This window comes from Microbacterium californiense (assembly GCF_047246625.1).
Classification (GTDB): Bacteria; Actinomycetota; Actinomycetes; order Actinomycetales; family Microbacteriaceae; genus Microbacterium.
In genome coordinates this window covers 2,123,750-2,235,432 of the sequence record NZ_JBFOKQ010000001.1, presented here as the reverse complement: position 1 = coordinate 2,235,432, position 111,683 = coordinate 2,123,750, and the positions used below count along the sequence as shown (strand labels likewise).

Here is a 111,683-nt window from a genome sequence, read left to right as displayed (position 1 = left end):
AGCATCCCTCCCGCTCCGGGCAGCTGCCCGAGTCCCGGCGTCGAGATGATGTCGCTGTCGGTCGCGACGCTCAGGGCGCCGAGGCCGAACACCGCCAGCGCGAAGAAGCCGATCGTCGCGAGGACCACCGCCAGGACAGCCGAAACCCCCGCGGACTCGGGCCCGCGGGGGTTCGGCATGTCGCTGTCGCTCATCATCTCGCCAGCGTGGGGCCGGCTTCCAGCGTGCGCTCGTACTCGCGCTGCGCCTCGGCGTTGAGCTCGGTCTTGCGGGCGCCGCTGCGGGCGACCCAGGCGCCGAACCAGATCGTGAGCTCGCGGGCGAACACGAACGCCGCGATCGCGAGCGGGGCCAGCATCTGCTCCCCCACCAGCTCGAGGCCCGCGGAGGCGCTGACCTTCCAGAACGGGGCCTCGAACAGCTGACCGAGGATGTGGCCGGCGTAGGCGATCACGCCGACGATGATGCCGAAGACCACCCACAGACCCCAGCGGCCGCGGTTGATGATCGCGCCCAGGAACCAGAAGCCGAGGAAGAACACGACCACCGGCGTCCAGAAGCCCCACGTCATGAGCGGGGCGAGAGCGGTCTCGCCGACGTTCTGCGCCGTGACCTCTCCGGCGATGGCGCGGAGGCCGATCGTCGCCCCCAGGTACAGGAGGGCGAAGGCGAGGGTCGCGAGCAGACCGATCGCGCCGGCGGTGCCCCGGTTGCCGCGGTCGCGCGGAGGCTCGGGCGCCTGCACGAAGATGGGCTGCGGCTGCGCCGGGGCGGCGGCAACGCCCGGCTCGGACGGCACGATCGTCGTCTCGGCGTCGTCGGCGCGGGAGGCGTACGCGGTGTCGGCCACGGAACGCTCGTCGTCGCGGGCGACGGGCGCGGAGTACGCGGCGGTCGCCTCGGCGTCGGCGGCCGCGCGGTCCGCGGCATCCGCTGCGGCGTCGGCGCGGTCGGCGGCGGCATCGGCCGCGACGCGGTCCGCGGCCGCGCGTGCGGCTTCGGCATCCGTCCCGCTCGTGGTCGAGAACGTGCCGGGGTAGTCGCGCTCGGCAGCCTCGAAGGCGGCCAGGTCGGGGTCGACCGTCGTGGACGGGGTCGCCACGGCGACGTCGTCGCCGGCGGCCTGCTCGGAGGAGCGGACATCGCGGTCGGACGCGGTCGGCGTCGCGCCGGGCACATCGGCGCGCGCAGCGGCGGCAGCGTCGAGACCGGCGTTCGCGCTGTCGACGACGTGGTCGACGTCGTTCGGCTGCTGATCGTGCCGGGGAACCTCGGGGTCACTCATAAGGTGCGCCTCTCATCAGAAGTGTGCAGTGCGAGATTAGCGCCGCGCGCGGGCGCGCTTCGGGAGGCGTGCCGACGTGTCGTCATTCGCCTCGGCGCCGGTCGATCCGCTCAGGGCATGACGGTGCGCAGCGCATCGCCGGCGAACCCGGCGAGCACAGGCAGCATGGGGAGGGAGAGCCACAACAGCGCACCGACGATGCCGATGCAGATCACCCCCGCAACCCAGCTCATCGCCAGGTTGCGCCCTCCCACTCGCGCCATGCTGCCCACGCTACGACCGCGTGCGGCGTTCCGTCGGGCGAAACGCCGAGAGGTGCGCGCGCGTGCGGCTCGGTACACTCCCTGTATGGCTGACAGTTCCTTTGACATCGTCTCGAAAGTGGATCACCAGGAGGCCGAGAACGCCCTCAACCAGGCGCGCAAGGAGGTCGAGCAGCGCTACGACTTCAAGGGCACCGGGGCCTCGATCGCCTGGAGCGGCGAGCAGATCCTCATCATCGCGAACTCCGAGGAGCGCGCGAAGGCGGTGCTCGACGTCTTCCAGTCCAAGCTCATCAAGCGGGGGATCTCGCTGAAGAGCCTCGAGTCGGGCGACCCGTTCGCCAGCGGCAAGGAGTTCCGCATCGTGTCGACCCTCAAGGACGGCATCTCCTCGGAGAACGCGAAGAAGATCGGCAAGATCATCCGCGACGAGGGACCCAAGGGCGTCAAGAGCCAGATCCAGGGCGACGAGCTGCGCGTCCAGTCCAAGAGCCGCGACGACCTGCAGGCCGTCATCTCGCTCCTCAAGGGCTCGGACCTCGACATCGACCTGCAGTTCATCAACTACCGCTGAACCGCTCCCCCGCTGTCCCGGAAGCCCCGCCGCGTGCGGGGCTTCCGTCGTCTCCGGCGCAGGACGCTGAGCCGACCGCCGGTCAGTACCCGACAGCGGCCAGACCGAACTCGATCTCCGCAGGTTGGAATCCCTCGTATGCGAGCTGGTCGTAGAGACCCGAGCGAGAGAACGCCATCATGTCGAGGTAGCTCTGCGCCTTCTTCGCAGCCTGGGCGTTCCAGTCGGCACCCGCGTTGTCAACGCCGAACGTCGCGTCCTCCGTACCGAATCCCTCGTATTCCAGCTGGTCGATCAATCCGGTTCGCGAGAAGGCCATGAAGTCGAGGTAGCTCTTCGCCTTGCTGATCGCGTTCTGCTGAGACAGCGTGAGCTTGGGCTTCTCGACGGCCACGACCGTGATCTCCTGACCCCGCTTCGCCTCGGAGCCAGCCGCCGGACTGGTGGACGCGACTGCCGCAGCAGGGTCTTCGAACGACGTCACCAGCGGAGGAGTCAAACCGACGGAAGCCAGTGCAGCGATCGCGTCCGCGACGGGGAGTCCGACAACGTCTGGCACGATGACCGCGGCTTCCTCTACGACGAATGAGATCGCAGCACCTTCGTTCGCCTGAGAGCCTGGTTCACGGCTCATCGACACCACGAGCGCCCCAGGGTCCTCAAAGAAAGACAGGCGAGGTGGGAGGAATCCCGCGTCTTCAACCACAGCGATGGCTTCCGACACCGGCATCCCGATGACATCGGGCACTCTTATCTGTGCAGGGGTCTCTGCCTGCGCAGGCTTCTGCGGGGCGCTCACGGCGCTTGGCGTCGTCGGGCGGCTCCCCTTCAGCCCCAGCCCGACCGCCGCGCCCGCACCGGCAACGATGGTCACTGCGGCAGCTACCGAACCGACGATGATCCATACCTTCCTCCCCATGCCGGCACCGGGCCGGGAGGCCCCGGAAGCGCCCGTCGGACTCGAGTGGGTCGTCGGCGCCGGTGTTTCGGGTACGGGCTCGAGCCACCGCGTCCCGTCCCAATAACGCTGCTCGTTATTGGCGTGGGGCGCGGGATACCAGCCCGGAGCGGGTGAAGACATGCGCGTTCCTCTCAACGCCGGCCGCTTCCCAGGTAATTCACAGGCCGGACAATCGGAATGCTACTGCGGAACTTCCTTCCCCGTGAGGGGAAATTCAGTGGTGCGGTCACCATGTCTTGTCGGTCCCGACCTCTCGGCCTTCGGCACCCTCATAGAAACGATGCGCTAGTTTCTCCTGTGGAAGCGACGGGGGGAGCTCCCACCATCATGGGGGATTCAACTGGGGGTCACTTCGATGAGCATCATCGAGTCCAATCACACCGGCGAGACCAAGCAGCTCCTGGCCGATGAGGTGTTCCACCACATCGGCCAGCGCATCGTCGACGGCGTTCTCGAGCCGGGCGATCGCATCCGCGATGTCGTGGTCGCCGAGGAGCTGCGGGTGTCGCGCACACCGGTCCGGGAAGCACTCCAGCGCCTCGAGCGCCTCGGCCTGGTGACGATGTATCCGAGCCGGTACACGGAGGTGACGCACGTCACCCCGGAGCTGGTCGAGCAGACGCTGGAGTTCGCCGGCTACCAGGCGGGGATCTCGGCCCGCATGGGCGTCCCGTGGCTGGACCCGGGCGAGCGCATCAGCGCGAGCCTCCTCGTGGAGGAGATGTTCGACTCGCTCGACGACCCGCAGGCCACGCTGAAGACCCGCGGAGCCGTGTTCTCGTTCCTCAGCGCCCGCAGTCGCAACCAGCGTCATGCGGCGGTGGTCCGGGAGTCCGCGGTGGCCGTGGCCCGCAATCTTCGCGACTGGCTCGTGCCCGAGGAGGACCGCGCCCGCATGCGGCAGGTCTACGTCGACCTCCGCGAGGCCGTGCTGCGCGGCGACGGCGACGACGCGGAGTCGCTCGTCCGCACGATGCACTACGTGTGACGCGGGAATCCGTCAGGTCGCGGAGCGCCACCCGGTGACCCACCGGTCCATCCGGCGGTAGGCCTCGGTCCGCGCACCGCGCGCCGACAGGAAGACGTCGTGCAGCGCGCCGTCGATCCGCTCGACGGTGACCGACGGGCCGAGGTGGAGCGCCGCGCGGGCGATGTCGTCGACGACCAGCACGGAGTCGGCCCGGGTGAGCTCCTCCGACCAGCGCGTCGGGGTCGCCGAGCGGGCCGACAGCAGCACGCAGACCGGCGCGTCGATCGCCAGCCCGGCGGACACCGTGCGGTGTCCGGTCAGGATCGCGTTCAGCCAGCCCGCGTGCACCGCCATGGTCTGCATCGGCCGCCACCTCAGGTCTACCTCTGCCGGGTCGTCCGGGTCGGCGACCTCCGCCTGCGCGCGTGAATAGAACCCCAGATCGACCTGCGGCGCGGCATCCAGGGGGCGCAGCCGCGCCTGCAGCTCCACCATCGGCGCGATCGCCGCCCGCGCCGCGGCCACCTGGAACTCGAGCCACGGGCTGTTCAGGATCACGGCATCCGCCACACCGCGATGCCGTGACGCCCACAGGCTCAGCGTCAGCCCGCCGGTCGAATGCCCCAGCAGCACCAGACGGCGCTCGGATGCCGTGCCCTCCGCGCCGCGCCCCATGGCCTCGAAGGCGGCGGCGATGTCTTCGTCGTACGTCGCGAGGTCGGTCACGTATCCGGGAGTCTGCCCGTCGCGCAGGCTGCGGCCGTACTTACGGAGGTCCAGCGCGAAGAACCGTGCGCCCCGTGCCGTCCAGAACCGGGCGAGCCGCTTCTGGAAGAAGTAGTCCGACCACCCGTGCACGTAGAGCACATCGACGTCGTGCAGCAGCATCCGACGCCCGCGCGCCCGCTGCCACCACAGGTGCGGCGAGGGCAGGGCACGCACCAGCGTCGCCACGACGGGGCCCTCGTCATCGGTCGGCAGATCCAGCGTCCGCTGCTCGAACTCGTCGCCGAGGATGTCCGGGATCCACTCCGCCATGCCGCCCAGGCTAGCCGAGGCGCGGAATCGTCACTCCCCGCGCGAGACCCGCACCATCTCGTCGCGCGGCACGACCTTGACCCGGGCGCGCTCCTGCGGGGCGCCGAGGCCGATCTCGTGCTCGTCGAGACGGTGCCAGCCCTCGAGGTCGGTCCAGGCCACGCCGCGCTCCTGCAGCAGGGCCGGGATCGACTCCTCCGCCGGGTCCTCCGGGTGCCACCACGACCCCTGGTCGTTGATGATGTGGCGGACGGTCTCCATCGCGTCGGACTTCGTGTGGCCGATCAGGCCGACCGGTCCGCGCTTGATCCATCCGGTGGCGTAGAGGCCCGGCAGCTGGTCGTTGGAATCCTTCGCGAGCACCTGCCCCTCGCGGTTGGGGATGACGCCGTGCTTCTTGTCGAAGGGGACGCCGGGGAGGGGCGAGCCGAAGTAGCCGATCGCGCGGTAGAGCGCCTGGATGGGCACCTCGCGCAGCTCGCCGGTGCCGACGGCGCCGCCCTGCCCGTCGGGCTGCGTGCGCTCGTAGACCAGGGCGGCGACGCGGCCGTTCTCGTCTTTGCGCACCTCGACGGGCTTCGCCCAGAAGTGCAGGTGCAGGCGACGGGATGCCGTGCCGCCGGCGTTGTTCACCGAGTCGCGCTTGCGCCACGACTGCAGGATGCGGTCGATCACCATGACCTGCTTGTTGCTGGCGACGGCATCCTTCGACGCCTCGTCGTAGTCGAAGTCCTCGTCGTACACGACCATGTCGACGTCGCGCAGCTCGCCCAGCTCGCGCAGCTCCAGCGGCGTGAACTTGACCTGGGCGGGACCCCGGCGTCCGAAGACGTGCACATCGGTCACGGCACTCGCCTTCAGACCCTCGTAGACGTTCTCGGGCACCTCGGTGACCAGGAGGTCCTCGGCGTGCTTGGCCAGCATGCGCGACACGTCGAGGGCGACGTTGCCGTTGCCGATCACGGCGACGGATGCCGCGTCCAGCGGCCACTCGCGCGGCACATCGGGGTGCCCGTCGAACCAGCTGACGTAGTCGGCGGCGCCGTAGGAGCCCACCGCGTCGATGCCGGGGATGTCCATCGACGTGTCGCGGATCGCGCCGGTCGCGAAGATCACGGCGTTGTAGTGGCGCTTGAGGTCGTCGAGCGTGATGTCCTCGCCGAACCGGACGTTGCCGAAGAGGCGGATGTCGCCGCGGTCGAGCACGTCGCGGAGCGCGTTGATGATGCCCTTGATGCGGGGGTGGTCCGGGGCCACGCCGTAGCGCACGAGCCCGTACGGAGCGGGCAGCTGCTCGAACAGATCGATGGACACGTCGAACTTGCGCTCGGCCTTCAGCAGCAGGTCCGCCGCGTAGATGCCCGCGGGCCCGGCACCGACGATGGCCAGTCTCAGCTTGGTCATGGAGGTCCTTTCGTTTGCCTGCGCACTCCTCGCACGGCCGGGCGCGCGAGGCGCCGCGGCGTGCGGTCAGCTGGAGCGCTCGGCGAGGGTCTCGGCGAAGCGCGTCAGCGCCTCGCGCACGGTGCCCCGCGGGAGGGGGTCGAGTGCATCGATCGCGTCCTGCGTCCACCGGTGGGCGAGGGCGAGGGTCTTCTGGGTCGCGTCGTGGTCGCGCAGCTCCGCCAGCGGCCCGTCGAGGATGGCCGGGTCCGCTCCGTCGGCGATGCGCGCCACGCCGTCGTCGATGCGGGCGGCGAGGTCTGCGGCATCCGCCTCGGTCTGCGCCTTGAGCAGCAGGTACGGCATGGTGGGGACCCCCGCGCGCAGGTCGGTGCCCGGGACCTTGCCCGTGTCCTCCGGCTTGGCCGACAGGTCGATCACGTCGTCGAGGAGCTGGAACGCGACGCCGATCTTCTCGCCGTAGATGCGCAGGGGCTCTTCGAACTCCGTCGGCGCGTTCGAGAAGATCACGCCGCCCTGCGTCGCCGCGGCGATCAGGGATCCGGTCTTGTCGGCGAGCACCTGGATGTAGAACGCGATGGGGTCGTCGTCGGGCTGCGCGCCGAGCGTCTCGTGCATCTGCCCGAGCACGAGACGCTCGAACGTGTCGGCCTGCAGGCGGATCGCCCGCTCGCCCAGACGCGACATGAGCTGGCTGGCGCGGGAGAAGAGGATGTCGCCGGTGAGGATGGCGATGTTGTTGCCCCACACCGCATGGGCGGCGGGCACCCCGCGACGGCGGTCGGCGCCGTCCATGACATCGTCGTGGTAGAGCGAGCCGAGGTGGGTGATCTCGAGCGCCTTGGCGACGTCGATCACCTCGGGGGTGTTGCCGTCGCCGAGCTGCGCAGCGAGGAGCGTCAGGACGGGACGGATGCGCTTGCCGCCGGCCTCGTACAGATACCGGCTCGCGGCATCGGCGAGCGGGTCGGCGACGCGCACGTCGTCGGCGAGGCCGTTCTCGACGAGCTCGAGTCCGTCTTCGATGGAGCGGGCCACGCGGCGGGCGGCAGGACCGATGAAGACACGGTCGCTGAAACCGAGACGGCTCGCCAGTCGCGAACCCGGGGCAACGGGGCTCGAAGTCACGCTCTCAGCCTACCTTCGTCTGGTCGCGCGGATCTGCGCGTGGTCGGTCACGCGGGCTTGCGCGCGCGGTGCAGCGCAACGATGCCGAACGTGAGGTTCCGGTAGGCGACGTCGGTCCATCCCGCCTCGCGGATCCACGCCGACAGGCGCTTCTGGTCGGGCCACTCGCGGATCGACTCGTTCAGGTAGTCGTACGCGTCGCCGTTCGTGCCCGCCACCCGGGCGACGCGCGGCAGCACCTGCGAGTTGTAGAACCGGTACGCGCCGCGGAACAGCGCCCCGGGCGGCGTCGAGAACTCGTTGATCACGAGGCGTCCGCCCGGCTTGGTGACGCGCAGCAGCTCCCGCAGCGCCTTCTTCGGGTCGTTCACGTTGCGGAGCGCGTACGACATGGTCACCGCGTCGAACTCGGCATCCGCGAAGGGCAGGTCGGTCGCATCGGCCTGCACGAACGACAGGTTGCGCATCGCGCCGTGGCGACGCCGGCCCTCGGCGAGCATCCCGGGCGAGAAGTCCGCGGCGACCACCTCGGCGCCGCTGCGGGCGAGCGAGGCGGAGGAGGATGCCGTGCCCGCACCCAGATCGAGGACGCGCTCCCCCGGCCGCGGCGCGACGGCCCGCGTCGTGGCGGCCCGCCACAGCGCGTCGTTGCCGAAGGTCATCGCCGTGTTGGTGCGGTCGTAGCCGGCGGCGACCTGATCGAACATGCCGCTGACGCGGGCGGGGTCCTTGCCGAGATCGGCGCGGTTGGGCTCGTTCGGGGTCACCCGTTCAGTGTAGGTGTCGGAGCGGAGGGCGCGATTCAGGGTTGACTCCCGAGGCCCAGCGCCTCCAGCCGGTCGAGCCAGGCGTCGGCCGTCGCGTCGTCGAAGGGGGCGACCCGGGCGCGCACGCGCTCCTCGAGGTCGAGCGCGAGCGTCTCGAGCCGGGCCATGACCTCGGGCGGATAGCCGTACAGCACGCTGTGCTCCGCCCACTCGTCGCGGTCGTCCACCCACGTGCCGCGCTCGCCCTCGACGCGCACGACGTCGAGGTCCATGTCGATCCCGGTCGCCAGCAGCGGGTCGTCGGTCCAGCGCACGTCCCATCCGAGGTCGATGTAGATGCGCATGCCCTTGGCGTGGCGGCGGTTCACGGTGAGCGCGAAGTCGGTCTCGCGCGGGATCAGGGTGACGTTCGGGCTGCCGGTGAGGTAGTCGCGGCCGGGCCGGTGGCTGCGCCATCCGGTCGGCTGCCCGACCCAGTCGCCCCAGGCGTCGGCGCCGAGGTACACGCTCTCGTGCCGCCAGTGCGGCGACCCGTCCCACTTGCGCCACTGCACGATCATGGGGGTACCCGGGGCGGGACGGACATCGCTCATGCGCTCAGCCTAGAGCGGGCGGATTAGGCTGGACCGGTGAGCAGCGCGCTGGTCGTGGAGACCCGAGAGATCGATCCGGTCGAAGACCTCCTGGCAGCCGCCTCCCCCTCCCGCCCTCTCGCCTGGCTGCGTCGCGGCGACGGCATCGTCGCGGTCGGCGAGCCGCTGCGGGAGCTCCGCGCCGGCACGACCCCGGGCGGCCTCCGCAGTTCGGCGCTCGCAACCGCCTGGCGCCGCATCGCCTCCGCCGCCCGCATCGACGACCCGATCGCGCTGCCCGGCACCGGTCTCGTCGCCTTCGGAGCCCTCACGTTCGACGAGCGGTCCGACGCCGACAGCGTGCTCGTCATCCCCTCCGAGGTCATCGGGCGGCACGGGTCGCGCTTCTGGCGCACCCGCATCCGGTTCGCCGGAGCGGAGGACGCCGACGACGACGCGGCCGAGCCGACGACCGCGGATGCCGTCGCCTACGGTCCCCACTGGGCCGGCACGGTGGGCCCCGGCGCGCAGAGCCCCCAGGGCTACCAGGAGTCGGTGCGCCAGGCCCTGGGCCGCATCGCGGGCGGGGAGCTGAGCAAGGTCGTGCTCGCCCGCGACCTCACCGGCACGATTCCGGCAGGGTCCGACCTGCGCCGCCTGGTGCGCGCGCTGTCGACCGGGTACCCCGACACCTGGGTCTTCGCGGTCGACGGCCTCATCGGCGCGAGCCCCGAGACCCTCGTGACCGTGCACGAGCGCACCGTCACAGCGCGCGTGCTCGCGGGCACCGCCGCTCGGGGCGCCGATGCCGACGCCGACACGGCCGCCTCGGCAGCGCTGGCCTCCAGCACCAAGGACCTCGACGAGCACCAGTACGCGGTGCAGAGCGTGCTCGCCTCGCTCCGCCCGCACACCCGGGCGCTGGCGGCGAGCGAGCAGCCGTTCCTGCTGAAGCTGCCGAACCTGTTCCACCTCGCCACCGACGTGGAGGGAGAGCTCGCCGACGGAGGGACCGCGCTCGACCTCGTCGGCGCCCTGCATCCGACCGCGGCGGTGGCGGGCACGCCGACGTCGATCGCGATCGGCGTGATCCGGGAGCTCGAGCCCTTCGACCGCGGACGGTACGCCGGTCCGGTCGGATGGGTGGATGCCGCGGGCAACGGCGAGTGGGCGATCGCCCTGCGCTGCGCGCAGTTCACGGTAACCGACGACGCCATCGCGGTGACGGCGTACGCCGGTGCGGGCATCGTGGCGGGGTCGGACCCCGAGTCGGAGCTGCTCGAGACCCGCGTGAAGTTCCGCCCGCTGGTCGACGCGCTCGCCTGAGCGCACCGGCATCCGTCGCCGGCGGTCAGCTGGCCGCGAGGCGCTTCTTCTCGGCCTCGACGTCGAAGTCGGCGCCCGGCCACTGCGGATCGATGTCCTCCAGCGCGGCGAGCAGCAGCTCCTGCACCGCGAGGCGCGCGTACCACTTGCGGTTCGCCGGGACGACGCGCCACGGCGCCGCCTCGGTCGACGTACGGTCGAAGACCGCCTGGTACGCCTGCATGTACTGCGGCCACAGCATCCGCTCGTCCACGTCGCCGGGGTTGTACTTCCAGTGCTTGTCCGGCCGGTCGAGGCGCTCCATCAGACGCGCCTTCTGCTCGTCGGCCGAGATGTGCAGCATGACCTTGACGATGCGGATGCCGGAGGCCGCCGCCTCGGCCTCGAAGGCGTTGATCGCCTCGTAGCGCCGCTCGATCTCGGCGGGGTCGGCGAGACCGCGCACCCGGCCGATCAGCACGTCCTCGTAGTGCGAGCGGTCGAAGACCCCGATGAACCCGGGTTCCGGCAGGCGCTTCGCGACCCGCCACAGGAAGTCGTGCGCACGCTCCTCGGCGGTCGGCGCCTTGAACGCCGCGAGGCTCACGCCCTGCGGGTCGACGCCGCCCACCACGTGCCGCACGATGCCGCCCTTGCCCGCGGAGTCCATGGCCTGCAGCACGAGCAGCACCGCGTCCCGGGCGGTGCCCGCGCGGCTCTGGGCGAACAGCCGCTCCTGCAGCTCGTTCAGCGCCTCGAGCCCGGCGGCCAGGTCGCGCTCGCCGTCGGCCTTGTGCCCGTGATAGCCGGGCGTCGCGTCGGCGTCGACGTCGGAGAGGCGGAACCCCTGCCCGACCCGGAGTGCGGCGGTCCACTGATGAGTGTTCATCCGCCCATCCTGCCCACTCTCACGCCGTGGCGCATCTGTCAGCGGGTGAGCGGGACCTCGATGAGCTGGCGTCCGCCTGCGGGAGTCGTCAGCGCCTGGTCGAGCGCGGTGCGGGTCGTCACGCGCCGGTACTCCCACCCGTACGCCAGCGCGAGGTGCTCCAGCCGCACGGCGTGCGGGGTGTAGAACGCCCGGTCGAGGTCGTGCGCGGGCGCCGTCGCTGCGACCTCCAGTCCGTCGAAGATCGTGCCGCCGCCGTCGTTGCCGACGACGACCTGCAGCCGCGGCTCGGTCTCGTCGGGCGGCAGGAGCAGCGCGCCGACGTCGTGCAGGAAGGCGAGGTCGCCCAGCAGCAGACGCGTGACCCCGGGCGCCCCGGCCGCCTGACTCGCGAGCGCGATGCCCGTGGCGGTCGCGATCGTGCCGTCGATGCCGGCGAGTCCGCGATTGGCGTGCACCGGGACCTTCTTGCCGCCCAGCAGCCCGTCGGCGACCCGCACGAGACGGGACGAGCCGAACACCAGCCGGTCGTGCGGCCACGTCGCCCGCCACACGGCGTCGACCAGCAGCGCCCGGTCGAGCGGACGCCGCACGGCGTCGAGCTCCGCGCGCACCGCGTCGCGGCGGGCGGCGGCGTCGGTCGACGCGAGAGCCTGCGGGTCGGGCGCGGGCTCACTGAGGTCGACGGACTGCGCCGCCGAGGCCTCGAGCCACGCGCCGAGCCAGTCGCGGTCCGTCTCGCTCCCCTCCACGACGACGGATGCCGCGGCGCGCGTGCGGTGGTTGAGGTTCAGCTCCTCGCCACCCCGGCGCACCGCCACGACGTCGACGTCGGCGCGTGAGAGCAGCGCCGCGACCTCGCGGCTGAGCGTTGGATGGCCGAGCACGACCGCCCGCTCGATCGCTCCGCCGAGGTCGTCGCGGCGCAGCAGCGCGCGGTAGCCGTGCACGAGGTGACGCCCGAACCGGGCGCCCGAGACGATCTCGGCGATCAGGGGCCAGCCGCCGTCGTGCGCGATCCGCTCGGCGTCGGGCCCGGCATCCGCTCCCGCGACGACCACGGTGCGCGGACCTCGGGCGAGCACCAGGGGCTCACCCGGCTCGGGCCGCGGCGCGGGACCGGGAACCACGGCGAGCGCCGGCGGCTCCCCCGACAGCGGTTCGCGGAAGGGCAGGTTCAGGTGCACGGGGCCGGCGACGCCGGGGTGACCGTGCGGGGCATCGGCGCCCATCGCGACCGCGACCGCGCGCGGACCGAGATCCGTCCACGAGCCCTCCCCCGGCACCGGCGCATCGACGCTCTCCCGCACCCACGTGCCGAACACCCCGGGTTGGACCGTCGCCTGGTTCGCACCGACGCCGCGCAGCTCGGGCGGCCGGTCGGCGGTGAGCAGCAGCAGCGGGACGCCGGAGTGGAAGGCCTCCATCGTGGCGGGCAGCAGGTTCGCCACCGCGGTGCCGGAGGTGCAGACGACCGCCGCAGGGACACCGCTCTCGCGGGAGAGACCGAGCGCGGTGAAGCCCGCGACGCGTTCGTCGATGCGCACGTGCACCCGGAGAGCGCCGGTGCCGGCCAGCCGCACGGCGGCGAGCGCCAACGACTGCGAGCGCGACCCCGGGGAGAGCACGACGTCGCGCACCCCGTGGGCGACGAGGTCGGCGAGCAGGGATGCCGCGGCATCCGTCGCCGGCGACGAGGTCACGGGCGGGGCTCGGGTGTCGTCCCGGTGGACGAGCCGTCGTCGGTCTCGTCCTCGAGACGGGCGAGCTCCTCCTCGAGGCGGGCGATGCGCGCATCCTGCTCGGTCTTGTCGATGCTGCGCAGGAAGGCGGGGTCGTCATCGGGGTGGATCTGGCGGGCGGGCCCGGTGTCGCCGGCGCGGCGGCGTCCGATCACGAACCAGAGGATGCCGCCGATGACGGGCAGCAGCACGACGATCAGGATCCAGATGCCCTTGCGCACACCGCGGTGCCGCGTCGCCGGCTGCACCGCGCAGTCGACGATGCTGAACACCCAGAACACAGCGGCCAGGAAGCCGCCGATGATCAGTAGTCGCGCCACCCTTCCAGTGTAGGCGGGTGCGGGGGCGGGTGGCCCGGGAGCGTTCTCAGCCGAGGTCCAGGCGCAGGATGCGGTCGTCGCCCTCGGAGGGCTCGCCGCGGCCGTCGGTCTCGTTGGTGAGCACCCACACCGAGCCGTCCGGTGCGACCACCGCGTCCCGGAGGCGGCCGAACTCGCCGACGTACCACTCGGACGCCGTCGTGAGGGCGTCGAGCGGGACGACCCGCAGCCGCTCGCCCCGCAGGTTCGCCACGACGACCGCAGTGTCGGTGATCGCCATGCCGCTCGGGCTCGCGACCGACGGCTGCCACTGCTGCACCGGATCGAAGAAGCCCTCGCGCCCGGTGATCCCCTCGACCTCGGGCCAGCCGTAGTTCGCGCCGGCCTCGATGACGTTCAGCTCGTCCCAGGTGTTCTGCCCGAACTCGCTCGCGTACATCGTTCCCTCGGCATCCCAGGCGATGCCCTGAGGGTTGCGGTGCCCGAGCGTGTAGACCGGGGACGCGTCGACCGGATTGTCGTCGGGGACCCCGCCCTCGGGGGTGAGCCGGAGGATCTTGCCGGAGAGCGCCGTCGGGTCCTGAGCGCTCGCCCGGTCGCCGGCATCGCCCGTCGTGACGTACAGCATCCCGTCCGGCCCGAAGGCGATGCGGCCGCCGTTGTGGTTGCCCGCCGCGGGGATGCCGTCGATCACCGTGCTCGGCTCGCCCAGCGAGAGGGAGCCCGTCTCGCCCCGGAGGTCCCGTCGCTCGACGCGGTTCTCGCCGTCCGCGGTGAAGTACGCGAACAGCTCGCCCTCGTGCACGGCGATGCCGAGCAGCCCGCCCTCGCCGCCGGGACGCACGCCGTCGATGCGGCCGACCTCCCGCGCCTCCCCGTCGCCGACCTCGAGGATGCGGGCGGTGTCGCGCTCGCTCACGAGCGCCGCGCCCTCGTGGAACGCGATCGACCACGGAGCGTCGAGTCCCTCCACGATCACCTGCGGCGAGGGGGCGTCGGCCACCTCGGGTGCGGGGCCCGGACGCGGTCCCGGGGAGGTCGCCGGTCCCGGCGTGCACGCGGCGAGCGCGGCGACCGTCACGACGACCGCGATCGCCGACGGCATCCGTCCTGCTGCGGGGCTGCGCTCCATCCCTCCATCACACACCGCACCTCCCTCCCCGCGAAACCCTTCCCTGCCTCGCCGGGTGCTCGTCCGATCGCGTCGATCGGTGCGAAACGCTTCTCCTGGCACGGCGTGGGGCGACATTTCGCACCGATCGGTGGGTGCCGGGGCGAGGGGGCGCTCGCTACGCTGAGCGCATGCGCGAGGAACGAGCACGCACCACGGGTCCGGTTCTCGCTGCCGCGCGGCGGATGCCGGCGACGCTGACGTTCGTCGGACTCCTCCTCGTCGTGGGTGTGGTCTGGCAGGGGCTCTGGACGCCGTTCGAGGACACGGCGCTGTTCCCGACGGTCGCCTACGGGCTGCCGAGCTTCGCGGAGGGCCGCTGGTGGACGCCACTGACCGGCACCTTCTTCGTCAATCAGCCCTGGGTCTACCTCTTCACGATCTCGGGGTTCTGGGGCATGGGGTACCTGGAGTACCGCCGTGGGACCCGGGTGGCGCTCGCGTACTACGCGGTCGGGCAGCTCTTCGCGATCTTCGCCACGGCCCTGCTCCTGCTGCTGTTCTCGCAGGTGCCGTGGGCGTGGGCCGAGACCCAGGCCCAGGCGCTCGACGTCGGCGCCTCCGGGGGCACGATGGCGTGCATCGCCGCGGCGATCGGCCTCTTCCGGCCGCCGTGGCGGGTGCGCGGCTGGCTGATCCTGCTGGGCTTCGTGTTCATCGCCATGCTGTTCTGGGGCACGCTCGCCGACCTCGAGCATCTGCTCGCCGTGCTCCTGATCCTCGTCGTCGACCGGAGCCTGCGCGTGCGGCACACGACCGTGCGCGAGCAGCGCCTCATCGCGGTCATGGCGGTGCTGGTGCTCGGTGCCGTCGAAATCATCACGACGCTCGTGCCCACCGACGGCCCGTTCGGTCCGACCGACCCGATCTCGGGCGGGTTCATCGACCTGGCCATCGATCTCGTGGTGATCCTCGTGCTCGTCACCGGACTGCGGCGCGGTCGCCGGTGGGCGTGGGTGATCGCGCTGCTGCTCGGCATCTTCAACGTGCTCGTCGCCGCCCTCGTGCTCACCCTCATCACCCTCACCACGCAGGAGGAGGTCGACCTGCGGTGGGACGGCGAGACCGAGCTCGCCCTCGCGAACGGCTTCCTCTGGATCATCGTGCTCGTGTACCTGGTCTGGGTGCGGCGGGCCTTCCGCGCGAAGCGGCGCTCCCCGCTCGGCGCACAGCCCGCGCCCTCGGTCGACGAGGTGAAGGAGGAACTCCGCACCCACGGCGGCGGCACCCTGTCGTGGATGTCGACCTGGGAGGGCAACAGCTACGCGCGGGTGGCTGGCGGCGTGGTCGCGTACCAGCGACGCAACGGCGTGGCGCTCGCCCTCGCGGATCCGATCGGACCGGCGGAAGCCCGCGCCGAGGCGGTCGCCGACTTCATCGCCGCCGCCGAGCACGCCGGACTCGTTCCCTGCTTCTTCAGCGCCGACGAGGCCACCCGCGCCGCGGTGCCCGCGACCTGGCGGAGCCTGGTCGTCGCCGACGACACCATCGTCGACCTGCCCGGACTCCAGTTCACCGGTAAGCAGTGGGCATCGGTGCGCACCTCCCTGAACCGTGCCGGCCGCGAGGACATGACGTTCCGGATGACCCGGCTCGCCGATGAGTCGTGGGGCGTGAAGCAGCAGCTTCGGGCGATCTCGGAGGCGTGGGTCGGCGACAAGGACCTCCCCGAGATGCGGTTCACGCTCGGCACTCTCGACGAGGCCGACGATCCCGAGGTGCGGCTCGCGCTCGCGATGGCCCCCAACGGCGACGTCGACGGCTTCCTCTCGTGGCTTCCCGTCTACGGCGGCGACGGCCGGATCCGCGGCTGGACCCTCGACCTCATGCGCCGGCGCGAGGGCGGCTTCGCCCCCGTCATGGAGTTCCTGATCGGAGCATCCGCCCAGAGGTTCTCCGAGGAGGGCGCCGAGGTCATGTCGCTGTCGGGAGCGCCCCTCGCCCACGACTACCCGCCGGACGCGGGCATGATCGCGGCCCTCAGCGACCGGCTCGCCGACGCTCTGGAACCCGTCTACGGCTTCGGCTCGCTGCACCGCTTCAAGCAGAAGTTCCACCCCCGCTACGAGACCATGTACCTCCTCTTCCGCGACGAGAGCGACCTCACCCGCATCGGCGGTGCGCTCACCCGGGCGTTCCTGCCGGATGCCACACTCCGTCAGTTCGCGGGCGCCGGCCTGGAGCTCGCGGCAGGATCTCGCAGATCTGCAGGATCGCCCAAGGCTTCGCGCTGATCCCTGCGAGATTCCGCAGATCTGCGAGGTTTCACAGGGACGCGATGCCCCGGGTCAGGGCGATCGTGATCGACGCCGAGACCCGCAGACCGGGACGCGGGACGGAGGGCATGGCATCCATGATCCCCGATGGGAGATGTGGACGCGACGGCGGGAGTCGAACCCGCAACGCCGTCAGGTATGAGCTGAGGCCCGGGACCGCCCGGATCGCCGCGATGGCCCCGACGTTACCGAACGGCCATCCCCGACGCGAGGACATTGCCGGAAGTGACACCGGAAGTCGTCGCGTGACGACGCACGCCCTCTCCGGTCATCGCCGGATCGAGTCGTGGTGGGGGCTGGGCTCCAGCGTGTAGTCGGTCGAGGCGTCCGCCCAGGTCCGCCCGCCGGACTCGCCGCCGCGGCGCTTCAGCGCGCCCAGCGCACCCGTGGCAGGCGCTCCGATCGCCAGCGCCAGCCTCCCGCTGATCGAACGGTCCTCCCGCCCGAGCACGCTCGCTCGATGCCAGGCGGCATGCAGGGGGCCGCCGCGGGGTGGGGGCACCCGTCGCGCGGGCAGGCCTCCCGCGCGACGCAGGGCGACGAGCTCCTCGACGCGCTCCCACCACGTCGACTCGCGGGAGGGGTGGAAGTAGTTGTCGCGCAGCCAGTCGGCGGTGGGATGCCGGAACCTGCCGCCGATCACCTCACGGCCGCCACCGAGCAGACCACTGCCCACGAACACCGTGTTGAGCAGGCTCTTGCCGACCCCGAACGAATCGAGCGCGATGACCGGCACCCCGAGGGCCAGCGCCTCGATCGCCGCCGTCGAGCTGACGGTGACCAGGCCCGCGGCCGTCTGCAGCGCCTCGGCCATGGGCTGGTACGAGAGCACCAGGTTGTCGGGGCGGCGCCCGCCCAGCAGCGCCGTGTACGGATCCTGCTCCAGGTGCGTCTCGGTCTCGCCGTGACGCGAGCGCAGCTTCACGACCACACGCCGACCGGGGTCGACCTCGGCCGCCCGCACGAGCATCTCGGCGATCTTCGCGCGGTCGTCGCGTCCCGCCGGCACCATGGCCTGCGCCGCGAACACGATGTCGGTCGCCCGCGGGCGGTGCGAGACCCCCTCCCCCGCCCGCGGACGCTCGTCGACGGCCACGCCGGCGGGAGAAGCGGCGAGGGTGCGCACGCGCTCGGGCGCCAGCATCCGCTCCCGGGACCGGGCGAACGGCAGGGTCGCGAGCGCCGACGGCACCTGCACGCCGATGCGGCGGCCGAGCTCGGCGAACGCCCGCGTCTCGCGGTGCGAGTGCAGGACCAGCAGATCGGTGTGGCGTCGGTAGTCGAGGGCGCCCCGCTGCGCCGGGATGGCCATGCCGGGCAGGCCGGACACGGTCACCGGGCGGTGCGGGAGCGCGTCGACGACACGGCCCATCAGCCGCACGAACGGGCCCCGGCCGGCGAGCACCACGACATCCGGCTGCTGGCGCTCGAGCCACGGCTCGACGTCGCCGAACGCCAGCCGCGTGACGTCGTCGGGATGGATGCCGGTACCGGCGAGCGCGGTCTCCTGCTGCGCGGCGCTGACGGTGAGCGGCGTGCGCACCAGCAGCAGCCGCGGGCGGATGCCGGGGACCGACGCGAGCAGCGAGGCGGACCACTTCACGAAGGAGTCGGCGTCGGCGATCGCGACGACCCGCAGGCCGTCTCCGGCCGGCCGGTCGGGTGCGCTCATGCGGGGACGCGACGGAGCTTCGCCATCGGGGCGAGCTCGCTGTCGAAGACCCGCTTCACGCCGTCGCCCAGCGCCTTCTCGATCACCCGGATGTCGCGGACCAGGTGCTCCAGCCCCGTGGGCTCGAGCGACGCGGCGTGGTCGGAGCCCCACATCGTACGGTCGAGCGTGATGTGCCGCTCGACGGCCACCGCGCCGAGGGCGACGGCGGCGAGCGAGATCTGCAGCCCGCGCTCGTGCCCGGAGTACCCGACGGACACGCCGGCGTAGCGGTCGCGCAGGGTGGAGATCGCGCGGAGGTTCGCCTCCTCCGGCTCCAGCGGGTACGTCGACGTCGCGTGCATCAGCACCACGCGGTCGGTGCCGAGGGTGTCGAGCGCCCGGTCGATCTGCGCGATCGTCGACATGCCGGTGGAGAGGATGACGGGCTTGCCGGTCTCGCGCAGGCGGACGAGCAGCTCGGTGTCGGTGAGGCTGGCGGAGGCCACTTTGTGCGCCACCACGTGAAGGTCCTCGAGGAAGTCGACGCTCGGGACGTCCCACGGCGAGGCGAACCAGTCGAGCCCCTGCATCGTGGCGTGGTCGCCGATCTCGATGTACTCGTCGCGCCCGAACTCGACGCGGCGGCGGTAGTCGAGGTAGCTCATGGTGCCCCACGGCGTCTCGCGCGGCACGTCGCGCATGTGCGCGGGCGTGGAGATCTCGGGCGTGCGCTTCTGGAACTTCACGGCGTCGGCTCCGGCGCGCGCGGCGACGTCGATCAGCCGCTTCGCGATCTCGACGTCGCCGTTGTGGTTCAGGCCGATCTCCGCGATCACATAGGCGGGGCGACCGCCCCCGATCACGCGCGAGCCGATGCTGACAGTCATGGTTCCTCCGGTCGTCGAGCGGTCGGGAATCGCCGCTCCTCCTGGCTACGCGCCGACCGTGAACACCCGGGGACGCGACGGTTACCGGCGGGCGTCAGCTCGACAACACCCGCTCGACCAGTTCCCGAACGGCTCCCTCGCCGCCGCGACGGCGCAGGACGACCCGGGCCTGCTCAAGCACCCGGGGGTGCGCGTTGGCGACCGCCACCGGCCAGCCGACGAGCTGCATCGCCGGGAGGTCGTTGACGTCGTTGCCGAGGTAGGCGATGTCGTCGAGAGCGACCCCGACCTCCGCCGCCCATTCCCGCAGCGCCGCGGCCTTGTCGGAGACACCGTGCCGCACGGGCACCTGCAGCTTCTCGGCCCGCGCCCGCACGACGGGGTTCACCTCGGTGGAGAGGATCAGCATCGGCATCCCGGTCCGTCGCAGCAGCGACACCCCCATGCCGTCCTCCCGGCTCACCCGCACGCGCTCCCCGCCCTGCGCGTCGATGACGGCGGTGTCGTCGGTGTGCACGCCGTCGAAGTCCGTGACGACCGCCCGCACGGCCAGGGGATCGGGCACGTCGTGCACCGCGGCGAGCGCCCGTGCGATGCGCAGCTGATCGGCATCGTCGATCTCGATCGCCGTCCACTCCGGCACCTCGGCGATGCGCACCCGCCCGAAGAAGCGGTGCCGGCTCTCACGGAAGCCCTCGGCGCGGAAGACGTAGAACGCCCCGGTCTCGAGGTGGTGCGGCTCGCGGTCCTGTCGTCGCGGGCGATGCGCGGCCTCGTGGTTGACCGCCACCGCAGTGCCTTCCTCCCCGCGCCGCCAGAGGAACCCGTAGGTCTCGTGCGCCGCGAACATGCTGTCGGCACGGTCGGCGGCGACTTCGCGCACGGATGCCGCGAGCGCGGTGCTCGGGATGAACGGCGAGGTGGCCTGCAGGAACGCGACCACGTCGAACCGCTCTCCCCCGCGCTCTAGCTCGTCCAGCGCGTGCAGGATCGCGCTCTCCGACGACGCCGTGTGGCCGGCCAGTTCGTCCGGGCGACGGATCACCCGCGCGCCTGCGGCGACGGCGACGGCCGCGATCTCGGCGTCGTCGGTCGACACGACCACGAGGTCGATGCCCTCGGCCGCGAGCGCCGCCCGGACGGCGCGGGCCACCAGGGGCACCCCTCCCACCCGCTCCAGGTTCTTGCGCGGCACCTGCTGCGAGCCGCCGCGGGCGGGGATGATCGCCACCGTCCTGGCGGGACGGGAATCGTGCGTCTCGGGCATCTCGGCAATCGTCCTCATCGTCCTCGTATCGCTCTCCACGCCCGGCCCGCCCGTCGCCGGGCACCCGCCGCCGTCAGCCGCCACTCCTCGATCCGCCCCACGCCTCCGGCCGGCTCGAGGAGGCGGCGCACGGGTCCCGGGGTCACCGCTCCCGGCAGGCGCAGGGCGGTCAGGCGTCCGCTGTCGAAGTAGCGGTCCCGCTCCGCGGCGTCCATCCCGCCGAGCAGCCGCTCCGCACGCGGGCGCAGGTGTGCCGCGATCTCCGGCTGCATCGCGTATCCGACCGCGTCGACGAGCAGCTGCAGGTCGAGGGCATCCGCAGCCGGGTCCTCTCGCGTGAGCGCGTCGACGACGGTCAGGGGCACGCGGTTGCTGTTCTCGAACGGCCGCAGCCGGTGGAGGAGGGATGCCGTGCCGGCGGCGCCGATCGGCGTGCCCGTGAGCGCCTGGACGGTCGGCAGGGCGGTCGAGAAGCTCGCGACGACGGCGCGGGCGTCGAGGCGCTCGGCGAGGAGCTCGGCCGCCAGCGGGCCGCGGTACTCGACGAACTCGGCGCCGTGGGCCGGCGCGCGATCACGCACGGCGTCCGCGAGCACCGGCGGGGCCGACGGATGCGGTTTGAAGACGATGCGCTCGGGCGACCACCGGGCGGCCCGGTCGACGAGCTCCCGTTGCAACGCCGCCTCCTCGCGGGGCGAGACGAGCCCGAGCGCGGCGAGGTACTGGCCCAGCACGAGCACCGTCGACGGCGAGCCCCCGACCTCGGTGCCCGCCGCATCGCGGACCGGGTCGCCCGGGTCGGTCTCCTGCAGCGCGCGCCGGAGGCTCTTCGCGGAGACGGGCACGGTGGTCGCCGCCGGCCCTCCGACCAGCGGTCGCACGCCCGGCACGATGTCGGCGTGCACGACCCGGGTGATCCGCCCCGAGACGGTGTACGGCAGTGCCACCCGCATCGGGGAGTAGGTCATGAGACCGTCGCCGATGATGGTGATCGGCGCCCGCGGGAACAGCGACATCAGCGTGCGGGCGGGAGCGACCTGGGGGCTCTGCACGAACAGCTCGAGCCGATCGGGGTCGAGGCCCCAGGCCCGGGTCAGCAGGCGCTCGAGCAGGGGCAGGTCGTCGTCGTCCGGCTCCCAGCTGCTCGGATGCCGCGCCCCGAGCAGGGCGTTCAGGTCTTCCACCCGGTCGAAGCGCGCACGCAGCGACGCGAGCGTCGGATCGGCGCCGATGCCCGTCACGGTCTCGGGCACGCGCGCCGAGACCACGGGGACGAGCAGGCGGTCGCCGTCGTCGCCGAGCAGGCCGTCATCGATCGCCGCCGCGGCCGTGGCGAAGCCGTAGGCGCTGTGCAGCGCGAAGAGCGCGGTCACGCGCCGTGCCCCGATTGGCGCAGCGACCGGGCCAGCACGCGGCGGCGCGGCCCGCTGAGGTTTCCCAGCGCGGCAGAGACGTCGCCGCGGGGCAGGCGCCCGAGGAGCGCCGTGACGCTCGCACGCATCTCGGCGCGGAGGGCGGGCGTCATCCGCCGGGACCGCACGAGGTGGTGCGCGCTGAGGGCCAGAGCGGTCCGCACCGCCTTGGGCAGGAACCGCTCTGCCTCGGGATCGCTCTCGACGAGGTCGATGACCTGCGTCAGCGCCCGCGCGAAGTCGAGCTGCCGGCGGTCCCGGATCTGCGTGAGCGACGTGGCGACGCCGCGCCGGTACAGCAGCGCCGGGGCGTCGACGACCGCGAACGAGCCGGCCTGCAGGTGCAGCCGCCAGATCCACGGCCGGTCCTCGGCGGTGAAGAGCCCCTCGGGGAACGCCGCGAGCCCGGCGTCGAGCACACGCCGGTGGAAGAGCCCCGCCCAGGCGAAGGGGTAGTCGACCATGGTCGTCTCGTCGTCGGGCAGGATCGCCTCGCGCGGCGACGCGGACCGCTCCCGCCACGGGTACGGCGCGCGCACCAGCGACCGGCGTCCGTCGCGCACGGTGACGTGGTCGGTGCGGACGAAGTCCACGCCCAGGTCGTCGAGGCGGCGCCGCAGCACGGCCAGGCGTCCCGCCTGCATCCAGTCGTCGCCGTCGACGAAGCAGAACGCGTCGCCCTCCACCCGCGTGAGCCCCTGGTTGCGTGCCGTGGCGAGCCCGCGCGGCTCACTGTTGACGAGCACCTCGGCGCGCGGGAGGCGCTCGGCGTAGCGGCGCATGATCGCGCCCGTCCCGTCGCTCGACCCGTCGTCGATCGCCACGAGCTGGAGCGCGCCGGCATCCGGGAACTGGCGGGTCAGCGTCTCGAGCGTCGTCGCGATGTACGGGCCGGCGTCCTTGGCGGGAAGGATGACGGTGACGAGGGGGCTGGGCACGGATCTCCCGGGGTCGACGGTGTCAGGCATCGTGTCAGGCGCTCCTTTCCGGACGGCGACGCGCGGGTGAACGCGGGGTGTCCTGAGGCGACGTCCAGCGGGCATCCGCGACGATGGGGGGATGCTGTCGTCCCGCACCCCCGGTCGTCGGATGCTGCGGCGCCGACGCGACGCCCCCGAGCTGCGCTGGTTCACCGCGCGGGCCTGGACGACGAAGTGGTACCCGCAGGGCATCGACGTCGGCGAACGCGACGGCCGCCGCACGCTGGCGGTCAGCTGGTTCCGTCAGGACCGGACAGGACGGCACCTCGCCTCGCGCGTCGTGATGATCGATCCGCACCGGGCCCGCCACGTCGACGTCGCGCTCGCGATCGAGGAGGACGGCGCACTCGTGCCGGCCCGCATCCACACCGGCGGCCTCGCCTGGTTCGGGGACCGCCTGTTCGTGGCCGCCACCGGGGAGGGGATCTGGGAGTTCGACCTCTCGCGCGTCCGCCGCGTCCGCGGCCGGCAGGCCCGCACGCTGCGCGGGCTCGGCCGCGGCATCCTGCCCCGCACCGCCCTCGTCGCCGTGCGCACGCGCGTGCACCCGATCTCCCTGCGGTGCTCGTTCCTGGGGCGCGCGTTCGACGCGGAGGGCCGCCCGCTCGACCGCGTGCTCATCGGCGAGTACCGCAAGGACGACCGCGGACGCATCGGCGAGTTCGAAATCCCGGCGGACGCCGACGACGACTTCGCCGAGCAGCACCGCTTCTCCCCCGCCATCCCGCGCATGCAGGGCGCGGTGCGCTGGGGCGATCGTCACCTCGTCTCGCAGTCGCACCTCATGGAGCCCGGCATCCTCTGGAGCGGCACGCCCCCGCACCTCGCGCGTCATCCCGAGCCGCTGCCTGTCGGGTGCGAGGACCTCGCGCTCGACCCGGACGGGCGGATGCTGTGGACGCTCGGCGAGCACCCGTTCAAGCGCGTGGTGCGCGGCATCCCCTTCGCACGCCTGGGACTCGGGGAGCGATCCGCGCCGCGCCCGTAGACTTGTCGGGTGAAGCCTGCACCCCTCCTCGTCTACACCGTGCTGCGGCTGCTGGCGTTCCTCGTCCCGCTCGCGATCCTCTGGTTCTTCTTCCCCATCTTCCGGGAGTTCTGGTGGCTCGCCGCGATCTTCGCGGCCCTCATCGGCACGAGCATCTCGCTGCTGTTCCTGCGGCGCCCCCTGTCGGACGCCTCGGCCTCGATCCACGAGCGCCGCGAGGCCCGCACCACGGTGCGCCAGGAGGATGCCGAGGCCGAGGACGCGGTCATCGACGAGTCCGCTGCCGACGACGCCCCGCCGAGCGACGAGAAGCCGCGCGAGAGCTGAGCCGGGCGCACGCGGCACCCGACGGCGCCCATCCGGGTCAGGCGCTGAACGCCCAGAACAGAGCGGCGGCGTAGGCGAGCGAGGTCAACGAGGTCAGCGCGAGCGCCACCACCAGCTCCTTCGGCTGACGGTACGTCCAGACGATCAGGATCGCGGGGAGACCCGCGAGCAGCGCGAGCAGCGACAGCCACGCGATCGGGAACAGCAGGGCCAGCACGACCGCGATGCCGAACGGCGCGAGCACGAAGAGGGTGAACAGCACCTGCGTCGGGCGGCGGCCGATCAGCACCGTGAGGGTGCGCTTGCCGACGACGCGGTCCTGATCGATGTCGCGCAGGTTGTTGGCCAGCAGCACGGCGCAGGCGAACAGCCCCGCGGCGATCGCGCCGAGCCACGCCTGCTGCGGCAGGGCGAAGATCTGTACCCAGGTCGTGCCGAGCGTCGCGACGAGGCCGAAGAACACGAAGACGAAGACCTCGCCGAGCCCTGCGTAGCCGTAGGGTCGCTTGCCGCCGGTGTAGAACCAGGCGGCGACGATGCACGCGGCGCCGACGGCCAGCATCCACCACTGCTCGGTGCGCACGACGATCGCGAGTCCTGCGAGACCGGCGAGCGCGAAGAACGCGAGCCCCGTGAACAGCACGATGCGCGGCGTCACGCGGCCGGATGCCGTCAGCCGGGCCGGCCCCACACGCACCGCATCCGTGCCCCGCACCCCGTCGCTGTAGTCGTTCGTGAAGTTCACGCCGATCTGCAGCAGCACGGCCACGGCCAGGCACGCCAGGGCGATGACCCAGTGGAACTCCGGGTCGGTGCTGCGCGCGGCGCCGGTGCCGATCAGCACGGGAGCGATCGCGAGGGGCAGGGTGCGCAGGCGCGCGGCGCCGATCCAGTCGCCGACGGTGACCGGCCCTGCCTCGACGACGGGCCGCTTCGCGGGATTTCCGCTCGTGCGAGTCGGGCGGGAGGTGCTGCGGGTCTTCTTGCGCTTCGAGGATGCTGCCACGGTAGGGAATCCTAGTGCGCGCGCCGACGCGCTCCCGCGTCAGGGGTGGGGGTTCGAGTCCTTGCCGTCGAGCCAGAGGGTGTCGCTCTTGTCGCCGTGGGCGCCGCCCTTGCCGACGCGCTTGTCGCTGATCTTCGGACCCTTCAGGATCACGTGCACCATGGCCTGCGCGTGGCCGTGCCCGAGTCCGTACTCCTGCTTGAGCCAGTTCAGCACGACGGTCGACTTCGTGGTCTCGTCGAACCCCTGCTCCTTCGCGAGGGCGATGAACTGCCGGGGCGTGAGGCCGGTCTGGGTCTCGATGTTGTCGAGGTAGGTCTGGAACGACATGGCGTCTCCTGGCTTGTCTGCGTCCTCGGCGAGGAACGTCTGGATGATGACCGGCGAGGCGTGGATGCAGAGGATCCGCAGCAGTCCCTCCCCGGCGTTGACGAAGCGGTGCGTCACCCACGCCGCCACGGTGGCGGTGTCGCCGGCGAGGGCGTCGAAGACCTCGTCGCCCCGGGTGATGCGGGCGATCCCCTCAAGCACCACCCAGGTCTCGGAGTACGGGTGCCAGTGGAGCCCCGGCCCCTGTCCCGGCGCGTTCTCGACGAAGAAGTACGAGATGTCGGCGCCGTGCTCCGCGCCGACGAAGCGCCGGCTGCGGCCGGTGCCGATGCCGATCTGCGCGGCGTCGACGACGCCCTCGGGGAGGATCCTCGTGCTCATGCCTCCAGTGTCGACAGCGGATGCCGCACCTGGAAGAGTTTCGATGTGGATCGAAGCTTCGTCGACTTCCGCCTGACTTCCGGGGACATCCAGGCCGTGCGTTTCGGGCTCTCGCCCGGGCATGAGCTGGCGCATGCCGTGCGGGCCCTGCTGCGCCCTGCACAGCATCCGCTCCACTGGGGATGGCTGAGGTCCGTGCGCGACCGTCTGCCACGCGACGCGTTCGCCCTGCTCGCCCAGGTGATCGGGCCCGACGGCTACATGCCTGACTTCCTCACGTCCACGCCGCGATGGGACAGGACGCCTTCCGACGAGCTCGACGCCCTGCGCTCCGCCCCTCTCGCCGGCATGCGCGTCGACCTCGCGAAGATGGTGCAGCGATCCGCGGGCGACCGCCGGCGCGCGCTGCGGGCGATGCAGGAGGAGCCGGCGCAGGCGCGCGCCCGGATCGCGGACGCCTGGTCGGAGGTGTGGGATGCCGCGCTCGCGCCCGTCTGGCCGCAGCTCGAACGACTCGCACGCGCCGACATCGCGGTCCGCTCGCGCATGATCGCCACCGACGGCATCGCCCGCATGGCCGACGCGCTGCACCCCTCGGTGAGCTGGGGCGAGGGTGCGGTGCGGGTGGAGCTGCGCTTGCACAGCGAGCAGGTCGACTGCCACGGCAGCGGGCTCGTGCTCGTGCCGTCGGTGATGTCGTCGTGGGGCTGCATGGTGCTGACCGAGCCGCCGGCGCAGCCCACGCTGTTCTATCCGGCCCGCGGCGTCACGGCCGGCTGGGCGCGCGAGCAGGCCGACACGGTGGCCGCTCTCGGTGCGCTCCTCGGACCGGTGCGCGCGGGCATCCTCCTCGGCGCCGGCACCGCGCGGACCACCACGGAGGTGGCGCGCGAGGCCGGGATCGCGGTGTCGACGGCCTCGCACCACCTGACCGTGCTGCGGGAGGCGGGATTCGTCGCGAGCGAGCGCGACGGCGCACGCATGCTGCACCTGCGCACGCCGCTCGGCGAAGCGGTGGTGGGCGCCGCTCTCTAGGGCAGCACCGGCCGGTTCTCGTAATAGGTCTGGAGCACGACCGTCGTGCGGGTGTTCACGGACGCGGCCAGGCGGATGTCGCGCACCAGATCTTCGAGCGCGCGCGGCGAGGCGACCCGCACGAAGAGCATGTAGCTCGCATCGCCGGCGATGGAGTGGCAGGCCTCGATGGCTGTGAGGTGCTCCAGCTGCTCGGGGGCGATGTCGGGCTGCGCCGGGTCGAGCGGCGTGATCTCGATGAAAGCCGACAGAGGGGTGCCGACTTGTTCCGGATCGAGCAGCGCCCGGTAGCCCGTGATCACGCCCCGGGTCTCGAGGCGGCGCAGGCGGGCCTGCACGGCCGACACCGACAGGCCGACCGTCTCCGACAGCTGGGCGAGCGTGGCCCGCCCGTCGCGGGACATCTCGGCCAGGATCGCGCGGTCGACAGGGTCCTCCATGCATGTAAGAATACCGTTAGGTTCCGGTATACGCCGGAAATATTCCGCCAAACTCCTCGATCGGAGGTCCCGATGTCCATCATTTCCGCCCACAGCACCGCTGTTCAGGCCATCGTCGGCGAACCCGAGGTCGTTGAGGACGCCGCCACCGCCGAATCCTCCGCCGCGTGGCAGCAGCTCAACGCCGCCGCGATCGCGATCCGCGAGATGCAGATCAAGGACGGCTCGATCCCGGATGCCGGGCACCATGACGCCGCCCGGGAGCTCGTCGCGGCGATCACGGCCGGCATCCGCGCCCTCGCTCCCGCCTTCCCGCACGACGCCGCCTACCTCGCCGCCTCCGTCGTCGACTTCGACCGCTGGGCCGCCGAGGGGTTCGGCGTGCCGGACTTCCTCGACTCGCTCGTGGCGTTCCAGCCGCAGGAGCACCGCGTCGACGGTATCCGCCACCTCGTGGTCTTCCCCATGTACACGCAGAACGGCTCGAGCGACCGCCTCGTCGAGGCTCTGATCGTCGAGACGATCTGGCCCGAGTTCATCGGCGCGCTCGAGGCGGGCGACTACGGCAACAAGCTGTTCGTCTCGCTCCGCCTGGTCGACTTCACGCCCGGGTACGACACCAACTCCGCGGTGCTGTTCCCCGAGACCGTCGCGATGCGCGAGATCCCGACGTTCACCTGGGGCGCGATCTTCCAGGACCGCGAGGCCGCCCGCTACCGCCGAGTGACGCGCGCGGCATCCGAGATCACCAAGCTCGACCTGCCGCAGCGCGCCGCCGACATGCTCGACGACCAGGCGCTCACCGAGCGGGTGTTCGTGATGTGGGACATCATCCACGACCGCACGCACATGCGCGGCGACCTGCCCTTCGACCCGTTCATGATCAAGCAGCGGATGCCGTTCTTCCTGTACTCGCTCGAAGAGCTGCGCTGCGACCTCACCGCGTTCCGCGAGTCGGTGAAGATCCAGCGCACGCTCACCTCGCGCGTCGAGGAGGCCCTTCGTCAGGCTCAGGAGCCGGACCTGACGCCGGCCGAGCAGGAGATGCTGGAGCATGCGCCGCTCGTGCAGTACGCGGTGATCTTCGACCGCATCTTCCGTTTCGCGATCACCGGCTCGCGCGTGCGCAACTACGACGGCCTGGGCGGGCAGCTGCTGTTCGCCTGGCTGCACCAGCGCGGGGTGCTGCACTGGACCGACACGGCCCTCGCCTTCGACTGGGAGGGCGTGCCGGATGCCGTGGTCGCGCTGGGCGACGCGATCGACGACCTGTACTGGCGTTCGATCGACCGCCCGAAGACGGCGCACTGGCTCGCCGCCTACGACCTCGTCCGCTCGGTGCTGACGCCGCACCCGGCATCGCAGTGGGCCCGCGGGCTGTCGGACGAGATCCTGGCCGGCGCGCCGAAGGGGTACACCGACGCCGTGCTGGACGACGAGTTCCCGCTGTCGATGTTCTTCGAGGCGCTGGACAAGAAGATGAAGTCGGTCATCGAGTCGACCGTCGGCATTCGCGGCACCGACGACTGATCCGCCCGCGCGCTGCGCGCGGGGCCCGGTGTGACGCTGGGGCGCCCGGTCGCTGCGGCTCGAGCACGTTCTCCGGAAACGGTGCCGTGCTCGGGTCGCAGCGGCCTCTGATCCACGAGACTCGAGGACATGACCGATCCGACACCTTCCGGAGCGCGCGGCCGCACCGTCGTGCTGGCCGGAGCGACCAGCGCCGCCGGGCTCGCCGTGGCGCGCACGCTGCACGCCGCAGGAGGCCGCGTGATCGCCACCGGCCGCTCGGCGGACCGCCTGCACGACCTCTCCGCCACCGGCGCGCGGGTCGAGGTCGCGGACGCGACCTCCCTGGCGGACATGACGGCCCTCGCCGAGCGACTGGCCGCGGAGGGGGCGACCGTGGATGCCGTCCTCCCCTTGGTGGGCGGCTGGCGCGGCGGCGGCGGTCTCGAGGGGCAGTCCGACGAGGACCTCGCCGCCCTGCTCCCCGCGCTCGAGGCCGTCCGCGCGACGAGCCGCGCCTTCGATGCGGCTCTCCGCGCCTCGGATGCCGGGCGCTTCGTCGTGGTGTCGTCGACCGCCGTCGGTCGACCGCTCGCCGGCGGCGCGAACTACACCGCCGTCAAGGCCGCGAGCGAGGCGTGGACGCGCGCCGTCGCCCAGGGCTTCGCGAAGGCCGCGCGGGAAGCCGGGGAGCCGCTGCGCACGGCCTCCGTCGTGCTCCGCGCCCGGGCGCTCGATCCCGATCAGCTGGCGGCCCGGGTCGCGCGGCTGTGGGACGAGGATGCGGGCGAGCTCAACGATCGGATCCTCGACCTCGACGGCTGAGTCGCCTCAGCGGAGCGGCGGTTTTCCGGGGACGATCGGCGGGGCATCGGCGACCGCGGTGTGGCGCTCGGAGTGGCGCTCGGAGTCGGCGGCGCTCGGCACCTCGACCCCGGCATCGTCGGCCGCGGCATCCTCGCCGTCGGCGTTCGCCTCGCCCTCGTCTTCACCCTCGCCCGGAATGTTCTGCTCCGGCGCATGGGCGTAGAGGTCGGTGAGCTTGCGGTACGACCGCGTGAAGAACGCGAGGGTCGCCGCGACGACCATGATGAGGCCCGCGAACAGGCAGATCAGCGCGATGCCCCGCGCCTCGCCCTCGCCGAGCAGCCAGCCCCACTGCTGCCGGCCGTCCTGCGACTCCATGTACGGGATGATCAGGAACTCGGCGAGCGGCGCGATCAGGAACGCCGTGATCGGGGCGGCCGAAGCCTCCATCGCCGCCGCGACGCCGAACACCCGACCCTGGCGCTCGAACGGCACGACCTTCTGGATCACCGTCTGCTCGGCCGCCTCCACCGGCGGGACGAGAGCCATGTACGCCCACATGCCCAGCACGTACAGCCACCACCACTCGCGCAGCATGAACACGGAGCCGAGCAGGCCCATCGCGATCACCACGAGGAGCATGGTGCGCATCGGCTTCGCACCCAGCCCGAACTTCGCCACCAAGCCGCCGCCGATGAGGAAGCCGGTCGAGGCGAACGCCAGCGCGAAGCCCCAGGTCTGCGCGTCGAAGAGCGTGAGCCCGTACGGGTCCATCAGCGCCATGTAGACGCCGCCGATGAGGTTGTTGAACGTGGAGAAGATGATGAGCGCGAAGAGCCCCGGCGCCAGCCGGATGGCCCGGACGCTGCCGCGGAAGTCGACCGCGCTCCGCGACTCCGGATCGGCCTGCGGCTGCTTCTCGGGGATGCGGATGAACAGCAGGTGCGCGAAGGTCAGCGCCATCGCGGCGATCGCGATCGCCAGGGTCCACCCCATGCCGAGGAATCCGATGGAGAGTCCCGAGAACACGCTCGTCACCAGGAACGCGATGCCCTGCACCGTGCCGACGAGCCCGTTCGCGTTCGCCCGTCTCTCTTCCGGCACGAGCAGCGTCACGGTGGTCGACAGGGCGATGTTGCGCAGCTGCTCGATGACCCCGCCGAAGAGGATCACGCCGGAGAACAGCCAGAACCACGGACCCCCGAGATCGAGGAGCGCCGCCTCGGGCTGCGCGAGGTAGAGCACGCCGGCCAGGAGGAAGGCCGCCGCGGAGATCAGGCTCGACAGCATCATGACCGCATGCTTGCGGTGCCGGTCGACGATCGTGCCGAACACCATCGCGAAGAACGCGACGAAGAGCATGTAGGCGCCGCCGATCACTCCGGTCGCCAGCACCGACTGCGTCTCGATATACACCCAGAACGTCAGGGCGAACCAGAGGAAGCTGGTCGTCACATTGGCGATCAGGGTGTTGACGAGGACGTTGATGAACGCCGACTGCGCTGCGGTCCGCTGCATGCGTGGAAGGGTACCCTCAGGGACGGACATCCGACAGGGGCAGAGTCACGACCGCGCCGGCGCATTGCCCCTAGGCTTGTGCGGTGAGCATCCAGCATGACCCCGCGATCCGCGGTTTCGCCAGTGACAACTACTCCGGCATCCACCCCGAGGTCCTCGCCGCGATCGCCGAGGCGAACGACGGGCACCAGGGGGCGTACGGCGGCGACGTCTACACCGCCCGGCTGCAGCAGGTCGTGCAGGAGCACTTCGGCGAGGGCGCCGAGGCCTTCCCGGTCTTCAACGGCACCGGCGCGAACGTCACCGGCCTCCAGTCCATGCTGCCGCGCTGGGGCGCCGTGATCGCCGCCTCGACCGCGCACATCAACGTCGACGAGGGCGGCGCCCCCGAGAAGATCGGCGGCTTCAAGCTGCTGACCGTCCCCACCGACGACGGCAAGCTCACCCCGGAACTCATCGACCGCGAGGCCTGGGGCTGGGGCGACGAGCACCGCGCGCAGCCGCTGGTCGTCTCGATCACGCAGTCCACCGAGCTCGGCACGCTCTACACCGCCGACGAGATACGCACGATCGCCGACCACGCGCACGAGCGCGGCATGAAGCTGCACCTCGACGGCGCCCGGCTGTCGAACGCGGCCGCCGCCCTCGACCTGCCGCTGCGCGCCTTCACCCGCGACGCCGGCGTCGACGTGCTCAGCTTCGGCGGCACGAAGAACGGCGCGATGCTCGGCGAGGCCGTCGTGGTGCTGAACCCCGCGGCATCCGACGGGCTGGTGTACTCCCGCAAGTTCAACATGCAGCTCTCGTCGAAGATGCGCTTCGTCTCGGCGCAGCTCGTGGCGCTGCTCGAGGGCGACCTGTGGCTGCGCAACGCCCGCCACGCCAACGCGATGGCCGCGCGACTGCGCGCCGAGATCGAGCAGGGCATCGCGGCGGGGACCATCCACGGTGTCTCCTTCACCCAGCCCACGCAGGCGAACGGCGTCTTCGCGACGCTGCCGGACGGCGTCGCCGACGCGCTGCGCGAGTCGTTCCGCTTCTACGACTGGGATGCCGCGCGCAACGAGGTGCGCTGGATGTGCAGCTTCGACACGCACGAGGACGACGTCGACGCCTTCGTGGCGGAGCTCTCGCGCCTCACGTCCTGAGTCGCGTCGCGCCCTCGGCCGCCGCCGCGGGGCTCAGCGCAGGAGGCCGAGCGTGGCCAGCGCGTGGCGGATGAGCGTGCCGCGGCCGCCCTCCATCTCGGCGGCGACCGCGTCGGAGGCCGCCGCCTCGGGCGTGAACCAGGTGACCTCGAGGGCGTCCTGACGCGGCTCGCACGTCCCCGTCACGGGCACGACGTAGGCGAGCGACACGGCGTGCTGCCGGTCGTCGTGGTACGCGCTCACGCCCGGGATCGGGAAGTACTCGGCGACCGTGAACGGCAGCGGCTGCGGCGGGAGCAGCGGGAACGCCATCGGGCCCAGGTCGTTCTCGATGTGGCGGAAGAGCGCGTCACGGATCGTCTCGCCGAACCGCACGCGGCCCGACACGATCGTGCGCGTCATCTCACCGAGCGGCGTGGAACGGAGGAGGATGCCGATCTCGGTCACCTGCCCCGATCCGTCGGTGCGCACGGGGATCGCCTCGACGTAGAGCATCGGCAGGTGACGCCGGGCCTCCTCCAGCTCGAAATCGCTCAGCCAGCCGGGGTTCGAGTCCGGGACCGGCGGTTTCGCGTCGTCGAAGCCGCCCATGCCGTCGTCGGGCTCGGGGTCGGGATCAGGAGTGCGCACCGCCATGTGTCCTTTCTACCAGCAGCATCCGCCGACCGACACGGGCGACGGAGGCCGGGTGTCGGATGCCGCTGGCAGGATGGGCGCATGAGCGACGACCCGGTGATCGACGACGCCGCGACCCTGTGGGCGCCGGGCGGGCGCGAGGGGATGCCGCTGCTGGTGCTGCTGCACGGCTACGGCGCTGACGAGCACGACCTCTTCGCGCTCGCGCCGCACCTCCCCGGCGGCGTCGCCGTGGCATCCGTCGCCGCCCCGCTCCTCCCGCCCTGGCCGATGCCGGGCCGCTCCTGGTACGCGATCGACGGGCTCGACGGCCGCCGCCCGGAAGAGGTCACGGCGGCCGCGAGGGCCCTCCTGCGCTGGATCGACGACGCGGCCCGGACCAGCTCCTCGATCGCGCTGCTCGGGTTCTCCCAGGGCGCGGCCGTGGCACTGCAGGCGATGCGGCTGGCGCCCGAGCGCTTCGACGCGATCGTCGCCCTGAGCGGCTACGCCGCCCCGGGCGAGCTGCCCCACGACGAGGCGCTGCGCGATCTGCGGCCTCGGGTCTTCTGGGGCCGCGGCACCGCCGACGACGTCATCCCTCCCGCGCTGGTCGCACGCACGGCCGAGTGGCTGCCCGAGCACGCCGACCTGTCGGGCCGCGTCTACCGAGGCCTCGCGCACGGCATCTCGACGGACGAGCTCGCCGATGTGCACGCGTTCCTCGCGTCGTGGCTGAGAGATTTCGACGCCCCGTCCGACGAGCCGGTCGACCCGTCGGCCTGAGCCCCTCTTGCGCCGCGGCGACACGCCCGGGTATCGTCGGGGGGTCCTGTCCGCCGTGTCTGGAAGTCCTTTGATCTGATCCGTCGCCTCCGCGCCCCTTTTCCCGCGCGCTGACCCGACGATCGCCGACTCACACGGCCGCCTCCCTCCTGTTCCGCTCCGGCGTCGAACACCTCCGCTCCGGAGAGGGATGCCGGTGTCAGTGCACCCCGCACTCGACAGGAGACATCCATGCCCTCATCCCCCTCCCCCTCCGCGGTCACCCTCGACCGCGTGACCTTCGCGTGGCCCGACGGCTCCCCGGCGCTCACCGGCGTCTCGGGCTCGTTCGGAGACGGCCGCACCGGCCTCGTCGGCCGCAACGGCGCCGGCAAGTCCACGCTGCTGCGCCTGATCGCGGGCGAGCTGACCCCGACCTCCGGCTCCGTGACGACGAGCGGCGAGGTGGCCTTTCTCCCGCAGCAGCTCACGCTCGACGTCGATCGCCGCGTGGCCGACCTGCTCGGCATCGCGGGACCGCTCGACGCCGTGCGGGCGATCGCCGCCGGCGACGTCGACCCCGCGCGGTTCGACGCGGTCGGCGACGCGTGGGACGTCGAGGCGCGCGCCGAGGCCGCCCTGGCCGAGGCGGGGCTGTCCCCGGACTTCCTCGACCGCCGGGTCGGGGAGCTGTCGGGCGGCGAGGCGGTGCTCGTGGCCGTCGCCGGCATCCGACTGCGGCGCGCCCCGATCACGCTCCTCGACGAGCCGACCAACAATCTCGACCGCGACGCCCGCGAGCGGCTCGCGGCGATGATGTCGACGTGGCGGGGCACGCTCGTCGTGGTCAGTCACGACGTCTCGCTCCTGGAGCGGATGGACGACACCGTCGAGCTGTACGGGCAGACGCTGAGCGTGTTCGGCGGCCCGTACTCCGCGTGGCGCGCCTGGCTGGACGGCGAGCAGGACGCGGCGCGACAGGCCGAGCGCGACGCGGCGCAGGCGATGCGCAAGGAGAAGCGCCAGCGCATCGAGGCCGAGGTGAAGCTCGCGCACCGCGCACGCACGGCGAAGAGGGCGGAGGCCGAGAAGCGCGTGCCGAAGATCATCGCGCACGGCCGGCGGATGGCCGCCGAGGTCTCGGCCGGCCGCCTGCGCACGGAGGTCGGCGCGAAGGAGGATGCCGCGCGCCGGGCCCTGGACGAGGCGGGCCGCCGCGTGCGCTCCGACGAGTCGCTGCGCATCGAGGTGCCCGACCCCGGGGTGTCGCGGTCCCGGCGCATCGCGACGATCGCCGACGCCGAGCGCTCGTGGGTGGTCCAGGGGCCGGAGCGGCTCGCCCTGATCGGCCGGAACGGCACGGGAAAGACGACGCTCCTGGAGCGGCTGGTCGCCGGCGGCGTCCGCGACTCCTCGGGATCCGGCGGCTCCGGGTCGTCCTCCGCGCCGTCGGCCGAGGCGCATGTCGAGCACATCGGCTACCTCCCGCAGCGGGTCGACGGCCTCGACGACGCGCGCTCGGTGTTCGAGAACGTCGCCGCCTCGGCGCCGCATGTGCCCGAGAAGGAGCTGCGCAACCGGCTCGCTCGCTTCCTCCTCCGGGGCGCGATGGCGGATCGGCCGGTGTCGGCGCTGTCCGGCGGCGAGCGCTTCCGCGCGGCCCTCGCGATGCTGCTGCTGGCAGACCCCGCCCCGCAGCTCGTGGTGCTGGACGAGCCGACGAACAACCTCGACCTCGACACCGTCGATCAGCTCGTGGAGGCGCTCCGGGCGTACCGCGGGGCCGTGCTGGTCGTCAGCCACGACGACGCCTTCCTGGCCCGGCTCGATCTGGATCTGACGCTCGAGATCGATGCGGAGGGGCGGCTGAACGAGGTGTAGTCAAGAGCGAGCGCGATGTCGGTGGCCTCGACCAAGATGGAGGGATGGGAGACGTCCTCGAGCGCTTCACCCCCGCCACGCAGGACTGGTTCCGGGGGGCGTTCTCCGCGCCCACCCCCGCCCAGGCGGGCGCCTGGGAGGCGATCTCGGCCGGTCGGCATGCCCTGGTGGTGGCCCCCACCGGGTCGGGCAAGACGCTCTCGGCGTTCCTCTGGGCCATCGACAGCGTCTTCCGCGAGCGCATGGCCGAGGTCGACGACGCACCGGCGAAGGATGCCGCGCGCACCCGCATCCTGTACATCTCCCCGCTCAAGGCGCTGGGCGTCGACGTCGAGCGCAACCTGCGCTCCCCGCTGGTGGGCATCGGGCAGTCGGCGCGCCGCCTCGGGGTTCCGGCGCCGGCGGTGACGGTGGGCGTGCGCTCGGGCGACACCACGTCGAGCGATCGGCGCAAGCTGGTGTCCGATCCGCCCGACATCCTGATCACCACTCCCGAATCGCTGTACCTCATGCTCACCAGCCGCGCGGGAGAGACCCTGCGCGGCGTGCACACCGTCATCATCGACGAGGTGCACGCGGTCGCCGCGACCAAGCGCGGCGCGCATCTGGCCGTGAGCCTGGAGCGGCTCGACGCGCTGCGCGCGGGGCACGGCGCAGAGGCGCCGGCCCAGCGCATCGGGCTGTCCGCGACCGTGCGGCCGATCGACGAGGTGGCGCGCTTCCTCGGCGGCGCCGCGCCCGTCGAGATCGTGGCGCCGCCCGCCTCGAAGACCTTCGAGCTCGGCGTCGTCGTGCCGATGGACGACATGACCAACCCTCCGCCTCCGCCCGGCGTGCCCGGCGAGACGGCAGACGCGGAGTACTCCGAGGTCACCGGATCGGTCTGGCCGCACGTCGAGGAGGCGATCGTCGACCGCATCCTGCAGAACAACTCGACGATCGTGTTCGCCAACTCCCGCCGGCTGGCCGAGCGCCTGACCGGGCGCCTCAACGAGATCTACTCCGAGCGCATCGGGGTGCCGCTGCCCGAGTCGGCCGTGCCCGCGCAGATGATGGCGCAGGCCGGGGCGACCGCGGGCGCCGATCCGGTGCTCGCCAAGGCCCATCACGGCTCGGTGTCGAAGGAGCAGCGGGCGCAGGTCGAGGAGGAGCTCAAGTCGGGCGTGCTGCGCTGCGTCGTCGCGACGAGCAGCCTCGAGCTCGGTATCGACATGGGCGCGGTCGACCTCGTCATCCAGGTGGAGGCCCCGCCGTCGGCCGCCTCCGGCCTGCAGCGCGTCGGACGCGCGGGGCACCAGGTGGGCGAGATCAGCCGCGCCGCCCTGTTCCCCAAGCACCGGGGCGACGTCCTGCACACGGCGATCGTGACGGAGCGGATGCTGGCGGGCAAGATCGAGGCCGTCCAGGTGCCGCGCAATCCGCTCGACATCCTCGCGCAGCAGACGGTGGCGGCGAGCGCCCTCGGCGCCATCAGCGTCGAGGAGTGGTTCGAGACGGTCCGCCGCTCGGCGCCCTTCCAGTCCCTGCCGCGCTCGGCGTACGAGGCGACGCTCGACCTGCTGGCCGGCCGCTTCCCCTCCGACGAGTTCGCCGAGCTGCGGCCGCGTCTGGTGTGGGATCGCGATGCCGGCACCCTGACGGGTCGGCCGGGCGCGCAGCGCATCGCGGTGACGAGCGGCGGCACGATCCCCGACCGCGGTCTGTTCGGCGTGTTCGTCGCGGGCGAGTCCAGCGGCGCCCGCGTGGGCGAGCTCGACGAGGAGATGGTCTACGAGTCCCGCGTGGGCGACGTGTTCACGCTGGGCACGACGAGCTGGCGCATCGCGGAGATCACGCACGACCGCGTGAGCGTGATCCCCGCCTACGGGCAGCCCGGCAAGGTGCCGTTCTGGCACGGCGACGGCATCGGCCGGCCGTTCGAGCTCGGCGAGGCGCTGGGCGCGTTCTCCCGCGAGGTGTCGTCCGCGGCCCCCGAGAAGGCCGCACAGCGGCTGATCGAGGCGGGGCTCGACGAGCAGGCGCGCGCCAACCTGCTCGCCCACCTCTCCGAGCAGCGGGAGGCGACCGGCACCCTGCCGACCGACCGCACGCTCACGGTCGAGCGCGGGCGCGACGAGGTCGGCGACTGGCGGGTGATCCTGCACTCGCCGTACGGCATGAAGGTGCATGCCCCGTGGGCCCTCGCCATCAACGCGAGGGTGCGCGAGCGGCTGGGCGTCGAGGGGTCGGCCGTGGCGAGCGACGACGGCATCATCGTGCGCATCCCCGACGCCGAGGCGGAACCGCCCGGGGCCGAGCTGTTCGTATTCGAGCCCGACGAGCTGGAGCACCTCGTCACCGAGGAGGTGGGCGGCTCGGCGCTGTTCGCCTCGCGTTTCCGCGAGTGCGCGGCGCGGGCGCTGCTCATGCCGCGCACCAACCCGAACCGGCGCACCCCGCTGTGGCAGCAGCGCCAGCGCTCGGCGCAGCTGCTCGAGGTGGCGCGCCGGCATCCGACCTTCCCCGTGATCCTCGAGACGCTACGCGAAGTGCTGCAGGACGTCTACGACCTGCCCTCGCTGCGCCGGCTCGCGACCTCGATCGCCGACCGCCGCATCCGGCTGATCGAGACCCAGCCGTCCCAGCCGTCGCCGTTCGCCCGCGACCTGCTCTTCGGCTACGTCGGCGCCTTCATGTACGAGGGCGACTCGCCCCTGGCGGAGCGCCGCGCCGCCGCCCTCTCGGTCGACCCGGCGCTGCTCGGCGAGCTACTGGGCACCGTCGAGCTGCGCGAGCTGCTCGACCCCGAGGTGATCGCGCAGTTCGAACGCGAGGCGCAGCGCCTCGACCCCGAACGGCGCGCCCGAGGACTCGAAGGGGTCGCCGACCTGCTGCGCCTGCTCGGACCGCTGGACGCCGCGGAGGTCGCCGCTCGCCTCGAACCGGACGCCGGAGACGCCGCCGAGAAGGATGCCGTCGCCGCGGCGGCCGCGCACCTCGAGGCGCTCGTGCAGGCCCGCCGAGCGATCCCGGTCACGATCGCCGGCACGACGCGCATTGCCGCGATCGAGGACGCCGGTCGGCTGCGCGACGCGCTCGGTGCCGCCCTGCCCACCGGCATCCCCGTCGCCTTCCTCGAGCCGCTCGCCGATCCCCTGGGCGATCTGGCGGCGCGCTACGCGCGCACGCACGGGCCCTTCACGACGGAGGCGCTCGCCACGCGCTTCGGGCTCGGCGCGGCCGTCGCCCGGCACACGCTGCAGCGACTGGAGAACGCGGGGCGGCTGACGAGCGGCATCTTCCTGCCCGAGTCGTCCGCCGGATCCGCCTCCGGAGGAAAGGACGACCTGGAGTGGTGCGACACCGAGGTGCTGCGCCGCCTGCGCATGCGCTCGCTCGCCGCCATCCGCGGCAGCGTCGAGCCCGTGTCGCCCGAGGCGTACGCCCGGTTCCTCCCCGACTGGCAGCATCTGCACCGACCGCTCGAAGGGCTCGACGGAGTGCTCGCCGTGATCGAGCAGTTCGCCGGCGTCCCCATCCCGGCCAGCGCGTGGGAATCCCTCGTGCTCCCCTCCCGCGTGCGCGACTACTCCCCCGCGCTCCTCGACGAGCTCACCTCGTCGGGCGAGGTCATCTGGTCGGGCCACGGCACGCTGCCCGGACGCGACGGCTGGGTGTCGCTGCACCCCGCCGACCTCTCGCCGTTCACCCTGCCCGAGCCCGACGCCGAGATCGCCGCCGATTCGCTCGAGGCCCGCGTGCTCGCGGCGCTCCATGCCGGCGGCGCCTACTTCGCCGCGCAGCTGAAGGAGATGACCGAGGCAGAGAACGAGCAGTCGGTGCGCGAGGCTCTGTGGAACCTCACCTGGTCGGGGCACGTCACGAACGACACGTTCGCCCCGATCCGCTCGCTGCTCGCCGGGGGATCCCAGGCCCACCGCGTGACGCGGCGAGCGCCCCGCACCCGCGCCTACCGCGGCGTCTCGCTGACCCGCTCCGCGCCACGCCCCACGCCGGTCGGAGGGCGCTGGTCGCTGCTGCCCGAGGCCGAGACCGATGCGGCTCGCCGCGCGACCGTGACGGCGGGACTCCTCCTCGACCGCTACGGCGTCGTGACCCGAGGCGCCGTGCAGGCGGAGGGCGTGCCCGGCGGCTTCGCCCAGGCCTACCGCGTGCTCGCCGGGTTCGAGGAGGCCGGGCACTGCCGGCGCGGTTACGTCATCGAGAAGCTCGGCGCGGCCCAGTTCGCGGCATCCGCCACCGTCGATCGCCTGCGCACCTTCGCCGGGCTCGCTGATCCGCCGCCGCGCACCGCCGTCACGCTCGCGGCGACCGACCCGGCCAACCCCTATGGCGCCGCCCTCGGCTGGCCGAAGCGCGAGGGCGTCTCGCACCGCCCCGGGCGCAAGGCCGGAGGTCTCGTCGTGCTCGTCGACGGGTCGCTCGCGCTGTACCTCGAGCGCGGGGGCCGCACCGTCCTCGCCTTCAGCGACGACGAGAGCGTGCTGCGCGCCGCCGCGACCGATCTGGCCGCCACGGCGAAGGCGCGTCGGCTCGACACCCTCACCGTCGAGAAGGTCAACGGCGACGGGGTCTACGGCACCGCGCTGGCCACCGCCCTGCAGGAAGCCGGGTTCGTCGTCACCCCGCGCGGCTTCACCCTGCGCAAGGCCGTCTGAGCGCCCGTACGCTGAAACCATGATCCGAGAGTTCACCGCCGGCGTCGGCCTCCTGTTCCGCGGATTCGGCCTGTGGCGCACGCGACCCGGACTCATGGCCCTCGGGCTCGTGCCCGCGCTCCTCGCGGTGCTCCTGCTCGCGGCGGCGCTGATCCCTCTGGCCCTCAACGCGGGGGCGATCTCCGCCTGGGCGACGCCGTTCGCCGACGGCTGGCTGGAGCCCTGGCGGGGACTGCTCCGCTTCGCCGTCGGCGTCGCACTCGTCGTCGGCGGACTCGCCCTGGCCAGCGCCGTGTTCACCGCCCTGACCCTCACGATCGGCGACCCCTTCTACCAGCGCATCTGGCATGCCGTGGAGCGCGACCTCGGCGAGGCGCCGCCGGCCGACGGCGGAGGGTTCTGGACGACGGTCGGCGAAGGGCTCCGGCTCGTCCTCCTGGGCCTGCTGATCGCGGTGATCGTCTTCCTCGCCGGGCTCCTCCCCCTCATCGGCGGGTTCGTCGGGCCGGTGCTGGGCGTGATCCTCTCGGGACGCCTGCTCGCGCGCGAGCTCACCGGCCGGGCCTTCGACGCCCGCGATCTCAGCCCGGCCGACCGCGCGATGCTGTTCTCGCGCAGCCGGGCCCGCGTGCTGGGCTTCGGCGTCGCCACACAGCTCTGCTACCTCGTGCCGGGCGGTGCCATCGCCGTCATGCCCGCTGCCGTCGCCGGGTCGACCGTGCTGGCCCGCACGATGCAGGAGCGCGCCCACCGCGCCCTCGGTGCCCCGGCGCCCGACGTACCGCCCCACCCCTTTCCCGGCCCCGGTGCGCCGGGCGCCCCCGCCGCCCCGTTCCCCGACGGCGTCCGCTGATGCCCGAGGGTGATACCGTCTTCCGCACCGCGCGCCGCCTCGGCGAGGCGCTCGCGGGGGCGGACGTCACGCGCTTCGACCTCCGCGTGCCCCGGTTCGCCACCGCCGACCTCACCGGCCAGCGCGTGCACGCGGCGGTGCCCCGCGGCAAGCACCTCCTGCTCCGCATCGGCGACAGCACCCTGCACTCGCATCTGCGCATGGACGGCGCCTGGTTCGTCTACCGACCGGGTGAGAAGTGGCGGCATCCGGCCTTCAAGGTCCGTGCGATCGTCGGCACGGCCGAGCGCGAGGCCGTGGGCGTCGACCTGGCCGAGATCGAGCTGGTCCCCACACGCGACGAGGACGACCTCGTCGGCTACCTGGGCCCGGATCCGCTGGGCCCCGACTGGGATGGCGCGGAGGCCGTCCGTCGCCTGAGCGCCGACAGCCGCAGCATCCATGTCGCCCTGCTCGATCAGCGCAATGTCGCGGGCTTCGGCAATGAGTACGCGGCCGAGCTGCTGTTCCTCCGCGGCGTGCTGCCGACCACGCCCGCGCCCGAGGTCGACGTCGCGGCGCTGCTCGACCTGGGCGTGCGCACGATCCGCGCCAACCGCGACCGCCGCAACCGCACCTTCACCGGCGTCGACCGCCCCGGACAGGCCACGTGGGTGTACGGACGCGCCGGCCGACCGTGCCGACGCTGCGGCACCCTGATCCGCCGGGGCGAGCAGGGCGCCGACCCGACGCGCGAACGCATCACATTCTGGTGCCCTGTTTGTCAACGGTGAAGCGGATTCATTTGAAGGAATGAAATCCTCCCCTCAGTGGTTGTTGATATATCCGGGGAAACTCCGGAACACGGGAGGAATCGTGGGCAAGAACTACGTCGACATCGAGAACGACCAGGGTGCGACGCTGAGGTACCGCAAGCATGCCAATGGGCGCGGCCTCGTCGCGCATGGTGCCAAGGTGCACCCCAAGGCGCACGTGGAGGCGGGGGCGTACGTCGAACCCGGCGTGCGCGTCGGCGCCGGGGCGACCATCGCCCGCGGCGCATGGATCGAACCGGATGCCGTGATCGGCGACGGTGCGCACATCGACGCGCACGCGCACATCGGGCAGGGCGCAGCCGTCGGTGACGGCGCGCACATCGGCGTCCGCACCGACATCGGCGCGGGTGCGCGGATCGTCCGGGGCGCGCGCATCGGCGATGACGAGACCGTCGCCGCCGGCCTCACGGTCGCGACCGACCCCAAGGGGCTCTGGCTCGCCGCCTGAGCGACCCCCGCTCGACGCCCGCCGCGCCACCCCGCCGGCGGGCGACCGATACCCTGAGCGCATGGCCACTCACGGAAGACGACCCGCGCGACGACCCGTCGCGAAGAGGTCGGCGGCGCCGCCCAAGAAGTCCGGCCGGGCGCCCCGCGAGAAGGTCGTCTTCGACGCGCCCGCACCCGCACCCGCACCCGAGGAGGCGCGCACCTTCCGCCTCGGCGCTGTCCCGGGTGCGACGCCGGGCAAGTGGATCGACGCGTGGAAACAGCGGATGCCGCACGTGCCGCTCGAGCTCGTGCCCCTCGCCGTCACCGATCAGGCCCGGGCCGTGCGCGACGTCGACGCGGCGCTCGTGCGGCTCCCCCTCGACGACCCGGCGCTGCACCTCATCCCGCTGTACGACGAGGTGCCGGTGGTCGTGGCTCCGATGGACTCGCACCTGCACGCGGCCGAGGAGCTGAGCGCGGCCGACCTGGTCGGCGAGACGCTGCTCCCTCTCGCCGACGACGCGCTGCCGGCCCACGCCCTGCCGGGCACGCTCGCCCCGCGGTTCGGGGCGCTCTCCACGCAAGACGCGATCGCGACGGTCGCCTCAGGCGTGGGGATCGTCGTCGTCCCGATGTCGCTCGCGCGGCTGCACCGCCGCAAGGACGTCGACCAGCGCCCGCTCCGCGACGGCCCCATCTCCACCGTCGCGCTGGCCTGGATGCGCGAGCGCACCACGCCCGACGTCGAGACGTTCGTCGGCATCGTGCGGGGCCGCACCGCGAACTCGTCGCGATGACTGCGACGGGCGCGTCCGGCCGCATCCCGGGTTCTCGTTAGAATCTCCTGATGTCCTCGCTTCTCTACGTCTGCGTGCGACCCGAGATCGGGGCGGCGGATGCCGAGCACGCGTCGTTCCGTCGGGCATTGGGCGCGGACGTGGTCGACCGCCTGGACCTGCTCGAGCGCCCGCTCGACGCCGTGCCGCTCGACGGGTACCGGGGCATCGTGGTCGGCGGTTCGCCCTTCAACGTCACCGACACCGACAAGTCGTCCGTGCAGCGGCGCGTGGAGGCCGACCTCGAACGGCTGGCGCACCGCGCGATGACCGGCGATCTCGCCGTCTTCTTCACCTGCTTCAGTATCGGCGTCGTGACCCGGCTGCTCGGCGGCGAGGTCACGACGAGCACCCCCGAGTCGGCGAGCGCGACAGTGATCCGCACGACCGCAGCCGGAGCATCCGATCCCGTCTTCGGCCCCAGCGGCCCCGCCCTCACGGTGTTCACCGCGCACAAGGAGAGCGCCGTGGCCACCCCGCCCGGCGCGACGCTGCTCGCCACCAACGACGCGTGCCCCGTGCAGGCGTACCGCGTGGGCTCGCACCTGTACGCGGCGCAGTTCCACCCGGAGCCCACGCCGCGTGACTTCGCGGATCGCATGACGTTCTACCGCACGACGGGGTACTTCGATCCGGCCGAGTTCGACCGCGTGCAGGGCCAGGTGCTCGCCGCCTCGGTCACCGAGGGCGCCGCCCTGCTGCGCCGCTTCGCGCAGACGTTCGCCGAGCCGCTGCCCGAGGCCTTCCGGGCCGACGCGGCGCTCTGACCCGAACGCCGACTCAGGCGGTGGCGTCGCGCAGCAGCGCCACGCGCTCGCGCAGGTACGTCTCGAGAGGCATGTATCCGCCGGCCGTGCTCCAGCGCACGGAGGGCACGCCGTCGATGAGGGCCAGCGGACCCGAGGAGCCACCGGCATCCACCGCCTGCACGTCGATCACGCTCCATCCGACGTGCACGACCTCGCCCTCGCCGAAGCCGCCGCGCAGGGCCTCCGCCCGACGGGCCGCGCGCTCACGCGCCGACTCCGCCGTGTACCCGCGGCGCCCGGGGTCGGCGGCACGCAGCACCTCCGCGGTCGCCAGCGCATGCGTGTCGGTCAGCAGAAGCACCCCGAGATGCCAGGCCGCGCCGACGCGGACGATGCGACGGCCGCGCCAGCGCGACTCACGCTCCTCGCCGAGCCCCTCCTTCGGCGCCTGCGCGAGCTCGGCGACCGCGCGGGTCAGCAGATCCGAGGTCGTCGCGTGCATCCCTCCAGGCTAGCCACACCGTCGCGCCGATTCGCCCCCACCGCGGCATCCACGGCAGAATCGATGCACACCCCAGAGGAGACGTCATGTCACAGCCCGATACCGCTCGCCTTCTGATCGCCTGCGACGACCAGCCCGGCATCGTCGCGGCCGTCGCCGGAGTGCTGGCCGAGCACGGCGCGAACATCATCTCGCTCGATCAGCATTCGACGGATGCCGAGGGAGGGCGCTTCTTCCAGCGCACCGTGCTGCACCTCGAGGGGCTGGCCGCGGCTCGTCCCGCGCTCGAGGCGAGCATCGCCGCGGTGGCGGAGCGCTTCACGATGGAGTGGTCGCTGCACGACGTGTCACGGCGCAAGCGCGTCGCGATCTTCGTCTCGAAGTACGACCACTGCCTCATGGAGCTGCTGTGGCGCACCCAGCGCGGGCAGCTCGACATCGACATCACGATGGTCGTCTCCAACCACCCCGACCTCGCGGAGGCCGTGCGCTCGTTCGGCGTGCCGTTCGTGCACATTCCCTCGGGCGACAAGGCCACCATGGAGTCACGCCAGCTGGAGCTGCTGCAGGGCAACGTCGACCTCGTCGTGCTCGCCCGCTACATGCAGATCCTCACCGACGACTTCATCGAGCGCCTCGGGGCGCCGGTCATCAACATCCACCACTCGTTCCTGCCCGCCTTCATCGGCGCGAATCCGTACGCGCGGGCGAAGGAGCGCGGCGTGAAGCTGATCGGGGCCACGGCGCACTACGCGACCGCCGACCTCGACGAGGGCCCGATCATCGAGCAGGACGTCACGCGCGTGACGCACTCCGAGTCGGCCGCCGAGCTGCAGAGCCGCGGGGCCGACGTCGAGCGTCTCGTGCTCGCCCGTGCCGTGCAGTGGCACGCCGAGGACCGCGTGATCGTGCACGGCCGCTCCACCGTGATCCTCTAGCCGACGACGTCGACCGCGAGACCGCGCGACGCGGCGGCCAGGCGCTCGTCGTCGGTCCACAGCTCGGTGCATCCGGCCAGCTGCGCGGCGGCGAGGTGCAGGGCGTCCGGCGTCTTGAGGGCGAAGTCCGCTCTCAACTCGGCGGCCCGGATGAAGGCCGCCGTGTCGAGGGCGATGTTCTCGATGCGGGCGAAGAGTGCGAGGTAGTGGTCCCGCAGCTCGACGTTGCGATCGCGGAGGGGGCCTACGAGGCACTCCTGCAGCGCGAGAGCGCTGGAGGCGACGGCGACATCGACGTCTGCGAGGGACCGCCGGATCGCATCTCCCCGTTCTCCCCGGTCCTCGAGCGCGTAGATCAGGATGCACGAGTCCAGGTAGATCACTCCCAGGCGTCCCGACTCTCGTCGATCTGCGCTTCGAGCTCGGCGATGCTGCGGCGGAGCCTCGACGGCAGGGGGTTCGTGTCGATCCAGTCGACGAGGAGCCGCCCGCTCTTCACCACGTCGATCGGTCCGACCGGAACGATCTTCGCCACCGGCGCGCCGCGTTTCGTGATGACGACCTCTTCGCCCGCCTGCGAGGCCGCGATGAGCCGCGACAGGCTGTTGCGGGCGTCCAGCACGTTGTGAGAGCTCATCTGGCCAGGTTAGCCATCTCGATGGCCAGGAGCAACGGTCACCGCTCCGGCACTCCGGCGACGAGCTCGGCGAACACCTCGGCCGCGGTGGCGTGGCGCACGAGCGGCGACGCCTGCCCCATCCACAGCGACTGCAGCTCGACCAGACCCTGCTCCGCGGCGGCGGTCCGGAACCTCCCGGTGAGCCAGTTCTGCATCGGGAAGGGCGCGATCGTGCCGCTCGCCTCGATCGCGCGCACCGCACGGTTGCGGGCACCACGGGCGAGGCGGCCGCTCATCGCGCGCGTCAGCACCGTCTCGTCGGCGGCGGTGGTGCGGATGGCGGCGCGATGCGCGTCGGTCGCCGCCGACTCCGCGGTCGCGAGGAACGCCGTTCCGACCTGCACCCCCGAGGCGCCCAGCGCGAAGGCCGCCGCGACGCCGCGCCGATCCGCGATGCCGCCAGCGGCGATCACCGGCACGTCGACGGCGTCGACCACCTGGGGTACCAGCGCGAGGGTGCCGACCAGCGAATCCTCGGCCGCGCGCAGGAACGACACGCGGTGCCCCGCGGCCTCCATCCCCGTCGCGACCACGGCATCGACCCCGCCCTCGGCGAGCGCGACGGCCTCGGCGACGGTCGTGGCGGTGCCGACCACGCGGATGCCGAGCGCGCGCGCCTGCTCCACGGTCTCGGCGCTCGGCACGCCGAAGACCACGCTCAGCACGGCGGGGACGACCTCCCACACGGCGTGGAGCTGCTCCTCCAGCGGCGGCACGTACCGTTCCGGACGCACGGGCGCCTCGACCCCGACCGCTTCGTAGAACGGCGCGAGGGCCTGCGCGAACATCGCGTGCTGCGCGTTCGGCTCCACCTCGTCGCCCGTCGGGAGCCAGACGTTGAGCGCGAACGGCCGCTCGGTCGCGGCTTTCAGCGCGGCACCGGTCGACCGGATCCGATCCGCGTCGTAGCCGTACAGGCCGAACGACCCGAGCCCGCCGGCGTCGCTCACCGCACCGGCCAGGCCGACCGATGACAGGCCGCCGAACGGCCCCTGAATGATCGGATGCTGGATGCCGAGGAGGTCGCGCAGGTCGCTCATGCTCCGACCCTACGCCTGCCCTCGCGCCCGGGCGCCGGTGGTACGCTCGCGAGAAGACCGACGGGGACGGGACGCGATGAACGAGTGGTTCGAGCAGGTGCTGAGCGTGATGCTCGCCGCGCTCGGGCTCGTCTCGGTGCCGGATGCCGCGACCCTCGGCGTCGCGATCGCGCTGGTCGCCGTCGCCGCCCTGATCGTCGCCGTCGTGCTGAGCGTCGGGCCCGCTCTCGACGCCGGCGCCCCGCATCCGCTGCGGGCGATCGACGCGTCTGCGCTCCTCACCCAGAGCGATCCGGATGCCGCCGGACATCCGCGTCCGCGAGCGCCGGGGACGGCCCTCGCCGCGTAGTCCGTCCGAGCAGGGGACCGCGCGGCTTCCGCCGACCCTCCCCGACTCTGAACGGACTCTTCATGGACCTCTTCGCCTTCCCTCCCGTCGCCGCGCTCCTGGACGCCGCCTACGGCGCCCTCCTCGGCCTCTCCACCCTCCTCGAGCCGCTCGCCGGGGCATCCGCCGCCGCGCTCGCGGTCGTGCTCGTCACCCTCCTGGTGCGCTCCCTGCTGATCCCGGTGGGCTTCTCCCAGGCGAAGGCGGAGCAGACCCGCGCCCGCCTCGCCCCTCGCCTGCGCGAGCTCCAGCGCCGTCACCGCAAGAACCCCGAACGCCTGCAGCGCGAGACGCTGGCGCTGTACCGCGACGAGAACACGTCGCCGTTCGCCGGGATGCTCCCCGTGCTCGCGCAGGCGCCGGTCGTCGGCATCCTCTACACGCTCTTCCTGCGGCCGGAGATCGCCGGACACCCCAACGCGCTGCTCGCGCACGACCTGTTCGGCGCTCCGCTGGGCACCAGTCTCGTGTCGGCCGTGTTCGGCGGGACGGCCACCCCGGCGACCCTCGCCGTGTTCGGGGTGCTGCTCCTGGTCATGACCGTCGTCGCCGAGGTCACCCGTCGCGTGTTCCGGCCGGCGCCCGTCGAGGGCGACTCGCCGCTGAACTCGATCGGCCTGCAGCGCGCTCTCGGCATCCTGCCCCACCTGACCGCCGTGTTCGCCGTGTTCGTGCCCCTCGCCGCGGCGCTCTACCTGACCGTCACGGTCGCCTGGACGCTGGTCCAGCGCGTGCTGCTGCGCCGCCGCTACCCGCTGCCCGGCTCGGCATCCGCGCGATCGGGAGGATCCGTCAGTCGGGGAGCGGTATCGGCGCGGTGAAGACGTCCGGTTCGCGGCGGCGGCGGATGCCGAGGGTCGTCCCTGCGCTCGCCGCCACGACCAGGGCGATCGCCAGCATCCGCAGCGGCGTGGCGCTCTGGCCGAGCACGAGCCAGCCCGCGAGCGTCGCGAACGCCGGCTCGAGGCTCAGCAGCACGCCGAACACGCGCTGCGGAAGGCGGCGCAGCGCCGCGAGCTCGAAGCTGTACGGGATCACGGAGGACAGCAGGGCCGTCACGGCGGCGAGGAGCAGCAGGTGGGGCGCGGCGACGACCGTGCCGACCGTGGGCACGCCGACGGGGATCAGCAGCACAGCGGCGACCGCGAGCCCCATCGCGAGGCCGCCGCTGCCCGGGATCGACGCCCCGACGCGGGCGCTGGTGCGGATGTACATCGCCCAGAACGCCGCCGCGATGAGGATGAACACGACGCCGAGAGGATCCAGCGGATCCGCCCCCACCACGCCGTCGACGAACAGGAGGCTCATGCCCAGCACGGCGACGCCGACCCAGACCGCGTCCGACACGCGCCGCGTCAGCACCGCGGCCAGCACCAGTGGCCCGAGGAACTCGATGGCCACCGCAGGACCCAGCGGGATGCGGTCGATCGCGGCGTAGAAGAAGCCGTTCATCGCGGCGAGCGAGAGGCCGAAGAGCAGCACCGCGATCCACTGCGGCCGCGTCCACCGGAGGGGACGCGGCCGCACGATCACGAGCAGCAGGAGCGCGGCGATCGCCACCCGCAGCGACGTCACGCCCCATGGGCCGAGGACCGGGAAGAGCTGCGCCGCCACGGCCGCGCCGAACGGCAGCGACAGGCACGAGCCGATGACGAGGGCGACGCCCGTGAGCGGGCGGGGCGACGCGGGAGACTGCACGTCTCCAGCGTAGCTCCGCGGATCAGAGCGGCTTGCCGCCCGTCACCGCCAGCACCGTGCCCGAGGTGTAGGACGACTCCTCCGAGGCGAGGTACACGTAGGCCCCGGCGAGCTCCGCCGGCTGCCCGGCGCGACCGAGCGGGGTGTCCTGCCCGAAGCTCGCGAGGCGCTCCTCGTCCCACCCGGTGGCGGGGATCAGCGGCGTCCAGATCGGACCCGGGGCGACGGCGTTGACGCGGATGCCGCGGGAGCCGGCCTCCTGCGCGAGCGCCTTCACGAAGGCGACCTGCGCGGCCTTGGTCATCGCGTAGTCGACGAGACCCGGCGACGGGTTGTACGCCTGCACCGACGCCGTGACGATGATGCTCGCCCCCTCGGGCAGCTCCGGGTACGCGGCGCGGGCCGTGTAGACCATGCCCTCGAGGTTGGTGGCGAACACCCGCCGCATCTTGTCGGTCTCCAGCGCATCGAAGCCCTCGATGTCGTGCTGGTACCCGGCGTTCAGCACCAGGACGTCGAGTCCTCCGAGCTGGCGCCGGGTCTCCGAGACGATCGACGTGGCGAACCCCTCGTCGCGGACGTCACCGGCCAGGCTGACGCCCTGACGCCCCGCCTCCCGGATAAGGCGGACCGTGTCGTCGGCATCCGCCTGCTCCTCCGGCATGTGCACGATCGCGACGTCCGCGCCCTCTCGGGCGAACGCGATGGCGGCGGCGCGGCCGATGCCCGAGTCCCCGCCGGTGATGAGCGCGCGACGCCCCTCGAGACGGCCGTGGCCGACGTAGGACGACTCGCCGTGATCCGGGTCGGGGTGGGTCTCCGCCGTGTGACCCGGCTGGTCCTGCTCCTGGGCCGGGAAGCCCTCCTCGCGGTGCGCGTCGCGGGGGTCGTTGGTGTTCTCGGTCATCGGTTCACCTCAGTTTCGTGTCGGGGCTGACGACGATGCCGGGAGTGACCCGGCGCACCAAGGGGGTTGACAGGCTCGTGCCGCGGGCGCGAGCCTCAGGCCGGTGCCGCGGCGTCGCCGCCCGCGGGCTCGCCGGTCTCGCTCGGCTCGGGCACCAGGTACAGCCCGCTCGGAGCGTTCGCCGTGAACGCGAGGGCCTCGACCCACGCCCGGTTGACCGACGGCTGACGCGAGCCGAAGTACTTGTAGACGAGGGAGCTGCCGGGCTGGATCCACACCGTCGTGCGGCCGCCGCCGACGCTGGCGTCCTCGCGCCAGCTGAACGGGAAGGGCTCGCCGCGACGCAGCTTGGCCGTGATGACGAGCTGCAGGTGCGTCAGCGCCCGGTCCTCGATCTCGGTCTTGACGCTGCCCTCGTAGATGAACTTGCCCATTCGCACTGCTCCTTGCTCGGCTGTCGACATCGTCCGACCCGGCCCCTCGGACGACCCTCCCTCCGGTAGCGTATTGCCTCTTGGCGGTTCCCGCCGACACGTGGTGTGACACGGCGACTTCCGCGGAATCACGCATGTCGGAGGGGCCAAGTCAAGCCCTTGGGACGATTCGGCGCGACGCTCTAGAGTGGTCATCCCTACTGCCGAGGAGGCGACGACAGATGGAAGAATCGACCACCGGATCGGACACCGGATCGAGCTCCGGATCGAACTCCGAGGGCTACACCCCCACCACCACCCATGCCGAATGGGGCGCCGGGGAGCCGAAGCTCCGGATCACGCGCGACGGAGAGCGCAGCGAGTTCCTGCTCGAGGCCGACGTCGTCCGCGTCGGGTCGGCCGCCGGGAACGAGCTGCGGCTCGCGGACACCGACCCGGTCCACGCGACGATCACGCACGACGAGCGCGACGAGTACGTGCTGAGCCTGCACGGGCACGGCGAGACCAACGCCAACACCGACGCGGATGCCACGCACCCGGGTGACTCGACGCAGACCCTCCGCACGGGGGCGCACTTCACGGCCGGCCCCTGGACCCTGGTGTTCCACCGCGAGGAGTTCGCCGACCACGGCCGCCCGTACGGCGGACGCAAGGGCGGCGAGTACGACGACCAGCCGCTGCAGCCGGCGCGCCCCGACTACAGCGACGACGCGGCGGGCACGGATGCGGCCCCGGCGCCGGATATCGAGCCCGCCCCCGACGGCCCCGCACCCCGCACGCCGGAGCCCGCCGACTCGGACTCGGCCGAGAAGCCCGACGCCGACCGCTGACGCGGATCACGAAGCGGGGGTCGCGACGTCACGCGTCGCGACCCCCGCTTCGTTCCGTCCCGGGCCGACCTCGGCGTCACTCCGATTCGACGGCGGCCACCCGATGCGGCGTGCCGACCGGCTTGGACTCGGCCGACCCGCGCTGACGCAGATAGATCGAGAAGGCGACCATGGCTCCGACGGCCAGGAACTCCGATTGCCAGTTCTGCAGCGTGCGGTCCCAGAAGTCCGGCGAGGCGACGTAGTCGAGCCAGGTCACGGACGGGGCGCCGTGCAGGGTGTTCTCCTCGTTCATCACCACGAGACCCGCCAGCGACTGCGCGAACCACGACAGTGCGAAGATCGCCCCCATCACGAGCAGCAGCGAGTTGCTGTAGAGGGTCGTGCGCCATCCCCCCGCGGTCGCCCAGCGCGGTGATCCGGTCCGCGCATGACGGCCGATGAGCTGCTCGGCATCCGTCCCCACGCCCTCGTCGCCGGGCTTCTTCGACTCGGGCGAGCCGCGCTGGACGAACCAGATCGTCGCGGCGATGAACAGGAAGAACTGCAGGAACTCGGACTGCCAGTTCTCGGCGACGTCGACGAGGAACGACGACGACGACACGAACTCGCCGAACCCCAGCGGCGGTCGCCCGTGGTCGGCGAGCTCGGCGTTCTCCCGCGCGAACCCCGCGACGGCCTGCCCGCACAGCGCGAGCACGAACAGCGCGAGGAAGAAGAGGCTGAGCCCGTTGTCGCGCAGTGCCCGGCGCATCAGCGCCCTCCGGCCGCGATCGCGATCATGACGGCGAGCCCGCCGCCGATGATCGTCATCCACGTCCAGAACACGGCGCGCATCCCGGCCGTTCCGCCGTCGGTCTCCGTCATGGGTGTCCTCCGTTCCCTCGCCAGGAGCATGCGACGGCGGGGCCCCGCGGCGCAGGGGCTTGACGTCGGCACGGCTCGTTGTCAATCCCCCATCGGCGGATCGAGGGCCTGTCTATCGTGGCGGTACGCCATCGGGATCCCCGGCGCATCCGCGGACCGTGGCGGTGGACGCCCCGCCGGTGACGGCGCCGAGGCGGAACAGCACACGACAGACACAGCAGGGAGTTCCGGTGGAGGAGACGAACGTGGCCGACGCGGCCGACGCGACCGAGGAGACGGAGCAGACGGGCGACGCCGAGCAGGCGGTGGCCGAGACCGAGGTCCCGGAGGAGGTCCTGACGCGTCTCAGCGAGCTCGCGCAGGAGCGGGGAGTCCGCCTGTGCGTGGTCGAATCCCTGACGTCGGGACGCCTCGCGAGCACGATCGGCGCGGGCGAGGGCGCCTCGGAGTGGTTCGGCGGCGGCATCGTCGCGTACCAGACGGAGGAGAAGGAGCGCATCCTCGGGGTCACCCCCGGCCTCGACCCGACGTCGGCGGAGTGCGCCGAGCAGCTGGCGGAGGGCGGCCGCCGGCTGTTCGACGCCGACCTCTGCGTCGCGACCACGGGGGTGGGCGGCCCGGGACCGGAGAACGGGCACCCGGCGGGAACCGTGTACCTCGGCTGGTCGAGCAGCGACGGCACCGGCAACCGGATGCTGGCGCTCTCCGGGGAGCCAGAGGAGATCATGGACGCGGCCGTCGCCGCAGCCGTGAAGCTCCTCGCCTTCCACGCCGAGAGCCTGCGACCGGTGGGCCCGCTCCGGCAGAGCTGACCCGCACGGGTACGCTCGAAGACGTCCGTCTGCAGGAAGGCTTCTCCATGCCCGTCACCCCGGTCGCCCTCGCCCATGCCGAGGACCTCGCCGACTTCGTCGCCGCCTCCCCCTCGAGCTACCACGCCGCTGCCGAGACGGCGCGCCGCTTGGAGGAGGCCGGGTTCACACGGCTGAACGAGGAGGACGCGTGGCCCTCGCAGCCGGGCGGGCGGTTCCTCGTCGTGCGCGACGGCGCCATGATCGCCTGGGTGGTGCCCGCGGATGCCACCCCCACCACGCCCGTGCACGTGTTCGGGGCGCACACCGACTCCCCCGGCTTCAAGCTCAAGCCGCAGCCGACCACGGGCGTCCGCGGCTGGCTCCAGGCCGGCGTGGAGGTCTACGGCGGCCCGCTCCTGAACTCCTGGCTCGACCGCGAGTTGCGTCTCGCCGGCCGGCTCGCGCTCGCCGACGGCCGCGTGGTGCTCGCCGACACGGGCGCCCTGCTGCGTCTGCCGCAGCTCGCGATCCACCTGGACCGCGAGGCGAACAAGGCGCTCACGCTCGACAAGCAGTACCAGACGCAGCCCGTCTGGGGTCTGGGCGATCCGTCCGAGGCGGACCTGCTCGGCGAGCTCGCGGCGTCGGCCGGCGTCGACGCCGCCGCGATCCGCGGGTACGACGTCGTGATCGCCGACACCGCGCGCGGGGCGGTGTTCGGCAAGGACGACGCGTTCTTCGCCTCCGGCCGGCTCGACGACCTCGCGTCGGTGCATGCCGGAGCCGTCGCCATCGCCGCACTCGACACGCAGGACGGCGGACCGATCGCCGTGCTCGCGGCGTTCGATCACGAGGAGCTCGGCTCCTCCTCGCGGTCGGGAGCGGCGGGCCCGTTCCTCGAGGACGTGCTCGGGCGCATCTCCGACGGCCTGGGCGCCGACGCCTCCGAGCGGCGTCGGTCGTTCGCCGCGTCGTGGTGCCTGTCGAGCGACGTCGGCCACTCCGTCCACCCCAACTATGTCGCCAAGCACGACCCAGTCGTGCAGCCCGTGCTCGGCTCGGGACCGATCCTCAAGATCAACGCCAACCAGCGGTACGCGACGGATGCCGTCGGCGCGGCCGCCTGGCACGCCTGGTGCGAGCGCGCCGGTGTCGTGACGCAGGAGTTCGTCTCGAACAACGCCGTGCCGTGCGGCTCCACGATCGGCCCCCTCACCGCGACCCGCCTCGGCATCCGCACCGTGGACGTCGGCATTCCGATCCTGTCGATGCACTCCGCGCGCGAGCTCGCCGGCGTCTCGGACCTGCACGACCTCACGGGCGTCGCCGGAGCGTTCTTCCGCGGGTGATCCGCTCCTGACGCGGATGTCGGCCGTCGGTGCCAGGATGAGAGGATGACGCAGACCACGGCCGGGCTGATCGAACGCGCCGGCATCGAGATCATCCCCGAATCCGAGCGCACCGCGAAGCCCCGCGACTTGTTCTGGCCGTGGTTCGCGGCGAACGTGTCGGTGTTCGGCATGTCGTACGGATCGTTCGTCCTCGGCTTCGGCATCTCCTTCTGGCAGGCGACCCTCGTCTCGGTGATCGGCATTGTCGTGTCGTTCCTGCTGTGCGGGCTCATCGCGATCGCCGGCAAGCGCGGCTCGGCACCGACGATGGTGCTCTCGCGCGCGGCGTTCGGGGTGCACGGGCAGAAGGTGCCGGGCATCGTGTCGTGGCTGACGTCGATCGGCTGGGAGACGTTCCTGGCCATCATGGCCGTGCTCGCCACGGCGACCGTCATCACGCAGCTCGGCGGCGACGGCGACAGCATCGCGCTGAAGATCACGGCGACGGTCATCGTCGCGGCGCTGATCGTCGCGGCCTCCGTGCTCGGCTACCACACGATCATGCGCCTGCAGTCGGTGCTCACCTGGATCACCGGCGCCGTCACGGTCGTCTACGTCGTCCTCGCCGCGCCGAGCATCGACCTCGAGGCCGTGATGGCGCGCCCCGACGGGGGCATCGGTCCGGTCATCGGCGCCCTGGTGATGGTCATGACCGGCTTCGGCCTGGGCTGGATCAACATCGCCGCCGACTGGTCGCGCTATCAGAAGCGCACGGCCTCGGATGCCTCGATCGTCGCGTGGAACACCATCGGCGGCTCCGTCGCCCCCGTGCTGCTCGTGATCTTCGGCCTGCTGCTCGCGGGGTCGAACGACGACCTCTTCCTGGCCGTGCAGGCCGACCCGATCGGGGCGCTCGCGACGATCCTGCCGGGCTGGGTGCTCGTCCCGTTCCTGCTCACCGCCGTCCTGGCGCTCGTCTCGGGAGCGGTGCTCGGCATCTACTCCTCGGGTCTGACGCTGCTCAGCCTCGGCATCCGCATCCCCCGGCCGTCGGCGGCGGCCATCGACGGTGTGATCCTCACGATCGGCACGATCTTCGTGGTGTTCTTCGCGACGGACTTCCTCGGTCCGTTCCAGAGCTTCCTGATCACCCTCGGGGTGCCGCTGGCCGCGTGGGCCGGCATCCTGATCGCCGACATCCTGCGCCGCCGCAAGAACTACGACGAGCTCGCGCTCTTCGACGCGAACGGGCGCTACGGGGCCTGGGACGGCATCTCGATCGGCACCATGGTCGTGACGAGCATCGTCGGTTGGGGCCTGGTCGTGAACAACTTCGCCGAGGACGCGCCGTGGAACAACTGGCAGGGTTACCTGCTGTTCCTCATCGGCGGCAAGGACGGCGAGTGGGCTTACGCGAACCTCGGCGTGTTCTTCGCGCTGGTGCTGTCGTTCCTCGTCACGTACGTCGCGCGAGCGGGCAGGATCCGGCGGCAGGAGGCGGTGTGATCCGCGCGGCGAACGCGGGGGACGCAGCACCCTGGCTGGTCGTGATCGACCCGCAGGCAATCTTCGCGGCACCGGACTCCCCGTGGGGCTCGCCGTTCTTCGCCGACGCGCTGCCGCGCATCCGCGCACTGGCAACGGCGTTCGGCGAGCGCGTGCTCGTCACCCGGTGGATGCCGACGGCCGACCGTGCCACCTCGTGGGGCGACTACTTCGCGGCCTGGCCCTTCGCCGATCGACCCGCGAGCGACCCGCTGTACTCCCTCGTCCCCGGGGCCGAGGGGTTGTCGCCGCTGGCCACGCTCGACCGTCCGACGTTCGGCAAGTGGGGCGACGACATCGAGCGGATCGTCGGCCGCGGCGCCCGCGTCGTGCTCGCGGGGGTCGCGACGGACTGCTGCGTCCTCTCGACAGCCCTGGCCGCCGCGGATGCCGGAGCGCACGTCACCGTCGCCGCCGACGCCTGCGCCGGGTCGACGGCCGAGAACCACGCGGCGGCGATCCGGGTCATGGAGCTGTATCCGCCGCAGATCGCGATCAGCGACACCGCGACCGTGCTGGCGTCACGCTGACGCAGCACAGGAACGGGCTGGCGGGCGCGGGCGGGAACGCGGGCGGCCGACGGGGGATGAGACTCGGGTGAGGCCGACGCCCCAGCGCGCGCCGCGGTGAGGAATACTGCCACACTGGTGCGCGGAGAGGGGTTTCCGTATGACCGCGAGCGCGCCCGAGAACGAGTCCACCCGCACGAAGAACGTCCGTCGCCCGTGGCGCCGCACGAGGATCGCCGTCGGATGCATCGCGGCGGTCGCGGCGGTCGTCGCCGTCGTCGGCGCGCTCTCACCCTGGCCTTCGGCGATGATCATCCGCGCGGTGTTCACCAAGGGCGGCGACGAGACGGCCGCGGAGATGGACAAGCACGTTCCCGACACGAAGCTCACCGAGACGCTCGACGTGGCGTACGGCGACAAGGGCGCCGACACCACCATGGACGTCTTCGCCCCGGCATCCGCCGCCGGTCCCCTGCCGACGATCGTGTGGATCCACGGCGGCGCCTGGATCTCGGGGTCGAAGGAGAACGTCGACCCCTACCTGCGCATCCTCGCCGGCGAGGGCTACACCACGATCGCCCTGAACTACACGATCGGCCCCGAAGGCGTGTACCCGCTCGCGGTGCATCAACTGAACGACGCCCTCGCCTACATCGACGCGCACGCCGCGGAGCTCGGAGTGGACGCCTCGCAGATCGTGCTGGCGGGCGATTCCGCCGGCGCGCAGCTGGCCAGCCAGATGGCGACGCTCGTGACGAGCCCGGACTACGCGGACCTCATGGACATCACGCCGGCGATCGGCGCGGACCAGCTCGTCGCGACGGTGCTCAACTGCGGCGTCTACGACCTCGCCGCCCTCGCCGAGCTCGACGGCATCGCAGGGTGGGGCTTCAAGTCGGCGATGTGGGCGTACTCGGGCACGAAGACCTGGGCGGAGGACGCGACCGGCGCCACCATGTCGACGGTCGACTGGGTCACGAAGGACTTTCCGACGACCTACATCTCGGGCGGCAACGGCGACGGCCTCACCTGGTTGCAGTCGGTCCCGCTGGCGCAGCGGCTCGAAGAACTGGGGGTCGACGTGACGACCCAGTTCTGGCCCGCGCCGCACGAGCCCGCGCTCCCCCACGAGTACCAGTTCCATCTCGACCTGCCCGAGGCCCGGACCGCTCTGCAGAAGACCCTCGACTTCCTCGACGCGCACACCACGCGCTGAGGGGAGCACCCGGGGCTCAGTGGTCCCAGGTGTGCACGGGCTCGCCGGACTGGGCGCGCTCGAGGTATGCGCCCAGCATGCCGTGCAGCGCGTCGGACCGGCCGGCGCCGGCCTGTTCGCGGGCCACGACGTCATCGCGCTGCCACACGGCGCCGTTGCGTCCGGTGACGCACCGCTGCTCGATGACGCCGAGGTACCGGTCCCGCACCTCCGGCGCCACGCCGTACGCGTCGAGCCCCTCGGCGGCCATCGGCAGCAGCCGCCGCAGCACGAGCTCGCGCGGGCTCACCCAGCCGACCTCGGGCCAGTACAGGCGGGCATCGATGCCGTCGCGGGCGCCCGCGTGCAGGTTCTCGGCCGCGGCATCGAAGCTCATCTGCGTCCACAGCGGCCGCTCGGCCTCGGCGAGGGTGTGCACGAGGCCGTAGTAGAAGGCGGTGTCGGCGAGCACGTCGACGACGCTCGGGCCCGCGGGGAGCACGCGGTTCTCGACGCGCAGATGCGCGCGGCCGTCGGCGACGTCGTAGATCGGACGGTTCCAGCGGTAGACGGTGCCGTTGTGCATGCGCAGCTCGGCGAGCGAGGGAGCGCGCCCCGCCTCGATCTCCGCGAAGGGGTCCTCGTCGCTCAGCGCGGGCAGCAGCGACGGGAAGTAGCGCGAGTTCTCCTCGAACAGGTCGAAGATCGACGTGACCCAGCGCTCGCCGAACCACACGCGCGGGCGCACGCCCTGGTTCTTCAGCTCCTGCGAGCGGGTGTCGGTGGCCTGTTCGAACATCGGGATGCGGGTCTCGTGCCACAGGGCGCGGCCGGCGAAGAACGGCGAGTTGGCGGCGAGCGCGACCTGGACCCCGGCGATGGACTGGGCCGCGTTCCAGTACGCGGCGAAGTCGTCGGGGGCGACCTGCAGGTGCAGCTGCACCGAGGTGCAGGCGGCCTCGGGGAGGATCGTGTCGGTGACGATGTCGAGGCTCTCCCGACGGCCGTCGCCGAGCGGCGCTCCGTCGAGCTGGAGCTCGATGTCCTCCCCGCGCGCCGCGAGCACCTGCTGCCCGAGCAGGTCGTAGCGCGGGTCGGCCGAGATCCACCGCTCCGTGAAGTGGTGCTCGTCGAGCGTCGGCAGCATCCCGATCATGGCGATCGAGTCGCCGGTCGCGGCGCGCACCCGGTCGTCGGCCGCGGTCATGGCGGCGCGGAGCGAGGCCTCGAGGTCGCGCAGGTGCGACCCGTCGATCGGACGCGGGGCGACGTTGACCTCGATGTTGAAGCGTCCGAGCTCGGTCTGGAACGCGGGCGAGGCGATGGCCTCGAGGGCCGCATCGTTGGCCATGGCGGGGTCGCCGTGCTCATCGACGAGGTTGAGCTCGATCTCCAGCCCCAGCTGGGGCTCGGTGGCCTCGAAGCGTCCGTCGGCCAGCATCGTGCCGAGGGCGTCGAGGCAGCGTTCGGTCTTCGCTCGGAATCTCGTGCGGTCCTGGCGCGTGAAGGTGCGCGCGTCGATGCTGTCTCCCATCCCTCGACGGTAGTGGGCGGAGCCGGACGGGAACCGGGAGACGCACGGACATTTCAGGATTGTGACGACCGGCACGTTCGTTATATGTTGTTCCCATCCTCCGACGGAAGGCACTCATGACCACCGACGAGAACGAGCGCGCGCTCGAAGCGGGCATCGTCACCGACCTCTCCGGACGGATGACCTACGGGTCGTACCTCGCGCTCGACCAGCTGCTCACGGCGCAGCATCCGGTCAGCGATCCCGAGCACCACGACGAGATGCTGTTCATCATCCAGCACCAGACCACCGAGCTGTGGCTCAAGCAGCTGCTGCACGAGCTGTCGTCGGCCCGTCAGCTGCTGGCACAGGACGACCTGCGCGAGGCGCTCAAGCGCATCGCGCGGGTCAAGCGGATCCAGGACGTGATGACGCAGCAGTGGTCGGTGCTCGCGACCCTCACCCCCACCGAGTACGCGCAGTTCCGCGGCGCGCTGGGGAACTCCTCCGGCTTCCAGTCGGTGCAGTACCGGGCGGTCGAGTTCGCCCTGGGCAACAAGAACGAGAAGATGCTCAGCGTGTTCCGCGACCACCCCGCGCACCTGGCGCTGCTCACCGCCGAATGGATGAAGCCCACGCTGTACGACGAGTTCCTGCGCTTCGCGGCCCGTCGCGGGCTCCCCGTGCCGGCCGAGATCCTCGACCGCGACGTGCGCGAGCCATACCGCGAGAACCCCGCGCTAGTGCCCGCGATCCGCGAGATCTACCAGGACCCGGGCCGGTACTGGGACCTCTACGAGGCCTGCGAGGACCTCGTCGACCTCGAGGACAACTTCCAGTTCTGGCGCTTCCGTCACCTCAAGACCGTCGCCCGCACGATCGGCATGAAGGTGGGAACCGGCGGATCGAGCGGCGTCGGCTTCCTGCAGCGCGCGCTCGATCTGACGTTCTTCCCCGAGCTGTACACGGTGCGCACGGAGATCGGCGCCTGATGCGCGCGGCGACGTTCTTCGACGGCGGGAAGTGGCGCGAGGGCGCGCTCGAGGTCGTCGAGGGACGGATGCTGCTGCGCACCGACGTCGCGACCGACGGTCTCGCGCGGCTGGACGGCGTCGTGAGCGGCGGCTTCACGGATCACCACGTGCACCTGCAGCTCGTCGACACGTCGGGTCTCGCCGGCTCGGCGCTGGGTCGCGTGGTCGACCTTGGCGCGAACCTCGCCGAGATCGTCCGGATCGCGGCGGCCCACCGCTCCTCGGGGACTCCGGCCGCGAGCGCTCCCTCCGACTCCCCCGCCGCATCCGAGGAGGAGCGAGCCTCCGCCGGTCGCGACGGCGTGCGCATCGAGTTCGCCGGCGCCTTCCTGACCGCGCCGGGCGGCTATCCGACCGACCGGGTCTGGGCGCCCGAGGGCTCGTTCCGCGAGATCGCCGACCCGGACGAGGCCTCCGCGGCGGTGGCGGAGATGGCGGATGCCGGCGCGTCCGCCGTGAAGATCACCAGCAACACGGTGGCCGGACCGGTCTTCGGCACCGAGCTCTTCGCCGCCGTGGTCGACCTCGCCGCGGCGCACGGCCTCGCCGTGATCGTGCACGCCGAGGGGCCGGGCGAGGCGCAGCGCGTCGTGCGTCTCGGCGCCCCACGCCTCGCGCACGCACCGTTCACCGAGCGGCTCGACGACGACGACATCGCGGAGCAGGCGGCATCCGCCTCCTGGATCTCGACACTGGCCGTCCACGACCCCGACGCCCGGGCGATCGCGATCGACAACGTCCGCCGCTTCCACGCCGCGGGCGGCTCGGTGCTGTACGGCACCGACATGGGCAACGGCCCGACCCCGGTCGACGTGAGCCCCGCCGAGATCGCGGCGCTGCGTGAGGCGGGGGTCGTCGGCGACGCCCTGCTGCGGGCCCTCGACCCGCTCGACCCGCGGGAGCCCGATGCCCCGCTGCTGCTCTTCCCCGGCGCGTCGCCCGCGACCGCCGATCCGCTCCGCGCCCGCCGCCTCACGGCGGCTGACCTGAAGGTGTGACATGACCGCTCTGCTCGACACCGCCCGTGCCCTCGACGCCGCCGATCCGCTGCGTCACCACCTCGCCGCGTTCGCCGACGCCCCGGGCGTGCAGGCCTATCTCGACGGCAACTCTCTCGGCCGCCCGCTGCGGGACTTCCCCGAGAAGGTGGCGAAGTTCGTGCGCGAGGACTGGGGCACGCGGCTCATCCGCTCCTGGGACGAGCAGTGGATGGCGCTGCCGATGGAGCTCGGGGACCGCATCGGCCGCGTCGCGCTCGGCGCCGCCGCAGGTCAGACCGTCGTCGCCGATTCCACGAGCGTGCTGATCTACAAGCTCCTGCGCGCGGCGGCGGCCGCCGACCCGCGCCGCACGGAACTCGTGATGGAGATCGGCAACTTCCCCACCGATCGGTTCCTCGCCGAGGGCGTCGCCGCCGAGACCGGCATGACGGTGCGGTGGCTGGAGCCCGACCCGATCCTCGGTGTGAGCGTCGCCGACGTCGCCGCTCAGCTGTCGGACCGGACGGCGCTGGTGTCTCTGAGCCACGTCGACTACCGGTCCGGCGCGCTGGCCGACATGCCGGGGATCACGGATGCCGTGCACTCCGCGGGCGCGCTGATGATGTGGGACCTGTGCCACTCCGCGGGCGTCATCCCCCTGGAACTCGATGCGTGGGGCGTCGACATGGCGGTGGGCTGCACCTACAAGTACCTGAACGGCGGCCCCGGGTCGCCGGCGTTCGCGTACCTCAACCGGGCGCACCAGGGCACCCTGAACCAGCCCATCCAGGGCTGGTGGAGTGCCGCCGACGTCTTCGCGATGGGGCCGGCGTACGCCCCGGCGGCAGACATCCGCCAGCTGCTCAGCGGCACGCCTCCGGTGATGTCGATGCTGGCGATGCAGGGGATGCTCGACCTGATCGAGGAGGCGTCGATCACGGCCGTGCGGCAGAAGTCGCGCTCGCTCACGGATCTCGCGGTGCGCGCCGTCGACGCGGAGCTGGCGCCGTTGGGCGTGCGGCTGCTGAGCCCTCGCGACGCGGAGCTCCGCGGCGGCCATGTGACGATCGGGCACCCCGACTTCCGCGAGGTCACGCAGCGGTTGTGGGCGGACGGCGTGATCCCCGACTTCCGCTTCCCCGACGGCATCCGCCTCGGTCTCTCGCCGCTGAGCACGTCGCACGTCGAGACCATCACCGGCGTCCTCGCCGTGCGCGACGCGCTTCGCGCATGACCACCGGATCCGGGAGCGTCGTGGCCGCACCGCCGAGGACGGTCGTCGGGGCCGCGGCATCCGACGCCGTCGTCGACGACATCGACGCGCGTCCCGGCAGCACGGCCTCGCTGCTGCGCACCGTGGTCGGGCTGTTCCTGCGCCCGCTCGGCGGCTGGATCTCGGCGGCGCATCTCGTCACGCTCGCCGCGGACCTCGGCATCCCGCCTGCGCAGGCCCGCACCGCGATCGCCCGTCTCAAGCAGAAGGGGCTGCTGCTCGCCGAGCGCGACGGAGCGATCGGGTACCGCCTGAATCCCGCGGCTCTCGCGATGCTGCAGCGGGGCGATCGCCGCATCTTCCGGATGCGGCAGATGACCGATGCCGACCGCTGGTGCCTCGTGTCGTTCTCGATCCCCGAGACGGAACGGGCGGTGCGGCACCAGCTCCGGCGGCGGCTGCACTGGATCGGTGCGGGTGTCGTGTCGTCGGCGCTCTGGATCTGCCCCGGGCACCTGCAGGACGAGGTGCTCCAGATCGTCGACGAGGTGGGGGCGCGGCAGTGGGTGATCGTGTTCCCCGCGGGCATGCCGGTCACCGCGGGCACCCCGGAGGCGGCAGCCGCCGCGTGGTGGGACCTCGACGCCCTCGCCGAGGAGCACCGGCGGTTCCAGGAGTCGCTCACGGCGCTGCCGGCCGAGCCGTTCCCCGCGTACGTACAGCTGATCGACCGCTGGCGCATGCTCCCGTACCTCGATCCCGGCCTTCCGCCGTCGATGCTCCCCGCCGACTGGCCGGGCGCACGCAGCTTCGCCGAGTTCGCGTGGCTGTCGCAGACGCTCGAGGGGCCGGCGATGGCGCACGTGCGGAGCGTCACCGACTCCTGAGCCGCCGCGCCGCGAGAGGTCAGGACACGCCGTCGGCCCGCATCCGGGCACGGCGTGTCCTGACCCCTCAGGGCGTTATCAGGACGCGAGGGCGGCCACGAACGCGCGCACGTGCTCGCGCAGACGCAGGATGCGCTGCTCGCGGGCGGCCTCGCGGTCGAAGCCCTCGTAGGCGAGCGGCGGCAGCCGGCGCACCGTGTCGGAGCATCCGAAGTTCGCGCAGACGAGCGTGCCCACGGTGTCGCCCCTGCGACCGGCGGGGCCGATCTTGCGGGCCGTGAACAGCTGCACGTCGTGGCGCAGTGTCACGTCGTCGCACCACGAGCACTGGGCTCGCGCGAGGACGCGCTGCTCGGCCTGCTGCAGCAGCACGCCCACCGGGGCGTCGTCGACCTCCGCCACGAGGTAGGCGCGGCGCGGCGACTTGGGGTCGCTCCAGCCGAGGTAGTCGAGACGGTCGAAGTCGATGTCGGCGAAGCCGGCGGGGAGGTGCAGGTCGGAGACCTCCTTGCGGGAGGCGTTGCGGAAGGAGGCGCGGATCGCGCGCTCGTCGAGGGGACGCATGGCAGAGGGATGCTTTCGGCTGATGCTCGCCGCGGAGGGCGAGTCGAGGAGAAGGGGTGAGGCGGGTCCGGGACGGACTCCGGGAACGACGGAGCACCGGAGACGGCATCCGCCTCCGGCCGGTCGTCAGCCTCTGCCACCGGCGCTGGTCGCGCCTGCGGCTCCCCTCTGCGCCGAGCCGGCGCTCCTCGAGAACATCACCCCGAGAGCCTACCCCTTGTCCCTCGCGGGTGGGGTGCGGGGACAAGGGAAAGGCCCCTCCCCGGCACGGGGGAGGGGCCTGGGGGGGGCGGGGCGTCAGGCGGTGAGCGGGGGGATGTCGTAGCGGCGCGGGGTGCCGAAGCGGTGCGCCGAGACCGACACGGCCTGCTCGCGCAGGAACGTCAGCATCTCGATGCGCCCGGCGCTGAGCACCGGTCCGCCGTAGATCGCGACGGCGGGCGAGCCGCCCGTGCGCGCGGCCGTGTCGGCGAGGTCGCCGCCCACGAGGCGGAGGCGGCCGCCGTCCTGAGCCAGACGCGCCGCGCGGGAGCCCCAGGCGGTGTCGCCCTCGACGACGACCTTCACGCCCGCGGCACGCAGCCAGGACGTGACGGATGCCGGAAGCTCCTGCGCCGTGCTGACGGTGATGCTCGCACGGGCGCGGAGACCGGCGGCGAGCACGCGGATCGCCTGCACCGTGGTCGCGCCCTCCAGGCGCACTGTGACGGGAACGGCCTGGTAGCGCAGCACGTTCTGCTCGGTCTCGAGACCCGTCGCGTCGACGACCGCGCCGAACTCGCCCGACCACGCGGCCACGTCGGTGGAGAGCGCGCCCTGGAGCCAGGCGGTCTCGTCACCCGACAGGTCGCCGGCGGCGACGAGCGCGGCCTTCGACAGGGCGTCGGCCGGAGCATCCGCAGAGACCGGGGCGTCGACCCAGTCGGACAGGCCGATCAGGTAGCTCGGGCCTCCCGCCTTGGTTCCGGCGCCGACGGCCGCCTTCTTCCAGCCGCCGAACGGCTGGCGCTGCACGATCGCGCCCGTCGTGCCGCGGTTGACGTAGAGGTTGCCGGCCTGGACGGTGGCGAGCCACTGGGCGACCTCGTCCTCGTCGAGCGAGTGCAGGCCGGAGGTGAGGCCGTAGTCGATCGCGTTGACGAGGGCCGTGGCCTCCTCCAGCGTCTTCGCGGTCATGATGCCGAGCACCGGGCCGAAGTACTCGGTCAGGTGGAACGGGCTGCCGGCGGCGACGCCGTCGCGGATGCCGGGACGCCAGTACTGCCCCTCGTCGTCGAGCTTGCGGGGCTTCAGCACCCACTTCTCGCCCGGCTCGAGCGTGGTGAGGGCGTGCAGCAGCTTGCCCTCGGCCGGCGCGATGAGCGGTCCGATGCGGCTGGAGCCGTCCCACGGCGCGCCGACCTTGTACGAGCCGACCGCGTCGACGAGCTGGCGGCGGAACCGCTCGCTCTCGGCGACCGTGCCCACGAGGATCACGAGCGAGGCGGCCGAGCACTTCTGCCCGGCGTGGCCGAACGCGGAGTACGCGACGTCCTTCGCGGCGAGGTCGAGGTCGGCGCTGGGCGTGACGATGATGGCGTTCTTGCCGCTGGTCTCGGCGAGCAGGGGCAGGTCGTTGCGGAAGCCGCGGAACAGCTCGGCCGTCTCGTAGCCGCCCGTGAGGATCACGCGCTCGACGGCGGGATGGCTGATGAGCTGCGTGCCGAGCTCGCGCTCCTCGAGCTGGACGTACTGCAGCACGTCGCGGGGCACGCCCGCCTCCCATAGCGCCTCGATCATGACCGCCCCGGAGCGCGCGGCCTGCGCGGCGGGCTTGATGACGACCGGAGAGCCGGCGGCGAGCGCCGCGAGCGTAGAGCCGGCCGGGATCGCGACCGGGAAGTTCCACGGCGGGGTGACGACCGTGAGGCCGACGGGGCGGTGCTCGGCACCGTCGATCCGCCCGGCGCGCTTGGCGCTCTCGGCGTAGTAGTGCGCGAAGTCGATCGCCTCGGACACCTCCGGGTCGCCCTGCTCGAGCACCTTGCCCGCCTCGGAGCCCATGACCTCGAGCAGGTCGGCGCGGCGCGCCTCGAGCACGTCGCCGGCCCGGTGCAGGATCTCGGCGCGCCCGGCGGCACCCAGCGCACGCCAGGACTCACCCGCCGCGACCGCCTCGGCGATCACCGCGTCGAGGGCCGCGGCATCCGACAGCGTGCGGGTGCGGACCGTCTCGGCGCCGAGCGTCGACGCCTCCATGCGGGAGCGGATGCCGTCGCCCCAGGCGCGGTTCGCCGCGAGGCTCGGGTCGGTGTCGGGGGTGTTGACGAAGCCGTCGCGGGGAGCAGCGGGCTGCGGCTGCGTGCGGTCCTGGGTGCGGTTCGGCCCGGGGACCTCGGTCGGCATCGAGGCGATCGAGGCGAGGAAGCGGTCGCGCTCCCGCTCGAACAGCTCGGGGCGGGAGTCGAGGTCGAAGACGGCCGACATGAAGTTGTCGGTCGACGCTCCCTCTTCGAGACGCCGGATCAGGTAGGCGATCGCGACGTCGAACTCGGCCGGGTGCACGACCGGCGTGTAGAGCAGCAGCGAGCCGACGGTGCGGCGGACGACGGTCGCCTGGGCGGACGCCATGCCGAGCAGCATCTCGAACTCGATGCCGTCGGTGGCGCCGCGCCGCTTGGCGAGAAGCCACGCGAGGGCGATGTCGAAGAGGTTGTGACCGGCGATGCCGATGCGCACGTTGCGGATGCGCTCGGGGTGCAGGGCGTAGTCGAGCACGGCCTTGTAGGAGGCGTCGGAGGCCTCCTTGCTGTGCCACGTCGCGAGCGGCCAGTCGTGGGTTTCGGCGTCGACGCGCTCCATGGGGAGGTTCGCGCCCTTGACGACGCGCACCTTGATCGGCGCACCGCCGTCGGCGACGCGGGCGGCCGACCATTCCTGCAAGCGGATCATGGCGCTCAGGGCGTCGGGCAGGTAGGCCTGCAGCACGATGCCCGCCTCGAGGCCGCGGAACTCGGGACGCTCGAGGATCGTCGTGAAGACCGCGATCGTGAGGTCGAGGTCCTTGTACTCCTCCATGTCGAGGTTGATGAACTTGCCGCGCTTCACGGCGATGGAGTACAGCGGGGCGAGCGCGTCGACGGCATGCGCGACCGCCTCGTCGAACGCCCACGGGCTGTGCGGCGCGACGGTCGAGGAGACCTTGACCGAGACGTAGTCGACGTCGCTGCGCTCGAGCAGGCGACGGGTGCCCTCGAGGCGTCGTGCCGCCTCCTCCTCGCCCAGGATCGCCTCGCCGAGGAGGTTGACGTTCAGGTGCACGCCCTCGGTCGCCTTGATGCGCGAGATGGCCTTGCCCAGGCGCGCATCGGTGGCGTCGACGATGAGGTGGCGCACCATGCCGCGCAGCACGCGGCGGCTGATCGGCACGACGATGCCGGGGAACGCCGGGGCCAGCGCGCCGCCGAGCGCGATGAGCGCGCGGAGCGGCGCGGGCAGGAACCCCGGGGTGAGCGGCACGAGGTCGCGCAGGTTCGCGGCCGCGACCTTCAGGTCCTCCGGGCGCACGACGCCGTCGACGAACCCGACCGTGAAGTCGAGGCCGTGGGGGTCGCTCAGCACACCGGCCAGACGCTTGGCGGCGGTGTCGGCGGGCACGTCGCGGCTCTCGACGAGCCAGCGCTGCACGAGGGCGACGGCGTCGTCGGCGAGCTCGGCGAGCTCCGCGTGGCCGGTCGGGGCGGGGGTGGTCTGCGTCATCGGGGGTCCTTGTCGTCGGAACGCGGGCGCGCGCGTGCATGCGTGCGTGCGCTCTCAGTGTGCGCCTCGGCATCCGTCGTGAAAAGCGAACGTTTACGATGGATACCGTTCGTTCTTGCCTATCTATCGGAGGCCCCTCGATGTTCGAGCTCCGCCGCCTGCGCCTTCTGCACGAGCTCAGCCTGCGCGGCACCATCGCAGACGTCGCGGCCGCGCTGTCGTTCAGCCCGTCGACCGTCTCCCAGCAGCTCGCGCAGCTGGAGCGCGAGGCGGGGGTCGCACTGCTCGAACCGGACGGGCGCCGGGTGCGCCTCACCACGCAGGGACGCCTCCTCGCGGCGCACGCCGCCCGCGCGCTGGAGCTCGACGAGGCCGCGCGCGCCGAGCTGTCCAGCTCCCGGCACGCGCCCGCTCGCGTGCGCATCGCCGTCATGCCGACGGCCGCCGAAGCCCTCGTGCCCGCCGCGCTCTCCCTGCTGGAGGAGCGGATGCCCGGCCTGCGCCTGGAGATGGTCGAGCTCGCCCCCGAGACGGCGCTGTTCGAGCTTCAGGCCCGCGGATTCGACCTCGTCGTCGCCGAGCAGTACCCCGGGCACACCCGCGAGGTGAGCCCCGGCATCGACCGCACCCTCCTCGGGCGCGACCCCGTCCGCCTGGCGCTCCCCCCGGGCGACCCGGCGACCGGTCTCGCCGAGCTGCGCGACCGCGCCTGGGTGCTCGAACCGCAGGGGGCCGCCGTGCGTCGATGGGCCGTGCAGCAGTGCCGGGCGGCCGGCTTCGAGCCGGACGTGCGCTTCGAGGCCACGGATCTGGTGTCACACGCCCGACTGGTGGCGGCGGGCCACGCCGTGGCCATGCTGCCCGATCTCGTCTGGACCGGCGGCCGCGACACGGTGCGCCTGCGGGAGCTGCCCGGATCGCCCGTGCGCGAGATCTTCGCCGCCACGCGATCGTCGTCTCAGGACAACGCCGCCGTCACGGCCGTGCGCGAGGCGCTCGCCGATGCGCTGTCCGCGCACGATCCGCGGTGAGCGCTGCCCCTGCGGAGGATGCGACGCACCGCGTTCTCATGTGATCCGGCGGTTGTCAATCCCGTGGCGTCCCGGACCGTCTGGTGCGAGGGTGATCGCACCAACCCGCGATGAGAGGAGACGCCATGGGCGGCACCGATGACATCAAGAACACCGGCGAGAAGCTGGGGGGCAAGGTCAAGGAGGGCGTGGGCAAGGCCACCGACGACGAGAGCCTCGAGGCCGAAGGCCGCGGCGACCAGACCAAGGCGTCGGTCAAGCAGGCCGGCGAGAACGTGAAGGACGCCGCGAAGAACCTCTTCGACAAGTGATCCGGACGCAGAAGAGGCCCGCCACTCGGGCGGGCCTCTTCTGACCGGATCAGCTGCGGCGGCTGCCGGTGATGGATCGGATGAGCCACGCGATCACCGCGATGGCGAGGAGAACGAGCCCCACCCACAGCAGGAACTGCAGCGACTGCACGAGGCCGCCGGTGATGGCCAGGATCACGGCGATGACGATGACGATGATGAGGAGGATGTTCATCCGTCTTCCCTTCTGTTCGGGGCAGGGCGCCCCAGTCGGTCACCCCACCGTAGCGACGAGTGCCCGCTCTTCGCAGGGGGTTGACGCGGACACCTCCGAAATGCCAGAGCGAGGAGAGAGACCATGCCAGAACGACGCAACAACTCCCTGAAGGATCCGGAGCTCTACGAGGAGCTGCGCAAGGACGGCAACTCCAAGGAGAAGGCCGCACGCATCTCGAACGCCGCCGCCAACGAGGGCCGCAGCGCCGTCGGACGCCGCGGCGGGAAGCACGGCGACTACGACGACTGGACGGTCGACGACCTGCGCAAGCGCGCCAAGGAGCTCGGCATCACCGGGTACAGCGGCAAGCGCAAGTCCGAGCTCATCGACATGCTGCGGAACCACTAGGGCCGCCGGTGGCACGATTCGGCATCGAGGAGGAGTTCGTCCTCCTCGACGAAGAGACGCTCGTCCCTCTGACGATCGTGGAGGGCATGCGCCAACGGGTCGGCCAGAGCCCGGCGGGCGGTCGCATCATGGCGGAGTTCCTCACCTCGCAGTTCGAGACCGTCACGGATCCGCTCACGACCACGGAGGAGGCCGGAGCCCAGCTGCGCGCCCTGCGGGGTCGGCTCGGCGCCCAGGCCGGTGCGGAGCGGGCCATCGTCGCGGGCACGGGCACGCCGTTCGCGACGACGCGCATGGTCTCGGTCTCGTCCTCCCCGCACTACGACGTCGTGGCGGGCCAGCTCGCCCACATCACGCGCGGGCACGAGGTCAACGGACTCCATGTGCACGTCGAGCTCGCCGACCTGGAGGAGCGGGTGCGCGCGCTCAACCGGGTGCGCGGCTGGCTGCCCGTGCTGCTCGCGCTGACCGGCAACAGCCCCTTCGTCGAGGGGCTCTCCTCGCGGTTCGCGAGCTGGCGCACGATCCTCATCCGCCGCCTGCCCGCCTCGTGGTGCCCGCCGCGCATGCACGACTACGAGGACTACCGCGGGCACGTCGATCAGCTGCTCGCCCTCGGCGCCTACACCGAGGCCACGTCCATCGGCTGGGCGGCGCGCATCTCGGAGCGCTATCCCACGGTCGAGGTGCGGGTGAGCGATGCCCAGCTCGACACCGACGACACCCTGTTCGCCGCTGCGCTCACCCGGGCCATCGTGCTGAGCGACGACGAGCGCGTGGCGCCCGGCGAGATCGACGGTATCGACGCGTCGCTGTGGATGGCCGCCCGGCACGGCATGGATTCACGCGTGGTCGACCCCACGACCGGAGAGGTGGCGAATGCGTGGACGGTGGCGACCCGGCTGCTCGAGGTCGCGCACCCGGTGCTGCAGGAGCACGGCGACGCCGAGTTCGTCGCCGACCGCCTGGGCTACCTCCGCACGGACGGCACGGGCGCGCAACGGCAGGAGCGCGCGTACCAGCAGGACGGCATCGCGGGACTGCGGGCGCTGTACCGGAGGGGCACCGTCGACGCGGCCGAGTGACCGCGGCGGTGATCAGGCGACGTCGGGAGCGGGATCGACGGATGCCGGGGCGACGGCATCCTCGACCTCGGCGGGATTGCGGCGGATGCCGATCCACGAGACCACGCCGCCGAGCACCAGGAGTCCGGCCGTGACCCAGGCGGCGCTGTGGAAGCCGTCGAGGTCGAGCGCGCCGCCGACGATCGTCGACAGCATCGCCACGACCAGGAGGCCGGCGACGCGGGCCACCGCGTTGTTGACGGCCGACGCGATGCCGGAGTGCTCCTGGTCGATCGCGCCGAGGATGGCCGCGGTCAGCGGCGCGACCGTCAGCGAGAGCCCGAGGCCCATCACGATCATGGCGGGCAGCACCTGCCACCAGTAGTCGAAGTCGTCCGCGACCCACAGCAGCATCAGCGCACCCGCGGCCATCACCAGAGGTCCGACGGTCATGAAGATGCGCGGTCCCCACCGGCCGGCCCAGGCTCCGGCCCGCGAGCTGACGAGGATCATGAGGATCGTCATGGGCAGGCTCGCCAGCCCCGCCGCGGTGGCGGACAGCCCGGCGCCCTGCTGCAGGTACACCCCGACCACGAAGCCGTTCAGCGACAGCGCCGCATAGACGAAGAGGGTGGCGAGGTTTCCCCAGGCGAAGTCGCGGGCCCGGAACAGCGACAGGGGCATGAGGGGCGCGGCCGAGGTCCGCTGCCGTGCGAGGAACAGGGCGAAGAGCACCACGCCGCCGGCAGCGGGGAGCCAGATCGCCGGGGAGGCCCAGCCGAGGTTGGGCTGCTCGATCAGCGCGAACACGATGGCGCCCAGGCCGATCGCGCACAGGGCGCCGCTCCACCAGTCGACACCTCGCCCGCTGGGCTTCTCGGGCAGCCGCAGTCGGGCCAGCAGCACGAGCGTGAGCGCGATGGGCAGCACGTTGATGAGGAACACGAACCGCCACGACAGGAAGTCGACGAACAGGCCGCCCAGGAGCGGACCCACCAGCTGCGCCGCGGTCGTGAACGCCGTCCACACCCCGATCGCGCGGGACTGCACGTCGGCGCGCATGGTGGCGGTGATGAGCGCCAGCGAGCTCGGCACGAGCAGGGCCCCTGCCGCCCCCTGCGCGGCGCGGGCGATGATCAGCACCAGCGGATCGGGGGCCGCCGCCACCGCGATCGAGGCGACCCCGAACGCGATCAGCCCGATGCGCATCACGAGCACCCGCCCGTAGGCGTCGGACAGCGAGCCGGCCAGGAGGATCAATGCGCTGAGCGTGATGAGGTACGCGTCGACCACCCACTGCTGGGTGGTGATGCCTCCCCCGAGCTCACGGCTGATCGCGGGCAGGGCCACGTTGACGACGGTGCCGTCGAGGAAGGTCACGAACGAGGCCAGCACCGCGATCGTGATGACGAGGCGCTGGACGCGGGCGAAGGTGGGCACGAGCCGACACTACTCCCGGCCGCCGACGTCGGGCACACTCGGCTCCCGTCGCACTTTCTGTCGCTCCGCCCGGCGGGTCGCGACAGAAAGTGCGACGGGAACGCCTCTGGGCGGCGTCGCGGGGACGGAGCGTCAGGACCGACGACGGCGCAGCGCCGCGATGCCGGCGGTCCCGGCTCCCGCGGCGAGCAGCCCGCCGGCGAGGAGCAGGGCCGCCGAGGGCACCGAGCCACCCGTCGCCGCGAGGTCGTCGCGCTCCGCGGCATCCGCCGCTGCACCCGAGCCCGTGCCCGCGCCGGCGCCCGACCCGCCGGAGCCGCCAGCCCCGCCGGAGCCGTCACCCCCGCCGTCACCGCCGTCGCCGCCGTCGCCGGGTCCGGGGTCGACCGGGTCCACTGCGGCCGGCGCCGCGACCGGCGCGCTCTCCACGGCCGCCGCGTCCAGCGCCGTGACGACCCAGGTCTCGCCGACCGCACGAGCAGCGGCATCCGGTGCGGCGGCCGTCTCGGCCGGCAGGTCGTAGCCGAGGGCGGTCGCCCCGCCCGCCCAGACCGTGTCGACGAGCGTGCCGTCGGCGGCGACGATCTCCGCCGGCGTCCCGGTGCCGCGATAGATCGCGTACTGGCGCGCCTCCTCGGGTGCGCCCGCTCGCCACGTCAGGCGTCCGTCGGCCACGGCGACGTCGAGGGGCGCCGCGACCGTGCCGTCCGACAGCCACGGCTTCGCCGGGACCAGTGTCGGGTGCGCGAACGCCTCGGCGCGCAGCAGCTCGATCGCCGTGTTCTTCGCCTGGTGGCGCGGCTGCTGGTCGGCCGGGAGCGCGGCGATGTCACTGGGCTTCATGTCGTTGTAGCTGAAGAGCACGCTGCCGTCGATGCCGTCGAGCTTCTGGGTGAAGCGGATCTGGTTCGGCACCTCCTCGGGATTCATCCACGCCGCCTCCCAGCCGCCGTTGTTGACGTGCTTGTACAGCGCATGGCCCACGTAGACCTGCGTGCGGCTGTCGGCGGCGGTGTCGCTCCACCACTGCGCCAGCTCGCCGTAGGGTGCGGCGGCCTGGTCGAAGCTCCAGTAGATCTGCGGGGTGAGGTAGTCGATCAGCTCGTCCTGCACCCACCCGCGGGTGTCGGCGAACACCGCGTTGCTGTAGGTCTGCGACGAGCCCGTCGGGGTGTGCGACCCTGCCGGATCGAGCTCCGCGTGCTCCCAGATGCCGAAGGGGCTGATGCCGAACTGCACCGCCGCACCGGCATCCGCATTGTGCGCGTCGATCACCTCGCCGACCTGCGTCACCAGGCCGGTGACGTTGTCACGGCGCCACTCCTCGATGCCCGCGGTCGAGTCGGCGTAGCCGGCGGTGAGGCCGAACTCCTCGAAGGTCGCGCGGTCCTCGCCCTGCGCGCCGAAGAACACGTTCACGCCGTCGACCGTGATCCGGTAGGGGTAGAAGTAGTCGTCGAAGTGGATCGCGTCCACGTCGTAGTCGTCCACGATCTCGGCGACGGAGGCCGCGACGTACGCGGGGACCTCGGGCTGGCCCGGGTCGAGGAACAGCTTCTCCTCGAACGACAGCACCCACTCGGGATGCTGCACCGCGAAGTTGTCGTCGGCGAGGATGCCCGCCTCGTTCAGCGCAGCGATGTACTGCGGGATGGTGAGCGCGGTCACCTCGTCGGCGGTCAGGCCGAGGGCGGTCAGGGTCGCGGGAGCCGTCATCTTCGTGTTCGTGACGCGATAGGGGTTGAGCCACGCGTGGAACTCCATGCCGCGGGCATGGGTGGCGTCGACCATCCTCTGCAGCGGGTCGTACCCCGGGTCGGCGCCCTGCGCGCCGGTGAGGAACTCCGACCACGGGTTCAGCTCGGAGGGGTAGTAGGCGTCGAGGAGGGGCCGCACCTGGAAGATGACGGCGTTCATGTTCCAGGAGGCGAAGTCGTCGAGCACGGTGGCGTACTTCGCGTCGAAGTCCGCGGCATCCGCCGGGCGGCCGAAGTTGAGGTTGCCGATCGTGCCCACCCAGGCGCTCGAGAAGCGCCGGTTCTCGGGGGCGAGTGCGGTGGGGACGGTGACCTGCTCGCCCGACCCCGGGTAGGTGTAAACCGGCGTGGTGCTGTAGCCGTAGGCGCCGGAGGCATCCTTGACGAAGGTCGTGAGGGCTTCCTCGTCGGGAGCCGCGGCAGCGGCGGTGGGCGCCGCCAGCAGGAGCAGGGCGGCGGTCGCGGCGGCCAGGTTTCTTCTCGTCATCGAGTCCTCGTTCACATCGGTGTTCACGGCAATAATCGTTTCCATCACAGCCTTTGTGAATAAAACTAACTAACAGCGTGCCACAGCCCGCGCACGAAGACCACCCCGCCCCCGGCGCACGAAGCGTGCGCCCGAGGACGGGGCGGAAGGGCGGATGCCGTCAGATGCGGTCGTCCTCCACGACGGTGGTCGTGCCGCGCGTGCGGCCGCGTCGCGAGACCAGCAGGATGACGCCGATGATGGCGGTGAGCGCCCCGGCGGCCATGAGGATGTAGCCGACCAGGTCGAGGTTCACCCAGTCGAGCTGGACGTTGAGGGCGAACGCGAGGATCGCGCCGATCACGAACAGGACGATTCCGGTTCCGATGCTCATGCGTGTTCTCCTTCCGGCATCCCACGATGCCGTCAGGGTCATCCTGACGCACCCCGCGACCGGGTGGAAGGGCTTGACAGCGGCGGGATCCGCTTCGTGACGCGGTCGCTTCTCCAGATCGGGGCGCCGCGTCAAGACCCTTGGCTCCTCACCCTCCGGGAGGCAGACTGCCCATGATCGAACCCGATGGGAGCACGACCCATGACCGCATCCGCGCTCGTCTCTGACACCACCGCCGCCTCCGACCACGCCGTCCCGTTCGCCCCGCGCGGGCCGCTCAGCAGCGCCGTCCTCGCCCGGCTCACCGGCGGAGCGGCGGCCGACACCGCCTCGCTCGCCGAAGCCGCCCTCGCCGCGACGACCGACGTCGTCCGCGACGACGACATCCAGCTGGCGCTGTTCCTGCTGTACGCGTCGTCGTACGCGTCGCTGCCCGCGCTCGACGCCGACCGGGAGTGGGACCCGCAGCTGATCGCGACGCGCCGTCTGCTCGAGGAGGCGTTCGAGCGCACGCTGCGCGAGACGGTCCCGATGCCCGAGCTCCCGGAGCCGACGGTGGATGCCGTGGGGCGTGCCCTCTTCGCCCTCGCCGCGGCCGACACCGGCCCCAGCCTCTCGCGCTTCATCGCGAAGAAGGCGACCCGTGAGCAGGCCGAGGAAATGCTGATCCAGCGCTCCGTCTACACGCTGCGCGAGGCCGACCCGCACTCCTGGGCCATCCCGCGCCTGACCGGCCGGGCGAAGGCGGCGCTCGTCGAGATCCAGACCGACGAGTACGGCGGGGGCCGCCCGCACCGCGTGCACGCCTCGCTCTTCGCGGCCGCGATGCGCGCGGCGGGGCTCGACGACACCTACGGCACCTATGTGGATCAGGCGCCGGCCATCACGCTCGCGTCGTTCAACACGATGTCGATGTTCGGCCTGAACCGTCGGCTGGTCGGCGCGATCGTCGGGCACCTGGCCGCCTACGAGATGACCTCCTCGATCCCCTGCCGGCTGTACGCCGACGGACTGCGCCGACTGGGCTTCGACGAGCAGGTCGCCGAGTACTTCGCGGAGCACGTCGAGGCGGATGCCGTGCACGAGCAGATCGCCGGCCGCGACCTGGCCGGCAGTCTGGCCGAGGACCACCCCGAGGTGCTGCCCGACATCATGTTCGGCGCGGCGGCCTGCCTGACGGTGGACGGATGGATGGGCCGGCACATCATGGACGCCTGGTCGGAGGGCGCGTCCTCGCTGCGCACGGCGGTGGTTTCGTGAGCACCGCCCGGGAGCCCGTCACCATCACGCCCTACCCGGACGGGCCGCTGCTCGTGCGCGGCGAGGTCGAGCTGCGCACGGCGGAGGGCGAGATCATCGAGCCGCAGCGCCGCACGGTGGCGCTGTGCCGCTGCGGCCTGTCGATCATCAAACCCTTCTGCGACGGCACCCACAAGGCCGCGAACTTCCGCACCGACGACGAGCTGTCGCACCCCCGCGCGGACGCCTGACCGCCGGGCCCGACACCGGCGTGCGGGCCTCAGGCCGCCGGAGCGGCGGTGGAGGCGCGCACGATCAGCTGGGATCCGAGCGTCGCGACGGGGTCGATCGCCACGCCGCCGATGGCCTGCAGCAGCAAGTCGACAGCGAGGGCGCCGCAGCGCTCGATCGGCATCTGCACGGTCGTGAGGCCCGGGGTGACGGCGCCGGCGAGATCGATGTCGTCGATCCCGACGATGCTGATGTCGTCGGGGCAGAGGACGCCGAGCTCGGTGAGGCCCGCCTCGAGCCCGAGCGCGACGAGGTCGTTGTAGGCGACGACGGCCGTCGCGCCGCTGGCGGCGGCGAGCGCGGCGGCTGCGCGCCCGCCCTGGATCGATGCGGCGTGGTGGCTGAGTCGCGACAGGCGGATGCCGTGCCGCTCGCACGCCTGGGCGATGGTGTCGAAGCGGCGGGCGTCGGCCCAGGAGCCACGCGGCCCCGAGGCGTAGGCGATGTGCTGGTGGCCGAGGGCGACGAGGTGCTCGATCGCCTGGGTCGGGCCCTGGAGCGTGTCCATGAGCACGCACGGCGCGCCGTCGATCTGCCGGTTGACGACCACGAAGGGGGTGGCGCCGACGAGGCCCAGCACCTCGTCGTCGGGCAGGCGCGGGGAGCACAGCAGCATGCCGTCGAGCTTGCGCGCCTGCTGGATCTGCTCACCCTCGCGGCGGAGGTCCTCGTCGGCGTCGAACAGGACGATGCGGTGCCGGCCGTGCCAGGCCTGACCCTGGATCGCCTTGAGCAGCTTCGCGTAGACCGGGTTCGCGACGTCGGGCACGATCACGCCGATGGTCTTGGTGGCGGTCCCCGTCTGAGGCGCCGCGTACCCGAGATCGGAGGCGGACCGCAGCACGCGCTCGAGGGTGCCGGCGGCGAGGCGCTCGGGTTCTCCGAAGGCGCGGGATGCCGTCGCGATGGACACGCCTGCGCGCTTCGCCACGTCGGTCAATGTCGCTGCCACGTTCGCCTCCCGCTCCGCCGCAATCCTAGAGCACCGGAGGCGATCTGAAAACAAGTTGACAACTTTGTACAAACCGATCACACTCTTTACATGATGATCAGAGCCGATCACGCGGTCCCCTCCCGCAGCGGCATCCTCCACCTGGGGCTCGGGAGCTTCCACCGGGCGCACCAGGCCGTGTACACCGCCGCCGCTCTCTCCCACGCCCCCGATGACTGGGGCATCGTGGGCGTCGCCTCGCGCTCGCACGCCATCGTCGACGCGATGCACGCCCAGCACCTTCTGTACTCGGTCGCGACGGTCTCGCCGTCGGGCACCTCGCTCACCGTCCCCGGCGTGCACACCGGCGCCTTCGTGGCGGCCCAGCAGCCCGACCGCGTCGTCGCCTTCCTCGCCGACCCCGACATCCGCGTCGTGACCCTCACCGTCACCGAGAACGGCTACAGCTACTCCCCCGCCACGCAGCACCTCGATCTGGACGACCCGACCCTGCGCGCCGACCTCGCCGGGGGGCACCCCCGGTCGACGATCGGCCAGCTCGCGCGCGGACTCCAGGTGCGCGCCGCGCTCTCGGGCGCACCCCTCTCGGTGCTCAGCTGCGACAACCTCGCCGCCAACGGAGCGCACACCGAGAAGCTGGTCCGCGAGTTCCTCCAGGCGCTCCCGGGCGGCGAGGGGCAGGAGGCGCTGGCCTTCCTCGATCGCTCCGTGACCTTCCCCTCGAGCATGGTCGACCGCATCGTGCCCGCGACCACCGACGAGCTGAAGACGCGCGTGAGCGCCCTCCTCGGCGCCCGCGACGACATCCCGGTGCCCGCCGAGCCGTTCACGATGTGGGCCGTCGAGGACCGCTTCGCCGCCGGCCGTCCGGGCTGGGAGGCGGGCGGTGCCGTGTTCACCGACGAGGTCGGCCGCTACGAGCAGATGAAGGTGCGGCTGCTCAACGGCACGCACTCGCTCATCGCCTACCTGGGGGCCCTGCGGGGTTCGGCGACCATCCCCGATGCCATCGCCCTCGACGACGTCGCAGCCGCGGCACGCGCGGTGCTGGAGGGCGAGTACGAGCCGTCGATCGAGGTGCCCAGCGGCGTCGACATCCGCCGGTACGAGGAGCAGCTCTTCGAGCGCTGGGGGAACAGCGCCCTCGGCCACCGCACCACCCAGGTCGGGTCGGACGGCTCGGTCAAGCTGCGCCAGCGCATCCCCGAGCCGGCCCTGCAGGCGCTCGGCCGCGGCGAGATGCCGCACCTGATCGCGCTCACGGTCGCCGGGTACCTCTCGTGCCTGGCGCCGCTGCCCGGCTTCGATCCCGGCATCCACGCCACCGCGATGACGGATGCCGCCCGCGGGCGCCTCGCGTCGTTCGCCGCGAACGTGCGCGACGGCCGGGAGCTCGCGCAGCGGGTGATCACCGACCTGCAGCTCTTCGGTACGGAGCTCGCGCACCAGGACGCGTTCATCGCCCGCGCCGGCGAGCTCGTCGACACGATCCGGCAGCGCGGGGTCGAGGTCGCGATCGCCGACGCCCTGGCGGGCTCGGAGGGGCGCATGCTCGAGACATCGCAGAACACCCGACAGGAGGCAGGACGATGAAGGCACTCGTCATCCACGGCGCAGAGGACATCCGCTGGGAGGACCGCGACGCCCCGGAGCCCGGCGACGGCGAGGTGCGCCTGCGCGTGCGCTACGTCGGGATCTGCGGGTCGGACCTGCACTACTACTTCCACGGCGCGAACGGGGAGTACACCATCCGCGAGCCCCTGGTCCCCGGCCACGAGCTGTCGGCGGTCGTCGATCTCGACCCGTCCGGCCGGCTCGCGCCCGGCACGCCGGTCACGGTGCATCCGGCCCGCTACGGCGCCGACGTGCCCGGGCTGGAGCAGCGACCGCACCTCCGGCCGGGAGGCGACTACCTGGGCAGCGCCGCTGCGAACCCGCACCGCCAGGGCGGGGCGTCCGAGCTGCTGATCGTCGAGGACCACATGGTCCGGGTCCTGCCCGAGGGCCTGCCCCTCGAGCGCGCCGCCCTGGCCGAGCCCCTCGCGGTCGCCCTGCACGCCGTCGGCCTCGCGGGCGACCTGACCGGCCGCCGGGTGCTCGTCATCGGTGCCGGGCCGATCGGGCTGCTCGTCGTGGCGGCATCCGTCCACGCCGGGGCCGCCGTCGTCGGCGCGAGCGACGTGCGTGCCGAACCGCTCGCCCGCGCCCAGGCGCTCGGCGCGTCCGAGGTCTCGCTCGTGGGCCGCGACAGCATCGACGGCGAGTCGTACGACGTCGTGTTCGAGTGCTCCGGCGTCGGCGCCGCACTCACGCAGGCCGTCCGTGCAGCGCGCCGGGCCGGCACCGTCGTGCAGGTCGGGATGCTGCCGAACGCGGATGCCGGCATCAACCTCGCGCCCCTGCTCGCGAAAGAGCTCACCATCCGGGGCGCCTTCCGCTTCTCGACCGAGATCGACGACGCCGTCGCCCTGCTCGCCGAGTCCGATGCTCTCGATCCCGTCATCTCGCACGTCGTCCCGGCATCCGACGCCGTGCAGGCGTTCGAGACCGCGCGCGATTCGTCCGCCTCGGCCAAGGTCCTCCTGGCCCTCTGACCGCCCGCTGCCCCGCGCTCCCTGCGCACCCGACTTACGAAGGAGTAATCCGATGAGCAGTTCCTCCGTCCCCGGCGTGGACTCTCCCGCGACGCCGCCCACCGCCAAGCGCTCGATGGGCGACCTCGTCCGCGCCGCCGTCTCCGGCTGGCTCGGCACGGCCCTCGAGTTCATGGACTTCCAGCTGTACTCCCTGGCCGCCGCGCTCGTCTTCAGCCAGCTGTTCTTCGCCGGCGAGGACCCGGGCATGGCCGTCGTGCTGGCCATGGCGACCTACGGCGTCGGCTACGTCGCCCGCCCGGTCGGCGCCTTCGTGTTCGCCCGCATCGGCGACCGCGTCGGCCGCCGCAAGGTGCTCTTCTACACGATCCTGCTCATGGGCGCCGCGACGACCCTGATCGGCTTCCTGCCCACCTACGAGCAGGTCGGCATCCTCGCGCCCATCCTCCTCGTGCTGCTGCGGCTGGCCCAGGGCTTCGGCGCCGGAGCCGAGATCTCCGGCGCCGGGGTCATGCTCTCCGAGTACGCCCCCAGCAACCGTCGCGGCATCATCGCGTCGCTCGTCGCCCTCGGCACCAACTGCGGCACGCTGTTCGCCTCGGCGATCTGGGCGCTGCTGCTCGCGGTCATGATGGAGAGCGACGTCATCGAGTGGGGCTGGCGCATCCCGTTCATCGGCAGCGCGGTCATCATGCTCTTCGCCCTGTGGGTGCGGTTCAACCTCAAGGAGAGCCCGGTCTTCGAGGAGCGCACCGACGTCGTCGACGGCAAGGCCCTCTCCCGCGACGAGATGGTGCGCCTCGCCACCGAGACCAACGACATCCGCACGCTCGAGTCGCTCGACCGCAAGCCGATCAAGGCGACCATCGTGTCGTTCTTCCTGCGCTTCGGCCAGGCCGGCAACTCCGGCCTCGTGCAGACCTATCTGATCTCGTTCATCACGATCACCCTCGCGATGTCGAAGGAGGTCGGCCCGGAGGTCGTCATCGTCTCGTCGCTGATCGGATTCCTCACCATCCCGCTGGTCGGGTTCCTGGGCGACCGGTTCGGCCGTCGCCGCATGTACATCGTCATGTCGGCGCTCTCCCTGCTGCTGATCGTCCCGACGCTGCTGCTGATCAACACGCAGGAGGTCGTCTGGATCTTCGTCGGCTACGCGCTCATCCACAACATCTCGGTGCTGGGCCTCGCGTCGATGGAGAACATCTCCATCCCCGAGATCTTCGGCGCCCGCAACCGGTACACGCTCACCGCCATGGTGCGCGAGATCGCCGCGATCATCGCGACCGGCATCGGCCCGATCGTGGCCGCCGCCTGGGTTTCGGCCACGACCGGCAGCATCGTGCCGGTGATGGTGCTCATGGGCATCTTCACGGCATCCGCCCTCGCCGCCGCCATCTGGGCGCCGGAGTGGACCGGCCGCGACCTCACCGATCCCCGCCCCGCGATGTGACGCGGATCTGACGACACCACCCCGGGGGCGGCCGCCGACCGCAGCCGCCCCCTTCCACAGCAAGGAACACCCCATGACCATCGAGCTCGTCGACGTCATCGTCACCAGTCCCGGCCGCAACTTCGTCACCCTGAAGATCACGACGTCCGACGGGATCGTCGGCTGGGGCGACGCCACCCTCAACGGGCGTGAGCTCGCCGTGGCCTCCTACCTCTCGGATCACGTCGCGTCGACGCTCGTCGGCCGCGACGAGGACCGCATCGAGGACACGTGGCAGTACCTCTACCGCGGCCCGTACTGGCGCCGCGGCCCCGTCACGATGGCCGCGATCGCGGCGGTCGACATGGCGCTGTGGGACATCAAGTCCAAGAAGGCCGGGATGCCGCTCTACCAGCTGCTGGGCGGCGCGAGCCGCGAGGGCGTCCGCGTCTATGCGCACGCCTCGGGCACCGACTACGCCGCGCTGTCCAACGCCATCGCCGGATATCAGGAGCTCGGATTCACCGCCGTGCGCGTGCAGACCGGCGTGCCGGGTCTCGGCCAGATCTACGGCGTGAGCTCGGCGGGTCCGGGCGTGCGCTACGACTACGAGCCCGCCAAGCGCTCGGGCGACCGTCCCGCCGAGGAGACCTGGGACACCCGAAACTACCTGAACCACATGCCCGGGGTGTTCGCCCGGATCCGCGAGGACTTCGGCTCCGACCTGCGCATCCTGCACGACGGCCACCACCGCATGTCGCCCATCGAGGCGGCTCGGTTCGCGAAGGACATCGAGCCCTACGACCTGTTCTGGCTCGAGGACTGCACCCCCGGCGAGGACCAGACGGCGCTGCGCCTCGTGCGCCAGCACTCGACCACGCCGCTCGCCATCGGCGAGGTCTTCAACTCGGTCTTCGACTACCAGACGCTGATCACCGAGCGCCTGATCGACTACGTGCGCTCGGCCGTCACGCACACGGGCGGCATCACGGCGATGAAGAAGCTGCTCGACTTCGCCGGGATCTACGGCATCAAGTCCGGCATCCACGGACCGACCGACATCTCGCCGGTCGGCATGGCGGCGGCGCTGCACCTGGATCTCGCGATCCACAACTTCGGCATCCAGGAGTACATGCCGCACAACGAGCAGACGCTCGAGGTGTTCCAGACGTCCTTCACCTTCGAGCAGGGCTTCCTGCACCCGGGCGAGCAGCCCGGTCTCGGCGTCGAGCTCGACGAGGAGGCCGCGGCCGGCCACGAGTACACGAAGGCGTACCTGCCGGTGAACCGCCTCCTCGACGGGACCGTGCACGACTGGTGACCCCGCGCTGAATCCGGCAGGCGCTGCAGCCAGGGTGAGCGACCTCAGTTGATGATCTCGGCGCGCCCGTCCGCGTGGAGGGCCGCGAGCTTCCGACGCCAGTCGGCCAGCGCCTCTGCCGACAGGCGCGTCCAGTCGAGGACCTCCTCGACCACGCGCAGCGGCTCGGTGCTGCGGTAGGACCGGGTCGGGTTGCCGGGGAACCTCTTGTCGGTCACGTTCGGGTCGTCCTCGAAGGCGCCGGTCGGCTCCACCCGGTACACGCGCGGCTCGCGGTCGCCGGGGGCGAGCTCCGCCGCCAGCCCTGCGCCGTCGCGGAGTGCGGTGAAGTAGATGTGGTTCATGACGACCTCGGGCCGGTAGTTCGACGGGAACCCCGCGGTGAGCAGGTCGCCCGGGCGGAGATCGGCCTTCGTGCCGTGGTAGAACGGGCCCTCCTCCCCCACTCCGGTCGGCGTCGGCGGGGTGTTCGATGTCTCGGTCACCCCGACAGGGTACGCCGCCCGCCAGTACACCGCGCCTTCCGGATCGTCAACCCGATCGCCGCATCGCGTCGCCCCTCCTAGCGTCGGGCAGACCGATGACGAGTGATGAGGAGATGACGATGTCCGATTCTCAGCGTGGCAACACGAAGCACGGCCCGCGCCTCGACGAGGAGATGGAGCAGGAGACCCGGGGCATGGTCCAGGGTCACGCCGGCGCCGCCCATGTCGAGCCGTTCCGCGAGACCGAGCCGCTGCCCGACGACACCGACGCCCCGGAGGTCGAGCGGAGCTTCCGCAACGACCCGGACCCGGACGCCCGCGCCGCAGACGCCGACACCGACGAGGAGGTCTGACCCATGACGGATGCTCAGCTGATCGAGACCCTGCACCGCCCCGGTCCGTGGACCAGTGCGTACGTCGACGGGCCTGGTCCCGTGCCGCAGGTCGAGGAGGAGTCGTACCGTCGTTCCGTCCGGGAGCGGCTCGTCGAGGCCGGAGCGCCCGAGGCGGATGCCGTCGTGGTGGAGGAGGCGCTGATCGAGCGCACGGGCCTGCCGAGTCCGTCGTCGCGCGTGCTCCTCGTCCGCGACGGCGAGGTCGTGGTCGACCGGAGCTTCGCGGGCGCACGACTCGGCCCCGAGTGCCTGGAGCACGGCCCCCTCCCTGCAGTCCTCCCGCTGCTGCGGCACGCGACCGCCGAACGGTATCTGGTGGTGGAGACCAGCCGCGACGGCGCCGACATCCGCCTAGAGACCGCCGGCCGCGGATCCAGCGAGGCGCAGAGTTCCGTCGAGGGCCGCACCGACACGCTCAACAAGGCGCAGGCCGGGGGCTGGGCGCACGCGAACTTCCACCGCCACACCGAGGACATCTGGAAGCACACCCAGTCCGAGGTCGCGCAGGCCGTCGGCGCGCTCATCCGCGACCGGCATCCGTCGTTCGTCGTCGTGTCGGGCGACATCCGTGCGCGGCAGCTGCTGGGCGAAGCCCTGTCGGATGCCGAGCGCGCGCTGGTCGTGGAGGTCGACGCCCACACGCGCGCCGAGGGATCGGACACGACCGAGCTCGACCACGCGATCGCCCGCACGATCCACGAGCACCGGACCGAGGCGATCCGCGCGCTGCGCGACCGCGCCGCGGCCGACGGGGGCAGCGGCGGCGCGGACGGACTCGACGCCGTCATCGACGCGGTGCAGCAGGCCCGGGTCGACACGCTGCTGCTCGACGCACGCATGCTCGACGACGACGCCACGCTGCTCGCGCTCGACGGTCCGCCCTGGGTGGCCAGGGACGAGTCGGAGCGGCTCGCGGCCGAGGTCGTCGGTGCGGTCGGCGTCGCCGAGGCACTGGCCCGGGCAGCACTGCTGACCGACGCCCGGGTGCTGGTCGAGGAGGAGGAGTACGCGGCCGACGACGCGCCGCGTGACGAGCGCCCCGTGCGTCAGCCGCTCGCGGCGCTGCGCTGGGCCGATGCGAAGGGAGACGACGATGAGTATTGAGCAGGAGGCGCGCCGCGCGATCGTGACGGCCGGGGACTCGGGGATCGGCCGCGCGACCGCGGTCGCCCTCGCCGCCGCCGGCATCGACGTCGGCCTCACGTGGCACACCGATCGCGAGGGCGCCGAGGAGACGGCGGCCGAGGTTCGGGCCCACGGGGCCCGGGCGGTGGTGGCACAGCTCGACGTCGCCGACATCCCGGCGTGCGGCGACGTCATCGACGGACTCATCGCCGAGCTCGGCGGGGTCGACGTGTTCGTCAACAACGCGGGCACCGGCACCCAGACGCCGTTCCTCGAGCTGACCCTCGACCAGTGGAACCAGGTCATCGACACCGACCTCACCGGCGCGTTCGTGTGCCTGCAGCGCGCCGCTCGGGCCATGGTCGCGGCGGGCCGCGGCGGCCGCCTCATCGCGGTGACGAGCGTGCACGGACACCAGCCGATGGTCGGATCCAACGCGTACGACGCGGCCAAGCACGGGCTCGAGGGCCTCATGAAGAACCTCGCGCTCGAGCTGGGCGGCTCGGGGATCAGCGCCGTCAGCGTCGCCCCGGGCGAGATCGCGACGCCGATGACCGGGCAGACCGACGAGGACCCGCATCAGGCGGATCGTCCCGGCATCCCGCTCGGCCGGCCGGGCGATGCCCGCGAGGTGGCCGCGCTGATCGCGTTCCTCGCCTCGCCCGAGGCGGCCTACATCTCCGGCGCCTCGATCGCGATCGACGGCGGGATGCTGCAGATGGGGCCCCAGGCGGGTGCCGCCATCCAGAGCCACGACTGGCGGACCGTCTAGCACGGCGCCCCGGGGCCGACACTTCGGGGGCCGCTACGACGGATGCCGGACGAATCCACCGTGATCGTCCGGCATCCGTCGTGTCGGCCGCCATGCGCGCGGTGCGCTGTCCGCTCCCCGCGCGCCTGTCAAGTCCCTCGTCCCCTGACGCGGGCCGTGCGAGGCTCGGGACACCGAGCAGGGAGCGATGACATGCACGACGGCACCGGCCCCGACCGCCAGGCCACCGGAGGAGACGACGGTCGGGCGCCGACCACCTCGGTGGTGATCCCCGTGAAGGACGATGCGCCGCTCCTCGCGCGGTGCCTGGAGGCGCTCGCGCGGCAGACGATGCCGGCCGACGAGATCATCGTCGTCGACAACGCCTCGAGCGACGACTCCGCCGAGGTCGCGCGGGCGGCCGGCGCCCGCGTCCTGTTCTGCGCCGAGCCGGGGATCTCGGCCGCCGCCTCCACCGGATACGACGCCGCGCGGGGCGACCTGATCCTGCGCCTCGACGCCGACTGCCTGCCGGACGCGCAGTGGGTGGCGGAGGTCACGGCGGCGTTCGCGGAGGCCGGCGACGTGGCGGCGTTCACCGGCCGTGCCCGCTTCACCGACGGACCGCCGGCGCTGCGCGCCCCGCTCGCGCTGCTGTACCTCGGCGCGTACACCGCCGTCACGGGTCTCGCCCTGGGCCATCGCCCGCTCTTCGGGTCGAACCTCGCCTTCCGCCGCGACGCGTGGGAGGCCGTGCGCACCGAGGTGCACCGCGGCGACCCGGAGGTGCACGACGACCTCGACCTGGCCTTCCACCTGGGCGTCGACCACCGCATCGCCCTGCTTCCGGGAACCTCGATGGGCATGTCGATGCGCCCGTTCACCGCCGGGCGCTTCGGGCGCCGCGTGCACCGGGGGTTCCGCAGCGTGCTCGTGCACTGGCCCCACGACTTCCCGCCGAGGCGCTGGAGGCGTCTGCTCGCCCGACGCTCCCGCCGCGTGCCGCTGACCGCCGCGCGACCCGATGCGCGCGGCGGGCGCGCCCGGTGAGCATCTCCGCTTCCGTGCTGGTCGGGCCGACGGCCTCCCCCGACCTGCACGTCATGACGTTCAACGTGCGACGCGCCATGGAGGGCCCGCTCCGCCCGACGCGCGACCGCTGGTCGACCCGGGCTCCGGCCGTCCGGGCGCTGCTGTGCTCCGAGCGGCCGACGCTGCTGGGCGTGCAGGAGGCGCTGCCGCGGGTGATGCCGGTGCTCCGGGAGGCGCTGGGCGCCGGGTACCGCGGGGTGGGGCGCGGCCGCGGACGAGACGGCGGCGGGGAGGGGAACCCGCTCCTGTACGACGCCGCCCGACTCTCCCTGCACGCCTCGGGGCAGCGCGCCCTGTCGGATCGCCCCGACGAGCCGGGCTCGATCGGCTGGGGCAACCTGATCCCGCGCGTGATGGTCTGGGCGGAGCTCGAGGACCGGGCCACCGGCATCCGCTTCCTCGCCGTCAACACCCACCTCGACCACCTGTCGGCCCGCGCCCGCCTCCGCTCGGCCGACGCCGTCCGCGCGATCGTGCGGGAGCGCAGCCTGCCCGCCGTCGTGATGGGCGACCTCAACGCGGGCGCGACGTCGCCCGCCGTGCGGGCCCTCCTCTCCGACCACGACCTGCGCGATGCGGCGGAGGCCGCGGATCGCCGCCTCACCCCCGACTGGGGCACGTACCCCGGCTACCGTCGCCCGCGCCTGCACGGGCGGCGCATCGACCTCATCGCGGTGACCCCGGGGGTGCGGGTTGGCGCGTACGGGGCGAATGCCCGTACGTTCGAAGGACGACGCCCCTCGGACCACCTCCCGGTCCAGGCGATCCTGCGCATCGGGAAGGAGCCGGCATGAAGGACGACTTCCTGCGCCCGCCCCGCACGCCGGCGGAATGGACGGCCGACGCCCTGCGGCTCGCGGGGCTGTTGGGCGTACTGGCGGCGGCGATCTGGCTGCAGCCGACGGATGCCGGGATCGCCGCGCTCGCCCTTCCCGCGCTCGTGCTCCCGCGGATGCTGGGGCTGCGCGCCTGGTTCGACGTCACCGCCGGCGCGGTCGTGCTCGTCGCCGCATGGAGCAACGTCTTCGAGCTCTACACCTCGATCCCCGGCTGGGATCTGCTGCTGCACTTCGCCTGTACCGGCGTGCTCGCGATCGTGGCCGCGGTCGTGCTCACCCGCACCGGCGTGGTCATGGTGACCCGCGACGCCGGGGCCCGGGCGCGCACGCCGCTCGTGCTGCTGCCGCTGATCGCTCTCGCCATCAGCGCGCTGTGGGAGATGATCGAGTGGCTCGGCTGGACTTACATCAGCGACGACATCTTCGTCACCTATCAGGACACGATCGGCGACATGGTCTTCGGCGGCCTCGGCGGGATCGCGGCCGGCATCGTGCTCGCCCGGGTCGCCGTCGAGCGGGGCGTGCGGGTGGTCAGCGCGGCATCCGCCCGCTGACGAGATCGTCGACGAGATCGGCCAGGCCGCCCATCGACGACAACGACACGATGCCGTCCCCCGTCGGTATCGTGCCCCCGTCGTCGTCGCCGATGAACGCGATCACCCGCATCCCGGCGCTCTGCGCCGCCCGGACCCCGAACCGACTGTCGTCGATGGCGAGGCAGCGTTCCGGCGGCACGCCCAACGATGCGGCTGCGTGCTCGTAGACGTCGGGGGCGGGCTTGCCGGCCCGCACATCCTCCGCGCTGCTGATGCGACCGTCGAAGTGGTGCAGCAGGTCCGCCGCCTGCAAGCTGAGGCGGATGCGCTCGTGGCCGCTGTTCGAGGCGACGGCCTTCGGCAGCGCGATCCGGTCGAGCGCGTCGGCGACCCCCGGGATCGCGCGCAGCCCGGAGCGGAGGGCCTCCTCCAGCCGCCCCGCGTAGGGGTCGTTCCAGCCCGGCTCGAGGCGTCGTCCGATGCGTTCCTCCACCTGAGAGACGAAGTACTCGTGGGAGCAGCCGGTGAACATCTCCAGCAGGGTCGGGAGATCCGCCTCCCAGCCGAGGTCCGCGAGGATCCGCTGGGACACGCGCATGGAGATCTCCTCGCTGTCGACGAGGACGCCGTCGCAATCGAAGACGATCGCGTCGTAGTGCCGCGTTCCGGTGGACGTCCCGCGGACCTGGGCGAGGGTCATGCCGCCCCGCTCAATCCGGTGATCGCCTTGACCAGGCTGTCGGGTGTGAAGGTGCTCGTCGGCGCATCGAGCGATACGCGGCCGAGCCGCAGCACGACGATCCGATCCGTGACCTCCAGCACGTGCGGCAGCGTGTGCGAGATGAAGATCACCGCCAGCCCCTTGGCGCGGGCCTGGCGGATGACCTCCAGCACCTCGGCGGACTGCCGCGCACCGAGGTGGTTGGTCGGCTCGTCCAGGATGATGACCTTGCTGGCCCACGCCGCCGCGCGGCCGATGGCGACCGCCTGCCGTTGCCCGCCCGAGAGCCGTGACACGGAGCGGGTCGACGACGGAACGGCGATGCCGACCTTCTCCAGCTCCTGCCGGGCCTGATCGTCCATCCTCCGATTCGCCAGGAACCCGAAGCGCCCCCAGAAGCCGGGAACCACCTCTTCCCTGCCCAGGAAGACGTTGGCGCTCACCGTCAGGTCCGGTGCCAGCGAGGAGTCCTGGTACAGCGTCTCGATGCCGCTCTCCAGCGCCTCCTGCGGACTGTGCCATTCCACGGGCCGCCCGTCGAGCAACAGCTGACCCTCATCCGGCCGATGGGCTCCGGAGAGCACTTTGACGAGGGTGGACTTGCCTGCGCCGTTGTCGCCGACCAGGCCGACCACCTCGCCGGCCGAGACGGCGAAGTCGACGTCTTCGAGAGCGAGGACGTTGCCGTACTTCTTGGTCGCGCCGCGCACTTCGTACGTGGGTTCCTTCATGGTGCTCCTCATGTGCGTGAATTCCCTCGTCCGATGCCCTGCACCGCCACCGCGACGGCGATCAGAGCACCGACCACGATCTGCTGTGCGTTCGGCTCGATCCCGATGAGGATGAGTCCGCTGAGCACGCTCGCGGTGATGAGCGCGCCCAGGGCGGTGCCCGTGACCCGGCCGACCCCGCCCATCAGACTGATGCCTCCGATCACCGCGGCCGCGATCGCCTGCAGCTCGCCACCCCGTCCGGATGCCGGAGAACCCGACCCGAGGCGGAAGTACACGAACAGGCCGGCGAGGGCCGCGAGCACGCCGCCGATGGCGTAGACCTTCATCAGATGACGGTCCACGTCGATGCCCGCGACGCGCGCTGCGAAGGCGTTCGACCCGATCGCGTAGGTGTGGCGGCCGAACCGGGTGCGGGAGAGCGCGAGCCAGGCGATCACGAGGATCGCGAGGACGACGAGCAGAGGCACCGTGAAGATCTCGAGGTAGCGCGTGTTCCCGAGGAGCACGACCTCTTTCGGGGCGCCGGCGATCTGCACGCCTCCCGTGACCACGAGCGTGGTGCCCATGCACACGCCCATCGTCGCGAGCGTGGCGATGAACGGCGCCAGCCTCACCCGGGTGATGAGCAGCCCGTTGACCACGCCGACCGCCAGACCGACGAGCAGCGCAGCCACGATGCCGAGAGTGATGCTCAGTGCCGGCGGCATCCCGCTCTCCGTCGTCGTGCGGATCGCGAGGGCGGCGGAGACTCCGGAGAGCCCCAGCACGGCACCCACGGAGAGGTCGATACCCCCCGTGATGATGATGAAGGTCTGGGCGATCGCCATCAGCATGACGGGCGCGAAGTCCTGCAGGATGTTCCCGAAGGAGGCCGTGGAGAAGTAGCGCGGATTGAGGAGGGAGAAGGCGAGCACCATCACCGCGTACACCAGGATCAGCAGGGACTCCTGACGCGTGGCCAGCTCTCTCCACCGCTCGCCGCGGCGCGCGAGCACCGGACTTGTCTCGAGAGTGGTCGTGCTCCCGGTCGTATCGTTCGTCATGCGGCTCACTCGGCGTACTGGTAGCGACGGGTCTCGTCGAGGTTGTCGAGGTTCATCACCACGTTGGGGATGACGACCTCCTCCTCGATGTCGTCCTCGCCTTCACCCGTGATCTTGGCGTAGGCGAACTGCAGCGCCAGGCGGGCCTCCTGAGCGGGGTCCTGCGCGATGAGCGCCGAGATCGCACCGGCCTCGAGGTCGGCGACCTGGGCGGCGTACGCGTCGTAGCAGATGAGCTTGACGTCTCCGACCTTGTCGGAGTTGTTGAGCGCGGCGACCGCTCCGGTGCAGGAGGTGCCATCGACCGCGAACACCCCGGCGAGGTCCGGGGTCTCGAGCAGCGTCGTGTTGAGGATCGTCGTCGCCTCGGAAGGCTGGCTGTACGCGTACTGCACGGGCAGCATGTCGAGTCCGTCGTACTCCTCCGCGATCGCCGCTTCGAAACCCTCCACGCGCTGGGTGCCGGTCGTGTTCGTCGGCGAGGCGGAGATCACCAGGATCGTGCCGCTGCCGCCGGTCTGCTCGTTCATCTCCTCGGCGGCACGCTCGCCGCCGTCGCGGTTGTCGCCCGTGATGTGGGAGACGAGGTCGGAGCGGTCGCTGACCGTGGTGTCGACGGTGATGACCGGGATGCCCTGGGCGGTGGCCTTCGTCACGCTCGGCTGCAGTGCATCGGCGTCGGTCGGCACGAGCACGAGAGCGTCGATGTCCTCCGTGAGGGCGGCGTCGACGAACGGGAGCTGGGACTGCGGCGAGTACTGGTCGGCTGCGCCCTGCCAGATCAGGTCCACGCCCAGCTTCTCGGCCTCGTCCTTCGCGGCGATCTCCATCGCGCGGAAGAAGGGGTCCGAGGCGATGCCGGGGATGAAGGCGATGGTGACGTCCTCGTCGGAGCCGCCGCCGGAGGGCGAGCCCCCGTCGCTGGAACAGCCGGCGAGAGCGAGGGCGGCGACCGCGAGGCCCCCCGCCAGACCGAGCCCTGTGCGCGTGCGGATTGTCTTCACGGTTACTCCTTCAAGTCGTCGGGTAGGTTTATTGTCAGATGACTGACCAACTGTGTCAATGACTTTTTCACACGTCAGACGACTCGGGGACGGTGAATCCCAGGTGCGCCCCTCCGCTGACCGGCACCAGGGCGCCGGTCATGTAGCCGCTCGCCGGGCCGATCAGGAAGCGGACGACGTCGGCGATCTCCGCGGGCTCGGCAACCCGCCCCAGCGGCGTCGACGACTCGTACTCGGCGAGCACCTCGGCGGCGGTGCGGCCGGTGAGCGAGGCCTCCCACTCCAGCTCCCGCGTCTCCATCGGCGTGCGGACGTACATGGGGCAGACGCCGTTGATGCGGATGCCACGCACGGCGAGCTCCGGGGTGGCGGACTCGATGAGACCCGAGACGGCGAACTTGGACGCGCAGTACGCCGACAGGAAGGGCGCGCCGCGCAGCCCGCCCATCGAGTCGATGATCGCGAACGCGCCGCCGCGGACCACACGCGGCGCGAGCGCGCGCACGCAGGCGAAGACACCGAAGGCGTTCACGTCCATCTGGAAGCGCCAGTCCTCATCGGTGGTCTCCAGCAGCGGGGCCATGCGCGAGACCCCCGCCGCCAGCACCACGGCGTCGACGGGACCGTCCAGGCGCTCGACGGCTGCCGCGATGGATGCCGAGGAGGACACGTCCACCCTCTCCCGCCCGTTCAGGTCCCACTCGACGATCTCGTGCCCCTCGGCACGCAGTTGCTCGACGCAGGCGGCTCCGATGCCGCTCGCGGATCCGGTGACCACTACTCGCATGATGACTCCTCGATCTCGGGTGACGATGTTGTCTGATAACTGAACAATCAGATGGGCGGATGACGCTCATCTGCGGGCGATGCGAACGGCTGTCGTCGGCGCGATCCCCAGGATTCCGCGGAAAATCGGCCTTTGACACCGGCTGTCCGGCAAGCCTATGGTTATCAGACAACCATCGCAATGTGCGACAATTGCTTGTCGCCGTCGACCAGAAGGACTCGCAATGCTCAACTTCGACCCGGAACGCTTCCTCAGCATCCAGACCACGGCCGTCTCGCTCGCGTCGGATGTCCGCGGAGCGATCGCCCGTTCGCTCGCGGGCGGTGCGGAGAACGTCTTCTTCCTCGGCGCCGGAGGTGCCGGCATCCTGATGGAGCCGGCGTACGACCTGCTCCGCCGTTCGTCGTCGCTCCCCGCCTACCTCGAGGTCGCCGCCGAGCTCCTGGCGAACGGGTCCGTCGCCCTCGGCCCGAAGTCGCTCGTCATCATCCCCTCGCTCTCCGGCACCACGGCCGAGGCGCTGGAGGTCATCGCGTACGTCAAGGACCGGGGCGCCACCGTCCTGTCCTTCACGAAGGATGCGGAGAGCCCCGTCGCGCAGGCGAGCGACGAGACCTTCACGGTGCCCGCCGCCGATGACACCTCGAGCGAGTCCTTCTACGTACAGTCGCTCTATGTGGCGCTGGCCGTCCTCGCGGAGCGCGGCGAGTACGCCGACTGGGACCGCGCGACGGCCGAGCTGCAGAAGCTCCCCCAGGCCCTCCTCGCGGCGAAGGAGCAGTTCGAGCCCCGCGCCGCCGAGCTCGCGGTCGAGCTCGCCTCGGGCGAGGACTACCACATCATCACCGGCGCCGGTTCGGTGTGGGCAGAGGCGTACTACTACGGCATGTGCATCCTCGAGGAGATGCAGTGGATCCGTACGCGTCCCGTGCACGCCTCGGACTTCTTCCACGGCACGCTGGAGCTCGTGCAGAAGGGCGTCAGCGTCATCTCCTTCAAGGGCGAGGATGCCGCGCGGCCGCTGTCGGAGCGCGTCGAGGCCTTCGTGCCGCGCGTGTCCGACCGCCTGACGGTGCTCGACACCGCCGACTTCCCCCTCGAGGGCCTGTCCGACGACGTCCGCGCGCTGGTCTCGCCGGCGGTGCTGGCCACCATCCTCGAGCGACTGAGCGCCCACCTCGAGCAGGTGCGCCGCCACCCGCTGGAGGTTCGCCGGTACTACCGCCGCCTCACGTACTGACCGCACGGGAAGAGGGCGGGGAGGCGTCGCCTCCCCGCCCTCTTGTCTCCCCTCCGGAGGTCAGTGCGGGACGGCGCCCACGACGGCCTGCCCGTCGACGAGCAGTTCCGCGTGCTCCCCATGCCCGAGGAACACCGCTTCTCCTGCGGACAGGACCAGTCGCCGGTCTTCCTCACCCCGACGCAGCGCGACGAATCCGCCCGCGCCGAGCACGATCCGCGGGCCGGGTTCGTTCGAGCGCACGCGGAGTCCGTGGCCCCGGTGCACCGTGAGCCGGAACTCCGCCGCATCCGTCTCGAGCGTCTGCGTGGTGCTCGCGGGTGCCGCCCGGATGATGCGGGCGGGTTCCGTGATCAGGTTGCGCAGAGACTCCTCGACGTCGACCGTCTTCGAGGTGAGGCCGAGCCGGAAGACGTTGTCGGAGTTCGCCATGATCTCGACCGCCAGGCCCGAGATGTATGCGTGCGGCACTCCGGAGTCGACGAAGACCGCGTCGCCGGGACGCAGGGAGACGCGTTCGAGCAGCAGGGACACCAGCGCACCCGCATCGTTCGGATGCTGCTCGGCGAGCTGGATCGCGGTCGCGAACGCGGGATGCTCGGCACCGCGGTCGCGAAGCATCTCCAGAGAGGCGCGAACCTGCTCCTCGGACGCCGCGGCGAGCTCGCGCAGGGCGCGTCTCAGGTCACCCCCGCGCTCCGCCTCGTCCGCGGCACGGTCGAGGGAGGGATGCCCCACCGACCGCAGCACGCGCAGCGCCTCGTCGAACGGCCGCAGCCCCACGAGCCCGTCGAACGGCGAGACCGCCAGGATCATCTCCGGCTTGTGGTTCGCGTCGACGAACGTCGAGGCCGCATCGGGCGCCGAGAACTGCTCCCGCGCCCGATCGATGTGCGGGTGCACCTGCAGCGACACCGCGCGTCCGGGGGCGAGCAGCTTCAGCAGGAACGGGAGCTCGCCGAACCGTTCGCGGACGGCGGGCCCCAGGAGATCGGGTTCGGCCGCGAGCAGGCCGGCCAGCGTGCCGCCGCCGTCCAGGAGGGACGGCCCGGAAGGGTGGGCTCCGAACCAGACCTCGGCGACGGGGACGCCGTCGGCCGCCCACCCCGCGAACTGCGGGATCGCGGTGGGGGAACCCCAGTCGTAGTTCTTCACGTGGCCGTCGAGTCGACGCATGGCTATCCGAACACCTCGACGTCACCGGCGAGCTGAGGCCACCCGCCGACGTACTGGCACGTGAAGCCGCCGCGGCGCGTGCCGGCCTCGAGGGCCTCCGCGAGTGCCGCGCCCTCCAGGACGGCGGCGATGTAGCCGGCCATGAAGGAGTCCCCCGCCCCTGTCGTGTCGACGACATCGACCTTCCGACCCTCGACTCGCGTCGCACCGTGGGCGTCGCGCCCCAGCGCCCCGAGCGAGCCGAGCGTGGCGACCGCCGTCGTGACGCCCGCCGCGAGGGCGGCAGCGGTGACGGACGCCGCCTCCTGCTCGTCCTCGCCGGCCGACATGAACGCCACCGTCAGGTCGTCGTACCCGGGGGTGACGCTGCAGTCCTGGCTGAGGACGACCCCGGGGTTCACGGCGCGGAGGCGATCGCGCACGGTCGCCGCATCCGGCAGCATCCCGACGTGGACCCAGCGGGCTGCGGCGATCTCGGCGATCTCCCGCTCGTCGGGGGCGTAGTGCGCCGTGACTCCGAAGCTCTCGCTCTCGAAGTAGCGGTCGCCGTCGTCCCGGCGACGGATGCAGGTGAGGGCGGTACTCCCTCGCTCGGTGCGGACGCCCGCGAGATCGAGGCCACGGAGGGCGATCGCCTGCCGGATGATCTCCGCGTCCGCATCGTCGCCGACCGACCCGTAGTAGCGGACCCGGAGCCCCATCATCGACAGCTGCACCGCCACGTTCAGCGCATTGCCGCCGACGAGATCCCCGAGCGCCGGTTCGTCGACGAAGCGATCGATCGTGTTGTCCCCGATCACGGCGACGTCGAACGGCGGTCGCGTTCCGGGGATCTCATCGAGCGTGGACGTGTCTTCCGAGCGAGTGGTCATGCCGATCCTGCTCCTAGTGTCTGATGACTTCGGTGTCGTCAGACAACTATAGCGCAGGCGGTCAGCGTCGCCGGAGGACGTTGAAGGCGATGCGGTCTCCGCGGTGGAAGTCACGCGAGAAGATCACACGGTTCCCCTCCGTCGTGATGCCTCGCTCCTCGACCAGCAGCCAGGGATCGATGTCGGCGAGGTTGTACCGGCGCGCGTCCTCCGGATCGAGGGACGTCGCCGAGATCCGCGCGATCGACGACATCACCTGCTGCCCGTGCGCCTCGAGGGCGCTGGTCACCGACACGCTCCAGTCGCGGAAGGCGAGCGGACCGGGCAGGGCTTCCCGCGGGATGAAGTTGAAGCTCAGGACCATCGGTTCGTCATCGCCGCAGCGGAGACGCACCAGTCGGATCACGGCGGCCCCGGGCTCCAGAGCCAGCGCCTCGGCGACAGCGCCGTCCGCGGGTTCCTCGGTCACGCTCAGCACGATCGTCGTGACGTGGTATCCGAGACTGGTGAGCATGTCGGTCGTGCTCTCGTACTTCGTCACCGGGCGCTCGATGTTCAGCGAGCCGACCGCCGAGAGGAAGCGGCCCTTCCCCTGGATGGCGGTGACCAGCCCCTCCTGCTCGAGGAGCTTCAGCGCTTCCCGTGTGGTCGACCGAGAGACCCCGAAGTGCTCGGAGAGCATCGCCTCCGTCGGCAGACGGTCACCGAGCCGCATCTGGTTGTCGGCGATCAGCCGCAGGATGTCGTCTCGGGCGACCTGCGCGCGGGACTGGCGCGGATAGGCCTGCGAATCGTGAACCGCGACGTCTCCGCCGACCGTGAGGTCTGACATCGTCGCCACCTCCTTGCACTCGTGCATCGCAGACCGGAGGCCACGATGAACCCGATATCTCTGACACGAGACATTCTTGTCAGACTAGCCCCGAAGTCTGCGGCACGCCAAGGTCAGGCGCACCACTCCAGGATCAATCGAGCATAGGTCCTCGCGAGCAGCGCGACGGCGTCGACGTCGACCCACTCCTCGGGCGCGTGGGCGCAGGTGATGTCGCCAGGACCGCACACGATCGCGGGCACCCCCTGAGCCTCGTAGAACGCCGAGTCCGACTGGTAGCTGCCGGTCTCCACCCCGGGCACGGCCGGGACGCCGGGGTCGCTCTCCGACACCCCCTGGCGCGCACGGAGCGCCGCCTGCACGAACTCCGAATCCGGGGCGCTGTAGCTCGGCGGCCAGGTGTCGATCCACTCGAACTCGACGGGGTGCTCGCGCAGCCATGGGTCCATCGCGCAGGCGAGGCGGATGTGCTGCTCCACTTCAGCGCGGACGTCCTCCGCGCGCTCCCCCGGCGGGAAGGAGAGCAGGTAATCGATGCGCGCACGGTCGGGGAAGTACGGCGCCGCGGGGAATCCGACATCCGCACGGAGCACTCCCGGGTGGATGATGAACGACCCCGGCGGGAAGGCGGGGTGAGACTTCGAGAAGGCCCACTGCTCCTCGAGCTGACGCATCGCCTGATAGATGTACACCGCCTTGTCGGCGGCGTTCACGCCGATCGTGTCACCCTCGCCCCCGGCCCGGATGGCGCGCGGTCGGTTGACCCAGTGCGTGGATCGCCCGGTGAGGGTGACGGCGAAGAGGTAGTTCCCTGCGGCGGAGTTGAAGATCCGCCCAGGCACCTCGGCGCTCGAGGTGGGCTCCGCGACGACGACGGCATCCGTCCGATGCCCCGCCCGGAGCACCGCCGTCGTGCCGAGCTCGTGGCTCATGGTCTCCTCACCGACGACCGAGTGCACGTGCACGTCGCCGGAGAGCCGAACGCCCAGGTCCTCGATCGCGGCGAGGGCGAGCCAGACGGCGGCGTGCCCGCCCTTCATGTCGGTGGCGCCGAGGCCGTACAGCCGACCGTCGCGCACCTCGGGCTTCCATGCCGTGTCGGACTGCGGGGCGACAGTGTCGATATGGGCGTTGAAGGCGAGGGAGCGTCCGCCACCGGTGCCGCGGCGGATGCCGACCACATTCGGGCGCCGCTCGTCGACCGCGACCTTCTCGGTCTCGAGTCCGAGCTCCCGCAGCGCCTCGTCGACGACCGCATTCGCCGCCGCCTCACCTCCGAGGTACTGCTCGCCGTCGATGCCCGGCTGCAGTGGGTTGACGCTCTGGGTGGCCACCAGCCGTGAGAGCAGCGCGAGCGCCTCGTCCTGCCGTGCCGCGACCGCCGCGTCGATCGCCGTCGCCACGTCCACCGTGCTGTTCTCAGTCATTCGGAGTCACCAGGATCTTTCTGCTCTCGCCGGCCACGAACATGTCCAGCGCCTTCCCATAATCGTCGAGCGGCATCACGTCGGAGACGAACACGCCCGGGTCGATGAGCCCGCTGTCGTACAGACGAGCCGCGCGCTCGAAGGAGAACCGCGGGCGGACGGCGCCGCGGATGCTGAGCTCGCGCTCGAAGATCTCGTAGGGCGAGATCTCGATGCGGTTCTTCGGATCCGAGATGCCGAACTGGAGGAAGGTGCCGCCGGCCCGGACGCGCGCGATGCCGTCGGTGATCGCTCCGGGCGCTCCCGTCGCGTCGATCACCAGGTCCCAGGGCTCGTCCCCGAGCTCCGCCGCCGAGGTGGCGGTGCCGGCGGCTCCGAGGCGCTCCGCCTCGGAGAGCTTGGCGGTGTTCAGGTCGACGACCCCCACCTCGGCGAGTCCGGCGATGCGCGCGAGCCTCAGCATCATCAGCCCCATGGTCCCGGCTCCGTAGAGCAGCGCGCGGGAGCCGAGGGAGACGTCGGCGATGACGTCGTAGGCGTGCACGGCGCATGACAGCGGCTCGATGAGCGCGGCGTTCAGGTCGGGCCCGGGCAGCCGCACGCACACCGCCTCCGGCACGGCGACGTACTGGGCCGCGGACCCGTCCCGGTTGATCCCGAGGGCGAGGTAGTTCTCGCAGAGGTTCACCTTGCCGCGCTGGCACTGCAGGCAGCTCATGCACGGCAGGTTGGGATCGGCAGCGACCGTGTCGCCGACCTTGAGCGATCGCACGTCCGCCCCGACCTCGACGACGCGGCCGGAGAACTCGTGACCGGGGATGGTCGGCATCGCGTCCGCATACAGGCCGTGCAGCAGGTGCACGTCGGTTCCGCAGATGCCCGACGCGGCGACCTCGACCACGACCTCCGTGCGGCCCGGCGTCGGATCCGGGACCTCGGCGATCTCGAATGAGCCGGGCTCGGTGAGCACCACTGCCTTCATTTCACTGCTCCCATCGTCAATCCACGAATCAGCTTGTCCTGCGCGAACCACCCCGCCAGCAGCACGGGCAGGGTGGCGAGAGCCGCGGCAGCCGAGAGCTGCGCGGCGAAGAGGCCCTCGCTCGACACGAAGCCGACGAGGAACACGGGCACCGTCGCGGCCTTCGTGCTCGTGAGGCTCACGGCGAGGAAGAACTCGTTCCAGGTGAAGATGAAGCAGATCACGAGCGTGGCCGCGATCCCCGGCATGAGCAGCGGCAGGATGATCCGCCGCATGGACGTCACGAATCCGGCGCCGTCGAGGCTGGCGGCCTCGAGGATCTCCAAGGGGATCTCCGACATGAACGATTGGATCATCCAGATCGCGAGCGGCAGGTTCATCGCCGTGTACAGGATGATCAGCGTCACGATGTTGTCGAGCATCTTCGTGTCGCGGGCGATCAGATAGATGGGCACCACGGCGGCGGCGAGCGGGAGGAAGCGCGTCGACAGGAAGAAGAACATCGCGTCCTGCCACTTGCGCACCGGCCGGATGGACAGCGCGTAGCCGGCCGGGACCGCGAGGAGCAGCACCAGGATCAGCGAGATGCCGGAGGCGAGCACCGAGTTCAGCAGGTAGAGCTCGATGCCCCGATCGAAGACCTTGACGAACTGGTCGAGGGTCGGCTCGAAGAACAGTTTCGGCGTGGCACTGGACGCGTCGACCTCCTGCTTGAACCCGGTGAGGAACATCCACGCGACGGGCAGGAAGAACAGCAGCGCCACGATCCACGTGAGGACGGTGAGCGCGGAGGCGCCGATCCGTCCACGGCTTCGGCGACGGGCAGGACGCAGGGCGAGGGTGGTCATCGCGCCTCCTTGAACACCTTGGCGAACGTCCGCAGCGCGAACGTCGAGAGGATGATGGTGAAGATGACGACCACGATGCCGAGCGCCGCGGCCTGACCGATCTCGAAGGTGCGGAAAGCCGTCTGGTAGAGGAAGAACGGCAGGTTCGTGGTGCTGCGGCCGGGACCGCCGTTGGTCATCATGAAGACCGTGTCGTAGGTCTGCAGGATGAAGATCGATCCGAGCACCGTACCGAGCTCGATATAGCGGCGCAGGTGCGGCACGGTCAGGAATCGGAAGATCTGGAAGCCGTTCGCGCCGTCGACGCGCGCGGCCTCGAGCGCGTCCTCCGGCTGGGACTGCAGCCCGGCCAGCAGGATCAGCATCATGAAGGGCGCCCATTGCCAGACCATCACGAAGACGATCGATGGACCTGCCATCTCGCTGAGCCAGTTCGGGCCGTCGATGCCGAACAGTCCCAGGAACCAGTTGATCAGCCCGAAGTTCGGATTGAAGAAGCTCGTCTTCCAGACCAGGGCCGCCGCCGCGGGCATGACCAGGAAGGGCGTGATCAGCAGTGTGCGGACGATGCCGCGCCCGAGGAACTGGCGGTGCACGAGCAGCGCCAGCAGCAGGCCCACGACGACGGAGAGCACGACCGCGCTGACCGTGAACACCAGGGTCACGACGATGGCGTCGCGGAAGGGCTCGCTGGTCCAGGCCAGCGTGAAGTTCTGCAGGCCGACGAATCTCGGCGCCGGATCGCGCAGCAGGTTCCACGACTGGAGGCTGTACCAGATCGTGAGGAGGAAGGGCAGCTGTGTGATGACGATCGCGAAGACCAGCGCCGGAAGCAGCGGCGCCCGGCGCTTCCACCGATCGCCCGCCCTTCCGGATCCCTGCTTCTTCATCGCGATCGTCGACGTCCTGTCGAGGTCCTGCTGGTCGAGGGTGTCTTTCGCGATCGTCACCGATCCCGGCCTTCCTGCCGTGCGGCCCGGGGGCGAACCCCCGGGCCGCTGATCCGATTACTTCTGGCGTCCTGCTTCGACGGCCGCGGCATCCGCCTTCTCGGCGGCGTTCGCGAGCGCTTCGTCGACCGACTGCGATCCGGCGAGCGCGGCGGAGATCTCCTGCGCGAGCATGATCTGCAGGCTCTGCCCCTCGGGCAGCGCGAGCCAGCCTCCGCCGACGTACGGACGCGGCTCCGTACCCGGGTCCTTGATGTCGACGGCGCCGATGACCTGGAGCGTCTCCTGGCCGAACGCGGCCGTCGCCTCCTGGTACTCGGGGATCTCGTACGTCGAGGTGCGGGTCCCGGGCGGGACGTGGAGCCAGCCGAGCTCCGAGCCGACGAGCTGCGCGTAGTCCTTGGACGTGGCCCAGCTGATGAACTCCCACGCGGCGTCCTTGTTGGCGGAGGTGTCGGGAACGGCGAACGACCAGGCCCAGAACCAGTCCGCGGCCTCGGTGACCTCGACCGGGCCCGGCGCGTACCCGCTCTTGCCCACGACCGTGCTGCTCTCCGGGTCCTCGATGACGGTCGCGCCGACGGTCGCGTCGTACCACATGGCTGCCTGACCCTGTGCGTACGCGTTCAGGCACTCGGGGAAGTCGACCGCGGTCGACCCGGCGACGCCGTACTCCTGCAGCTGGAGGTAGGTCGACATCGCCTCCTTGGCCTCGGGCGCGTCGAGCGTGCTGTTCCAGTCCATGTCGTACCAGGCGCCGCCGAACGAGTCGATCATGGTCGTGTAGACCATCTGCGCACCCGAGGTGGGCGCACCGCGCAGGCAGATGCCGGCCATCTCACCCGGCTTGTTCAGCGCCTCCGCGAAGCCGAGGATGTCGGTCCACGTGGGCTGCGCGGGCATCGTGAGGCCGGCCGCCTCGAACAGGTCCTTGCGATAGGTGAGGAATGCGCCCTCGGAGTAGAAGGGGACCGCGTAGAGGTTGCCGTCGGTCGAGAGCGCCTCGCGGACGGAGGGGATGAGATCCTCCACGTCGTAGTCGCTGTCCTCGGCGTCGGCGTACTCGGACAGGTTGGTGATCCACCCGTTCTGCGCCCAGACGGTCGCCTGGTCCGGGCCGAGCATCACGGCGTCGTATTGACCGCTCTTGGTGGCGATGTCCTGCGTGACCTTGTCCTGCAGCTGCGACTCCGGAAGGATCGAGAACTTCACCGAGATGTTCTCGTGCTCCGCCTCGAACTCCTTCGCGAGCGACTGGAGGTCCTCGATCTGGGGGTTGGAGACCGCAGCGACCGTGATCGTGGTCTTGCCTCCATCCGAACCGCCGCCCTCGCCGCCCCCGGAACAGGCGACGGTTCCGAGCGCGACCGCGCTGATGGCGGCGAGGCCGATGGCTCGCCGCGCGTTTCGTGAATACCTCTGCATGAACCACTCCGTTCCTGGCTGGGCGCTCGGCAGGACGCCGATGCTGTGTGTGTGAGTGCCGTCGACGACCTCCGACGGCAAGAACCTCCGATGAGGAGGTTGCCTAGCAACATACGCCGATGTCGGACAACAGGTCAAGACTTCATACCGCAGTTTTCGCGATGGAAACGAGATCGAAACATGCGCCCACCGCCGACGGGCACCGCGCCGCAGCCGATACGGCAGGCATGACGAAGTGCCGCGCCACGCCGTGCCGACGGGGAGCGGCCGACCAGGGCCGGGGCGCTACGACCCGACCGCGCCGATCTCGTAGGCGAGGATCACGGCCTGCACCCGGTCGCGCAGGCCGAGCCCGCGGAGCACCTTGCCGACGTGGGTCTTCACGGTCGACTCCGACACGAACAGGCGCTCGGCGATCTCGGCGTTGGTGGCCCCTTCGGCCATGAGGCGGAAGACTTCGCGCTCGCGCTCGCTGAGCACGTCGAGCCGGTCCTGCTCGGTCGGTCGCGTGCGGGCGAGCGCGGGGGCGGCGAGCTCCACGAGGCGAGCGGTGACGCGCGGCGCGACGACCGCGTCGCCGCGGTGCACGGCCCGGATCGCGTCGACGAGCTCGCTCGGCCGGGCGTCCTTCAGCAGGAACCCGCTGGCACCGGCTTGCAGGCCCCCGAAGGCGTACTCGTCGAGGTCGAACGTCGTGAGCACGATGACGCGGCATCCCGGCTGCATCGCGGTGATGAGCTCGGTGGCGCGGATGCCGTCCATCCCCGGCATCCGCACGTCCATGAGGACCACGTCGGGTCGGTGCGCGCGCGCCGCCTCGACCGCCGCCTGGCCGTCGCCCGCCTCGCCGACGACGACGATCCCGTCCTCGGCCTCGAGCACCATGCGGAAGCCGCGGCGCACCAGTTGCTGATCGTCCACCAGCATCACGCGGATGTCGTCGGTCATGCGTTCCCCTCGTTCCCGAGCCGGATGCGGACGGCCCAGCCGCCCTCGGGTCGCGGCCCCGCGTCGACCGTACCGCCGTAGAGCGCGGCGCGCTCGTGCAACCCGACCAGACCGCGTCCGGCGCCCTGCGACGGCTGCCCCGCGCCCGGCCCCGCGTCGATCACCTCGAGACCCACACCGTACGCCGACCAGTGCACGTCGACCGAGACCGGAGCCCCGCCGGCGTACCGCAGCGCGTTGGTGAGCGACTCCTGCAGCAGGCGGTAGACGACGAGCCCGAGCGAGGGGTCGGCGGTGGGCTCGCCGCTCGTGCGGAAGGCCACGTCGACGCCCGCCGCACGGAAGCCGTCGACGAGCTCCGTCAGCTGGTGGGCGCCGGGCTGCGGCATCCGCTCCGCCGCCGTGCCGTCGGCCTCGTGCAGCACCCCGAGCAGTCGGCGCACCTCGGCGAGGGTGCGTCGCCCGGTCTCACCGACCTCGCGCATCGTCTCCGCGGCCTCCTCCGGGCGGGCTCGGGATGCGGCGGCCGCTCCATCGGACAGCGCGATCATCACCGAGACGCTGTGCGCGATGACGTCGTGCATCTCCCCCGCGATGCGGTTTCGCTCCTGCGCCGCGGCGATCACCGCCTGCTGGTCGCGCTCGACGGCCAGCCGCTCGGCGCGGTCGATGAGCGCCTGCGTGTACCGCCGGCGACCGCCGACGCTCGTGCCGATGAGCGTCGCGACGAGCAGCAGGATCGCCGCCGAGACGAAGCTCGTGAGCATCTCCGAGATCGAGGCGGCGTCGAACTCGGCGAGCAGCAGCACCTGCGCGCGGGATCCGAGGGCCGCCCCGACCGCCGCGGCGGCGGAGCCGATGCCGAACCCGGTCCAGGCCGCGCGCGACGAGCGGTAGGCGCCCAGCGCGTACAGGGCGATCAGCAGCGGCAGGATCTCGGTGACCGTCGGGATCGGCAGCGGCACCGTCATCAGCGCGCAGCCGACCGCGAAGAGCAGCCACGGGTGCGAGCGCCGGAACGCGGTCGCGACGATCGCGGCCACCACGACCACCGCGGTCAGCGCTGCCCACGCCTGCGGCACGGGCAACGCCCACACGAGGGTCGCCCCCTCCGAGACCGAGTACCAGGAGCCGGCCACCGCGCCCGCGAGCGTGGGCAGGGCGTAGGCCAGCACGACGAGGACGTCGACCACGCGCGGATGCCGTTGCAGCCAGGTGCGGAAACCGCCCGGCGGCTTGGGCAGGGGAAGGTCCCCGGACGCCGCGGCGACCGGGGACCTCCCGTTCCGTCGAGTGCTCAGGCGTCCCGCCCTTTCAGGGCGAAGGCTCCCGCGGCCAGCGACACGGCCGCCCAGACGGCGAGCGTGAGCAGACCCTCGGCCGGACCCAGCGCCGGATCGCCGAACATCGGGTTGCCCGGGATGGCCGTGAGGGCGGAGCCCGCGTCGGTCATCAGGTAGGGGGCGAGGTCGCCCACCCAGTCGAGGAACCCGCTGAGCAGCAGCACCACCGTCGGCAGCGCCAGCACGACGCCCACCACGATCGTGATGCCGCCCGCACCGGAGCGCACGAGGGCGCCGATGCCGACGCCGAACAGGGCGACGAGCGCGACGAACAGCGGCGCCCCCAACAGCGCCGTCAGCACCTCGACGTCGAACTGCGTCGCGTAGCCCTTGGCCTCGAGCAGCAGCTTCGCGACCGCCCACGAGGCGAAGACCCCGACGAGGCTGACGAAGAACGTCCACACGAAGACGACGACCGACTTGGCGGCGAGCACCGGCAGGCGACGCGGCACGGCGGCGAGGCTCGAGCGGATCTGCCCGGTCGAGTACTCGCCCGAGAACGCCAGCACGCCCTGGATGCCGGCGACGAGGATGCCGACCTGCACGCCCAGCGTCGCCGGGAACACGGCCAGGTACTGGCGCAGCGCCTCGTCGTCGGGCATGCCGCCGAAGTCCGCGGAGGCGGCGAGGATCGTGGCGAGCCCGACCCACAGCACGAGGATGACGGCGGTCGTCCAGAACGTGGAGCGCAGGCTCGTGAACTTGATCCATTCGGAGCGCAGCACCCCGGTCAGGCGCACGCGGGCATCGGGAGAGACGGATGCCGGGGCGGAGGCGGTCGCGGTGCTCATCGGGCGGCTCCCGTCGTGGTCTCGGCCGGGACCCCGCCGGCCCGGTACTCCACCTCGTCCTGGGTGAGGGCGAGGTACGCCTCCTCGAGCGAGCTCGAGACGGGCGTGAGCTCGTGCAGGGCGACGCCCGCCTCAGCCGCCGCATCTCCGACCTGCTCGGCCGTGACGCCCTGCAGGCTGATCGCCCCGTCCGGCAGCTGCGTGCCGACGATGCCCGGCAGGGCCGAAGCGAGGAGGTCGGGGCGCGGGGTGCGCACGCGGACGGTCTGCCCGCCGGCTCCCGCGATGATCTCGGCGACGGGGGCGTCGGCGAGCACGTGACCGCGGCCCAGCACGATGATGTGGTCCGCGGTCTGCGACATCTCGCTCATGAGGTGCGACGACAGCAGGACCGTCCGCCCCTCGGCGGCGAGCCCGCGCACGAGCTGTCGCACCCACGTGACACCCTCGGGGTCGAGGCCGTTGACCGGCTCGTCGAGGATGAGCGTCTGCGGGTCGCCGAGCAGCGCCGAGGCGATCCCCAGGCGCTGGCCCATGCCGAGCGAGAACCCGCCGACGCGCTTGCGGGCCACGCTCTCGAGTCCGGTGAGGGCGATGACCTCGTCGACCCGGCGGCGGCCGATGCCGTGCGTCGCGGCCTGGGCGCGCAGGTGGTTGTAGGCGCTGCGGCCGGTGTGCACGGCCTTCGCGTCGAGCAGGACGCCGACCTCGCGCAGCGGGGCGCGGTGCTCGGCGTAGGGCTTGCCGTTGACGGTCACGCTGCCGCTGGTCGGCCGGTCGAGCCCCACGATCATCCGCATGGTGGTCGACTTCCCGGCGCCGTTGGGGCCGAGGAAACCGGTGACGCGGCCGGGCTGGACGGAGAAGTCGATGCCTCCGACCGCGGTCTTGCTGCCGTAGCGCTTGGTCAGCGCGTGAGCCTCGATCATGTGTGTCCTCCACTACAGGACGGGGACGATCCCCGTGCTCTCCACGCTAGGCACGCGGGACGCGCGTCGCGTCCGTCTCGCGAGGGAACTCCGGGCGGCCGACTGGTACCGCGGTACCAGTGCCCAGTCTGGCGGAACTCCCAGGCGAGCGCGGTACCGTGCACGTGACCACCGCGATCCCTTACCCCCAGAGGACACGATGAGCCACGTCAGCCCCGCCCTCGCCGCATCCGCCTCCCCCGAATACGAGGGCTTCGTCGGGTGGGTGCTGAGCCTCATCGAGTCGCTCGGCGAGGTCGGCGTCGGGCTCGCCGTGCTGATCGAGACGTTCGTGCCGCCGATCCCCTCCGAGGCGATCCTGCCCGTCGCCGGGTTCCTCGCCTACGACGGACGGATGAGCGCCTGGGGAGCGTGGGTCGCCGCCACGCTCGGCGGGCTGGTCGGAGCGCTCATCTGGTACGCCATCGGGGCGGCCGTCGGCCGCGTGCGCACACGACGGATCGTCGGACGCATCCCCCTGCTCGACCATGACGACTTCGACAAGGCCGAGGAGTTCTTCGCCCGGTGGGGCGGCGGCGCCGTGCTCTTCGGTCGCTGCGTGCCCCTGGTGCGCTCGTTCATCTCGATCCCGGCCGGCATCGAGCGCATGGGCCTCGTGCGCTTCGTGCTGTACACGACCGTCGGATCCGCCGCCTGGAACGGCATCTGGATCGGGCTGGGCTTCGCCTTCGGACCCGCGATCCGGCCCGTGCTCGAGGAGTGGAGCGGACTCATCTCGAACCTCGCGGTCGGTGCGATCGGCATCCTGGTGCTGGTCTTCATCCTGCTGCGCATCCGCCGTCGCCTTCGCGAGACCGCGGCGCGCGCCGGACGGGAGCGGGAGGCCGACTGAGCGCCGCTCAGCCGGCCCGCCCGGTCTTCCCGACCCGGGTCAGTCGTCGTCGCGCGGGTCCTCGGCGAGGACGTCGCCCTTCTCGTCGTCGCCCTCGCCCGCGGGCACGACCGTGGGCGGGTCGCCCTTGCCGTCCTCCGCGCCGAGGTTGTCGTTCTCGTCGGGACCCGGCGACGGCTCGGTGCTGATGTCGTTGCGATCGGTGTCGGCGCTCATGCGCGTTCCTCCTTGCCTCGGGTGCATCGTCGGCTCGCGCACGACGATGACGCGTGTCCCGCCAGGCTACGGTCGCCGCGGCCCTCCGGCCCAGCCCTTGACAAGCACGCGCGGGTGAGCGTGGAGCGGGTGTCACGGGTCCGTCCGCGCCGCGGGATCGCTCCCATCCGGTCACCCGGGGCGAAGAGCACGACCGAGAGGCGAAGGATGCCGCAGAAGCCTCTCGCGGAAGCTCCCGGAACGTGCTAGACCGGTACCCATCATTCCGTTTGGGGAGGAATGAATGTCTCGCACTGGGGAGCGCGAACAGATGATGCAGCAATTCACACTGGCCATCGATGCGGGGACCAGCAGGACGGCGGCTGCGACAGCGCGCCTGACCCCCGAGCACACGCTGCTCGTCCAGCCCCTTTCGCTGGGGCGACATTCCGACACCGCCCCCAGCACGATCCACGCCGGTTCCGGCGAGCTCCTGTTCGGCGATGCCGCGGAACGCCGGGGCATCACCGAACCCGAGCACCTCGTGCGCGAGGTCAAGCGGCGGATCGGCGACGACGTGCCCCTCGCGATCGGCGACCGCACCTTCGCAGCCGAGGAGCTGTTCGCCCTGCTCGCGGAGTGGGTCGTCGAGACCGTCACCGAACGCGAGGGACAGCGCCCGTCCTCGACGATCCTCACGGTGCCCGTGACCTGGGGGCCGTACCGCACGCAGCTCGTGACGCAGGCGCTGGCCCGTCAGGGACTGGGAGACGTCGAACTCATCACCGAGCCGGAGGCGGCGGCCCGCCATTACGCCTCGACGCGCCCGCTCGAACCGGGCGGCGTGGTGGTCGTGTACGACCTCGGCGGCGGCACCTTCGACGTGGCACTCGTGCGCGCCACGGGTGACGGCGAGGTCGAGCTGCTCGGCTCGCCGGCCGGCCTCGACGACCTCGGCGGCGCCGACTTCGACGACGCGATCCTGCACCACGCCCTGCGGTTCGCGGATGCCGACGTCGATGCGCTCGCCTCGGCGGACGCGCGCATCTCGTTGGCCGCGTTCCGCCGCGAATGCGTCGACGCGAAGGAGTCGCTCTCCTTCGACTCGGAGGCGACGATCCCCACGATGCTCGGGGGCACGCCGAAGTCGGTGCGGGTGACGCGCGACGAGTTCGAGTCGATGATCGAGCAGCACATCGATCGCACGCTCGACGTCGTCGCCGACGCGCTGGACGCTGCCGGGGTCCGCGTCGGAGACGTCGACGCGATCCTCCTGACGGGAGGCTCGTCGCGCATCCCGCGCATCGCGCAGCTGCTGTCGGAGCGGTTCGACCGGCCGATCGCCATCGACGCCGATCCGAAGGCCATCATCGCCCTGGGCGCCGCCCGGGCGGCCGCCGAGGCGCATGGCATGGTGAGCGGCGCTGCCGGGGCCCTCGCCCTCGGGGCCTGGGCCGAGGCCGCGAGCACCGACGCGGCAGCCGAGCCGGACGCGGCGCCGGAGCGGCCGACGGCGGGTGCCGGATCGAAGCGGCGCTGGTACCAGCGGCTTCCCGTCGGGGCCTTCACGGCCGCGGGCGTCGTCGCCCTGGTGGGGGCGCTGTCGGTTCCCGCCGTGGCGTCGATGACGAGCGATCTGGGCGCCGGGGGGAACGCCGCGACGGCCGAGCCGACGGCCGCGGGCGGGGCCGGCGCGGCGGGCGGCATGCGGCCCGCGACGCGCCAGGACGGGGCCAGCTTCGCCGATGCATCGGCGCCCGAGACCGTCGACGCCCCTCTGCTGCAGGACGCGCTGCAACCGGTCGCCGACCCGGTGACCGAGCGCACCGCCCCGCGCACCAGCCCGCGCACACCGGATCAGCCCGCGCCGAAGCGCCCGATGGCGCCCGCGAAGCCCAAGGCGACGCCGACCTCGCCGTCCGCCTCGCCCGCCGCGCCCCGCAGCAACGCCTCTCCGAGCACGGCGTCGTCGCCGAGCAGCCCCTCGTCGCCGGCTCCGACCTCCGGGCCGACGCCCGAGATGCCCGGACCGTCCCCGACGCCGACGCCCGACACTCCGCCGCCCGCCACCGAACAGCCGGCGGAGCAGCCGCCGACCGAGACCCCGGCCGACCCGACCACTCCTCCGGAGCAGCCGCCGGCCACCGACCCGACGCCTCCGACGGACCCGGTGCCCGACCCTGCTCCGGACCCGGCTCCCGACCCCGCGCCGCCTGCAGATGCGCCCGCCGCCGGCTGAATGACCGATCGCCATGCGTACCGTGTCGAGTCGCCCTGCGATCCGCGCCGCGCACCGAGAGCTCTGGCCCCGCTGGGTGGCGCAGCAGCTCGAGTCGCTGTTCGAGGCCGACGACCGCCCGCTCCGCGCCGTGGTCATCGGGCCGCGGGGCTCGGGGCGGTCCACGCTGCTGCGGACGACCGACCGTCGGCTCGCGTCCCGTGACGCCGACGCCCTGGGGATGCCGGGCGCCCCGACGCGGGCGTCCGCGGAGGTGCTGCTCGTCGACGACGCGCACCTCCTTCCCGCGGCCGAGCTCGATCAGCTGATCACTCGAGCCGAGGATCCGGCGGCCGGCCTGATCGTCGCCGTGGCGTCCGGACCCCGCACTCCGGCGATCGACCGCCTGGTGGACCTGCTGGAGAGGTCCAGCCCACCGCTCGTGCTGGGCGCGCTGACGGCATCCGACCTCCGCGACGCCCTCGATCCGGCGTGCGACCCGCTGTGCGTCGACGCGATCGTCGAGCGCACCGGCGGGATCGCCTGGCTCGTGCACGCCGCCCTGCAGCTGCACGACGCCGGCGGATGCGGACGACCGGATGCCCGCGAGGATCTGGATGCCGCCCTGCTCGACGCGGTCGCGCACCGACTGAGCCGCCTCGCTCCGGACCTGCGCGCGTACGTCGAGAGCGCCGCCGTCTCTTCCCGGCACACGCCGCGCGACGACCTCGACGCCGCCGCCCACGCCGAGGGCTTGCTGACTCGCAGCGGCCGGGCGTGCCCCCTCGTGCAGGCCGCGGTGATCTCCGCGATGCCTCCGGACCGGTTCGCCGCCGCGTGGGGAGGCGCCGCGACGGTCACGGACGCCCCGACCACGGCCGCCGCGCTCCAGGCCGCGGGCGACACGCGCGCGGCGCAGGTGCTGCTGCGCCATGCCGAGGAGGTCCTGCACACCGACCCCGTCCGAGCCGCGCGGATGTTCCGCAGCGTCGCGGCCGCCGGCTCGGACGGGGCGAGAGTCGGAGAGGCACGGGCGCTGCACCTGCTGGGCGACCTCGACGGCGCGCAGTCGCTGCTCGACGCGGCGCCGGCGGCCGATCCCTCCCTCGCCGCACCGCGGGCCGACACGGCCGCCGCGATCTGGGCCGAGCGGGGGCTCGCCGAGGAGGCGCGGGCGGTGTACGTCGCCGCCGGCGCGACCGGCCGGGTGTCGGAGCTCAACGCCGTGCTCGGCGGACTCGCCGCCGGCGACCGCACGGCCCTCGAGACCGACCCCGCGCCGGACGCGGGTGCTCCGACCTCGACCGACGTCGCCGTCCGCGCCCTGGTCTCCGGTCTGCGCGAGAGCTTCGGACCGGAACCCGCTGCCGCGCTCCCCGATCTCGTGCGGGCCTCCGAGGTCTTCACCTCGGTCGGGGGGCGGACTCCGACCGTCGAGCTCCCCGCGGTCGTCGCGGCGCTCGCGGCGATCGGCGTGGGCGATCTCGACCTGGCCGACGACGTGCTCGCCGAGGCGGTGCGCGGTGATCAGGGCGGTCGAGCGGGGCGCGCGCGCCTGCGGCTGTGGTCGGCGTGGGTGGCATTGCAGCGCGAGCGGCCCTACGACGCGGAGGCGCATCGCACGGCGGCGCTGGACGCATCCCGTCCGCTCGGCCCCCGCGACCGGCTGCTCGCCCACGCACTGCGGCTCTCCACCGTCCGCCGCTACGACGACGCCTCGGCGCTCGAGTTCGAGTGGCGCAAGACCCACGCGCTGCTCGTGCGCACCCGGTTCGATCTGTTCAGCCTGCTGCCGCTCACGGAGTTCGCCGTCACCGCTGCCCGTGTCAAGGACGGCGCCTCCCTCGACCGCCACGTCGCCGACGCCGTGACGCTCCTGCACCGGCTCGGCGACCCGGTCGGATGGAGTGCGCATCTGCACTGGGCCGGGGTGCAGCGGGGCATCCTGGGCAATGCACCCGCGCAGCTCGCCCCGCACGCGCGCGCGCTCGTGACGGCATCCGCGCAGAACCCGCTCGCCGCACGCATGGCGATCGCCGGCAAGATCTGGACGGCGGTGCTCGCGGGATCGGTCGACGCGGATGCCGTGGAGCACGCCGCCCTCGGACTCGGCACCGTCGGCCTCGCGTGGGACGGCGCTCGGCTGGCCGGGCACGGGGCGGCGCGCAGCGAGGACCGCAAGGCGATCTCGCAGCTGCTGGCCTGTGCCCGCCGCCTGCACCCCGCCGAGGGGAGCAGCGCCGCGCCGGAGCCGGGCTCCACCCCGGCGGCGCGCGGGCACGTCGGGGGCGGGCTGAGCATCCGAGAGCTCGAGGTCGCCGACCTCGTGCTGCAGGGCAAGACCTACGCCGAGATCGGCCAGGCGATCTTCATCTCGCCGCGCACGGCCGAGCACCACATCGCACGGATCCGGCGTCGGCTGGGTGCGACGTCACGCTCGGACCTCATCGCCAAGCTCCGCCATCTCATGGCCGAGCTGCACGCGGCGGAGCAGCACGATACGGGGGATCCCTCCCCGTACCCCCTAGCGGATGCGGCCAAGCGGGGGGATTGACACCGACGCGACCCGCACCCCCGAACCCTAGTCTCAGAACGAGACTCGACGTCAAGAGGAGACCACCATGAGCACGACGCTCGCCACCGTCGCCGAAGCCCTCATCGAC

The 111,683-nt window shown here is 71.9% G+C and carries 110 protein-coding genes and 1 pseudogene (2 of these 111 running past the window's edge); 52 read left to right on the top strand and 59 right to left on the bottom strand.

The genetic code is table 11. The annotated features are described in order from the left end of the window. The 3 genes from AB3M82_RS10690 to AB3M82_RS10680 form a co-directional block, all read right to left on the bottom strand. On the bottom strand, positions 1-194 hold the start of the coding sequence (locus AB3M82_RS10690; protein ID WP_412957851.1) for a DUF6121 family protein. The gene continues 307 nt to the left of window position 1, outside the view; 194 of the gene's 501 nt are visible here — the first part of the coding sequence; it begins with the start codon at positions 192-194; the stop codon falls past the left edge of the window. Next, positions 194-1,285 (bottom strand): ABC transporter, encoded by a 1,092-nt coding sequence (locus AB3M82_RS10685; protein WP_412957849.1) that lies wholly within the window; start codon positions 1,283-1,285, stop codon positions 194-196. Before AB3M82_RS10685 ends, AB3M82_RS10690 begins: the two co-directional genes overlap by 1 nt. Before the next feature lie 110 nt (positions 1,286-1,395). Then, on the bottom strand, positions 1,396-1,548 hold the full coding sequence (locus tag AB3M82_RS10680) for a hypothetical protein (protein WP_412957847.1): 153 nt from the start codon (positions 1,546-1,548) through the stop codon (positions 1,396-1,398). An 85-nt stretch (positions 1,549-1,633) separates the two neighbouring features. Here AB3M82_RS10680 and AB3M82_RS10675 point away from each other — a divergent pair, with 85 nt between their 5' ends. Further along, positions 1,634-2,122 (top strand): YajQ family cyclic di-GMP-binding protein, encoded by a 489-nt coding sequence (locus tag AB3M82_RS10675; protein ID WP_412957844.1) that lies wholly within the window; start codon positions 1,634-1,636, stop codon positions 2,120-2,122. 82 nt (positions 2,123-2,204) lie between these two features. On the opposite strand, the gene AB3M82_RS10670 is transcribed toward AB3M82_RS10675, so the two are convergent. Beyond that, on the bottom strand, positions 2,205-3,203 hold the full coding sequence (locus AB3M82_RS10670) for an Ltp family lipoprotein (RefSeq protein ID WP_412957841.1): 999 nt from the start codon (positions 3,201-3,203) through the stop codon (positions 2,205-2,207). Positions 3,204-3,438: 235 nt separating this feature from the next. Between AB3M82_RS10670 and AB3M82_RS10665 the strand changes: the two genes are divergently transcribed. After that, positions 3,439-4,071: a GntR family transcriptional regulator gene (locus AB3M82_RS10665; protein WP_412957838.1), complete on the top strand. Its 633-nt coding sequence runs from the start codon at positions 3,439-3,441 to the stop codon at positions 4,069-4,071. A gap of 12 nt (positions 4,072-4,083) precedes the next feature. Here the strand turns inward: AB3M82_RS10665 and AB3M82_RS10660 are convergent, their stop codons facing one another. From AB3M82_RS10660 to AB3M82_RS10640, 5 genes are all read right to left on the bottom strand, one after another. Continuing rightward, on the bottom strand, positions 4,084-5,091 hold the full coding sequence (locus AB3M82_RS10660; RefSeq protein WP_412957835.1) for an alpha/beta hydrolase: 1,008 nt from the start codon (positions 5,089-5,091) through the stop codon (positions 4,084-4,086). A gap of 30 nt (positions 5,092-5,121) precedes the next feature. Continuing rightward, positions 5,122-6,495 carry an FAD-dependent oxidoreductase gene (locus AB3M82_RS10655; RefSeq protein ID WP_412957832.1) on the bottom strand — a complete coding sequence of 458 codons (1,374 nt, stop codon included), beginning with the start codon at positions 6,493-6,495 and terminating at the stop codon, positions 5,122-5,124. Positions 6,496-6,561: 66 nt separating this feature from the next. Next, on the bottom strand, positions 6,562-7,623 hold the full coding sequence (locus AB3M82_RS10650; RefSeq protein ID WP_412957829.1) for a polyprenyl synthetase family protein: 1,062 nt from the start codon (positions 7,621-7,623) through the stop codon (positions 6,562-6,564). Between the two features lie 47 nt (positions 7,624-7,670). Then, positions 7,671-8,330 (bottom strand): class I SAM-dependent methyltransferase, encoded by a 660-nt coding sequence (locus AB3M82_RS10645; RefSeq protein WP_412958037.1) that lies wholly within the window; start codon positions 8,328-8,330, stop codon positions 7,671-7,673. Positions 8,331-8,425: 95 nt separating this feature from the next. After that, positions 8,426-8,983 carry a DUF402 domain-containing protein gene (locus AB3M82_RS10640; protein WP_412957826.1) on the bottom strand — a complete coding sequence of 186 codons (558 nt, stop codon included), beginning with the start codon at positions 8,981-8,983 and terminating at the stop codon, positions 8,426-8,428. A gap of 36 nt (positions 8,984-9,019) precedes the next feature. Here AB3M82_RS10640 and AB3M82_RS10635 point away from each other — a divergent pair, with 36 nt between their 5' ends. Beyond that, positions 9,020-10,288 carry an isochorismate synthase gene (locus AB3M82_RS10635; protein ID WP_412957823.1) on the top strand — a complete coding sequence of 423 codons (1,269 nt, stop codon included), beginning with the start codon at positions 9,020-9,022 and terminating at the stop codon, positions 10,286-10,288. A 25-nt stretch (positions 10,289-10,313) separates the two neighbouring features. On the opposite strand, the gene AB3M82_RS10630 is transcribed toward AB3M82_RS10635, so the two are convergent. From AB3M82_RS10630 to AB3M82_RS10615, 4 genes are read right to left on the bottom strand one after another with little or no spacing between them, the layout of a single operon-like run. Continuing rightward, positions 10,314-11,156 carry a polyphosphate kinase 2 family protein gene (locus AB3M82_RS10630; protein ID WP_412957820.1) on the bottom strand — a complete coding sequence of 281 codons (843 nt, stop codon included), beginning with the start codon at positions 11,154-11,156 and terminating at the stop codon, positions 10,314-10,316. A gap of 38 nt (positions 11,157-11,194) precedes the next feature. Further along, complete coding sequence (gene menD / locus AB3M82_RS10625) at positions 11,195-12,859, bottom strand: 2-succinyl-5-enolpyruvyl-6-hydroxy-3-cyclohexene-1-carboxylic-acid synthase (RefSeq protein WP_412957817.1); 1,665 nt, start codon at positions 12,857-12,859, stop codon at positions 11,195-11,197. Next, positions 12,856-13,218 carry a PLDc N-terminal domain-containing protein gene (locus tag AB3M82_RS10620; RefSeq protein WP_412957814.1) on the bottom strand — a complete coding sequence of 121 codons (363 nt, stop codon included), beginning with the start codon at positions 13,216-13,218 and terminating at the stop codon, positions 12,856-12,858. The genes menD and AB3M82_RS10620 overlap by 4 nt, the downstream gene beginning before the upstream one ends. Before the next feature lie 46 nt (positions 13,219-13,264). Further along, positions 13,265-14,350, bottom strand: coding sequence for a PQQ-dependent sugar dehydrogenase (locus AB3M82_RS10615; RefSeq protein ID WP_412957811.1), 1,086 nt, complete (start codon positions 14,348-14,350; stop codon positions 13,265-13,267). Positions 14,351-14,520: 170 nt separating this feature from the next. On the opposite strand from AB3M82_RS10615, the gene AB3M82_RS10610 reads away from it, so the two are divergent. Further along, positions 14,521-16,623 carry a bifunctional lysylphosphatidylglycerol flippase/synthetase MprF gene (locus AB3M82_RS10610; protein WP_412957808.1) on the top strand — a complete coding sequence of 701 codons (2,103 nt, stop codon included), beginning with the start codon at positions 14,521-14,523 and terminating at the stop codon, positions 16,621-16,623. Between the two features lie 139 nt (positions 16,624-16,762). On the opposite strand, the pseudogene AB3M82_RS10605 reads toward AB3M82_RS10610, so the two are convergent. From AB3M82_RS10605 to AB3M82_RS10580, 6 genes and pseudogenes are all read right to left on the bottom strand, one after another. Continuing rightward, positions 16,763-16,838: pseudogene (locus AB3M82_RS10605) on the bottom strand. Between the two features lie 95 nt (positions 16,839-16,933). Further along, a complete protein-coding gene (locus AB3M82_RS10600; RefSeq protein ID WP_412957805.1) occupies positions 16,934-18,337 on the bottom strand; it encodes a DUF6716 putative glycosyltransferase in 1,404 nt (467 codons plus the stop codon). Beyond that, positions 18,334-19,206: an N-acetylneuraminate synthase family protein gene (locus AB3M82_RS10595; RefSeq protein ID WP_412957803.1), complete on the bottom strand. Its 873-nt coding sequence runs from the start codon at positions 19,204-19,206 to the stop codon at positions 18,334-18,336. Before AB3M82_RS10595 ends, AB3M82_RS10600 begins: the two co-directional genes overlap by 4 nt. 94 nt (positions 19,207-19,300) lie before the next feature. Continuing rightward, on the bottom strand, positions 19,301-20,491 hold the full coding sequence (locus tag AB3M82_RS10590; protein WP_412957801.1) for a cytidylyltransferase domain-containing protein: 1,191 nt from the start codon (positions 20,489-20,491) through the stop codon (positions 19,301-19,303). Further along, complete coding sequence (locus tag AB3M82_RS10585) at positions 20,488-21,846, bottom strand: polysialyltransferase family glycosyltransferase (protein WP_412957798.1); 1,359 nt, start codon at positions 21,844-21,846, stop codon at positions 20,488-20,490. Before AB3M82_RS10585 ends, AB3M82_RS10590 begins: the two co-directional genes overlap by 4 nt. Then, the gene (locus AB3M82_RS10580) at positions 21,843-22,853 is read right to left on the bottom strand and encodes a glycosyltransferase family 2 protein (protein ID WP_412957796.1); all 1,011 of its coding nucleotides are present in this window, start codon (positions 22,851-22,853) and stop codon (positions 21,843-21,845) included. Before AB3M82_RS10580 ends, AB3M82_RS10585 begins: the two co-directional genes overlap by 4 nt. Before the next feature lie 91 nt (positions 22,854-22,944). Here AB3M82_RS10580 and AB3M82_RS10575 point away from each other — a divergent pair, with 91 nt between their 5' ends. Beyond that, on the top strand, positions 22,945-23,853 hold the full coding sequence (locus tag AB3M82_RS10575; RefSeq protein WP_412957794.1) for a hypothetical protein: 909 nt from the start codon (positions 22,945-22,947) through the stop codon (positions 23,851-23,853). A gap of 9 nt (positions 23,854-23,862) precedes the next feature. Then, positions 23,863-24,180: a DUF4229 domain-containing protein gene (locus AB3M82_RS10570; protein WP_412957791.1), complete on the top strand. Its 318-nt coding sequence runs from the start codon at positions 23,863-23,865 to the stop codon at positions 24,178-24,180. A 37-nt stretch (positions 24,181-24,217) separates the two neighbouring features. On the opposite strand, the gene AB3M82_RS10565 is transcribed toward AB3M82_RS10570, so the two are convergent. Next, positions 24,218-25,186: a 1,4-dihydroxy-2-naphthoate polyprenyltransferase gene (locus AB3M82_RS10565; protein WP_412957788.1), complete on the bottom strand. Its 969-nt coding sequence runs from the start codon at positions 25,184-25,186 to the stop codon at positions 24,218-24,220. A gap of 39 nt (positions 25,187-25,225) precedes the next feature. Beyond that, a complete protein-coding gene (locus tag AB3M82_RS10560; RefSeq protein ID WP_412957786.1) occupies positions 25,226-25,897 on the bottom strand; it encodes a DUF4287 domain-containing protein in 672 nt (223 codons plus the stop codon). Between the two features lie 45 nt (positions 25,898-25,942). On the opposite strand from AB3M82_RS10560, the gene AB3M82_RS10555 reads away from it, so the two are divergent. Next, a complete protein-coding gene (locus AB3M82_RS10555; protein ID WP_412957784.1) occupies positions 25,943-26,932 on the top strand; it encodes an ArsR/SmtB family transcription factor in 990 nt (329 codons plus the stop codon). On the opposite strand, the gene AB3M82_RS10550 is transcribed toward AB3M82_RS10555, so the two are convergent. After that, positions 26,929-27,372 (bottom strand): Lrp/AsnC family transcriptional regulator, encoded by a 444-nt coding sequence (locus tag AB3M82_RS10550; RefSeq protein WP_412957782.1) that lies wholly within the window; start codon positions 27,370-27,372, stop codon positions 26,929-26,931. The genes AB3M82_RS10555 and AB3M82_RS10550 overlap by 4 nt on opposite strands. A gap of 72 nt (positions 27,373-27,444) precedes the next feature. On the opposite strand from AB3M82_RS10550, the gene AB3M82_RS10545 reads away from it, so the two are divergent. Both AB3M82_RS10545 and AB3M82_RS10540 read left to right on the top strand, forming a co-directional pair. Further along, positions 27,445-28,902: a DUF6421 family protein gene (locus tag AB3M82_RS10545; RefSeq protein WP_412957780.1), complete on the top strand. Its 1,458-nt coding sequence runs from the start codon at positions 27,445-27,447 to the stop codon at positions 28,900-28,902. 129 nt (positions 28,903-29,031) lie between these two features. Further along, complete coding sequence (locus AB3M82_RS10540; protein WP_412957778.1) at positions 29,032-29,706, top strand: SDR family oxidoreductase; 675 nt, start codon at positions 29,032-29,034, stop codon at positions 29,704-29,706. Between the two features lie 6 nt (positions 29,707-29,712). Here AB3M82_RS10540 and AB3M82_RS10535 read toward each other — a convergent pair whose 3' ends face one another. Next, positions 29,713-31,206, bottom strand: coding sequence for an MFS transporter (locus tag AB3M82_RS10535; protein ID WP_412957777.1), 1,494 nt, complete (start codon positions 31,204-31,206; stop codon positions 29,713-29,715). A gap of 83 nt (positions 31,207-31,289) precedes the next feature. Here AB3M82_RS10535 and AB3M82_RS10530 point away from each other — a divergent pair, with 83 nt between their 5' ends. Next, on the top strand, positions 31,290-32,354 hold the full coding sequence (locus AB3M82_RS10530; RefSeq protein ID WP_412957774.1) for a threonine aldolase family protein: 1,065 nt from the start codon (positions 31,290-31,292) through the stop codon (positions 32,352-32,354). A gap of 33 nt (positions 32,355-32,387) precedes the next feature. On the opposite strand, the gene AB3M82_RS10525 is transcribed toward AB3M82_RS10530, so the two are convergent. Continuing rightward, complete coding sequence (locus tag AB3M82_RS10525) at positions 32,388-32,990, bottom strand: DUF4916 domain-containing protein (RefSeq protein ID WP_412957771.1); 603 nt, start codon at positions 32,988-32,990, stop codon at positions 32,388-32,390. A gap of 81 nt (positions 32,991-33,071) precedes the next feature. Here AB3M82_RS10525 and AB3M82_RS10520 point away from each other — a divergent pair, with 81 nt between their 5' ends. From AB3M82_RS10520 to AB3M82_RS10485, 8 genes are all read left to right on the top strand, one after another. Beyond that, positions 33,072-33,755, top strand: coding sequence for an alpha/beta hydrolase (locus AB3M82_RS10520; protein WP_412957768.1), 684 nt, complete (start codon positions 33,072-33,074; stop codon positions 33,753-33,755). A gap of 231 nt (positions 33,756-33,986) precedes the next feature. Continuing rightward, complete coding sequence (locus AB3M82_RS10515; RefSeq protein ID WP_412957765.1) at positions 33,987-35,615, top strand: ABC-F family ATP-binding cassette domain-containing protein; 1,629 nt, start codon at positions 33,987-33,989, stop codon at positions 35,613-35,615. Between the two features lie 44 nt (positions 35,616-35,659). Next, positions 35,660-40,273: an ATP-dependent helicase gene (locus tag AB3M82_RS10510; RefSeq protein WP_412957762.1), complete on the top strand. Its 4,614-nt coding sequence runs from the start codon at positions 35,660-35,662 to the stop codon at positions 40,271-40,273. A 19-nt stretch (positions 40,274-40,292) separates the two neighbouring features. Then, positions 40,293-41,126: an EI24 domain-containing protein gene (locus tag AB3M82_RS10505; RefSeq protein ID WP_412957759.1), complete on the top strand. Its 834-nt coding sequence runs from the start codon at positions 40,293-40,295 to the stop codon at positions 41,124-41,126. Beyond that, positions 41,126-41,899, top strand: a complete 774-nt coding sequence (locus tag AB3M82_RS10500) for a DNA-formamidopyrimidine glycosylase family protein (protein WP_412957756.1) — start codon at positions 41,126-41,128, stop codon at positions 41,897-41,899. Before AB3M82_RS10505 ends, AB3M82_RS10500 begins: the two co-directional genes overlap by 1 nt. Positions 41,900-41,981: 82 nt before the next feature. Continuing rightward, positions 41,982-42,389 carry a DapH/DapD/GlmU-related protein gene (locus tag AB3M82_RS10495; protein ID WP_412957753.1) on the top strand — a complete coding sequence of 136 codons (408 nt, stop codon included), beginning with the start codon at positions 41,982-41,984 and terminating at the stop codon, positions 42,387-42,389. 61 nt (positions 42,390-42,450) lie between these two features. After that, positions 42,451-43,170: a LysR family substrate-binding domain-containing protein gene (locus tag AB3M82_RS10490; RefSeq protein WP_412957751.1), complete on the top strand. Its 720-nt coding sequence runs from the start codon at positions 42,451-42,453 to the stop codon at positions 43,168-43,170. A 50-nt stretch (positions 43,171-43,220) separates the two neighbouring features. Then, positions 43,221-43,976: a glutamine amidotransferase-related protein gene (locus AB3M82_RS10485; protein WP_412957748.1), complete on the top strand. Its 756-nt coding sequence runs from the start codon at positions 43,221-43,223 to the stop codon at positions 43,974-43,976. Positions 43,977-43,989: 13 nt separating this feature from the next. On the opposite strand, the gene AB3M82_RS10480 is transcribed toward AB3M82_RS10485, so the two are convergent. Next, entirely contained in the window at positions 43,990-44,460 is a 471-nt protein-coding gene (locus AB3M82_RS10480) for a glutaminase (protein WP_412957745.1), read from the bottom strand. Positions 44,461-44,546: 86 nt separating this feature from the next. Here AB3M82_RS10480 and purU point away from each other — a divergent pair, with 86 nt between their 5' ends. Then, on the top strand, positions 44,547-45,398 hold the full coding sequence (gene purU, locus AB3M82_RS10475; protein WP_412957743.1) for a formyltetrahydrofolate deformylase: 852 nt from the start codon (positions 44,547-44,549) through the stop codon (positions 45,396-45,398). On the opposite strand, the gene AB3M82_RS10470 is transcribed toward purU, so the two are convergent. Genes AB3M82_RS10470 through AB3M82_RS10460 form a run of 3 tightly spaced genes read right to left on the bottom strand, consistent with a single transcriptional unit; the run spans position 45,395 to position 47,117 of the window. After that, on the bottom strand, positions 45,395-45,781 hold the full coding sequence (locus AB3M82_RS10470) for a type II toxin-antitoxin system VapC family toxin (RefSeq protein WP_412957741.1): 387 nt from the start codon (positions 45,779-45,781) through the stop codon (positions 45,395-45,397). The two genes, purU and AB3M82_RS10470, sit on opposite strands and share 4 nt — an antisense overlap. Beyond that, positions 45,778-46,035, bottom strand: a complete 258-nt coding sequence (locus AB3M82_RS10465; protein WP_412957738.1) for a type II toxin-antitoxin system Phd/YefM family antitoxin — start codon at positions 46,033-46,035, stop codon at positions 45,778-45,780. Before AB3M82_RS10465 ends, AB3M82_RS10470 begins: the two co-directional genes overlap by 4 nt. Positions 46,036-46,073: 38 nt before the next feature. Continuing rightward, positions 46,074-47,117, bottom strand: a complete 1,044-nt coding sequence (locus tag AB3M82_RS10460; protein ID WP_412957735.1) for an NAD(P)H-dependent flavin oxidoreductase — start codon at positions 47,115-47,117, stop codon at positions 46,074-46,076. A gap of 76 nt (positions 47,118-47,193) precedes the next feature. Here AB3M82_RS10460 and AB3M82_RS10455 point away from each other — a divergent pair, with 76 nt between their 5' ends. Further along, complete coding sequence (locus tag AB3M82_RS10455; protein ID WP_412957733.1) at positions 47,194-47,466, top strand: DUF6412 domain-containing protein; 273 nt, start codon at positions 47,194-47,196, stop codon at positions 47,464-47,466. A 62-nt stretch (positions 47,467-47,528) separates the two neighbouring features. Further along, a complete protein-coding gene (locus tag AB3M82_RS10450) occupies positions 47,529-48,326 on the top strand; it encodes a YidC/Oxa1 family membrane protein insertase (RefSeq protein ID WP_412957730.1) in 798 nt (265 codons plus the stop codon). Here the strand turns inward: AB3M82_RS10450 and AB3M82_RS10445 are convergent. The 3 genes from AB3M82_RS10445 to AB3M82_RS10435 form a co-directional block, all read right to left on the bottom strand. Further along, positions 48,298-49,203: an EamA family transporter gene (locus AB3M82_RS10445; RefSeq protein ID WP_412957727.1), complete on the bottom strand. Its 906-nt coding sequence runs from the start codon at positions 49,201-49,203 to the stop codon at positions 48,298-48,300. The two genes, AB3M82_RS10450 and AB3M82_RS10445, sit on opposite strands and share 29 nt — an antisense overlap. A 22-nt stretch (positions 49,204-49,225) precedes the next feature. Then, entirely contained in the window at positions 49,226-50,110 is an 885-nt protein-coding gene (locus AB3M82_RS10440; RefSeq protein ID WP_412957724.1) for an SDR family oxidoreductase, read from the bottom strand. 95 nt (positions 50,111-50,205) lie between these two features. Further along, positions 50,206-50,544, bottom strand: coding sequence for a DUF7882 family protein (locus AB3M82_RS10435; RefSeq protein ID WP_412957721.1), 339 nt, complete (start codon positions 50,542-50,544; stop codon positions 50,206-50,208). 221 nt (positions 50,545-50,765) lie between these two features. Here AB3M82_RS10435 and AB3M82_RS10430 point away from each other — a divergent pair, with 221 nt between their 5' ends. Further along, a complete protein-coding gene (locus AB3M82_RS10430; protein ID WP_412957718.1) occupies positions 50,766-51,374 on the top strand; it encodes a hypothetical protein in 609 nt (202 codons plus the stop codon). Between the two features lie 76 nt (positions 51,375-51,450). Here the strand turns inward: AB3M82_RS10430 and AB3M82_RS10425 are convergent, their stop codons facing one another. Continuing rightward, positions 51,451-52,128: a DUF6766 family protein gene (locus AB3M82_RS10425; RefSeq protein WP_412957716.1), complete on the bottom strand. Its 678-nt coding sequence runs from the start codon at positions 52,126-52,128 to the stop codon at positions 51,451-51,453. A 358-nt stretch (positions 52,129-52,486) separates the two neighbouring features. Here AB3M82_RS10425 and AB3M82_RS10420 point away from each other — a divergent pair, with 358 nt between their 5' ends. From AB3M82_RS10420 to AB3M82_RS10400, 5 genes are all read left to right on the top strand, one after another. Further along, entirely contained in the window at positions 52,487-53,053 is a 567-nt protein-coding gene (locus AB3M82_RS10420) for a CinA family protein (protein ID WP_412957713.1), read from the top strand. Between the two features lie 47 nt (positions 53,054-53,100). After that, on the top strand, positions 53,101-54,384 hold the full coding sequence (locus AB3M82_RS10415; protein ID WP_412957711.1) for a M18 family aminopeptidase: 1,284 nt from the start codon (positions 53,101-53,103) through the stop codon (positions 54,382-54,384). A gap of 45 nt (positions 54,385-54,429) precedes the next feature. Next, positions 54,430-55,872: a purine-cytosine permease family protein gene (locus tag AB3M82_RS10410; protein ID WP_412957708.1), complete on the top strand. Its 1,443-nt coding sequence runs from the start codon at positions 54,430-54,432 to the stop codon at positions 55,870-55,872. Continuing rightward, positions 55,869-56,441 (top strand): cysteine hydrolase family protein, encoded by a 573-nt coding sequence (locus AB3M82_RS10405; protein WP_412957706.1) that lies wholly within the window; start codon positions 55,869-55,871, stop codon positions 56,439-56,441. The genes AB3M82_RS10410 and AB3M82_RS10405 overlap by 4 nt, the downstream gene beginning before the upstream one ends. A 139-nt stretch (positions 56,442-56,580) precedes the next feature. Next, the gene (locus tag AB3M82_RS10400) at positions 56,581-57,636 is read left to right on the top strand and encodes an alpha/beta hydrolase (RefSeq protein ID WP_412957703.1); all 1,056 of its coding nucleotides are present in this window, start codon (positions 56,581-56,583) and stop codon (positions 57,634-57,636) included. Between the two features lie 16 nt (positions 57,637-57,652). Here AB3M82_RS10400 and AB3M82_RS10395 read toward each other — a convergent pair whose 3' ends face one another. After that, the gene (locus tag AB3M82_RS10395; protein ID WP_412957701.1) at positions 57,653-59,149 is read right to left on the bottom strand and encodes a glutamate-cysteine ligase family protein; all 1,497 of its coding nucleotides are present in this window, start codon (positions 59,147-59,149) and stop codon (positions 57,653-57,655) included. Between the two features lie 116 nt (positions 59,150-59,265). Between AB3M82_RS10395 and AB3M82_RS10390 the strand changes: the two genes are divergently transcribed. From AB3M82_RS10390 to AB3M82_RS10375, 4 genes are read left to right on the top strand one after another with little or no spacing between them, the layout of a single operon-like run. Beyond that, the gene (locus AB3M82_RS10390; RefSeq protein ID WP_412957699.1) at positions 59,266-60,120 is read left to right on the top strand and encodes a tryptophan 2,3-dioxygenase; all 855 of its coding nucleotides are present in this window, start codon (positions 59,266-59,268) and stop codon (positions 60,118-60,120) included. Next, positions 60,120-61,160 (top strand): amidohydrolase family protein, encoded by a 1,041-nt coding sequence (locus AB3M82_RS10385; RefSeq protein ID WP_412957697.1) that lies wholly within the window; start codon positions 60,120-60,122, stop codon positions 61,158-61,160. Before AB3M82_RS10390 ends, AB3M82_RS10385 begins: the two co-directional genes overlap by 1 nt. A 1-nt stretch (position 61,161) precedes the next feature. After that, positions 61,162-62,376: a kynureninase gene (locus AB3M82_RS10380; protein WP_412957694.1), complete on the top strand. Its 1,215-nt coding sequence runs from the start codon at positions 61,162-61,164 to the stop codon at positions 62,374-62,376. Continuing rightward, positions 62,373-63,242, top strand: a complete 870-nt coding sequence (locus AB3M82_RS10375; protein ID WP_412957691.1) for a PaaX family transcriptional regulator — start codon at positions 62,373-62,375, stop codon at positions 63,240-63,242. Before AB3M82_RS10380 ends, AB3M82_RS10375 begins: the two co-directional genes overlap by 4 nt. 78 nt (positions 63,243-63,320) lie before the next feature. On the opposite strand, the gene AB3M82_RS10370 is transcribed toward AB3M82_RS10375, so the two are convergent. After that, complete coding sequence (locus AB3M82_RS10370; protein ID WP_412957688.1) at positions 63,321-63,806, bottom strand: FBP domain-containing protein; 486 nt, start codon at positions 63,804-63,806, stop codon at positions 63,321-63,323. Positions 63,807-64,103: 297 nt separating this feature from the next. Next, positions 64,104-67,544 carry a bifunctional proline dehydrogenase/L-glutamate gamma-semialdehyde dehydrogenase gene (locus AB3M82_RS10365; RefSeq protein ID WP_412957685.1) on the bottom strand — a complete coding sequence of 1,147 codons (3,441 nt, stop codon included), beginning with the start codon at positions 67,542-67,544 and terminating at the stop codon, positions 64,104-64,106. A 140-nt stretch (positions 67,545-67,684) separates the two neighbouring features. Here AB3M82_RS10365 and AB3M82_RS10360 point away from each other — a divergent pair, with 140 nt between their 5' ends. Both AB3M82_RS10360 and AB3M82_RS10355 read left to right on the top strand, forming a co-directional pair. Continuing rightward, positions 67,685-68,575 carry a LysR family transcriptional regulator gene (locus AB3M82_RS10360; RefSeq protein ID WP_412957683.1) on the top strand — a complete coding sequence of 297 codons (891 nt, stop codon included), beginning with the start codon at positions 67,685-67,687 and terminating at the stop codon, positions 68,573-68,575. Positions 68,576-68,700: 125 nt separating this feature from the next. Then, entirely contained in the window at positions 68,701-68,886 is a 186-nt protein-coding gene (locus AB3M82_RS10355) for a CsbD family protein (protein WP_412957681.1), read from the top strand. Between the two features lie 49 nt (positions 68,887-68,935). Here the strand turns inward: AB3M82_RS10355 and AB3M82_RS10350 are convergent, their stop codons facing one another. Next, on the bottom strand, positions 68,936-69,100 hold the full coding sequence (locus tag AB3M82_RS10350; RefSeq protein WP_247624650.1) for a hypothetical protein: 165 nt from the start codon (positions 69,098-69,100) through the stop codon (positions 68,936-68,938). 123 nt (positions 69,101-69,223) lie between these two features. On the opposite strand from AB3M82_RS10350, the gene AB3M82_RS10345 reads away from it, so the two are divergent. Both AB3M82_RS10345 and AB3M82_RS10340 read left to right on the top strand, forming a co-directional pair. Then, positions 69,224-69,490, top strand: a complete 267-nt coding sequence (locus AB3M82_RS10345) for a DUF7218 family protein (RefSeq protein ID WP_412957677.1) — start codon at positions 69,224-69,226, stop codon at positions 69,488-69,490. Between the two features lie 8 nt (positions 69,491-69,498). Continuing rightward, complete coding sequence (locus AB3M82_RS10340; protein ID WP_412957674.1) at positions 69,499-70,575, top strand: carboxylate-amine ligase; 1,077 nt, start codon at positions 69,499-69,501, stop codon at positions 70,573-70,575. A 12-nt stretch (positions 70,576-70,587) separates the two neighbouring features. On the opposite strand, the gene AB3M82_RS10335 is transcribed toward AB3M82_RS10340, so the two are convergent. The 3 genes from AB3M82_RS10335 to AB3M82_RS10325 all read right to left on the bottom strand — a co-directional run bounded on the left by AB3M82_RS10335 (position 70,588) and on the right by AB3M82_RS10325 (position 74,611). Continuing rightward, on the bottom strand, positions 70,588-71,994 hold the full coding sequence (locus AB3M82_RS10335) for an MFS transporter (RefSeq protein WP_412957671.1): 1,407 nt from the start codon (positions 71,992-71,994) through the stop codon (positions 70,588-70,590). Positions 71,995-72,126: 132 nt separating this feature from the next. Next, positions 72,127-74,238 carry a glycoside hydrolase family 10-like protein gene (locus AB3M82_RS10330; protein WP_412957669.1) on the bottom strand — a complete coding sequence of 704 codons (2,112 nt, stop codon included), beginning with the start codon at positions 74,236-74,238 and terminating at the stop codon, positions 72,127-72,129. Between the two features lie 160 nt (positions 74,239-74,398). Beyond that, complete coding sequence (locus AB3M82_RS10325) at positions 74,399-74,611, bottom strand: DUF6458 family protein (RefSeq protein WP_412957666.1); 213 nt, start codon at positions 74,609-74,611, stop codon at positions 74,399-74,401. A 201-nt stretch (positions 74,612-74,812) separates the two neighbouring features. Here AB3M82_RS10325 and AB3M82_RS10320 point away from each other — a divergent pair, with 201 nt between their 5' ends. Then, on the top strand, positions 74,813-75,871 hold the full coding sequence (locus AB3M82_RS10320; RefSeq protein WP_412957663.1) for an iron-containing redox enzyme family protein: 1,059 nt from the start codon (positions 74,813-74,815) through the stop codon (positions 75,869-75,871). Next, positions 75,868-76,101 (top strand): CDGSH iron-sulfur domain-containing protein, encoded by a 234-nt coding sequence (locus AB3M82_RS10315; protein ID WP_412957660.1) that lies wholly within the window; start codon positions 75,868-75,870, stop codon positions 76,099-76,101. Before AB3M82_RS10320 ends, AB3M82_RS10315 begins: the two co-directional genes overlap by 4 nt. Before the next feature lie 29 nt (positions 76,102-76,130). Here the strand turns inward: AB3M82_RS10315 and AB3M82_RS10310 are convergent, their stop codons facing one another. Further along, entirely contained in the window at positions 76,131-77,072 is a 942-nt protein-coding gene (locus AB3M82_RS10310) for a LacI family DNA-binding transcriptional regulator (RefSeq protein ID WP_412957658.1), read from the bottom strand. A gap of 111 nt (positions 77,073-77,183) precedes the next feature. Between AB3M82_RS10310 and AB3M82_RS10305 the strand changes: the two genes are divergently transcribed. From AB3M82_RS10305 to manD, 4 genes are all read left to right on the top strand, one after another. Beyond that, complete coding sequence (locus AB3M82_RS10305) at positions 77,184-78,686, top strand: mannitol dehydrogenase family protein (protein WP_412957656.1); 1,503 nt, start codon at positions 77,184-77,186, stop codon at positions 78,684-78,686. Beyond that, positions 78,683-79,687: an L-idonate 5-dehydrogenase gene (locus tag AB3M82_RS10300; protein ID WP_412957655.1), complete on the top strand. Its 1,005-nt coding sequence runs from the start codon at positions 78,683-78,685 to the stop codon at positions 79,685-79,687. The genes AB3M82_RS10305 and AB3M82_RS10300 overlap by 4 nt, the downstream gene beginning before the upstream one ends. Positions 79,688-79,739: 52 nt before the next feature. After that, complete coding sequence (locus tag AB3M82_RS10295; protein WP_412957654.1) at positions 79,740-81,140, top strand: MFS transporter; 1,401 nt, start codon at positions 79,740-79,742, stop codon at positions 81,138-81,140. Positions 81,141-81,213: 73 nt separating this feature from the next. Next, entirely contained in the window at positions 81,214-82,440 is a 1,227-nt protein-coding gene (manD, locus tag AB3M82_RS10290; RefSeq protein WP_412957653.1) for a D-mannonate dehydratase ManD, read from the top strand. Positions 82,441-82,484: 44 nt separating this feature from the next. Here the strand turns inward: manD and arr are convergent, their stop codons facing one another. Beyond that, positions 82,485-82,925: an NAD(+)--rifampin ADP-ribosyltransferase gene (gene arr, locus AB3M82_RS10285; protein ID WP_412957651.1), complete on the bottom strand. Its 441-nt coding sequence runs from the start codon at positions 82,923-82,925 to the stop codon at positions 82,485-82,487. Positions 82,926-83,044: 119 nt separating this feature from the next. Between arr and AB3M82_RS10280 the strand changes: the two genes are divergently transcribed. The 6 genes from AB3M82_RS10280 (at position 83,045) to AB3M82_RS10255 (ending at position 87,681) form a co-directional block, all read left to right on the top strand. Beyond that, entirely contained in the window at positions 83,045-83,278 is a 234-nt protein-coding gene (locus tag AB3M82_RS10280) for a hypothetical protein (protein WP_412957649.1), read from the top strand. Between the two features lie 3 nt (positions 83,279-83,281). After that, a complete protein-coding gene (locus tag AB3M82_RS10275) occupies positions 83,282-84,424 on the top strand; it encodes a baeRF2 domain-containing protein (RefSeq protein ID WP_412957647.1) in 1,143 nt (380 codons plus the stop codon). Then, positions 84,414-85,217 carry an SDR family oxidoreductase gene (locus AB3M82_RS10270; RefSeq protein WP_412957646.1) on the top strand — a complete coding sequence of 268 codons (804 nt, stop codon included), beginning with the start codon at positions 84,414-84,416 and terminating at the stop codon, positions 85,215-85,217. The genes AB3M82_RS10275 and AB3M82_RS10270 overlap by 11 nt, the downstream gene beginning before the upstream one ends. 192 nt (positions 85,218-85,409) lie before the next feature. Further along, the gene (locus AB3M82_RS10265; protein WP_412957644.1) at positions 85,410-86,246 is read left to right on the top strand and encodes a glycosyltransferase family 2 protein; all 837 of its coding nucleotides are present in this window, start codon (positions 85,410-85,412) and stop codon (positions 86,244-86,246) included. Next, positions 86,243-87,082, top strand: coding sequence for an endonuclease/exonuclease/phosphatase family protein (locus AB3M82_RS10260; RefSeq protein WP_412957642.1), 840 nt, complete (start codon positions 86,243-86,245; stop codon positions 87,080-87,082). The genes AB3M82_RS10265 and AB3M82_RS10260 overlap by 4 nt, the downstream gene beginning before the upstream one ends. Next, the gene (locus AB3M82_RS10255) at positions 87,079-87,681 is read left to right on the top strand and encodes a DUF2238 domain-containing protein (RefSeq protein ID WP_412957640.1); all 603 of its coding nucleotides are present in this window, start codon (positions 87,079-87,081) and stop codon (positions 87,679-87,681) included. Before AB3M82_RS10260 ends, AB3M82_RS10255 begins: the two co-directional genes overlap by 4 nt. Here the strand turns inward: AB3M82_RS10255 and AB3M82_RS10250 are convergent. The 5 genes from AB3M82_RS10250 to AB3M82_RS10230 all read right to left on the bottom strand — a co-directional run bounded on the left by AB3M82_RS10250 (position 87,659) and on the right by AB3M82_RS10230 (position 91,952). Further along, complete coding sequence (locus AB3M82_RS10250; protein WP_412957637.1) at positions 87,659-88,363, bottom strand: HAD family hydrolase; 705 nt, start codon at positions 88,361-88,363, stop codon at positions 87,659-87,661. The genes AB3M82_RS10255 and AB3M82_RS10250 overlap by 23 nt on opposite strands. Beyond that, a complete protein-coding gene (locus AB3M82_RS10245) occupies positions 88,360-89,115 on the bottom strand; it encodes an ATP-binding cassette domain-containing protein (RefSeq protein ID WP_412957636.1) in 756 nt (251 codons plus the stop codon). The genes AB3M82_RS10250 and AB3M82_RS10245 overlap by 4 nt, the downstream gene beginning before the upstream one ends. 8 nt (positions 89,116-89,123) lie before the next feature. Next, positions 89,124-90,161 carry an ABC transporter permease gene (locus AB3M82_RS10240; RefSeq protein ID WP_412957634.1) on the bottom strand — a complete coding sequence of 346 codons (1,038 nt, stop codon included), beginning with the start codon at positions 90,159-90,161 and terminating at the stop codon, positions 89,124-89,126. A gap of 5 nt (positions 90,162-90,166) precedes the next feature. Then, positions 90,167-91,165, bottom strand: coding sequence for an ABC transporter substrate-binding protein (locus AB3M82_RS10235; RefSeq protein WP_412957632.1), 999 nt, complete (start codon positions 91,163-91,165; stop codon positions 90,167-90,169). A 67-nt stretch (positions 91,166-91,232) separates the two neighbouring features. Then, positions 91,233-91,952 (bottom strand): SDR family NAD(P)-dependent oxidoreductase, encoded by a 720-nt coding sequence (locus tag AB3M82_RS10230; protein ID WP_412957631.1) that lies wholly within the window; start codon positions 91,950-91,952, stop codon positions 91,233-91,235. Between the two features lie 223 nt (positions 91,953-92,175). Between AB3M82_RS10230 and AB3M82_RS10225 the strand changes: the two genes are divergently transcribed. Continuing rightward, a complete protein-coding gene (locus AB3M82_RS10225) occupies positions 92,176-93,192 on the top strand; it encodes an SIS domain-containing protein (protein ID WP_412957630.1) in 1,017 nt (338 codons plus the stop codon). Between the two features lie 60 nt (positions 93,193-93,252). Here the strand turns inward: AB3M82_RS10225 and manA are convergent, their stop codons facing one another. The 12 genes from manA to AB3M82_RS10165 form a co-directional block, all read right to left on the bottom strand. Further along, positions 93,253-94,368, bottom strand: coding sequence for a mannose-6-phosphate isomerase, class I (gene manA, locus AB3M82_RS10220; protein ID WP_412957629.1), 1,116 nt, complete (start codon positions 94,366-94,368; stop codon positions 93,253-93,255). A 2-nt stretch (positions 94,369-94,370) separates the two neighbouring features. Then, positions 94,371-95,240: a PfkB family carbohydrate kinase gene (locus AB3M82_RS10215; protein WP_412957628.1), complete on the bottom strand. Its 870-nt coding sequence runs from the start codon at positions 95,238-95,240 to the stop codon at positions 94,371-94,373. A 61-nt stretch (positions 95,241-95,301) separates the two neighbouring features. Next, positions 95,302-96,072, bottom strand: a complete 771-nt coding sequence (locus AB3M82_RS10210) for a GntR family transcriptional regulator (RefSeq protein ID WP_412957626.1) — start codon at positions 96,070-96,072, stop codon at positions 95,302-95,304. A 113-nt stretch (positions 96,073-96,185) separates the two neighbouring features. Next, entirely contained in the window at positions 96,186-97,499 is a 1,314-nt protein-coding gene (locus AB3M82_RS10205; RefSeq protein WP_412957624.1) for a M20 family metallopeptidase, read from the bottom strand. After that, on the bottom strand, positions 97,492-98,481 hold the full coding sequence (locus AB3M82_RS10200; protein WP_412957621.1) for a zinc-dependent alcohol dehydrogenase family protein: 990 nt from the start codon (positions 98,479-98,481) through the stop codon (positions 97,492-97,494). Before AB3M82_RS10200 ends, AB3M82_RS10205 begins: the two co-directional genes overlap by 8 nt. Continuing rightward, positions 98,478-99,329, bottom strand: a complete 852-nt coding sequence (locus AB3M82_RS10195) for a carbohydrate ABC transporter permease (protein ID WP_412957619.1) — start codon at positions 99,327-99,329, stop codon at positions 98,478-98,480. Before AB3M82_RS10195 ends, AB3M82_RS10200 begins: the two co-directional genes overlap by 4 nt. Then, a complete protein-coding gene (locus AB3M82_RS10190) occupies positions 99,326-100,279 on the bottom strand; it encodes a carbohydrate ABC transporter permease (RefSeq protein ID WP_412957617.1) in 954 nt (317 codons plus the stop codon). Before AB3M82_RS10190 ends, AB3M82_RS10195 begins: the two co-directional genes overlap by 4 nt. A 57-nt stretch (positions 100,280-100,336) precedes the next feature. Beyond that, positions 100,337-101,704 carry an ABC transporter substrate-binding protein gene (locus AB3M82_RS10185; protein WP_412957616.1) on the bottom strand — a complete coding sequence of 456 codons (1,368 nt, stop codon included), beginning with the start codon at positions 101,702-101,704 and terminating at the stop codon, positions 100,337-100,339. A 285-nt stretch (positions 101,705-101,989) separates the two neighbouring features. Continuing rightward, on the bottom strand, positions 101,990-102,652 hold the full coding sequence (locus AB3M82_RS10180; RefSeq protein WP_412957614.1) for a response regulator: 663 nt from the start codon (positions 102,650-102,652) through the stop codon (positions 101,990-101,992). Then, positions 102,649-103,845, bottom strand: a complete 1,197-nt coding sequence (locus AB3M82_RS10175; RefSeq protein WP_412957612.1) for a sensor histidine kinase — start codon at positions 103,843-103,845, stop codon at positions 102,649-102,651. Before AB3M82_RS10175 ends, AB3M82_RS10180 begins: the two co-directional genes overlap by 4 nt. Before the next feature lie 104 nt (positions 103,846-103,949). Continuing rightward, entirely contained in the window at positions 103,950-104,786 is an 837-nt protein-coding gene (locus tag AB3M82_RS10170) for an ABC transporter permease (protein WP_412957610.1), read from the bottom strand. Then, the gene (locus AB3M82_RS10165; RefSeq protein WP_412957608.1) at positions 104,783-105,715 is read right to left on the bottom strand and encodes an ABC transporter ATP-binding protein; all 933 of its coding nucleotides are present in this window, start codon (positions 105,713-105,715) and stop codon (positions 104,783-104,785) included. The genes AB3M82_RS10170 and AB3M82_RS10165 overlap by 4 nt, the downstream gene beginning before the upstream one ends. Before the next feature lie 199 nt (positions 105,716-105,914). Between AB3M82_RS10165 and AB3M82_RS10160 the strand changes: the two genes are divergently transcribed. Continuing rightward, entirely contained in the window at positions 105,915-106,607 is a 693-nt protein-coding gene (locus AB3M82_RS10160) for a DedA family protein (RefSeq protein WP_412957607.1), read from the top strand. 39 nt (positions 106,608-106,646) lie between these two features. Here the strand turns inward: AB3M82_RS10160 and AB3M82_RS10155 are convergent, their stop codons facing one another. After that, positions 106,647-106,823 (bottom strand): hypothetical protein, encoded by a 177-nt coding sequence (locus AB3M82_RS10155; RefSeq protein ID WP_412957605.1) that lies wholly within the window; start codon positions 106,821-106,823, stop codon positions 106,647-106,649. A gap of 310 nt (positions 106,824-107,133) precedes the next feature. On the opposite strand from AB3M82_RS10155, the gene AB3M82_RS10150 reads away from it, so the two are divergent. From AB3M82_RS10150 to AB3M82_RS10140, 3 genes are all read left to right on the top strand, one after another. Further along, positions 107,134-109,041 (top strand): Hsp70 family protein, encoded by a 1,908-nt coding sequence (locus tag AB3M82_RS10150; protein WP_412957604.1) that lies wholly within the window; start codon positions 107,134-107,136, stop codon positions 109,039-109,041. 22 nt (positions 109,042-109,063) lie between these two features. Then, positions 109,064-111,574, top strand: a complete 2,511-nt coding sequence (locus tag AB3M82_RS10145) for a LuxR C-terminal-related transcriptional regulator (protein WP_412957602.1) — start codon at positions 109,064-109,066, stop codon at positions 111,572-111,574. A 67-nt stretch (positions 111,575-111,641) separates the two neighbouring features. Continuing rightward, a protein-coding gene (locus tag AB3M82_RS10140) for an IniB N-terminal domain-containing protein (protein ID WP_412957601.1) crosses the window boundary here: on the top strand, positions 111,642-111,683 show its 5' portion. The gene runs 759 nt beyond the window's last position; only the first 42 of its 801 coding nucleotides appear in the window; the start codon lies at positions 111,642-111,644; its stop codon lies off the right edge, out of view.

Bases quoted from the DNA above. Each gene is read 5' to 3' on its own strand.
- AB3M82_RS10205 (WP_412957624.1), bottom strand. From the start codon at position 97,499: ATGACTGAGAACAGCACGGTGGACGTGGCGACGGCGATCGACGCGGCG.
- AB3M82_RS10545 (WP_412957780.1), top strand. From the start codon at position 27,445: ATGTCCATCATTTCCGCCCACAGCACCGCTGTTCAGGCCATCGTCGGC.
- AB3M82_RS10465 (WP_412957738.1), bottom strand. From the start codon at position 46,035: ATGAGCTCTCACAACGTGCTGGACGCCCGCAACAGCCTGTCGCGGCTC.
- AB3M82_RS10360 (WP_412957683.1), top strand. From the start codon at position 67,685: ATGTTCGAGCTCCGCCGCCTGCGCCTTCTGCACGAGCTCAGCCTGCGC.
- AB3M82_RS10365 (WP_412957685.1), bottom strand. From the start codon at position 67,544: ATGACGCAGACCACCCCCGCCCCGACCGGCCACGCGGAGCTCGCCGAG.
- AB3M82_RS10520 (WP_412957768.1), top strand. From the start codon at position 33,072: ATGAGCGACGACCCGGTGATCGACGACGCCGCGACCCTGTGGGCGCCG.
- AB3M82_RS10180 (WP_412957614.1), bottom strand. From the start codon at position 102,652: ATGACCGACGACATCCGCGTGATGCTGGTGGACGATCAGCAACTGGTG.
- manA (WP_412957629.1), bottom strand. From the start codon at position 94,368: ATGCGTCGACTCGACGGCCACGTGAAGAACTACGACTGGGGTTCCCCC.
- AB3M82_RS10165 (WP_412957608.1), bottom strand. From the start codon at position 105,715: ATGATCGAGGCTCACGCGCTGACCAAGCGCTACGGCAGCAAGACCGCG.
- AB3M82_RS10575 (WP_412957794.1), top strand. From the start codon at position 22,945: ATGCTGTCGTCCCGCACCCCCGGTCGTCGGATGCTGCGGCGCCGACGC.
- AB3M82_RS10355 (WP_412957681.1), top strand. From the start codon at position 68,701: ATGGGCGGCACCGATGACATCAAGAACACCGGCGAGAAGCTGGGGGGC.
- AB3M82_RS10480 (WP_412957745.1), bottom strand. From the start codon at position 44,460: ATGCACGCGACGACCTCGGATCTGCTGACCCGCGCGGTCGCCGAGCTC.
- AB3M82_RS10500 (WP_412957756.1), top strand. From the start codon at position 41,126: ATGCCCGAGGGTGATACCGTCTTCCGCACCGCGCGCCGCCTCGGCGAG.
- AB3M82_RS10670 (WP_412957841.1), bottom strand. From the start codon at position 3,203: ATGTCTTCACCCGCTCCGGGCTGGTATCCCGCGCCCCACGCCAATAAC.
- AB3M82_RS10415 (WP_412957711.1), top strand. From the start codon at position 53,101: ATGCCCGTCACCCCGGTCGCCCTCGCCCATGCCGAGGACCTCGCCGAC.
- AB3M82_RS10270 (WP_412957646.1), top strand. From the start codon at position 84,414: ATGAGTATTGAGCAGGAGGCGCGCCGCGCGATCGTGACGGCCGGGGAC.
- AB3M82_RS10490 (WP_412957751.1), top strand. From the start codon at position 42,451: ATGGCCACTCACGGAAGACGACCCGCGCGACGACCCGTCGCGAAGAGG.
- AB3M82_RS10155 (WP_412957605.1), bottom strand. From the start codon at position 106,823: ATGAGCGCCGACACCGATCGCAACGACATCAGCACCGAGCCGTCGCCG.
- AB3M82_RS10580 (WP_412957796.1), bottom strand. From the start codon at position 22,853: ATGCCTGACACCGTCGACCCCGGGAGATCCGTGCCCAGCCCCCTCGTC.
- AB3M82_RS10400 (WP_412957703.1), top strand. From the start codon at position 56,581: ATGACCGCGAGCGCGCCCGAGAACGAGTCCACCCGCACGAAGAACGTC.
- AB3M82_RS10410 (WP_412957708.1), top strand. From the start codon at position 54,430: ATGACGCAGACCACGGCCGGGCTGATCGAACGCGCCGGCATCGAGATC.
- AB3M82_RS10560 (WP_412957786.1), bottom strand. From the start codon at position 25,897: ATGAGCACGAGGATCCTCCCCGAGGGCGTCGTCGACGCCGCGCAGATC.
- AB3M82_RS10210 (WP_412957626.1), bottom strand. From the start codon at position 96,072: ATGTCAGACCTCACGGTCGGCGGAGACGTCGCGGTTCACGATTCGCAG.
- AB3M82_RS10685 (WP_412957849.1), bottom strand. From the start codon at position 1,285: ATGAGTGACCCCGAGGTTCCCCGGCACGATCAGCAGCCGAACGACGTC.
- AB3M82_RS10240 (WP_412957634.1), bottom strand. From the start codon at position 90,161: ATGACGAACGATACGACCGGGAGCACGACCACTCTCGAGACAAGTCCG.
- AB3M82_RS10505 (WP_412957759.1), top strand. From the start codon at position 40,293: ATGATCCGAGAGTTCACCGCCGGCGTCGGCCTCCTGTTCCGCGGATTC.
- AB3M82_RS10350 (WP_247624650.1), bottom strand. From the start codon at position 69,100: ATGAACATCCTCCTCATCATCGTCATCGTCATCGCCGTGATCCTGGCC.
- AB3M82_RS10370 (WP_412957688.1), bottom strand. From the start codon at position 63,806: ATGCGTCCCCTCGACGAGCGCGCGATCCGCGCCTCCTTCCGCAACGCC.
- AB3M82_RS10645 (WP_412958037.1), bottom strand. From the start codon at position 8,330: ATGTTCGATCAGGTCGCCGCCGGCTACGACCGCACCAACACGGCGATG.
- AB3M82_RS10395 (WP_412957701.1), bottom strand. From the start codon at position 59,149: ATGGGAGACAGCATCGACGCGCGCACCTTCACGCGCCAGGACCGCACG.
- AB3M82_RS10330 (WP_412957669.1), bottom strand. From the start codon at position 74,238: ATGACGAGAAGAAACCTGGCCGCCGCGACCGCCGCCCTGCTCCTGCTG.
- AB3M82_RS10225 (WP_412957630.1), top strand. From the start codon at position 92,176: ATGCTCAACTTCGACCCGGAACGCTTCCTCAGCATCCAGACCACGGCC.
- AB3M82_RS10615 (WP_412957811.1), bottom strand. From the start codon at position 14,350: ATGGAGCGCAGCCCCGCAGCAGGACGGATGCCGTCGGCGATCGCGGTC.
- AB3M82_RS10510 (WP_412957762.1), top strand. From the start codon at position 35,660: ATGGGAGACGTCCTCGAGCGCTTCACCCCCGCCACGCAGGACTGGTTC.
- AB3M82_RS10250 (WP_412957637.1), bottom strand. From the start codon at position 88,363: ATGACCCTCGCCCAGGTCCGCGGGACGTCCACCGGAACGCGGCACTAC.
- AB3M82_RS10200 (WP_412957621.1), bottom strand. From the start codon at position 98,481: ATGAAGGCAGTGGTGCTCACCGAGCCCGGCTCATTCGAGATCGCCGAG.
- purU (WP_412957743.1), top strand. From the start codon at position 44,547: ATGTCACAGCCCGATACCGCTCGCCTTCTGATCGCCTGCGACGACCAG.
- AB3M82_RS10630 (WP_412957820.1), bottom strand. From the start codon at position 11,156: ATGAACACTCATCAGTGGACCGCCGCACTCCGGGTCGGGCAGGGGTTC.
- AB3M82_RS10345 (WP_412957677.1), top strand. From the start codon at position 69,224: ATGCCAGAACGACGCAACAACTCCCTGAAGGATCCGGAGCTCTACGAG.
- AB3M82_RS10595 (WP_412957803.1), bottom strand. From the start codon at position 19,206: ATGACTGTCAGCATCGGCTCGCGCGTGATCGGGGGCGGTCGCCCCGCC.
- AB3M82_RS10150 (WP_412957604.1), top strand. From the start codon at position 107,134: ATGATGCAGCAATTCACACTGGCCATCGATGCGGGGACCAGCAGGACG.
- AB3M82_RS10215 (WP_412957628.1), bottom strand. From the start codon at position 95,240: ATGACCACTCGCTCGGAAGACACGTCCACGCTCGATGAGATCCCCGGA.
- AB3M82_RS10680 (WP_412957847.1), bottom strand. From the start codon at position 1,548: ATGGCGCGAGTGGGAGGGCGCAACCTGGCGATGAGCTGGGTTGCGGGG.
- AB3M82_RS10655 (WP_412957832.1), bottom strand. From the start codon at position 6,495: ATGACCAAGCTGAGACTGGCCATCGTCGGTGCCGGGCCCGCGGGCATC.
- AB3M82_RS10550 (WP_412957782.1), bottom strand. From the start codon at position 27,372: ATGGAGGACCCTGTCGACCGCGCGATCCTGGCCGAGATGTCCCGCGAC.
- AB3M82_RS10265 (WP_412957644.1), top strand. From the start codon at position 85,410: ATGCACGACGGCACCGGCCCCGACCGCCAGGCCACCGGAGGAGACGAC.
- AB3M82_RS10255 (WP_412957640.1), top strand. From the start codon at position 87,079: ATGAAGGACGACTTCCTGCGCCCGCCCCGCACGCCGGCGGAATGGACG.
- AB3M82_RS10170 (WP_412957610.1), bottom strand. From the start codon at position 104,786: ATGAGCACCGCGACCGCCTCCGCCCCGGCATCCGTCTCTCCCGATGCC.
- AB3M82_RS10245 (WP_412957636.1), bottom strand. From the start codon at position 89,115: ATGAAGGAACCCACGTACGAAGTGCGCGGCGCGACCAAGAAGTACGGC.
- AB3M82_RS10660 (WP_412957835.1), bottom strand. From the start codon at position 5,091: ATGGCGGAGTGGATCCCGGACATCCTCGGCGACGAGTTCGAGCAGCGG.
- AB3M82_RS10460 (WP_412957735.1), bottom strand. From the start codon at position 47,117: ATGAGCGACCTGCGCGACCTCCTCGGCATCCAGCATCCGATCATTCAG.
- AB3M82_RS10455 (WP_412957733.1), top strand. From the start codon at position 47,194: ATGAACGAGTGGTTCGAGCAGGTGCTGAGCGTGATGCTCGCCGCGCTC.
- AB3M82_RS10275 (WP_412957647.1), top strand. From the start codon at position 83,282: ATGACGGATGCTCAGCTGATCGAGACCCTGCACCGCCCCGGTCCGTGG.
- AB3M82_RS10590 (WP_412957801.1), bottom strand. From the start codon at position 20,491: ATGAGGACGATTGCCGAGATGCCCGAGACGCACGATTCCCGTCCCGCC.
- AB3M82_RS10380 (WP_412957694.1), top strand. From the start codon at position 61,162: ATGACCGCTCTGCTCGACACCGCCCGTGCCCTCGACGCCGCCGATCCG.
- AB3M82_RS10325 (WP_412957666.1), bottom strand. From the start codon at position 74,611: ATGAGCATCGGAACCGGAATCGTCCTGTTCGTGATCGGCGCGATCCTC.
- AB3M82_RS10515 (WP_412957765.1), top strand. From the start codon at position 33,987: ATGCCCTCATCCCCCTCCCCCTCCGCGGTCACCCTCGACCGCGTGACC.
- AB3M82_RS10665 (WP_412957838.1), top strand. From the start codon at position 3,439: ATGAGCATCATCGAGTCCAATCACACCGGCGAGACCAAGCAGCTCCTG.
- AB3M82_RS10425 (WP_412957716.1), bottom strand. From the start codon at position 52,128: ATGCGCCGGGCACTGCGCGACAACGGGCTCAGCCTCTTCTTCCTCGCG.
- AB3M82_RS10295 (WP_412957654.1), top strand. From the start codon at position 79,740: ATGAGCAGTTCCTCCGTCCCCGGCGTGGACTCTCCCGCGACGCCGCCC.
- AB3M82_RS10195 (WP_412957619.1), bottom strand. From the start codon at position 99,329: ATGACCACCCTCGCCCTGCGTCCTGCCCGTCGCCGAAGCCGTGGACGG.
- AB3M82_RS10375 (WP_412957691.1), top strand. From the start codon at position 62,373: ATGACCACCGGATCCGGGAGCGTCGTGGCCGCACCGCCGAGGACGGTC.
- AB3M82_RS10385 (WP_412957697.1), top strand. From the start codon at position 60,120: ATGCGCGCGGCGACGTTCTTCGACGGCGGGAAGTGGCGCGAGGGCGCG.
- AB3M82_RS10440 (WP_412957724.1), bottom strand. From the start codon at position 50,110: ATGACCGAGAACACCAACGACCCCCGCGACGCGCACCGCGAGGAGGGC.
- AB3M82_RS10485 (WP_412957748.1), top strand. From the start codon at position 43,221: ATGTCCTCGCTTCTCTACGTCTGCGTGCGACCCGAGATCGGGGCGGCG.
- AB3M82_RS10320 (WP_412957663.1), top strand. From the start codon at position 74,813: ATGACCGCATCCGCGCTCGTCTCTGACACCACCGCCGCCTCCGACCAC.
- AB3M82_RS10675 (WP_412957844.1), top strand. From the start codon at position 1,634: ATGGCTGACAGTTCCTTTGACATCGTCTCGAAAGTGGATCACCAGGAG.
- AB3M82_RS10305 (WP_412957656.1), top strand. From the start codon at position 77,184: ATGATGATCAGAGCCGATCACGCGGTCCCCTCCCGCAGCGGCATCCTC.
- AB3M82_RS10160 (WP_412957607.1), top strand. From the start codon at position 105,915: ATGAGCCACGTCAGCCCCGCCCTCGCCGCATCCGCCTCCCCCGAATAC.
- AB3M82_RS10600 (WP_412957805.1), bottom strand. From the start codon at position 18,337: ATGAGCGCACCCGACCGGCCGGCCGGAGACGGCCTGCGGGTCGTCGCG.
- AB3M82_RS10640 (WP_412957826.1), bottom strand. From the start codon at position 8,983: ATGAGCGATGTCCGTCCCGCCCCGGGTACCCCCATGATCGTGCAGTGG.
- AB3M82_RS10390 (WP_412957699.1), top strand. From the start codon at position 59,266: ATGACCACCGACGAGAACGAGCGCGCGCTCGAAGCGGGCATCGTCACC.
- AB3M82_RS10230 (WP_412957631.1), bottom strand. From the start codon at position 91,952: ATGCGAGTAGTGGTCACCGGATCCGCGAGCGGCATCGGAGCCGCCTGC.
- AB3M82_RS10450 (WP_412957730.1), top strand. From the start codon at position 47,529: ATGGACCTCTTCGCCTTCCCTCCCGTCGCCGCGCTCCTGGACGCCGCC.
- AB3M82_RS10525 (WP_412957771.1), bottom strand. From the start codon at position 32,990: ATGGCGGTGCGCACTCCTGATCCCGACCCCGAGCCCGACGACGGCATG.
- AB3M82_RS10185 (WP_412957616.1), bottom strand. From the start codon at position 101,704: ATGCAGAGGTATTCACGAAACGCGCGGCGAGCCATCGGCCTCGCCGCC.
- AB3M82_RS10540 (WP_412957778.1), top strand. From the start codon at position 29,032: ATGACCGATCCGACACCTTCCGGAGCGCGCGGCCGCACCGTCGTGCTG.
- AB3M82_RS10430 (WP_412957718.1), top strand. From the start codon at position 50,766: ATGGAAGAATCGACCACCGGATCGGACACCGGATCGAGCTCCGGATCG.
- AB3M82_RS10610 (WP_412957808.1), top strand. From the start codon at position 14,521: ATGCGCGAGGAACGAGCACGCACCACGGGTCCGGTTCTCGCTGCCGCG.
- AB3M82_RS10300 (WP_412957655.1), top strand. From the start codon at position 78,683: ATGAAGGCACTCGTCATCCACGGCGCAGAGGACATCCGCTGGGAGGAC.
- manD (WP_412957653.1), top strand. From the start codon at position 81,214: ATGACCATCGAGCTCGTCGACGTCATCGTCACCAGTCCCGGCCGCAAC.
- AB3M82_RS10435 (WP_412957721.1), bottom strand. From the start codon at position 50,544: ATGGGCAAGTTCATCTACGAGGGCAGCGTCAAGACCGAGATCGAGGAC.
- AB3M82_RS10535 (WP_412957777.1), bottom strand. From the start codon at position 31,206: ATGCAGCGGACCGCAGCGCAGTCGGCGTTCATCAACGTCCTCGTCAAC.
- AB3M82_RS10280 (WP_412957649.1), top strand. From the start codon at position 83,045: ATGTCCGATTCTCAGCGTGGCAACACGAAGCACGGCCCGCGCCTCGAC.